Annotated in this window: 117 protein-coding genes and 2 tRNA genes (2 of these 119 only partly in view); 73 read left to right on the top strand and 46 right to left on the bottom strand. The window is 58.8% G+C overall.

The genetic code is table 11. The features are described from left to right. From GH665_RS03320 to GH665_RS03340, 5 genes are all read left to right on the top strand, one after another. Positions 1-542, top strand: the 3' end of a protein-coding gene (locus tag GH665_RS03320; RefSeq protein WP_153134649.1) for a branched-chain amino acid ABC transporter substrate-binding protein. 658 nt of this gene lie to the left of the window's left edge; 542 of the gene's 1,200 nt are visible here — the last part of the coding sequence; the start codon falls outside the window, past its left edge; its stop codon occupies positions 540-542. 230 nt (positions 543-772) lie between these two features. Continuing rightward, complete coding sequence (locus tag GH665_RS03325; protein WP_028197884.1) at positions 773-1,723, top strand: branched-chain amino acid ABC transporter permease; 951 nt, start codon at positions 773-775, stop codon at positions 1,721-1,723. 13 nt (positions 1,724-1,736) lie between these two features. After that, positions 1,737-2,906, top strand: a complete 1,170-nt coding sequence (locus GH665_RS03330; RefSeq protein WP_153134650.1) for an ABC transporter permease subunit — start codon at positions 1,737-1,739, stop codon at positions 2,904-2,906. Positions 2,907-2,922: 16 nt separating this feature from the next. Further along, positions 2,923-3,696: an ABC transporter ATP-binding protein gene (locus tag GH665_RS03335; protein ID WP_153134651.1), complete on the top strand. Its 774-nt coding sequence runs from the start codon at positions 2,923-2,925 to the stop codon at positions 3,694-3,696. Further along, positions 3,696-4,412, top strand: a complete 717-nt coding sequence (locus GH665_RS03340; RefSeq protein ID WP_063497113.1) for an ABC transporter ATP-binding protein — start codon at positions 3,696-3,698, stop codon at positions 4,410-4,412. Before GH665_RS03335 ends, GH665_RS03340 begins: the two co-directional genes overlap by 1 nt. Before the next feature lie 117 nt (positions 4,413-4,529). Here GH665_RS03340 and GH665_RS03345 read toward each other — a convergent pair whose 3' ends face one another. Further along, a complete protein-coding gene (locus tag GH665_RS03345; protein ID WP_153134652.1) occupies positions 4,530-4,997 on the bottom strand; it encodes a GNAT family acetyltransferase in 468 nt (155 codons plus the stop codon). Between the two features lie 18 nt (positions 4,998-5,015). Continuing rightward, on the bottom strand, positions 5,016-6,200 hold the full coding sequence (locus GH665_RS03350) for an acetylornithine transaminase (RefSeq protein WP_153134653.1): 1,185 nt from the start codon (positions 6,198-6,200) through the stop codon (positions 5,016-5,018). 53 nt (positions 6,201-6,253) lie between these two features. Between GH665_RS03350 and GH665_RS03355 the strand changes: the two genes are divergently transcribed. Then, the gene (locus GH665_RS03355; RefSeq protein WP_217361856.1) at positions 6,254-6,535 is read left to right on the top strand and encodes a hypothetical protein; all 282 of its coding nucleotides are present in this window, start codon (positions 6,254-6,256) and stop codon (positions 6,533-6,535) included. A 40-nt stretch (positions 6,536-6,575) separates the two neighbouring features. Here the strand turns inward: GH665_RS03355 and GH665_RS03360 are convergent, their stop codons facing one another. After that, positions 6,576-7,607: a CDP-6-deoxy-delta-3,4-glucoseen reductase gene (locus tag GH665_RS03360; protein ID WP_153134655.1), complete on the bottom strand. Its 1,032-nt coding sequence runs from the start codon at positions 7,605-7,607 to the stop codon at positions 6,576-6,578. A gap of 99 nt (positions 7,608-7,706) precedes the next feature. Here GH665_RS03360 and GH665_RS03365 point away from each other — a divergent pair, with 99 nt between their 5' ends. After that, a complete protein-coding gene (locus GH665_RS03365) occupies positions 7,707-8,738 on the top strand; it encodes a Rossmann-fold NAD(P)-binding domain-containing protein (RefSeq protein WP_153134656.1) in 1,032 nt (343 codons plus the stop codon). 25 nt (positions 8,739-8,763) lie between these two features. Here the strand turns inward: GH665_RS03365 and GH665_RS03370 are convergent, their stop codons facing one another. Next, positions 8,764-8,952 carry a hypothetical protein gene (locus tag GH665_RS03370; protein ID WP_153134657.1) on the bottom strand — a complete coding sequence of 63 codons (189 nt, stop codon included), beginning with the start codon at positions 8,950-8,952 and terminating at the stop codon, positions 8,764-8,766. Positions 8,953-9,119: 167 nt separating this feature from the next. Continuing rightward, entirely contained in the window at positions 9,120-9,830 is a 711-nt protein-coding gene (locus GH665_RS03375) for a pseudouridine synthase (RefSeq protein ID WP_153134658.1), read from the bottom strand. Positions 9,831-9,924: 94 nt separating this feature from the next. Between GH665_RS03375 and GH665_RS03380 the strand changes: the two genes are divergently transcribed. The 10 genes from GH665_RS03380 (at position 9,925) to poxB (ending at position 22,704) form a co-directional block, all read left to right on the top strand. Further along, the gene (locus GH665_RS03380) at positions 9,925-11,184 is read left to right on the top strand and encodes an MFS transporter (protein WP_153134659.1); all 1,260 of its coding nucleotides are present in this window, start codon (positions 9,925-9,927) and stop codon (positions 11,182-11,184) included. A 174-nt stretch (positions 11,185-11,358) separates the two neighbouring features. Continuing rightward, on the top strand, positions 11,359-12,324 hold the full coding sequence (locus GH665_RS03385; protein ID WP_153134660.1) for a MurR/RpiR family transcriptional regulator: 966 nt from the start codon (positions 11,359-11,361) through the stop codon (positions 12,322-12,324). Then, positions 12,321-13,301: an isoaspartyl peptidase/L-asparaginase family protein gene (locus tag GH665_RS03390; RefSeq protein WP_153134661.1), complete on the top strand. Its 981-nt coding sequence runs from the start codon at positions 12,321-12,323 to the stop codon at positions 13,299-13,301. The genes GH665_RS03385 and GH665_RS03390 overlap by 4 nt, the downstream gene beginning before the upstream one ends. Before the next feature lie 82 nt (positions 13,302-13,383). Beyond that, positions 13,384-15,306, top strand: coding sequence for a dipeptide ABC transporter ATP-binding protein (locus GH665_RS03395; protein ID WP_153134662.1), 1,923 nt, complete (start codon positions 13,384-13,386; stop codon positions 15,304-15,306). A 99-nt stretch (positions 15,307-15,405) separates the two neighbouring features. Further along, positions 15,406-16,968 (top strand): glutathione ABC transporter substrate-binding protein GsiB, encoded by a 1,563-nt coding sequence (gene gsiB, locus GH665_RS03400; RefSeq protein WP_153134663.1) that lies wholly within the window; start codon positions 15,406-15,408, stop codon positions 16,966-16,968. Between the two features lie 125 nt (positions 16,969-17,093). Further along, positions 17,094-18,014, top strand: a complete 921-nt coding sequence (gene gsiC, locus GH665_RS03405; RefSeq protein WP_153134664.1) for a glutathione ABC transporter permease GsiC — start codon at positions 17,094-17,096, stop codon at positions 18,012-18,014. A gap of 7 nt (positions 18,015-18,021) precedes the next feature. After that, positions 18,022-18,927, top strand: coding sequence for a glutathione ABC transporter permease GsiD (gene gsiD / locus GH665_RS03410; RefSeq protein ID WP_035519911.1), 906 nt, complete (start codon positions 18,022-18,024; stop codon positions 18,925-18,927). Further along, positions 18,924-19,985, top strand: coding sequence for a DmpA family aminopeptidase (locus GH665_RS03415; RefSeq protein WP_153134665.1), 1,062 nt, complete (start codon positions 18,924-18,926; stop codon positions 19,983-19,985). The genes gsiD and GH665_RS03415 overlap by 4 nt, the downstream gene beginning before the upstream one ends. A 9-nt stretch (positions 19,986-19,994) precedes the next feature. Then, entirely contained in the window at positions 19,995-20,828 is an 834-nt protein-coding gene (locus GH665_RS03420; protein ID WP_153134666.1) for a M55 family metallopeptidase, read from the top strand. 151 nt (positions 20,829-20,979) lie between these two features. Further along, positions 20,980-22,704 (top strand): ubiquinone-dependent pyruvate dehydrogenase, encoded by a 1,725-nt coding sequence (poxB, locus tag GH665_RS03425; RefSeq protein WP_153134667.1) that lies wholly within the window; start codon positions 20,980-20,982, stop codon positions 22,702-22,704. Between the two features lie 31 nt (positions 22,705-22,735). Here poxB and GH665_RS03430 read toward each other — a convergent pair whose 3' ends face one another. Continuing rightward, positions 22,736-23,731, bottom strand: a complete 996-nt coding sequence (locus tag GH665_RS03430; protein WP_153134668.1) for an alpha/beta fold hydrolase — start codon at positions 23,729-23,731, stop codon at positions 22,736-22,738. Positions 23,732-23,945: 214 nt separating this feature from the next. On the opposite strand from GH665_RS03430, the gene GH665_RS03435 reads away from it, so the two are divergent. Further along, a complete protein-coding gene (locus GH665_RS03435) occupies positions 23,946-25,331 on the top strand; it encodes an amino acid permease (RefSeq protein ID WP_153134669.1) in 1,386 nt (461 codons plus the stop codon). Positions 25,332-25,565: 234 nt separating this feature from the next. Here the strand turns inward: GH665_RS03435 and GH665_RS03440 are convergent. Both GH665_RS03440 and hemN read right to left on the bottom strand, forming a co-directional pair. Next, a tRNA-Leu gene (locus GH665_RS03440) sits at positions 25,566-25,650 on the bottom strand. Positions 25,651-25,756: 106 nt separating this feature from the next. Beyond that, positions 25,757-27,148 (bottom strand): oxygen-independent coproporphyrinogen III oxidase, encoded by a 1,392-nt coding sequence (hemN, locus tag GH665_RS03445; RefSeq protein ID WP_153134670.1) that lies wholly within the window; start codon positions 27,146-27,148, stop codon positions 25,757-25,759. A gap of 233 nt (positions 27,149-27,381) precedes the next feature. Between hemN and GH665_RS03450 the strand changes: the two genes are divergently transcribed. The 3 genes from GH665_RS03450 (at position 27,382) to GH665_RS03460 (ending at position 29,317) form a co-directional block, all read left to right on the top strand. After that, the gene (locus GH665_RS03450; RefSeq protein WP_153134671.1) at positions 27,382-27,705 is read left to right on the top strand and encodes a YkgJ family cysteine cluster protein; all 324 of its coding nucleotides are present in this window, start codon (positions 27,382-27,384) and stop codon (positions 27,703-27,705) included. A 100-nt stretch (positions 27,706-27,805) separates the two neighbouring features. Continuing rightward, positions 27,806-28,399 (top strand): DUF1439 domain-containing protein, encoded by a 594-nt coding sequence (locus GH665_RS03455; RefSeq protein WP_153134672.1) that lies wholly within the window; start codon positions 27,806-27,808, stop codon positions 28,397-28,399. 81 nt (positions 28,400-28,480) lie between these two features. After that, positions 28,481-29,317: an undecaprenyl-diphosphate phosphatase gene (locus GH665_RS03460; RefSeq protein ID WP_153134673.1), complete on the top strand. Its 837-nt coding sequence runs from the start codon at positions 28,481-28,483 to the stop codon at positions 29,315-29,317. 84 nt (positions 29,318-29,401) lie between these two features. Here GH665_RS03460 and trmB read toward each other — a convergent pair whose 3' ends face one another. Next, positions 29,402-30,196, bottom strand: coding sequence for a tRNA (guanosine(46)-N7)-methyltransferase TrmB (gene trmB, locus GH665_RS03465; protein WP_153134674.1), 795 nt, complete (start codon positions 30,194-30,196; stop codon positions 29,402-29,404). Between the two features lie 481 nt (positions 30,197-30,677). Here trmB and GH665_RS03470 point away from each other — a divergent pair, with 481 nt between their 5' ends. Next, complete coding sequence (locus GH665_RS03470) at positions 30,678-30,950, top strand: aggregation-promoting factor C-terminal-like domain-containing protein (protein ID WP_246216130.1); 273 nt, start codon at positions 30,678-30,680, stop codon at positions 30,948-30,950. A gap of 147 nt (positions 30,951-31,097) precedes the next feature. Here GH665_RS03470 and GH665_RS03475 read toward each other — a convergent pair. Then, positions 31,098-31,171 (bottom strand) — tRNA-Gly (locus tag GH665_RS03475). Positions 31,172-31,726: 555 nt separating this feature from the next. Here GH665_RS03475 and GH665_RS03480 point away from each other — a divergent pair. The 4 genes from GH665_RS03480 (at position 31,727) to GH665_RS03495 (ending at position 35,608) form a co-directional block, all read left to right on the top strand. Then, complete coding sequence (locus GH665_RS03480; protein ID WP_167530897.1) at positions 31,727-32,389, top strand: hypothetical protein; 663 nt, start codon at positions 31,727-31,729, stop codon at positions 32,387-32,389. A 284-nt stretch (positions 32,390-32,673) separates the two neighbouring features. Then, positions 32,674-33,687 carry a YaaC family protein gene (locus tag GH665_RS03485; protein ID WP_217361857.1) on the top strand — a complete coding sequence of 338 codons (1,014 nt, stop codon included), beginning with the start codon at positions 32,674-32,676 and terminating at the stop codon, positions 33,685-33,687. 15 nt (positions 33,688-33,702) lie between these two features. Further along, positions 33,703-34,254, top strand: a complete 552-nt coding sequence (locus GH665_RS03490) for a TIR domain-containing protein (RefSeq protein WP_153134678.1) — start codon at positions 33,703-33,705, stop codon at positions 34,252-34,254. 403 nt (positions 34,255-34,657) lie between these two features. Continuing rightward, positions 34,658-35,608, top strand: a complete 951-nt coding sequence (locus GH665_RS03495; protein WP_153134679.1) for a PD-(D/E)XK nuclease family protein — start codon at positions 34,658-34,660, stop codon at positions 35,606-35,608. Positions 35,609-35,702: 94 nt separating this feature from the next. On the opposite strand, the gene GH665_RS03500 is transcribed toward GH665_RS03495, so the two are convergent. After that, positions 35,703-36,407 (bottom strand): hypothetical protein, encoded by a 705-nt coding sequence (locus GH665_RS03500; protein WP_153134680.1) that lies wholly within the window; start codon positions 36,405-36,407, stop codon positions 35,703-35,705. A gap of 227 nt (positions 36,408-36,634) precedes the next feature. Between GH665_RS03500 and GH665_RS03505 the strand changes: the two genes are divergently transcribed. Together GH665_RS03505 and GH665_RS03510 are read left to right on the top strand one after the other, a co-directional pair. Continuing rightward, the gene (locus tag GH665_RS03505) at positions 36,635-36,859 is read left to right on the top strand and encodes a hypothetical protein (protein WP_153134681.1); all 225 of its coding nucleotides are present in this window, start codon (positions 36,635-36,637) and stop codon (positions 36,857-36,859) included. Further along, entirely contained in the window at positions 36,859-37,131 is a 273-nt protein-coding gene (locus tag GH665_RS03510; protein ID WP_343038666.1) for a hypothetical protein, read from the top strand. Before GH665_RS03505 ends, GH665_RS03510 begins: the two co-directional genes overlap by 1 nt. A gap of 34 nt (positions 37,132-37,165) precedes the next feature. On the opposite strand, the gene GH665_RS03515 is transcribed toward GH665_RS03510, so the two are convergent. Further along, complete coding sequence (locus tag GH665_RS03515) at positions 37,166-37,564, bottom strand: helix-turn-helix domain-containing protein (RefSeq protein ID WP_153134683.1); 399 nt, start codon at positions 37,562-37,564, stop codon at positions 37,166-37,168. Positions 37,565-37,808: 244 nt separating this feature from the next. On the opposite strand from GH665_RS03515, the gene GH665_RS03520 reads away from it, so the two are divergent. From GH665_RS03520 to GH665_RS03535, 5 genes are all read left to right on the top strand, one after another. Continuing rightward, a complete protein-coding gene (locus tag GH665_RS03520; RefSeq protein WP_153134684.1) occupies positions 37,809-38,288 on the top strand; it encodes a hypothetical protein in 480 nt (159 codons plus the stop codon). A gap of 28 nt (positions 38,289-38,316) precedes the next feature. Beyond that, a complete protein-coding gene (locus GH665_RS03525) occupies positions 38,317-38,841 on the top strand; it encodes a hypothetical protein (RefSeq protein ID WP_153134685.1) in 525 nt (174 codons plus the stop codon). 50 nt (positions 38,842-38,891) lie between these two features. After that, positions 38,892-39,272, top strand: coding sequence for a hypothetical protein (locus tag GH665_RS03530; protein WP_153134686.1), 381 nt, complete (start codon positions 38,892-38,894; stop codon positions 39,270-39,272). Positions 39,273-39,338: 66 nt separating this feature from the next. Further along, complete coding sequence (locus GH665_RS38630; protein WP_167530898.1) at positions 39,339-39,614, top strand: zinc ribbon domain-containing protein; 276 nt, start codon at positions 39,339-39,341, stop codon at positions 39,612-39,614. Between the two features lie 39 nt (positions 39,615-39,653). Beyond that, positions 39,654-39,992, top strand: coding sequence for a hypothetical protein (locus tag GH665_RS03535; RefSeq protein ID WP_153134687.1), 339 nt, complete (start codon positions 39,654-39,656; stop codon positions 39,990-39,992). A gap of 127 nt (positions 39,993-40,119) precedes the next feature. On the opposite strand, the gene GH665_RS03540 is transcribed toward GH665_RS03535, so the two are convergent. The 5 genes from GH665_RS03540 to GH665_RS03560 all read right to left on the bottom strand — a co-directional run bounded on the left by GH665_RS03540 (position 40,120) and on the right by GH665_RS03560 (position 46,277). Next, positions 40,120-41,268 (bottom strand): tyrosine-type recombinase/integrase, encoded by a 1,149-nt coding sequence (locus GH665_RS03540; RefSeq protein WP_153134688.1) that lies wholly within the window; start codon positions 41,266-41,268, stop codon positions 40,120-40,122. Positions 41,269-41,612: 344 nt separating this feature from the next. Further along, the gene (locus tag GH665_RS03545) at positions 41,613-42,053 is read right to left on the bottom strand and encodes a hypothetical protein (protein ID WP_153134689.1); all 441 of its coding nucleotides are present in this window, start codon (positions 42,051-42,053) and stop codon (positions 41,613-41,615) included. Between the two features lie 453 nt (positions 42,054-42,506). Beyond that, complete coding sequence (locus GH665_RS03550; protein WP_153134690.1) at positions 42,507-44,021, bottom strand: plasmid replication protein, CyRepA1 family; 1,515 nt, start codon at positions 44,019-44,021, stop codon at positions 42,507-42,509. A gap of 63 nt (positions 44,022-44,084) precedes the next feature. Further along, positions 44,085-45,662 (bottom strand): signal recognition particle, encoded by a 1,578-nt coding sequence (locus tag GH665_RS03555; RefSeq protein ID WP_246216131.1) that lies wholly within the window; start codon positions 45,660-45,662, stop codon positions 44,085-44,087. 135 nt (positions 45,663-45,797) lie between these two features. Continuing rightward, positions 45,798-46,277 carry a hypothetical protein gene (locus GH665_RS03560; protein ID WP_153134691.1) on the bottom strand — a complete coding sequence of 160 codons (480 nt, stop codon included), beginning with the start codon at positions 46,275-46,277 and terminating at the stop codon, positions 45,798-45,800. Positions 46,278-46,592: 315 nt separating this feature from the next. Here GH665_RS03560 and GH665_RS03565 point away from each other — a divergent pair, with 315 nt between their 5' ends. Continuing rightward, positions 46,593-46,748, top strand: a complete 156-nt coding sequence (locus GH665_RS03565; RefSeq protein WP_153134692.1) for a hypothetical protein — start codon at positions 46,593-46,595, stop codon at positions 46,746-46,748. Positions 46,749-46,916: 168 nt separating this feature from the next. On the opposite strand, the gene GH665_RS03570 is transcribed toward GH665_RS03565, so the two are convergent. After that, entirely contained in the window at positions 46,917-47,948 is a 1,032-nt protein-coding gene (locus GH665_RS03570; protein WP_153134693.1) for a hypothetical protein, read from the bottom strand. A gap of 418 nt (positions 47,949-48,366) precedes the next feature. Here GH665_RS03570 and GH665_RS03575 point away from each other — a divergent pair, with 418 nt between their 5' ends. The 3 genes from GH665_RS03575 (at position 48,367) to GH665_RS03585 (ending at position 51,211) form a co-directional block, all read left to right on the top strand. Then, positions 48,367-49,173 carry a hypothetical protein gene (locus tag GH665_RS03575; protein ID WP_153134694.1) on the top strand — a complete coding sequence of 269 codons (807 nt, stop codon included), beginning with the start codon at positions 48,367-48,369 and terminating at the stop codon, positions 49,171-49,173. 76 nt (positions 49,174-49,249) lie between these two features. After that, on the top strand, positions 49,250-50,563 hold the full coding sequence (locus tag GH665_RS03580; protein WP_153134695.1) for a HEPN/Toprim-associated domain-containing protein: 1,314 nt from the start codon (positions 49,250-49,252) through the stop codon (positions 50,561-50,563). 333 nt (positions 50,564-50,896) lie between these two features. Continuing rightward, positions 50,897-51,211 carry a hypothetical protein gene (locus GH665_RS03585; protein ID WP_153134696.1) on the top strand — a complete coding sequence of 105 codons (315 nt, stop codon included), beginning with the start codon at positions 50,897-50,899 and terminating at the stop codon, positions 51,209-51,211. Between the two features lie 51 nt (positions 51,212-51,262). Here GH665_RS03585 and GH665_RS03590 read toward each other — a convergent pair whose 3' ends face one another. The 3 genes from GH665_RS03590 to GH665_RS03600 are packed head-to-tail and all read right to left on the bottom strand — an operon-like array spanning position 51,263 to position 53,602. Next, entirely contained in the window at positions 51,263-52,288 is a 1,026-nt protein-coding gene (locus GH665_RS03590; protein ID WP_153134697.1) for an HNH endonuclease, read from the bottom strand. A 41-nt stretch (positions 52,289-52,329) separates the two neighbouring features. Continuing rightward, positions 52,330-53,073, bottom strand: coding sequence for a hypothetical protein (locus GH665_RS03595; protein ID WP_153134698.1), 744 nt, complete (start codon positions 53,071-53,073; stop codon positions 52,330-52,332). Next, on the bottom strand, positions 53,066-53,602 hold the full coding sequence (locus GH665_RS03600) for a hypothetical protein (protein ID WP_153134699.1): 537 nt from the start codon (positions 53,600-53,602) through the stop codon (positions 53,066-53,068). The genes GH665_RS03595 and GH665_RS03600 overlap by 8 nt, the downstream gene beginning before the upstream one ends. An 869-nt stretch (positions 53,603-54,471) precedes the next feature. Between GH665_RS03600 and GH665_RS03605 the strand changes: the two genes are divergently transcribed. Next, positions 54,472-55,731, top strand: a complete 1,260-nt coding sequence (locus GH665_RS03605) for an STAS-like domain-containing protein (RefSeq protein WP_153134700.1) — start codon at positions 54,472-54,474, stop codon at positions 55,729-55,731. Positions 55,732-55,740: 9 nt separating this feature from the next. Here the strand turns inward: GH665_RS03605 and GH665_RS03610 are convergent, their stop codons facing one another. Continuing rightward, entirely contained in the window at positions 55,741-56,934 is a 1,194-nt protein-coding gene (locus GH665_RS03610; RefSeq protein WP_153134701.1) for a TIR domain-containing protein, read from the bottom strand. A 445-nt stretch (positions 56,935-57,379) separates the two neighbouring features. On the opposite strand from GH665_RS03610, the gene GH665_RS03615 reads away from it, so the two are divergent. Both GH665_RS03615 and GH665_RS39005 read left to right on the top strand, forming a co-directional pair. Next, a complete protein-coding gene (locus GH665_RS03615) occupies positions 57,380-57,604 on the top strand; it encodes a hypothetical protein (RefSeq protein ID WP_153134702.1) in 225 nt (74 codons plus the stop codon). A 119-nt stretch (positions 57,605-57,723) separates the two neighbouring features. After that, entirely contained in the window at positions 57,724-57,876 is a 153-nt protein-coding gene (locus GH665_RS39005) for a hypothetical protein (RefSeq protein WP_246216132.1), read from the top strand. Between the two features lie 33 nt (positions 57,877-57,909). Here GH665_RS39005 and GH665_RS03625 read toward each other — a convergent pair whose 3' ends face one another. After that, complete coding sequence (locus tag GH665_RS03625; RefSeq protein WP_153134704.1) at positions 57,910-58,308, bottom strand: helix-turn-helix domain-containing protein; 399 nt, start codon at positions 58,306-58,308, stop codon at positions 57,910-57,912. 251 nt (positions 58,309-58,559) lie between these two features. Between GH665_RS03625 and GH665_RS03630 the strand changes: the two genes are divergently transcribed. From GH665_RS03630 to GH665_RS03645, 4 genes are all read left to right on the top strand, one after another. Continuing rightward, positions 58,560-58,934, top strand: a complete 375-nt coding sequence (locus tag GH665_RS03630) for a hypothetical protein (RefSeq protein ID WP_153134705.1) — start codon at positions 58,560-58,562, stop codon at positions 58,932-58,934. 17 nt (positions 58,935-58,951) lie between these two features. Continuing rightward, positions 58,952-59,683, top strand: a complete 732-nt coding sequence (locus GH665_RS03635) for a hypothetical protein (protein ID WP_153134706.1) — start codon at positions 58,952-58,954, stop codon at positions 59,681-59,683. 88 nt (positions 59,684-59,771) lie between these two features. After that, on the top strand, positions 59,772-60,119 hold the full coding sequence (locus GH665_RS03640; protein ID WP_153134707.1) for a hypothetical protein: 348 nt from the start codon (positions 59,772-59,774) through the stop codon (positions 60,117-60,119). A gap of 28 nt (positions 60,120-60,147) precedes the next feature. After that, positions 60,148-60,513 carry a hypothetical protein gene (locus GH665_RS03645; RefSeq protein ID WP_153134708.1) on the top strand — a complete coding sequence of 122 codons (366 nt, stop codon included), beginning with the start codon at positions 60,148-60,150 and terminating at the stop codon, positions 60,511-60,513. 113 nt (positions 60,514-60,626) lie between these two features. Here the strand turns inward: GH665_RS03645 and GH665_RS03650 are convergent, their stop codons facing one another. Continuing rightward, positions 60,627-61,775: a site-specific integrase gene (locus GH665_RS03650; RefSeq protein ID WP_153134709.1), complete on the bottom strand. Its 1,149-nt coding sequence runs from the start codon at positions 61,773-61,775 to the stop codon at positions 60,627-60,629. A 773-nt stretch (positions 61,776-62,548) separates the two neighbouring features. Between GH665_RS03650 and GH665_RS03655 the strand changes: the two genes are divergently transcribed. Beyond that, positions 62,549-65,779 (top strand): plasmid replication protein, CyRepA1 family, encoded by a 3,231-nt coding sequence (locus GH665_RS03655; protein WP_167530899.1) that lies wholly within the window; start codon positions 62,549-62,551, stop codon positions 65,777-65,779. 333 nt (positions 65,780-66,112) lie between these two features. Then, positions 66,113-66,427, top strand: a complete 315-nt coding sequence (locus GH665_RS03660; protein ID WP_153134711.1) for a hypothetical protein — start codon at positions 66,113-66,115, stop codon at positions 66,425-66,427. Between the two features lie 113 nt (positions 66,428-66,540). Here GH665_RS03660 and GH665_RS03665 read toward each other — a convergent pair whose 3' ends face one another. Continuing rightward, on the bottom strand, positions 66,541-67,581 hold the full coding sequence (locus GH665_RS03665) for a restriction endonuclease (RefSeq protein WP_167530900.1): 1,041 nt from the start codon (positions 67,579-67,581) through the stop codon (positions 66,541-66,543). A gap of 45 nt (positions 67,582-67,626) precedes the next feature. Next, the gene (locus GH665_RS03670; RefSeq protein ID WP_153134713.1) at positions 67,627-67,932 is read right to left on the bottom strand and encodes a DUF3892 domain-containing protein; all 306 of its coding nucleotides are present in this window, start codon (positions 67,930-67,932) and stop codon (positions 67,627-67,629) included. Positions 67,933-68,145: 213 nt separating this feature from the next. On the opposite strand from GH665_RS03670, the gene GH665_RS03675 reads away from it, so the two are divergent. The 3 genes from GH665_RS03675 to GH665_RS03685 are packed head-to-tail and all read left to right on the top strand — an operon-like array spanning position 68,146 to position 70,804. Next, positions 68,146-68,460, top strand: a complete 315-nt coding sequence (locus GH665_RS03675; RefSeq protein WP_153134714.1) for a type II toxin-antitoxin system HigB family toxin — start codon at positions 68,146-68,148, stop codon at positions 68,458-68,460. Beyond that, positions 68,441-69,667 carry an ImmA/IrrE family metallo-endopeptidase gene (locus GH665_RS03680; RefSeq protein ID WP_153134715.1) on the top strand — a complete coding sequence of 409 codons (1,227 nt, stop codon included), beginning with the start codon at positions 68,441-68,443 and terminating at the stop codon, positions 69,665-69,667. The genes GH665_RS03675 and GH665_RS03680 overlap by 20 nt, the downstream gene beginning before the upstream one ends. A 36-nt stretch (positions 69,668-69,703) precedes the next feature. Continuing rightward, entirely contained in the window at positions 69,704-70,804 is a 1,101-nt protein-coding gene (locus GH665_RS03685) for a beta family protein (RefSeq protein WP_153134716.1), read from the top strand. Between the two features lie 285 nt (positions 70,805-71,089). On the opposite strand, the gene GH665_RS03690 is transcribed toward GH665_RS03685, so the two are convergent. From GH665_RS03690 to GH665_RS03700, 3 genes are all read right to left on the bottom strand, one after another. Then, positions 71,090-71,653 (bottom strand): YggT family protein, encoded by a 564-nt coding sequence (locus GH665_RS03690; protein WP_028197817.1) that lies wholly within the window; start codon positions 71,651-71,653, stop codon positions 71,090-71,092. A 217-nt stretch (positions 71,654-71,870) separates the two neighbouring features. Continuing rightward, positions 71,871-72,191: an EthD family reductase gene (locus tag GH665_RS03695; protein ID WP_153134717.1), complete on the bottom strand. Its 321-nt coding sequence runs from the start codon at positions 72,189-72,191 to the stop codon at positions 71,871-71,873. A 77-nt stretch (positions 72,192-72,268) separates the two neighbouring features. Then, entirely contained in the window at positions 72,269-73,207 is a 939-nt protein-coding gene (locus GH665_RS03700; RefSeq protein WP_153134718.1) for a Rossmann-like and DUF2520 domain-containing protein, read from the bottom strand. Positions 73,208-73,998: 791 nt separating this feature from the next. Here GH665_RS03700 and GH665_RS03705 point away from each other — a divergent pair. Then, positions 73,999-74,301, top strand: coding sequence for a hypothetical protein (locus GH665_RS03705; RefSeq protein ID WP_030101191.1), 303 nt, complete (start codon positions 73,999-74,001; stop codon positions 74,299-74,301). 147 nt (positions 74,302-74,448) lie between these two features. After that, the gene (locus GH665_RS03710) at positions 74,449-75,414 is read left to right on the top strand and encodes a threo-3-hydroxy-L-aspartate ammonia-lyase (protein ID WP_153134719.1); all 966 of its coding nucleotides are present in this window, start codon (positions 74,449-74,451) and stop codon (positions 75,412-75,414) included. A gap of 90 nt (positions 75,415-75,504) precedes the next feature. Here the strand turns inward: GH665_RS03710 and GH665_RS03715 are convergent, their stop codons facing one another. Both GH665_RS03715 and GH665_RS03720 read right to left on the bottom strand, forming a co-directional pair. After that, positions 75,505-76,182 (bottom strand): LysE family translocator, encoded by a 678-nt coding sequence (locus GH665_RS03715; protein ID WP_153134720.1) that lies wholly within the window; start codon positions 76,180-76,182, stop codon positions 75,505-75,507. 125 nt (positions 76,183-76,307) lie between these two features. Then, positions 76,308-77,876 carry a UbiD family decarboxylase gene (locus GH665_RS03720; protein ID WP_153134721.1) on the bottom strand — a complete coding sequence of 523 codons (1,569 nt, stop codon included), beginning with the start codon at positions 77,874-77,876 and terminating at the stop codon, positions 76,308-76,310. Positions 77,877-78,484: 608 nt separating this feature from the next. Between GH665_RS03720 and GH665_RS03725 the strand changes: the two genes are divergently transcribed. Next, positions 78,485-79,660, top strand: coding sequence for a lytic transglycosylase domain-containing protein (locus GH665_RS03725; protein WP_153134722.1), 1,176 nt, complete (start codon positions 78,485-78,487; stop codon positions 79,658-79,660). A gap of 125 nt (positions 79,661-79,785) precedes the next feature. On the opposite strand, the gene GH665_RS03730 is transcribed toward GH665_RS03725, so the two are convergent. The 5 genes from GH665_RS03730 to GH665_RS03750 form a co-directional block, all read right to left on the bottom strand. After that, complete coding sequence (locus GH665_RS03730) at positions 79,786-80,982, bottom strand: pyridoxal phosphate-dependent aminotransferase (RefSeq protein ID WP_153134723.1); 1,197 nt, start codon at positions 80,980-80,982, stop codon at positions 79,786-79,788. A 144-nt stretch (positions 80,983-81,126) separates the two neighbouring features. Further along, positions 81,127-81,561, bottom strand: a complete 435-nt coding sequence (gene nusB / locus GH665_RS03735; RefSeq protein WP_054037337.1) for a transcription antitermination factor NusB — start codon at positions 81,559-81,561, stop codon at positions 81,127-81,129. Then, a complete protein-coding gene (gene ribH, locus GH665_RS03740; RefSeq protein WP_006050161.1) occupies positions 81,558-82,064 on the bottom strand; it encodes a 6,7-dimethyl-8-ribityllumazine synthase in 507 nt (168 codons plus the stop codon). The genes nusB and ribH overlap by 4 nt, the downstream gene beginning before the upstream one ends. Positions 82,065-82,114: 50 nt before the next feature. Then, positions 82,115-83,251, bottom strand: coding sequence for a bifunctional 3,4-dihydroxy-2-butanone-4-phosphate synthase/GTP cyclohydrolase II (gene ribBA / locus GH665_RS03745; protein ID WP_153134724.1), 1,137 nt, complete (start codon positions 83,249-83,251; stop codon positions 82,115-82,117). A 168-nt stretch (positions 83,252-83,419) separates the two neighbouring features. Then, a complete protein-coding gene (locus tag GH665_RS03750; RefSeq protein ID WP_246216133.1) occupies positions 83,420-84,298 on the bottom strand; it encodes a LysR family transcriptional regulator in 879 nt (292 codons plus the stop codon). Positions 84,299-84,582: 284 nt separating this feature from the next. Between GH665_RS03750 and GH665_RS03755 the strand changes: the two genes are divergently transcribed. The 3 genes from GH665_RS03755 to GH665_RS03765 all read left to right on the top strand — a co-directional run bounded on the left by GH665_RS03755 (position 84,583) and on the right by GH665_RS03765 (position 88,062). After that, positions 84,583-85,716, top strand: coding sequence for a C45 family autoproteolytic acyltransferase/hydrolase (locus GH665_RS03755; RefSeq protein WP_153134725.1), 1,134 nt, complete (start codon positions 84,583-84,585; stop codon positions 85,714-85,716). A 107-nt stretch (positions 85,717-85,823) separates the two neighbouring features. Then, positions 85,824-86,690, top strand: a complete 867-nt coding sequence (locus tag GH665_RS03760) for an alpha/beta hydrolase (RefSeq protein ID WP_167530901.1) — start codon at positions 85,824-85,826, stop codon at positions 86,688-86,690. Between the two features lie 4 nt (positions 86,691-86,694). Next, positions 86,695-88,062: an MFS transporter gene (locus GH665_RS03765; protein ID WP_153134726.1), complete on the top strand. Its 1,368-nt coding sequence runs from the start codon at positions 86,695-86,697 to the stop codon at positions 88,060-88,062. Positions 88,063-88,166: 104 nt separating this feature from the next. Here GH665_RS03765 and GH665_RS03770 read toward each other — a convergent pair whose 3' ends face one another. Next, a complete protein-coding gene (locus GH665_RS03770; protein WP_153134727.1) occupies positions 88,167-89,099 on the bottom strand; it encodes a LysR family transcriptional regulator in 933 nt (310 codons plus the stop codon). A gap of 236 nt (positions 89,100-89,335) precedes the next feature. Between GH665_RS03770 and GH665_RS03775 the strand changes: the two genes are divergently transcribed. Beyond that, positions 89,336-90,355 carry a 4-hydroxythreonine-4-phosphate dehydrogenase PdxA gene (locus tag GH665_RS03775; RefSeq protein ID WP_153134728.1) on the top strand — a complete coding sequence of 340 codons (1,020 nt, stop codon included), beginning with the start codon at positions 89,336-89,338 and terminating at the stop codon, positions 90,353-90,355. Between the two features lie 113 nt (positions 90,356-90,468). Next, complete coding sequence (locus GH665_RS03780) at positions 90,469-91,776, top strand: cation:dicarboxylate symporter family transporter (protein ID WP_217361858.1); 1,308 nt, start codon at positions 90,469-90,471, stop codon at positions 91,774-91,776. Positions 91,777-91,820: 44 nt separating this feature from the next. Here the strand turns inward: GH665_RS03780 and GH665_RS03785 are convergent, their stop codons facing one another. Continuing rightward, the gene (locus GH665_RS03785) at positions 91,821-92,186 is read right to left on the bottom strand and encodes a YybH family protein (protein ID WP_153134730.1); all 366 of its coding nucleotides are present in this window, start codon (positions 92,184-92,186) and stop codon (positions 91,821-91,823) included. A 545-nt stretch (positions 92,187-92,731) separates the two neighbouring features. Continuing rightward, complete coding sequence (locus GH665_RS03790) at positions 92,732-93,463, bottom strand: AraC family transcriptional regulator (protein ID WP_343038667.1); 732 nt, start codon at positions 93,461-93,463, stop codon at positions 92,732-92,734. Between the two features lie 236 nt (positions 93,464-93,699). On the opposite strand from GH665_RS03790, the gene GH665_RS03795 reads away from it, so the two are divergent. Then, the gene (locus GH665_RS03795; RefSeq protein ID WP_153134732.1) at positions 93,700-95,250 is read left to right on the top strand and encodes a carboxylesterase/lipase family protein; all 1,551 of its coding nucleotides are present in this window, start codon (positions 93,700-93,702) and stop codon (positions 95,248-95,250) included. Positions 95,251-95,418: 168 nt separating this feature from the next. Here GH665_RS03795 and GH665_RS03800 read toward each other — a convergent pair whose 3' ends face one another. The 3 genes from GH665_RS03800 to hemL form a co-directional block, all read right to left on the bottom strand. Then, the gene (locus tag GH665_RS03800; RefSeq protein WP_153134733.1) at positions 95,419-96,054 is read right to left on the bottom strand and encodes a riboflavin synthase; all 636 of its coding nucleotides are present in this window, start codon (positions 96,052-96,054) and stop codon (positions 95,419-95,421) included. 15 nt (positions 96,055-96,069) lie between these two features. Then, complete coding sequence (gene ribD / locus GH665_RS03805) at positions 96,070-97,239, bottom strand: bifunctional diaminohydroxyphosphoribosylaminopyrimidine deaminase/5-amino-6-(5-phosphoribosylamino)uracil reductase RibD (RefSeq protein ID WP_153134734.1); 1,170 nt, start codon at positions 97,237-97,239, stop codon at positions 96,070-96,072. Between the two features lie 66 nt (positions 97,240-97,305). Then, a complete protein-coding gene (gene hemL / locus GH665_RS03810; RefSeq protein WP_153134735.1) occupies positions 97,306-98,589 on the bottom strand; it encodes a glutamate-1-semialdehyde 2,1-aminomutase in 1,284 nt (427 codons plus the stop codon). Positions 98,590-98,929: 340 nt separating this feature from the next. On the opposite strand from hemL, the gene GH665_RS03815 reads away from it, so the two are divergent. Beyond that, entirely contained in the window at positions 98,930-100,096 is a 1,167-nt protein-coding gene (locus GH665_RS03815; RefSeq protein WP_153134736.1) for an IS30 family transposase, read from the top strand. A gap of 166 nt (positions 100,097-100,262) precedes the next feature. Here GH665_RS03815 and GH665_RS03820 read toward each other — a convergent pair whose 3' ends face one another. Then, positions 100,263-100,856: a hypothetical protein gene (locus GH665_RS03820; protein ID WP_153138216.1), complete on the bottom strand. Its 594-nt coding sequence runs from the start codon at positions 100,854-100,856 to the stop codon at positions 100,263-100,265. A gap of 259 nt (positions 100,857-101,115) precedes the next feature. Between GH665_RS03820 and GH665_RS03825 the strand changes: the two genes are divergently transcribed. From GH665_RS03825 to GH665_RS03835, 3 genes are all read left to right on the top strand, one after another. Beyond that, a complete protein-coding gene (locus tag GH665_RS03825; protein WP_153134737.1) occupies positions 101,116-102,336 on the top strand; it encodes a Bcr/CflA family multidrug efflux MFS transporter in 1,221 nt (406 codons plus the stop codon). A 219-nt stretch (positions 102,337-102,555) separates the two neighbouring features. Beyond that, on the top strand, positions 102,556-102,783 hold the full coding sequence (locus GH665_RS03830; protein ID WP_030101199.1) for a hypothetical protein: 228 nt from the start codon (positions 102,556-102,558) through the stop codon (positions 102,781-102,783). Between the two features lie 89 nt (positions 102,784-102,872). Then, positions 102,873-103,277: a RidA family protein gene (locus tag GH665_RS03835; RefSeq protein ID WP_153134738.1), complete on the top strand. Its 405-nt coding sequence runs from the start codon at positions 102,873-102,875 to the stop codon at positions 103,275-103,277. Positions 103,278-103,307: 30 nt separating this feature from the next. Here the strand turns inward: GH665_RS03835 and GH665_RS03840 are convergent, their stop codons facing one another. Further along, a complete protein-coding gene (locus GH665_RS03840) occupies positions 103,308-103,778 on the bottom strand; it encodes a hypothetical protein (RefSeq protein WP_153134739.1) in 471 nt (156 codons plus the stop codon). A 138-nt stretch (positions 103,779-103,916) separates the two neighbouring features. Next, positions 103,917-104,090 carry a hypothetical protein gene (locus GH665_RS38635; RefSeq protein WP_167530902.1) on the bottom strand — a complete coding sequence of 58 codons (174 nt, stop codon included), beginning with the start codon at positions 104,088-104,090 and terminating at the stop codon, positions 103,917-103,919. A 698-nt stretch (positions 104,091-104,788) separates the two neighbouring features. Between GH665_RS38635 and GH665_RS03845 the strand changes: the two genes are divergently transcribed. After that, a complete protein-coding gene (locus GH665_RS03845) occupies positions 104,789-104,989 on the top strand; it encodes a hypothetical protein (protein ID WP_153134740.1) in 201 nt (66 codons plus the stop codon). Positions 104,990-105,076: 87 nt separating this feature from the next. Here GH665_RS03845 and GH665_RS03850 read toward each other — a convergent pair whose 3' ends face one another. After that, the gene (locus GH665_RS03850; protein WP_153134741.1) at positions 105,077-105,658 is read right to left on the bottom strand and encodes a recombinase family protein; all 582 of its coding nucleotides are present in this window, start codon (positions 105,656-105,658) and stop codon (positions 105,077-105,079) included. 639 nt (positions 105,659-106,297) lie between these two features. Between GH665_RS03850 and GH665_RS03855 the strand changes: the two genes are divergently transcribed. From GH665_RS03855 to GH665_RS03890, 10 genes are all read left to right on the top strand, one after another. Continuing rightward, positions 106,298-106,963 carry a hypothetical protein gene (locus tag GH665_RS03855; protein WP_153134742.1) on the top strand — a complete coding sequence of 222 codons (666 nt, stop codon included), beginning with the start codon at positions 106,298-106,300 and terminating at the stop codon, positions 106,961-106,963. Positions 106,964-107,092: 129 nt separating this feature from the next. After that, positions 107,093-107,311, top strand: a complete 219-nt coding sequence (locus GH665_RS03860; protein ID WP_153134743.1) for a helix-turn-helix transcriptional regulator — start codon at positions 107,093-107,095, stop codon at positions 107,309-107,311. Beyond that, the gene (locus GH665_RS03865) at positions 107,308-107,628 is read left to right on the top strand and encodes a hypothetical protein (RefSeq protein ID WP_153134744.1); all 321 of its coding nucleotides are present in this window, start codon (positions 107,308-107,310) and stop codon (positions 107,626-107,628) included. Before GH665_RS03860 ends, GH665_RS03865 begins: the two co-directional genes overlap by 4 nt. Then, on the top strand, positions 107,625-108,350 hold the full coding sequence (locus GH665_RS03870) for a Rha family transcriptional regulator (protein ID WP_153134745.1): 726 nt from the start codon (positions 107,625-107,627) through the stop codon (positions 108,348-108,350). The genes GH665_RS03865 and GH665_RS03870 overlap by 4 nt, the downstream gene beginning before the upstream one ends. A gap of 314 nt (positions 108,351-108,664) precedes the next feature. Then, complete coding sequence (locus GH665_RS38640) at positions 108,665-108,835, top strand: hypothetical protein (RefSeq protein WP_167530903.1); 171 nt, start codon at positions 108,665-108,667, stop codon at positions 108,833-108,835. Beyond that, complete coding sequence (locus GH665_RS03875) at positions 108,828-109,061, top strand: hypothetical protein (RefSeq protein ID WP_153134746.1); 234 nt, start codon at positions 108,828-108,830, stop codon at positions 109,059-109,061. Before GH665_RS38640 ends, GH665_RS03875 begins: the two co-directional genes overlap by 8 nt. Then, a complete protein-coding gene (locus tag GH665_RS38645; RefSeq protein WP_167530904.1) occupies positions 109,058-109,198 on the top strand; it encodes a hypothetical protein in 141 nt (46 codons plus the stop codon). The genes GH665_RS03875 and GH665_RS38645 overlap by 4 nt, the downstream gene beginning before the upstream one ends. Beyond that, a complete protein-coding gene (locus GH665_RS03880) occupies positions 109,191-109,508 on the top strand; it encodes a hypothetical protein (RefSeq protein ID WP_153134747.1) in 318 nt (105 codons plus the stop codon). Before GH665_RS38645 ends, GH665_RS03880 begins: the two co-directional genes overlap by 8 nt. Positions 109,509-109,590: 82 nt before the next feature. Continuing rightward, positions 109,591-109,920 (top strand): hypothetical protein, encoded by a 330-nt coding sequence (locus GH665_RS03885; RefSeq protein WP_153134748.1) that lies wholly within the window; start codon positions 109,591-109,593, stop codon positions 109,918-109,920. Positions 109,921-109,929: 9 nt separating this feature from the next. Beyond that, positions 109,930-112,316, top strand: partial view of a DUF927 domain-containing protein gene (locus tag GH665_RS03890; protein ID WP_153134749.1) — the 5' portion only. It continues 493 nt past the right edge of the window; the window shows 2,387 of its 2,880 coding nt (coding positions 1-2,387); it begins with the start codon at positions 109,930-109,932; its stop codon lies beyond the right edge, outside the window.

Here is a 112,316-nt window from a genome sequence, read left to right on the forward strand (position 1 = left end):
CGCGTGAAGCCACGAATGACAGGGCTACGGAGTTTCAGGCCGTCCTTAGAAAGATTAAGAGTGTTCAGCCGGATGTGATCATGTTCGGTGGAATGGACGCGACGGGCGGGCCGTTTACCAAACAGGCGGCGGCGCTCGGTATCAGGGCAAAAATCCTTGGCGGCGACGGCGTGTGTACCGACAAGGTGGGTGAGCTGGCGGGAACCGCCGTGCAAAACCTGGTCTGTTCGGAAGCGGGACTCGCGCTTTCCAAAATGGACAAGGGAGCGGACTTCGAAAAGAAGTACGTGGACCGCTTCCACACGCCGGTGCAGATTTACGCACCGTTCACGTATGACGCTGTGTACGTGATTGTCGATGCAATGAAGCGCGCTAATTCGATCGAGGCGCCCAAGGTGCTGGCTGCGATGCCGTCCACCGATTACAACGGGGTAATCGGCCACATCGCGTTCGACGACAAGGGTGATTTGAAAGAGGGCGCCATTACGCTTTACGACTTCAAGGACGGCAAGAAAGCGGTTCTCGACGTCGTGAAGATGTGATGACGGGACGTACAGCCTGACGGCACCGAAACCACCCAACGGTGCCGTTTTTGCATCCGCCATCGGCAAGTGAACGACTGCATCACAGTCGCAAGACGAACCGGGCGGCGGATAACCCTTACCGGTCTTTTACATCAGTACCCGCAGTGCCGTTGAGATTGGCGTACCGCATCACCGCCCACCGGCTGATGAAGAACGCGAATCCAGTCGCACGGGCTAAGGAGCATTAAATGGATATCTTCATCCAGCAGGTCCTCAACGGGCTGGTGCTTGGCAGCGTTTACGCCATCATCGCACTGGGCTATACGATGGTTTACGGCATTCTGGGCATCATCAACTTCGCGCATGGCGATGTGTTGATGGTGGGCGCGATGGTCGCGCTCTCAGCCATAGGCGTGCTGCAGAACCACTTCCCCGGCCTCGGCAATGTGCCGACGTTATGCATTGCGCTGGTCATCGCCGCGGTTGTGTGTGCCGTCGTCGGCTACACGATCGAGCGCGTGGCCTACCGGCCGTTGCGTAAAGCGCCGCGCCTCGCCCCGCTGATCACCGCGATCGGCGTGTCGATCCTGCTGCAAACCCTCGCGATGATGATCTGGTCGCGCAACCCGCTGCCGTTCCCGCAGCTGTTGCCCACGGATCCGATCAACGTGATCAAGGCCACCGACACGACGCCGGGCGCCGTGATCTCGATGACCGAAATCGTGATCATCGTGGTGGCGTTCCTCGTGATGGGCGGCCTGCTGCTGCTGGTTCACAAGACCAAGCTGGGCCGCGCGATGCGTGCGATCGCCGAGAACCCGGGCGTTGCCAGCCTGATGGGCGTGAACCCGAACTTCGTGATTTCCGCGACCTTCATGATCGGCTCGGCGCTGGCCGCTCTCGCCGGCGTGATGATCGCGTCCGAATACGGTAACGCACACTTCTATATGGGCTTCATCCCAGGTCTGAAAGCCTTTACCGCAGCGGTGCTGGGCGGGATCGGCAATCTCGGCGGGGCGATGGTGGGCGGCGTGCTGCTCGGCCTGATCGAACAGTTGGGGGCCGGTTATATCGGCAACCTCACGGGCGGTGTCTTCGGCAGTAACTACCAGGACGTGTTCGCATTCATCGTGCTGATCATCGTGCTGGTGTTCCGTCCGTCGGGCCTCTTGGGCGAACGTGTTGCGGATCGAGCATAAGGAGTAGACAGACATGACCTCAATTCAACCGATCGAGCCGTCCACGACGCTCATCCCCGAAAAGAACATGACGAAGACGTTGGCCGTCGGCATCCTCACCGCGGTCTTCGTGATCGCGGCGCCGATGATTATTGGCGCGGCCGGCGGCAACTACTGGGTCCGCGTGCTCGACTTCGCGATGCTGTACGTGATGCTGGCGCTAGGCCTCAATGTGGTGGTCGGCTTTGCCGGCCTGCTGGATTTGGGCTACATCGCGTTCTATGCAATCGGCGCTTACGTTGCCGCGCTGCTGAGTTCGCCGCACCTGACCTCGCAGTTCGAGTGGATCGCGCATCTGTTCCCGAACGGCCTGCATACGCCGATCTGGATCATCGTGCCGATCGCCATGGCGCTCGCGGCGACCTTCGGCGTGCTGCTCGGCGCACCGACCTTGCGTCTGCGGGGCGACTATCTCGCGATCGTGACCCTGGGCTTCGGGGAAATCGTGCGGATCTTCATGAACAACCTCGACCGTCCGGTGAACATCACCAATGGTCCGAAGGGGATCACGGGGATCGACCCGGTGTCGGTGGGCGGCTTCAGTCTCGCGCAAACCCACTCGCTGTTCGGCTTCCAGTTCCCGTCGGTGTACTCGTACTACTACCTGTTCGTGCTGTGCTCGCTGTTCGTGATCTGGACCTGTACGCGTTTGCAGCACTCGCGGATCGGCCGTGCATGGGCCGCAATCCGTGAAGACGAAATCGCCGCCAAGGCAATGGGCATCAACACCCGTAACGTGAAGCTGCTGGCTTTTGCGATGGGTGCGTCGTTCGGCGGCCTGTCGGGCGCGATGTTCGGGTCGTTCCAGGGCTTCGTGTCGCCGGAATCGTTCACGTTCTGGGAATCGGTCGTGGTGCTGGCGTGCGTGGTGCTGGGCGGTATGGGCCACATTCCGGGCGTGATTCTCGGCGCGGTGCTGCTCGCCGTGTTCCCGGAATTCCTGCGCTCGACCATGGGTCCGCTGCAAAACGCGATCTTCGGCCATGAAATCGTCGATACCGAAGTGATCCGTCAGTTGCTGTACGGCCTCGCGATGGTCGTGATCATGCTGTACCGCTCGGAAGGCCTGTGGCCGTCGCCGAAGCACGAAGACAAGATTGCGAAACTGGCGAAGCGCGCCGGCAAGAAACCGGTGCGGGCGTAAGGACGCGGAGAAAAATATGAGCGACAACATTCGACTGTCCGTCAAAGGCGTCAACAAGCGCTTCGGCGGCTTGCAGGCACTCTCCGACGTTGGGCTTGAGATCAAGTCGGGCCAGATTTATGGCCTGATCGGCCCGAACGGCGCCGGCAAGACGACCTTCTTTAATGTGATCACGGGCCTGTACACGCCGGATTCGGGCGAGTTCAAGCTCGACGGCACGGAATACACGCCGACCGCCGTCTATCAGGTGGCGAAGGCGGGCATTGCCCGTACGTTCCAGAACATCCGTCTGTTCGGCGGCATGACCGCGCTGGAAAACGTGATGGTCGGCCGTCACGTGCGCACGAAGCATGGTCTGATCGGCGCGGTGTTCCAGACACCGGCCGAACGCAAGGAAGAACGCGAGATCAAGGAGCGTGCAATCGAGCTGCTGGAGTACGTCGGCATTGCGCAGTACGCGGACTACACGTCGCGCAATCTGTCGTACGGCCACCAGCGCCGTCTGGAAATCGCCCGCGCGCTGGCAACAGATCCAAAGCTGCTCGCGCTGGATGAACCGGCTGCCGGCATGAACGCTACGGAAAAGGTCGAGCTGACCAAGCTGCTCGACAAGATCCGTGCGGACGGCAAGACGATCCTGCTGATCGAACACGACGTGAAACTGGTGATGGGTCTGTGCAACCAGATGACGGTGCTCGACTACGGCAAGGTGATTGCGCAAGGACTGCCGTCGGACGTGCAGAAGGATCCGAAAGTGATCGAAGCTTATCTGGGTGCGGGGGTCCACTAATGGCTACGGCAATGTTGAAAATCAAGGGCCTGCAGGTCAATTACGGCGGCATTCAGGCAGTCAAGGGCATCGATCTCGAAGTCGCACAGGGCGAACTGGTCACGCTGATCGGCGCGAACGGCGCGGGCAAGACCACGACGATGAAGGCGATCACGGGTCTGAAGCCTTACTCGGCAGGCGATATCGAGTACATGGGCCAGTCGATCAAGGGCATCCCGGCGCACGAGCTGCTCAAGCGCGGTCTGGCGATGGTGCCGGAAGGCCGTGGCATTTTCTCGCGCATGTCGATCGTCGAGAACATGCAGATGGGGGCGTATCTGCGCAATGACACGGACGCCATCAAGGCGGACGTCGATCGCATGTTCGGCTTCTTTCCGCGTCTGAAGGAACGAGCGACGCAATACGCGGGTACGCTCTCGGGCGGCGAGCAGCAGATGCTGGCGATGGCGCGCGCAATCATCAGCAAGCCTAAACTGTTGTTGCTGGATGAGCCGTCGATGGGTCTGTCGCCGATCATGGTCGAGAAGATCTTCGAAGTGGTGCGGGCGATCTCGGCCGAAGGCATGACTGTGCTGCTGGTCGAGCAGAACGCGCGCCTCGCGTTGCAGGCGGCGAACCGCGGCTATGTGATGGACTCGGGTCTCGTCACCATGTCCGGCGACGCGAAGCAGATGCTGGACGATCCGAAGGTGCGGGCGGCTTATTTGGGTGAATAAGTTGGGTGAATGAGCTGGGTGAACAACCCGGACCAGGTTTGCTTTAGCCGCTAAAAAAGGCCGCATGCGCGATTGAAGCGCATGCGGCCTTTCTCTTTTCAGGCGCTTGTCCGACGCTCAGGCAGCCGGCGTTTCCGCCAGTTCGCCAAGGCGTTTGCCGAGACTGATGACGGCATCCGTGCGATAACCGAGCGCTTCATAAAACGCCCGCACGTCGGCCTTCGCGGACAGCACCTGCAAGTTCAGCTTCGGGCAGCCACGTTCGGTCAACGCGTTCTCGACATGCGCGACCAGCCTCGTGCCGATGCCATGACGCCGCAACGATTCATCCACCGCGAGCGAATACAGCCAGCCTCGGTGCCCGTCGTAGCCACCCATCACCGTGCCGACGATACGCTCGCCGAACACCGCGACAAAGAACAGCTCCGGTTGCGTCGCCAGCTTGTTGGCGATCGACAGATGCGGATTGCGCTGCGGCCTCGTCACGTCCCGGTACTCGGGGAACGCTTGCTGCCACAGCGCGACCACGGCGTCGGTGTCGCTCGCTTCGAAGCGGCGGATCGAGAGGGTTGCGGTCGTCGTCATACGCGCTTTTCCGTGTGATTACAGCGTGTCGAGAATCGAACGCAGCATCGCCATCATCTGGTCGATTTCTTCGTTCGTGACGTTCAGCGCCGGCATGAAGCGCAGCAGGTTCGGACGCGCCGCGTTCAGCAACAGCCCGTCCGGTTGCATCACACGCGCCTTCTCGACGATCTGATTGCCGATGTCCTTGCCGAGCAGCAGCGCGCGCAGCAGGCCCTCACCGCGTTCGCCTTCGAAGCCGCGTTCTTCCGACAGTTCGAGCAGCCTCGCGCGCAGATACTCGCCGCGCGCACGCACGCCCTCGAGGAAGCCCGGCGCGGTCAACTGCGAAATCACCGAATAGCCGACCGCGGTCATCAGCGGATTGCCGTTGTATGTGCCGCCCTGGTCGCCTGCTTCAAACACGGCGATTTCGGCTTTCGAAAGCAATGCGGCAAGCGGCACGCCGCCGCCGATGCCCTTGCCGAGCGTCATGATGTCGGGTTCGATACCCGACAGTTCGTAGGCGAACAGCGTGCCGGCGCGGCCACAACCGCTTTGCACTTCGTCGACGATCAGCAGCAGGTTGTGCTGTTTGGTCAGCGCGCGCAGTTGCTGCATGAACTCACGGGTTGCGGGAATCACGCCGCCTTCGCCCTGAATCGGCTCGAGCATCACCGCGACGGTCTTCGCGTTGATGAGCTTTTCAACCGATGCGATGTCGTTCAGATCCGCCTTCGGGAAACCCGGCACTTGCGGTGCGTAGATCGTGTCCCAGCCAGGTTTGCCGCTGGCGGACATGGTGGCGAGCGTGCGGCCGTGGAAGCTGTGATCGAACGTGATGATTTCGAACGCGCCGTCCTTGAACTTCTTGCCCCACTTACGCGCGAGCTTGATTGCGCCTTCGTTGGCTTCGGCGCCGCTGTTCGCGAAGAACACCTTGTCGAAACAGCTGTGCTGCGTGAGCAGGCCCGCGAGTTTCGCCATCGGTTCGTTGTAGAAGGCCGGCGACGGATTCAACAACAGTTGCGCCTGCTTGTTCAGCGCTTCGATCATGCCCTCGTTGCAGTGGCCGAGGCTGTTGACTGCCCAACCCTGGATGAAGTCCAGATATCGCTTGCCGTTATTGTCATAGAGCCACGAGCCCTTGCCGTGCGTGAAAACGATTTCGGGCCGGTTCGTGATGTACATCAGCGACTCGATCGGGTACTCATTGAAATTCATGACGGCAGGCTCCAGACAGCGGGGTGAAGGTTAGTGAGCGGTTTGGCCACACAATGCAATACGGGCCGGGGAAAGCAAAAAAGGCAAACAAAAAAGCCACGGCATGCCGTGGCTTTCATGATTCGAACTGCTTGCGCCCTTGTGCGGCGCGAATCCGTGACGAAGCCAGCGGCGCCCCTAAGGGAGCGGCGAGCGGCGACGTCGAAGTTCGGATTGAATGCGGTTCATGCGCGAAAGAATACGACAAGAAAAGCGCTGGTGTAAACCATGAATTTGCACAAATTCGCGTCAACGCGGATTTAGGCAAGTCTGCCAGCGTGCCTGTTTCGGTTTGATGAATGGGTTGAAAGGCGTGCAGTCAACCCATTCACCGCCTCAAACCGCGTTCGCCAGATCCGCTGCACTCGTGAAGGAATCCGCGTAGAACTCGTCTTCCGGCAGACCGTGATGCTGGGTGAAATCGCGCTGCGCCGACTCGACCATCACCGGCGCGCCGCACGCGTACACCTGATACGGCGACAGGTCGGGCAGATCCTCGATCACCGCGCGATGCACGAAGCCGACACGGCCCGTCCACGCGTCGCTTGCGTCCGGTTCCGACAGCACCGGCACGAACTTGAAGTTCGGAATCTCGCGGGCCCATTGCTCGGCGAGTTCGAGCAGGTACAGGTCTTTCTTGCGGCGTGCGCCCCAGTAAAGCGTCATGGGCCGGTCCAGATTCTTGAACACCGCATGTTCGACAATCGCCTTCAGCGGCGCGAAGCCCGTGCCCGAGGCGAGCAGCACGATCGGCTTGTCCGAGTCTTCACGCAGGAAGAAGGTGCCGAGCGGCGCTTCGAAGCGCAGGATGTCGCGCTCCTTCATCGCATTGAAGACGTGATCGGTGAACGCGCCGCCGGGCATATGACGGATGTGCAATTCGATCGGGCCTTCCGTGTGCGGCGCGCTCGCCATCGAATAGCTGCGGCGCTTGCCGTCTTTCAGAATGAATTCGAGGTACTGGCCGGCCAGATACTGCAGACGTTCGTTGGCGGGCAGTTGCAACTTCAGCACGACGACGTCGTCGGCCTTGCGCTCGATGGCGTTCACGCGGCACGGCAGTTTCTTGACCTGCACGTCGCCCACGCCGGCCACTTCGCGGATATCCACTTCGAGATCGGAGCATGCGGTCGCGCAGCAGAGGAGCGCCATGCCGCGCGTTCTTTCGTCGTTCGACAAGGCCGATGACGAATGCTGACGCTGTTCGATCTGACCGCTGATCACGGTGCCTTTGCATGAGCCGCAGGCGCCGTTCTTGCAGCCGTACGGCAGGCCGATGCCTTGCCGCAGCGCTGCGATCAGGACCGGTTCGTCCTGTTCTACCTGAAACTGCCGGCCGCTTTGCCGGAGCGTGACGTTAAATGCCATAGAGTGAGTATTCGAAATCGAGGAGTCGGTAATCGTTATCGGAGCCGCCGGTTCAACTGTGCGGTACCTGCCGCGCTTGACGGCTACAATGCATCCACCATGAAAGCGACACGAAATTTACGCCGGCCGCGCGTATTGATAGTTGGCTGCGGCGACGTCGGCATGCGTTGTGTGCCTTTGTTACGGCCACGCGCGCATGTCTTCGCGCTTACCAGTCACGCCGAACGCAGCGCCGAATTGCGCGCTGCCGGGGTCACGCCGCTGCTCGGCGATCTCGACGTGCGCCGCAGCCTGAAACGGCTTGCCGGGCTCGCGCCGACGGTGCTGCATCTCGCGCCGCCGCAAAAAACCGGCGACGACGACCGCCGTACCCGTGCGTTGCTCGCTACGCTGAGCGCGCGCCGCGATCGGGCGCTGCGTGCCGCGCGCGGCGCGGTGGCGCCGGTGGGGCGGCTACGCCGCGGGTTGCGCAACATGAATGCCTCGTGGGCTGAATCTGAAACAGCCAATATTGTACCCGACAGGGTGCGCTGGACTGCCGCTCCGCAGGCGCCGGTGAAGTTGGTGTACGCGAGCACGACGGGAGTCTATGGCGATTGTGGCGGCGCGTGGATCGACGAGACGCGCGCGCCGCAGCCCGCCAATGCGCGTGCCAAACGTCGTGTGTCGGCCGAGCGGCAATTGCGGCGCGCCACTGCGCGCGGTGTGGTCGCGGCCAGCATGGCGCGGATTCCGGGCATCTACGCGAGCAACCGTCTGCCGCTCGCGCGGCTCGAAAAGCGCACGCCCGCCCTGATCGATGCCGACGACGTGTACACCAACCATATTCACGCCGACGACCTCGCTGCGATCCTCGTGCGCCTCGCCACCCACGGGCGGCCGGGGCGCGTGATTCACGCATCGGACGATACGTCGCTGAAAATGGGGGAATATTTCGATGCGGTGGCCGATGCGTTCGGCCTCGAGCACGCGCCGCGCATCACGCGCGCGCAGGCGGAGCAGCAGATCGAACCGACCTTGCTGTCCTTCATGCGTGAATCGAGGCGCCTGGTGAACCGGCGCCTCAAAGCGGAATTGCGCGTGCGCTTGCGCTATCCGAGCGTCGAAGACTTTCTGCACCCGGCTTCGTAGGCATCGCGGGCCTGCCTTTGCAGGCTTACGTCAGCGCCGGCAACGCCTCCAGCAACAGGAAGCACAGCATGGCGCCGATCAGCGCGCCGATCAGGTTCGGATGATATTTATGCCGCAGCCGCATCATGACCAGCAGTCCGCCGATCAGAACCAGGCCGAGGCACACGAAAGCGATCATCACATTCGCGATCGAGATGGTGTCGTGAGTGACCATGGCGCGCCCTCCTTGAACCCTTTGTAGTCGTTGTTTAAACGAGTATAGGGCGAGTTGTAAGGAAGAACATGCTGCGCCGCAGCGAGTAATCAGGATTCTCCAGGGCCGTGCGCGGGCGCGCACACGATTCTCCTGATGCATCAAGGCCTTAAAAGGGCCCTACCGGTTTACCCGCTCCGTAGAGATCCGAGGTCGGTTTCATCGAGCCATTGCCACGCGCCTTGTGCGAGTGTCGCAGGCAAGGTGAGCCCGCCGATCCGCTCGCGATGCAGTGCCTCGCAGCGGTTGCCGGCTGCCGCGATCATCCGCTTGACCTGGTGATACTTGCCTTCCATCACGGTGAGGGCCAGCGCGTGCTCGCCGCGCGCCTGGGCGTCGACGGCGGCGATCGGTTTGGGCTCGCCGTGCAGCAGGACACCGTTGCGCAACGCGCCCAGCTGGGTGTCGTCGATAGGGTGCCGGGTGGTTGCGATGTACAGCTTCGGCACTTTGCGTTTCGGCGACGTGAACATGTGAACGAACTTGCCGTCGTCGGAGAGCAGCAGGAGGCCGGTGGTGTCCTGATCGAGGCGGCCCACGCATTGCACGCCACGTTCGGCGAACTGCGGCGGCAGCAGGCTGAACACGCTCAGATGATGCTGCGGATCGCGCGAACATTCATAGCCAGCGGGCTTGTTCAGCAGCAGATAGGCGTGCTCGCGATACGGCCAGACGGCGCCGTCCACGCTAAAGCAGAACGTGCCGTCGTGGGTGGGGAAATCGGTGTCGGCATCGGCGCACACTGAGCCGCCGATACTCACGCGGCCGTCGCCGATCAACGCCCGGCATTGGCGGCGCGAGCCGAAACCTTGAGTGAAGAGGATGCTTTCGAGATTCATGGCGAGCGAAGAATAACACCGCAAGAAGCGGAGCGCCGCGCAACTCCATAGCGGCGACGATGGTCTCCCAACGTTCAAGCGCAGGAGTTCATCGATGTCCGCCACGTCATCTTCGCCGTCTTCATCCGCGATTCGTTTGCCGGCCGCATTCCAGCGGCTTGCATGGTCGAATCTGGTCGCGCAATCCGCCGAACAGATCAGCCTCGCCGCCGCACCGCTCGTCGCCGTGTTCGCACTGGGCGCCGGCGCGCGCGAGACCGGCCTGTTGCAAACCGCGCAGACGCTGCCGTTCCTGTTGTTGTCGATTCCGCTCGGCGTGTGGGCCGACCGCCGCTCGCGCCGCACCTTGATGACGCTCGCGGAGAGCGTACGCGTGGTCGCCATGCTGTGCGTGCTGCTGCTGGTGATGACGCACTCGCTGAGCTTGCCGCTGCTTGCCGCGCTCGGCTTCATTGCCGCGACCGGCACGGTGGCGTACAACGTCGCGGCGCCTTCGCTGGTGCCCTCGATCGTGCCGCGCGAGGCGTACGCCCAGGCGAACGGCCGGCTCGAACTGGCGCGCAGCGTCGCGTATTCGGCGGGGCCGGCGCTTGGCGGGCTGCTGGTCGGCTGGATCGGCGCGGGCTGGGCGTATGGCTGCGCGGCCGGGCTATCGGCGCTGGCCGTCGCGCTGCTCGCGGGCTTGCGCGAACCGCCGCGAGCAAGCGCTTCCCAGCGCCACTTCCTGCTCGAACTGCGCGACGGTACGCGCTTCGTTTTGCACGACGCGCTGCTGCGCCCAATGCTGGCCACCGCGATCTTCTTTAATCTCGGCTTCTTCGTGCTGCAAGCGGTGTATGTGCCGTATGCCGTGCATCGCCTTGGATTGAGCGCGTCGATGGTCGGCGTGACGCTCGGCGCGTACGGCGTCGGTATGGTGTGCGGCGCACTCGCCGCACCGGCCATCGCGCGACGCCTCGCGTTTGGACGCGTGCTGACCATCGGGCCGTCATGCGGTTTGCTCGCCTCGCTGGTGATGGTGGCGACGATCGTCGCGCCGTCGTTCTGGCTGGCGATGCTGAGCTTCTTCCTGCTCGGTGCCGGACCGATTCTGTGGGTGGTCGGCTCGACCACGCTGCGTCAGGCGATCACACCTGAACGGATGATGGGCCGCGTGTCGGCGCTCAACAGCACCGCGACTTTCGGTGCGCGGCCGCTGGGCGCATTGCTCGGTGCGGCGATCAGCGCGCGCTGGGGAGTGGATGCCTGTCTGGTCGCGGCTGCGGCGGCCTTCCTCGTGCAGGCGCTGATTATCGTCATGTCGCCGGCAGCGCGGCTAGCGAATATTCCCGAGGGCGCTGCGGTCGCGCCATGAAAACTGGTTTTCATTGGAAGGCCGTGGTGCGTGGCCACGTGGCCGCGAGCGACGCGCGTCCTCCGTGAAAACCCTCGAAAATGAAAATGAATTTTTTTCTGGACGATTTCTATGTAAATATACTTTCATTCATTTTGATTACAGTCGCCGCATCGCAGCGGTCGGCTCGCTCGCATGATTCATCACTCGTCCGCTGCTTCCAACCTTGCCGAACAGGCGATCGCTTCACGCATCGCCGCAGCGATGCCGACCCTCACGCCGATCCATCGGCGCATGGGCGAGTACGTGCTGGCGAATCTGTTCCGCGCGGCGACGATGCGAATCGACGAACTGGCGAGCGTGGTCGGCGCATCGGTGGCGACGGCGAATCGCTTTGCTCGCGCGCTCGGCTTCGACGGCTATCCGCAGTTTCGCGAAGCGCTGGTACGCGGCTTCGAAGCGACGCTTGCACCGGTCGAGCGGCTGCGTAGCGCGCAGGAATCGCTCGCCTCCGGCGACGCTCTGCTCGATGCATTGCTTGAGCAGGCGGCGGCCAATCTTCATTCCACCCGCACCGCGATCGATAGCGCCGCCGCCGAAGCAGCGGTCGAAGCGATCATCGCCGCGCGCCGGGTATTCGTGCTCGGCTACGGGGCCAGCGCGTTTCTCGCCGGTTTGATGGAACACGGCCTGATGCCGTATCACGACAACGTGCAGTCCCTCGCGTTGATCGGCGGACCGTCGCATGCCGCACGGCGCCTGTTCACTGCGGACAGCGCCGATCTGGTGATCGGCATTGCGTTTCCGCGTTATGTCGACGACACCATCGAACTCGCCCGGCGAGCGGCAAGTCGCGGCGCACGCGTGCTTGCGCTTACCGATAGTCCGCGCTCACCGCTCGCGCAATTTGCCGATCTCAAGCTCTACATCCGTTCTGAACGGCGGCTCGCGGCCAATGCCGATTCCGCTGTGCTGGCCGTGATCGAAGCACTCTGCGACGCGGTTGCCTATCGCGCCCAGCGCTCGGTCAAAGCCGCCGCGGGTGTCAGCGAATTTGTGTTGCCCTGGCTGACCGATCCGCAAGCCGAGCCTTCCAGCGCGGCTGAGAACCCCGCGCGTATTTCTACCCGTACCACCCGCACTACGAAAGCCAAGAAATGAACTCCAACGCAGTCATTGCCATTCACGGCGGGGCAGGCACGATCCTGCGCGCGTCGATGTCGGCCAGCGCCGAAGCCGACTACCACGCCGCCTTGCATGCCGTGCTGAGCGCCGGCCAGCGCGTGCTCGCCGACGGCGGCAGCGCGCTCGACGCTGTCAGCGAAGCCGTGCGTCTGCTCGAAGATTGCCCGCTCTTCAACGCGGGCCGCGGCGCGGTTTACACGGCAGCCGGCACGCATGAACTCGACGCGGCCATCATGGACGGCAGCACACTCGACGCCGGCGCGATCTGCTGCGTGACGCGCATACGCAATCCGATTCTGGCGGCGCGCCGCGTACTCGAACGCAGTGAACACGTTCTGTTCACCGGCGCCGGCGCGGAAGCTTTCGCGGCCGCGCAAGGACTCGAATTCGTCGAGCCCGAGTATTTCCATACCGAAGCCCGCCATCGCCAATGGCAACTCGCACGCGGCCAGGCGCGCGCCATGCTCGACCACGACGGCGCGACGCTGGCCTCGAACAATGACGATCCCACGCCGCATGAGCCGATCGATCCGAACCGCAAGTTCGGCACGGTCGGGGCGGTTGCGCTCGATCAGCATGGCCACGTGGCGGCTGCCACTTCGACGGGCGGCGTCACCAACAAGCAGGTTGGGCGGGTCGGCGATACGCCGCTGATCGGCGCGGGCTGCTATGCCGACGACGCCACCTGCGCGGTCTCGACCACCGGCTCTGGCGAGATGTTCATGCGCATGGTCGCCGCGTACGACGTCGCGGCGCAGATGGCGTACCGCAACGTCTCGCTTGAAGAGGCGGCGCACGACGTGGTGATGACCCGCTTGCCGAAGATCGACGGTCGCGGCGGTCTGGTCGCCGTCGATGCGCGCGGCAACGTCACGCTGCCGTTCAATACCGAGGGCATGTATCGCGGTTTCGCGCGAATCGGCGAGACGCCGGTGACGGCGATCTATCGCTAATGCTGTTGCTGTTCTGTTGCACTCCCGTTTGAGTTTTTTGCCTGAGCCATCGTTAGCCGCGTTCGAAACAAAAGGAACCATCGTGCCGACTTCATCGCACACCGCCCGTCCGCTTATTGAAACCCTGCCGCCGCAACGCGTGCTTGCGGTCGACGATCTGTCGGTCGCATTTCGCAGCGGCGAGAAGACCTTCAACGCGGTGCGCAATCTTTCGCTGACTGTCGAGCGCGGCGAGACGCTGGCGATCGTCGGTGAATCGGGTTCGGGAAAATCGGTGACATCGCTTGCATTGATGCGGCTGATCGAGCATGGCGGTGGGCGCCTTGCCGGCGGCAGCATCGCTTTCCGGCGCCGCGACGGCAGCGTGCTCGACCTTGCGAAAGCGTCGTCCGGCACGATGCGCTCGATTCGCGGCGCCGACATCGCGATGATCTTCCAGGAGCCGATGACCTCGCTCAATCCGGTGTTCACGGTTGGCGATCAGATCAGCGAAGCGATTGCCTTGCATCAGGGCAAGAGCCGTTCGGCCGCGCACGCTGAAACGCTGCGCCTGCTCGAACTCGTCCGGATTCCGGAAGCACGCCGGGTGGCGGCACGTTTTCCGCATCAACTGTCGGGTGGTATGCGCCAGCGCGTGATGATCGCGATGGCGCTGTCGTGCAAGCCCGCATTGCTGATTGCCGACGAACCGACCACCGCGCTCGACGTCACGATTCAGGCGCAGATTCTGCAATTGATTCGCGGCTTGCAGGACGAGATGGACATGGGCGTGATCTTCATCACGCACGACATGGGTGTGGTGGCAGAGGTGGCCGATCGCGTGCTGGTGATGTATCGCGGCGAGAAAGTGGAAGAGGGGGCATCGGACACGCTGTTCGCCGCGCCTTCTCATCCTTATACGAAGGCTTTGCTCGCCGCGGTTCCGCGACTGGGCGCGATGGAGGGCACCGATCATCCCGCCAGGTTCCCGATTCTGACCATCGAGCAGGCGGCCCTGATTGGCACCGATGAAGCCGTGCGTCCCGCTGCGGCCGTCGCCGAAGAATCGCAACCGGTGATCCACGACAGCACGCCGCCGATTCTGCGCGTGCGTGATCTGGTCACGCGCTTTCCGGTCAAGAGCGGCATGTTCGGACGCCTGACGGGGCGCGTGCATGCGGTCGAGAAAGTCAGCTTCGATCTGCGTCCGGGCGAGACGCTCGCGCTGGTCGGCGAGTCGGGTTGCGGTAAATCGACCACAGGCCGTTCATTGCTGCGTCTGGTCGAAAGTCAGAGCGGGTCGATCGAATTCGACGGCAAAGAGATCAGTTCGCTGACCGGTCCCGCGTTGCAAGCGCTGCGCCGCGATATCCAGTTCATTTTCCAGGACCCGTTCGCTTCACTGAATCCGCGCCTGACGGTCGGCTTCTCGATCATGGAGCCGCTGCTTGTGCATGGCGTGGCTCAAGGTGAGGAAGCGCAGGCGCGCGTTGCCTGGCTGCTCGACAAGGTCGGCTTGCCGCGCGAAGCCGCGCGCCGCTATCCGCACGAGTTTTCAGGTGGGCAACGGCAACGCATTGCGATTGCGCGCGCTCTCGCATTGAACCCGAAGGTCGTGATCGCCGACGAATCCGTGTCCGCGCTGGATGTCTCCGTGCAGGCGCAGATCGTCAACCTGATGCTCGATCTGCAACGCGAACTCGGCGTCGCGTATCTGTTCATTTCGCATGACATGGCGGTGGTTGAGCGTGTCAGCCATCGCGTGGCGGTGATGTATCTCGGCCAGATCGTCGAGATCGGTCCACGCCGCGCGGTGTTCGAAGCGCCGCAGCATCCGTATACGAAGAAGCTGATGGGCGCGGTGCCGGTTGCCGATCCGGCGCGCCGTCACGCGAAACGCATGCTTGCCGCCGACGAGATTCCGAGCCCGATTCGCGCGCTGAACGATGAACCCGTCGTGGCGCCGCTGGTGGCGGTGGGACCGGATCATTTCGTGGCGCAGCATCGGGTCGGCGGGGCTTACTAGGCCTGAACAAGAAACCCGAACGCAGTACCAGACCTGAACCGAAGCAATTTTCTCTCGCAGCACATAACCCTGTTTCATTTCGCAGCCTGGAGCAACCTCATGAACCTGCTGGTCCCGTCTTCTCCGTTTCGTTTGCGCGCGCTGGTCAGCGGCGGCGCGGTGGTGTTCGCGATGCTCGCGGGCAATGTGGCGCACGCTGACACCAGCGTCGTGATGGCGGTCGCGTCGAACTTCACGACGCTGGATCCGTACGATGCCAACGACACGCTGTCGCAAGCCGTCTCCAAGTCGTTCTATCAAGGCCTGTTCGGTTTCGACAAGGACATGAAACTGGTCAACGTGCTGGCCGACAGCTACGAAGCGAGCCCGGATGCGACGGTCTACACGTTCAAGCTGCGTCATGGCGTGAAATTCCAGGACGGTACCGACTTCAACGCCGCGGCAGTGAAAGCGAACTTCGATCGCGTGACCGATCCGGCGAACAAGTTGAAGCGTTACAACATGTTCAACCAGATCGCGAAAACCGAGGTGGTCGACCCGTACACGGTGAAAATCACGTTGAAGGCGCCGTTCTCGGCCTTCATCAACGTGTTGGCGCATCCTTCGGCGGTGATGATTTCGCCCGCCGCGCTGAAAAAATACGGGAAAGACATCGCTTTCCACCCGGTTGGCACGGGTCCGTTCGAACTCGTGAAGTGGGATCCGGCTGGTGATCTGACGGTGAAGAAATTCACCGGTTACTGGAAGACGGGCTATCCGAAGGTCGATGCGATCGACTGGAAGCCGGTGGTCGACAACAATACGCGCGCGGCGTTGATGCGTACCGGCGAAGCGGACTTCGCGTTCCAGGTGCCGTTCGAACAGGCCGCGCAATTGCAGTCGAGCCCGAAGGTCGATCTGATCGCGTCGCCCTCGATCATCCAGCGCTACATCAGCCTGAACGTCAACCAAAAGCCATTCGACAACCCGAAGGTGCGCGAAGCGCTTAACTACGCGATCAACAAGGATGCGCTGACCAAGGTCGCGTTCGCCGGTTATGCGACGCCGGCTGACGGTGTGGTGCCGCAAGGCGTCGACTACGCGGTGAAGCTCGGCCCCTGGCCGTACGACCCGGCCAAAGCGCGTGAGCTGCTGAAGGAGGCGGGTTATCCGAACGGCTTTGAAACCACGCTGTGGTCTGCGTATAACTACTCGACCGCGCAGAAGGTGATCCAGTTCGTGCAGCAACAACTGTCGCAAGTCGGTATCAAGGCACAGGTCGAAGCGCTCGAAGCAGGCCAGGCCGTGGCGAGGGTAGAGAGCGCGCAAAACCCGGCGACTGCGCCCGTGCGGATGTACTACATCGGCTGGTCGGCGTCGACGGGCGAAGCGAATTGGGCGCTGTCGCCGCTACTCGCTTCCGCGTCGATGCCGCCGAAGTTGATGAATACCGCGTACTACAAGAACGACGCGGTCGATAGCGATCTGACGAAGGCGCTCCAAACCACGGACCGTGCACAGAAGACTGCGCTCTATACGGACGCGCAAAAGCGCATCTGGGCCGACGCGCCGTGGATTTTCCTCGTCAAGGAGAAGATCGTCTACGCGCGTAGCAAGCGTCTGTCGGGTGCTTATGTGGCGCCGGACGGTTCGTTCAATTTCGACGAGATCGCGGTCAAGTAAGGACCTGCTGCCCGGCCCAGCTCTTTCCTCTGGAATGCGCCGGCCGGGCGGGAAGGTTCTGTTTTTGTCGCTGTCATCGTTGCACACGATCCTTCGTTGCCCGCATCATTGCCGGATTGGGTTTCATGCTGAACTTCCTTGTCAAACGTCTCTTTGGGCTGGTGCCGACGCTCTTCATCGTCGCGGTGCTGGTTTTTCTGTTCGTGCATCTGTTGCCGGGTGATCCCGCGCGGCTTGCGGCTGGTCCCGAAGCCGACGAAGCCACCGTTGCGCTCGTGCGGGCCGACCTGGGCCTCGACAAACCGATGCCGGAGCAATTCGCCAATTTCTTCGTCAAGCTGGCGCACGGCGACTTCGGCACGTCCACACGCAGCAAGCGGCCGGTCAGTCAGGAAATCGGCGAACGCTTCATGCCGACGCTGCTGCTGACATTGACCAGCATGGTGTGGGCCGTGGTGCTCGGTATGGGCATCGGCATCGTCTCGGCGGTGTGGCGCAATCGCTGGCCGGACCGGCTCGGCATGACGCTGGCCGTGTCGGGTATTTCGTTTCCCGCCTTCGCCCTGGGCATGCTGTTGATGGAAATCTTTTCGGTAGGACTGGGCTGGCTGCCGATCGTCGGCGACGGTTCGTGGAAGAGTTACGTACTGCCGTCGCTCACGCTCGGCGCCGCAGTGGCTGCGGTCATGGCGCGCTTCACGCGAGCTTCGTTCGTCGAAGTGATGAACGAGGATTTCGTGCGGACCGCCCGCGCGAAAGGGGTGCCCGAACGTCTCGTGATTATCAAACACTGCCTGCGCAATGCGATGATTCCCGTTGTCACGATGATGGGGCTGCAATTCGGTTTTCTGCTGGGCGGTTCGATCGTGGTCGAAGTGGTGTTCAACTGGCCGGGCCTTGGACGCCTGCTGGTGGACTCCGTCACGATGCGCGACTATCCGGTGATTCAGGCTGAAGTGCTGTTGTTCTCGCTTGAATTCATCATCATCAACCTGGTTGTGGACGTGCTGTACGCCGTCATCAACCCGACTATCCGTTTCAAGTGAGGCCCGCATGAGCATCTCAGCTACCGAGGCGAATGCGGCCAAGGCCGCTCTTGTAGAAAGCGCGATCCGCACGCCGTGGAGTGAATTCTGGCGCAAATTCCGTAAGCAGCATGTGGCGCTCGCCGCCGGCATTTTCGTGCTGCTGCTGATCGTGGTCGCGATTGTCGCGCCGCATATCGTGCCGTACGATCCGGAGAATTTCTTCGACTACGACGCGTTGAACGCAGGGCCGTCCGCCGCGCACTGGTTCGGCGTCGATTCACTGGGCCGCGATATTTTCAGCCGCATTCTGGCGGGTTCACGCATCTCGCTCGCGGCCGGTTTTCTGTCGGTGGCGATCGGCGCGGTGATCGGCACGTTTTTCGGTTTGCTGGCCGGTTACTACGAAGGCTGGTGGGACCGCATCACCATGCGCGTCGCCGATGTGCTGTTCGCGTTTCCTGGCATTCTGCTGGCGATCGGCGTGGTCGCGATTCTCGGCAACGGCATGATCAATGTGATCTGCGCGGTGGCGATTTTCAGCATCCCGGCGTTTGCGCGGCTCGTGCGCGGCAACACGCTGATGCTCAAGCAACTTACGTATATCGAAGCAGCGCGCAGCATCGGCGCATCGGACTGGACCATCATCGTGCGGCATATTCTGCCGGGGACGATTTCGTCGATCGTGGTGTACTTCACAATGCGCATCGGTACCTCGATCATCACGGCGGCGAGCTTGTCGTTTCTCGGACTCGGCGCGCAACCGCCGACGCCGGAGTGGGGCGCGATGCTTAACGAGGCGCGTGCCGATATGGTGACCGCGCCGCATATCGCGCTGTTTCCGAGCCTCGCGATTTTTCTCACCGTGCTGGCATTCAATCTGCTCGGCGACGGTTTGCGCGATGCGCTCGATCCGAAGCTTGACCGCCCATGAGTTCGACTGAAGCTTCACGCGAAGGCGCGCCGCATATCGGTGTGCTGCAGCGCGGTCCGCTTGGATCGATTGCCGATGTGAAGGGCGTGACGGTCGGACATTGCACGCTCGATGACGGAGCGGTGCAAACCGGCGTCACCGTGATTCGCCCACACCCTGGCGATCCTTTTCTCGCGAAGGTGCCCGCGGCTGCTTCGGTGATCAACGGTTTTGGCAAAAGCATCGGGCTCGTTCAGGTTGAAGAACTTGGCGTGCTGGAGACGCCGATTGCGTTGACCAATACCTTTGGTGTTGCTGCGCTCGCGCAAGCGCAGATTCGCGCTGCCATTCATGCCAATCCACAAATCGGACGCGAGTGGTCGACCGTCAATCCGCTGGTGTTCGAATGCAATGACGGATACCTGAACGATATTCAGGCTTTGGCGGTAAGCGAGCAGCATTACAACGACGCCTATGAAGCGGCGACCACGAACGTCGCAAGCGGTTCGGTCGGCGCGGGCCGCGGCATGTCGTGCTTCGACCTGAAAGGTGGAATCGGCAACGCGTCGCGTACCGTCGACGTAGCAGGTCAGCGTTATACGGTCGGCGCGCTGGTGTTGGCCAACTTTGGCCGCCTGCCGATGTTGACGATCGACGGCACGCCGCTTGGCCGCGTACTCGCCGAACGCGCAACCAGAGCCACCTCGAAACCCGAGCAAGGCTCGATCATCATGATCGCCGCCACCGACGCGCCGCTCGACGCCCGCCAGCTCAAGCGTCTGTCATTGCGCGCCGCAGCGGGTCTTGCCCGAACCGGTTCGGTATATGGCCACGGCAGCGGCGATATTGCGCTGGCGTTTTCAACGGCCTACACCGTGCCGCACGAATCCGATTTCGTCACGCTGCCGCCCGTGCTTGCCGATGCACGCCTCGATCCGCTATTCCGTGCCTGCGCGGACAGTGTCGAGCAGGCGATCGTCGATGCGCTATGGAGCGCGACTTCGGTCACGGGTCGCGACAGCCATCGTCGCCTGTCGCTGCACGACACTGCCCCGGACCTTGCTCAACTCCTCAACTGAACCTCGCTGATGAAAGTCCTGATTTCCGCCGACATCGAAGGTGTGGCCGGCGTGTTCCACCCCGAGCAAACGCGCGCGGGTAACGGCGAATACGAAGCTGCGCGCCGCTGGATGACGCTCGAAGCCAACGCCGCGATCGAAGGTGCGTTCGCAGGCGGCGCGACCCACGTGTGGGTCAACGATTCGCATGGCGGTTTCCGCAATCTGCTGCCCGATCTACTCGATGCGCGCGCGCAGGTGGTGCTCGGCAAACCGCGTACGCTTGGCATGATGGCGGGCCTCGAGTACGGCGCGGCGCTGGTGTTCATGATCGGCTATCACGCCCGCTCGCAAACGCGCGGCATTCTTTCGCATACGATCAATAGCTTCGCGTTCGCGCGTGTCTCGCTGAACGGTGTCGAAGTCGGCGAGGCTGGATTGTATGGCGCGCTGGCGGAAGAATATGGTGCACAGGTCGCACTTTTATCCGGCGACGATGTATTCGCCGAGGAAACCGCACCGCGCTTTCCGGGCGCGCGTTTCGTGATTACCAAAAGCGCGACGGGGCATGCGAGCGGTGTGACGCAGACGCCGGCGAGCGCCCGTGATGCGATTGAAAACGCCGCGCGCGAAGTGGTGAGGCATCACATCGGCAAGGGCCAAGCGCCGCAAGCCACGCGCGCCGCGGCAAAGCCTGTCGAATGCGAGTTGCGTGTGCAGACCACCGCGCTTGCCGATCTGTTCTGCCAATGGCCGACACTCACGCGCGTCGATGCCGTCACGTTGCGCTTTGGCGCGGAGTCGGCGGAACATGCGGTGCGCATGCTGAACTGCCTGTCGGCCATGTCGTTCATGCTGCGCTGAGCCGTGTGATGACGCGGGATACCAGGCAAACTCGGCCATTTCCAAGCTTACGTTTCAATAAAACGCTGCGGGCGCGGTGACACGTTTCGCGAGGAAGCGGTACGCTCTGGCATTCCAGAGGTACCGTCTCTCTCACTTAGCGGAGCACAGCATGGGTAAGCAGACTATCGCGGATTATCTGGCCAGAACCCTGGCGGCAGCAGATGTCGAACGGATTTGGGGCGTGACGGGCGACAGCCTGAACGGCCTGTCCGACAGCTTGCAACGGCTTGGCTCGATTCGCTGGATGCATACGCGCCACGAGGAGGTCGCGGCCTTCGCCGCCGGCGCCGAAGCCGCCGCCACGGGCAAGCTCGCCGTCTGCGCGGGCAGCTGCGGTCCAGGCAATCTGCATCTGATCAACGGCCTGTACGACTGTCACCGCAATCACCAGCCCGTGCTTGCCATCGCCGCGCACATTCCCTCGTCGGAGATCGGTCTCGGTTACTTCCAGGAAACGCATCCACAAGAGTTGTTCAAGGAATGCAGCCACTACGTCGAACTGGTGACGAACCCGTCGCAGTTTCCGCGCGTGCTGGCGCGCGCGATGCATACGGCGATCGAGGAACGTGGCGTCGCGGTGATCGTGCTGCCGGGCGATGTCGCGCTCAGCGAAGCGCCCGACGAAACACCGGCATGGGCCGGCACGCTCGAACGCTCGAGCGTGGTGCCCTCCGGCGCGGATCTCGACCGGCTTGCCGATCTGCTCAATCAGGCCGGCGGCGTGACGCTGCTATGCGGCAGCGGCTGTGCCGATGCGCACGACGAAGTGGTGGCCTTCGCCGATCAGCTCGGTGCGCCCATCGTGCACGCATTACGCGGCAAACAATACGTGGAGTGGGATAACCCGTTCGACGTCGGCATGACGGGTCTGATCGGTTTCAGTTCCGGCTATCACGCGATGATGTCGTGCGACACGCTCGTGATGCTCGGCACCGATTTTCCGTATCGCAACTTTTATCCGTCGCACGGCAACGTGGTGCAGATCGATCGGCGCGGCTCCGCGCTCGGCAAGCGCGCGCCATTGAAGCTGGGTCTTGTCGGCGACGTCAAGGCGACCTTGCAGGCGCTGCTGCCGCTGATCAAACGCAAGACCGATCGGCGCTTTCTCGAGAACGCCCGCAAGCACTACGCCGATACGCGCAAGGACCTCGACGATCTCGCCCGCCCGTCCGATCCAGGGCGCGCGATTCATCCGCAATATCTGACCAGCATCATCGACAAGGTGGCGAACGAAGACGCCGTATTTGCCGCCGACGTCGGCACGCCCACGCTTTGGGCCGCGCGTTATCTGACGATGAACGGCAAGCGCAGTCTGCATGGCTCGTTCAATCACGGTTCGATGGCCAATGCGATGCCGCAGGCGCTGGGCGCACAGGCGGCCGAGCCGGGGCGCCAGGTGATTTCGCTATCGGGCGACGGCGGTTTGTCGATGCTGCTTGGCGATCTGCTCACCGCGCGTCAACTGAATCTGCCCATTAAGGTGGTCGTGTTCAACAACAGCACGCTCGGCTTCGTTGCGATGGAGATGAAGGCCGGCGGGTACCTCGAAAGCGGCACCGATCTCGCCGCCACCGACTTCGCGGCGATTGCGCGCGGCGCGGGCATTTATGGCGCGCGGATCGAACTGTCGGAGAACATCGAGCCGGCGTTGCGCGAGGCCTTCGCGCACCCCGGGCCCGCGGTGATCGATGTGGTGACGGCCAAGCACGAACTCGCACTGCCGCCGAAGATTCAGTGGGCGCAGGCGAAGGGTTTCAGCCTATATATGCTGCGCGCGGTGCTCAATGGCCGCGGTGACGAAGTGGTCGAACTGGCGGCGACGAATCTACGCTAAGGGGCGTTGGAGCCGGCCGCGGCTTGCTGTCTTACTGTTGCCGGCTCAACTCGCGCGCGGCGCGATCGATCACATCCGCCACAGCCCCCGCGTGCGACACCGGCACGAGATGGCTCGATGCGATCGGCACGATCTTCGCCCCCATCCGGTCGGCCATGAATTTTTCGACGGCGGGCGACACCGCGCGGTCCCGGGTGGTCAGCACGTACCACGACGGTTTCTCTCTCCACGCGACCTGGCTGACTGTTTCACTGAACGCGGTCGCGGCGATTGGGACTTGCGCCGTGGCCAGTACGCGTGTGAGATTTTCGGGCACGTCGGCGGCGAAGTCGGCATGGTATTTCGTGCGGTCGAGCCACAGGAAACCCGTCGGGTCCGCGACGATGCTTTGGCCCGCGGGCATCGGCGCCGCGCGCTTCATCAGGTCCGTGGTCGATTCATGCAGGTCGGGCGCAATCGCCGCCACGTAGACGAGACCCACGACGTTCGGTGCGTTCGCCCCGGCTTGCGTGATCACGACACCGCCCCATGAGTGGCCCACCAGGATGGTTGGACCGTCCTGGCGCGCGAGCACACGGCGCGTGGCGGCGACATCGTCGGCGAGCGACGTGAGCGGGTTCTGCACCGAACTCACGTGATATCCCTTCTGCTGCAACTTCGCGATGACGCCGTTCCAGCTCGATCCATCGACGAACGCACCGTGAACCAGCACGACGTTGTGTACAGGGCCGGTCATTGGCGCGGCGGGTGGTGCGGGAGCGTTGGCTCCTCGCGTGGCAGGTGTGGCAGGTGCGGCGGGCGTGGGGACGGTCCCGACAGGCGGCGCGGGCACCGTTGGGGTTGCGGGGGCCACGGCTGGTGCGGCGGGTGGCGGGGCCGGGGCCTCCGGTGCGCTCGCCTCCATCCCGGGTATGTCGGCCGGTTCGGCGGCGGGTTCTGCCGAAGGCGCGGCGGTTTGCGCGAGCGCGGCCGCCCCGGCGAAGCAGAGACACAAAACAGCGGCGCAAAGCAGACGTTTGGGCGACATGTTGAATCTCCGCAGGCTGAGACCTCGACTAGGGCAACATACCGAAGCGCTTCGCCAGTGACAATCACTATCCTCGCCGTTAAGTGCGGCGCAGAACCAAGCGCGGGTTGGCCCCAGTATTGAGCGAATATCGGTCGCGGTAAAATTTCAGGTTCTGCCGGGGCAGGCCATAAGTCTGATCGGGCGATTGATATCCATACACTGGGGCGCAATTTTGAATAGTGCACAGCAGCAAGACGGCCTGAAGCGCGGGCTTAAGAATCGCCACATCCAGCTGATCGCGCTGGGCGGGGCAATCGGCACCGGCTTGTTTCTCGGCTCCGCCAGCGTGTTGAAGGCAGCCGGCCCGTCGATGATTCTCGGTTACGCGATCGGCGGCATCATCGCCTTCATGATCATGCGCCAGCTTGGCGAAATGGTCGCGCAGGAACCGGTTGCCGGTTCGTTCAGCCACTTCGCGTACAAGTATTGGGGCGACTTCCCCGGTTTTCTGTCCGGCTGGAACTATTGGGTGCTGTACGTGCTCGTGAGCATGGCCGAACTGACCGCGGTCGGCACGTACGTGCATTTCTGGTGGCCAGGGGTGCCCACATGGGTCTCCGCGCTGGTGTGCTTCGTCGTTATCAACGCGATCAATCTCGCCAACGTCAAAGCGTACGGCGAAACCGAATTCTGGTTTGCGATCATCAAGGTGGTAGCGGTGATCGGCATGATCCTGTTCGGCGGCTATCTGCTGATCAGCGGGCACGGTGGCCCGCAAGCCTCGATCACCAATCTCTGGGCCGACGGCGGCTTTTTCCCGCACGGTTTTCATGGTCTCTTCATGATGCTCGCAGTCATCATGTTCTCGTTCGGTGGCCTCGAATTGATCGGCATTACGGCGGCTGAAGCGGCCGACCCGCAGAGGAGCATTCCGAAGGCCGTGAATCAGGTGATCTACCGGATTCTGATTTTCTACATCTGCTCGCTGGCGGTGCTGCTCTCGTTGTACCCGTGGAATCAGGTGGCGGCTGGCGGCAGCCCGTTCGTCATGATCTTCTCGCAGATCGGCTCGACGCTAACCGCGAATGTGCTCAACGTGGTGGTGCTGACCGCTGCGCTGTCGGTGTACAACAGCGGCGTGTACGCGAATAGCCGCATGCTCTACGGTCTCGCGGAACAGGGCAACGCACCGCGTGCGCTGATGAAGGTCGACCGGCGCGGCGTGCCGTATATGGCGATCGGGTTGTCGGCGCTCGCCACGTTCACCTGCGTGATCATCAACTATCTGATTCCCGCGGAAGCACTCGGCTTGCTGATGGCGCTGGTAGTTGCCGCGCTCGTGCTGAACTGGGCGCTGATCAGCCTGACGCATCTGAAGTCGCGCAAGGCGATGGTGGCGGCGGGCGAGACGCTCGTGTTCAAGTCGTTATGGTTTCCGGTCAGCAACTGGATCTGCCTCGCCTTCATGGTGCTGATCCTCGTGATTCTGGCCATGACGCCGGGCCTCTCGGTCTCGGTGTGGCTCGTACCCGCATGGCTCGTTGTGATGTGGGCCGGCTATGTCTTCAAGCGCCGGCGTGCGGCGCTGCATGGCGGTGCGCGGGTGGCCGGGCAGTAAGGCATGCGGGTGGCGTGAGCGGCGGATGTTGCGCGCTCACGCCGTTTGCGTTTTCTGTGCAGCGCGCGGTCAGGAGGATCGATTTAGATTCTGTGGTGCGCTCACGATTTATCCAGCGTGATGTTTCTGGAGCGCAATCGGGACGCCAGAAACAACAAACCCCGCAGGCAGCAGGCGCTGGCGGGGTTTGAGGATAATGCTGAACAGCGGTCAATCGGGATTATGGAAATTCTTTGGTGCCCAGGGCCGGAATCGAACCGGCACGCCTTGCGGCGGGGGATTTTGAGTCCCCTGCGTCTACCAATTTCACCACCTGGGCAGGTCTTGCAGCATACGCACCAGACTTTGGCGCGCGGCGAAGACGCAGATTATGGCCGAAAAATCGATGGCGAGCAAGCCGCCCGCCTTCTTCGGCTGCCCGGCCGTCAAACCGTGCGTGAAAACCGTTCGAGCGCCTGCTGGCCGAGGTAGCGGTCGAACACCATCGCGATGTTGCGCACGAGCATGCGTCCGGCCATCTGCACTTCGAGCTTGTGGCCGCTCACTGACACCAGCCCGTCCTGCTCGAAGCCGCGCAGGCGCTCCAGCTCCGGCTCGAACGTATCGGCGAAGCGGATGCCGTACGCAGCTTCGACTTCATCGAAACGCAACTCCAGATTGCACATCAATTGCGTGATCACGTCGCGACGCAGACGGTCGTCCGCCGTGAGGCGCACGCCGCGCGTGATTGCGAGCTTGCCGGCATCGATTGCCGCGGCGTAGCCGGGTCGATCCTTGACGTTCTGCGCGTACACGTCGCCGACTTTGCCGATCGACGACGCGCCGAAGCCAATCAGATCGCATTCCGCGCGCGTGCTATACCCCTGGAAATTCCGATGCAACGTACGCTGCGCTTGCGCGCGTGCGAGTTCGTCCGTGGGCAGCGCGAAATGATCCATGCCGATGTAGACATAGCCCGCGCCCGTCAGCCGTTCGACCACCCGTTGCAGGATCGCAAGCCGCATGGCCGGGGAGGGCAGCGTGGCCGGATCCATCTGCCGTTGCATCTTGAAGAGCTGCGGCATGTGCGCGTACGCAAACACCGAAAGACGGTCGGGCGCGAGCTCAATCATCGTGTCGAGCGTGCGGCTGAAGCTGTCGACCGTTTGATGCGGCAGCCCGTAAATCAGATCGACGCCGATCGAGTGGAAGCCCGTGGCGCGCGCGGCTTGCATCACCGACACGGTCATATCCAGCGGTTGAATGCGATTGATCGCCCGCTGCACCACCGGCTCGAAATCCTGTACACCGAGACTGAGCCGGTTAAAGCCCAGCGTGCGCAAATGCGCAATGGTCTCGGGCGACGCTTCGCGTGGGTCGACTTCGATCGAATACTCGCCCTCGCCCTCGGTATCGGACAGCAAGGTGAAGTGCTCGCGTGCCGCGGCCATCAGTTCCGCCATTTCTTCGTGCGACAGGAACGTGGGCGTGCCGCCGCCCCAGTGCAATTGCGACACGGGGCGCCGCGTGTCGAAACACGCCGCCTGCAGTGCCATTTCCCGCTTCAGGCGGTCGACGTAAGGACGCGCGTGCGCGCGGTTTTTCGTGGCGACCTTGTTGCAGCCGCAGTAGAAGCACACGGTGTCGCAAAAGGGGATGTGGAAGTACAGCGAGAGATCGGTGGCCGATGCCCCTGGGTCGGCGGCGGCACGTAAATAGTCGGCGGGATCGAACTCGTCGCGGAACTGGAGGGCGGTCGGATAGGACGTATACCGTGGGCCATTCGCGTTGTACTTGGCGAGCAGGTCGGGGCGGAATAGCAGGTTGGCGGTGGTCATGGGGCGCTCGGGTTGGGCAGCCACCCTTGAAGAGGCACGAGCCGGCGGGGTTCTCGGCACCGGATCGAACAGCACAAACGCCTCTTGAGCGTGGCCTTTCGTATCCATTGAGTTTACGTGGGCGGTCCTCGGACGGATTGTGTAAAAAGGTCGCACGCGACGCGATGGCACAATGCGGGTCTGGCGCTGCGTTGCATGTTGTGTTGCGTGTTTTTGAGTTCAGGAAGAATGTCGTGAGTGATGTGTCGAACCGCGCTCTGAAGCGCGAGTCCCCGTTCAACGTGACCGGTCACGCGTGCCGCCCCGATTGCGGCGCGTGCTGTATCGCGCCGTCGATTTCAAGCCCGATCCCGGGCATGCCGAATGGCAAACCGGCGGGCGTGCGCTGTGTGCAACTCGGTGACGATCTGCGTTGTGCGATCTTCGGTCAGCCGGAGCGGCCGGCGTGTTGCTCCGGTTTGCAGCCGCAGATGGACATGTGCGGCGCGAGCCGTCATGAAGCACTCGCGTGGCTCGGCCAGCTGGAAACGCAAACTCAGCCGGCGGTGCGCCGCTAGCGCCTGAACGAGATTCCGCCATGCCATCCGTTCCATCCGTTCGGACAGGTACGCCTCAACCCAAGCGCATGCACGAAAAGGCTTCCACAGGAGATTCCGTATGACTCAACCCGCTGCGCCGACCCGGCGCCGCTTCCTGCTCGCAGCGCTGACAGGCTGCAGCGCGCTCGGCATCACCGTATCGCTGGCGGCGTGCGCGACGCCGATCTTTCCGTTCATCCCCTCGCATTACACGTTCTCGCAGCAGCAGGTGCAGGACGCGGTACAGCGCAAATTCCCGTATCAGCGTACGGTTTCGCAGGTGTTTGAGGTCGCGCTGACCAATCCGGTGGTCGGCTTCCTGCCGGACGCGAACCGTGTTTCGGTGAAGCTCGACGCACGGCTCGTGAGTCCGTTCATGCAGCAACCGGTCGATGGTGTATTCACGCTGTCGAGCGAACTGGCCTACGACGCAGCTAGCAAATCCGTCGTGCTGAAGTCGCCGAACGTCGACAACGTCAGCGTGAGCGGACAGGCACAGGCTTACACGCAGCAGATCAACGCGGCGGCGGCCGTACTCGCCACGCAGTTGCTGACCAACTACCCGATCTACACCTTCAAACCCGAACAGTTGCAATTTGCCGGGGTGAACTACGAACCCGGTACAATCACGATCCTTACAAACGGCATACGCGTACAAATCGTCGAGAAATGACGTCGCGCGCGGCCGGCAGGGTCGCGCGGGCGTCGTGCGGGCCCTGTTCGTTCCGACTATCTACAGCGATGAGGGTCACGGATGGACTGGCTAATGGCTTGCAAGGCACTGATTCTGGGCGTCGTCGAGGGGTTGACGGAATTTTTGCCGGTGTCGAGCACCGGTCATCTGATCGTCGCGGGCAGTCTGCTCAATTTTACGGATGACCACGCGAAAACCTTCGATGTCGTGATCCAGCTCGGCGCCATTCTGGCCGTGTGCTGGGAGTTTCGCCGCCGCATCGGCAGCGTGGTGGCCGGTTTGCCCAGCCGGCCCGACGCCAGGCGCTTCACGCTGAACGTGATCATCGCGACGATTCCGGCGGTCGTGCTCGGCTTGCTGTTTGAGAAGAGCATCAAGGCTGCGCTGTTTTCGCCGGTGCCGGTCGCGTTCGCGCTGGTGGCGGGCGGGGTGGTGATCCTGTGGGCGGAAGCGCGCCAGCGCGCGCGAGGCCAAACAGCGGCGCGCGTTCAGCACGTCGACGATTTGAGTCCGCTCGATGCGTTGAAAGTCGGGCTCGCTCAATGTTTTGCGTTGATTCCGGGCATGTCGCGTTCGGGGTCGACGATCATCGGCGGAATGCTGTTTGGTCTTGAACGGCGCGTCGCCACCGAGTTTTCCTTCTTCCTTGCGATTCCGATCATCTTCGGCGCGACGGCTTACGAACTCTATAAAGACTGGCATTTGCTTTCCGTCGACGCCTTGGGCAGTTTCGCGCTGGGCTTCGTGGCTGCCTTTGTCAGCGCCTTCGCCTGCGTGCGCTGGCTGCTGCGCTATATCTCCGCGCACGACTTCACCGTGTTCGCGTGGTACCGGATCGGCTTTGGCCTGCTGATCCTGCTGGTTGGCTATAGCGGTGCATTGAGCTGGGCGGATTGAACTTTCAGCTGTTTTTGGAAGCATGAAAAAAGGTCCGCGTTCGCGGACCTTTTTCTTATGGCGGGTGAGTTATCGCGCGTGGTTTTACGCCGTGGCGCGCTTTCTGAACACCAGATCCCACACGCCATGTCCCAGCCGTAGCCCGCGGCGTTCGAACTTCGTTACCGGACGATATTCGGGACGCGGTGCGTAGCCGTCGGCGGTGTTTTCCAGAGCCGGATCGGCGCCCAGTACTTCGAGCATCTGCTCGGCGTAGTTTTGCCAGTCGGTTGCGCAATGCAGATACGCGCCCGGCTTCAGACGGGAAACCAGCAGCGCGACGAACTTCGGCTGGATCAGCCGGCGCTTATGGTGGCGCGCCTTGTGCCAGGGGTCCGGGAAGAAGATATGAACGCCGTCGAGGCTGTCCGGGGCAATCATCTGCTCGAGCACTTCGACCGCATCGTGCTGAATGATGCGGATGTTCGACAGTGTCTGCTCGCCCATCAACTTCAGCAGCGCACCGACGCCCGGCTCGTGCACTTCGACACCGAGGAAATCGTCGCCGGGACGGTGCGAGGCGATCTCCGCCGTGGTCGCGCCCATTCCGAAGCCGATTTCCAGCACACGCGGCGCGGCGCGGCCGAACACGTTATTCCAGTCGGGTTGTTGCGGGGTGAAGGGCACGACGAAACGCGGGCCAAGTTCGTCCATCGCGCGGCGCTGGCCGGTCGAGACGCGGCCCGCACGCGTGACAAAGCTGCGGATGCGGCGCCGGTGCAGGGCTTCTTCTGACGGGGCGCCGACATCGGTATCGGTATCGGCCGGTTGGCCTTCGGTTGCGGTGGAAGGCGGCGGGAGTTGGTCCGGCAGGCCGGCGTCGTTTGGATCGTGGATCATGGTCGATGCTGCTACAAGGGTGAGGGCATGGCGGCTTGCGTGGCGTATCGCGAGGTGCCTTTGCGCTGGTGCGGGCCGGGCCGCGGTTCGCTCGAATCGCTCTGCCTTGCCGCTGCCACTACAAAAAAGCCGCCTTCATGGGAGGCGGCTCGTGCTGATTTCTGCTGAAGGCTCAGCAGGAAGGTGGAGCGGGCGTTGCAAGTGCGCGTAAGGTAGCACACCCGAAAAGGGTGCGTCCAGACGGTGACCGGCTTGACGGGGCCCCAAGCCGGCGTCGAGATTACGTTTTCATAACCATAATTACAATTCGTATGTTTTAATCGAGTTGTAAGCCATCCCTTTGTAACGGTTATCAAAACGAAAATTCATTATGGGTAAATACGCACACAACCATCGTCAGACGAAACCTGCTAAAACCGGTTGGGCGGCGGTCGATCCAACCGCCGTTCCAACGACTTCCCGGAATGCGCTTCGCAAAGCCATGGCCATTGAAGGCGTGCCGCTCACGCAATTCAACGATTTACTGTGGATCATGGCGCAGGAGTCCGGTGGCACGGTAGGCATGCGCAACGGCAAGTTGGCCACGCGCGGCATGTATCAATTGCTGCCGTCGCAATGTGAATTGAATCCGAATGGCGAAAAATCATTCGGCAACGCAGTCGAGGAATGTCAGGGTGGGATTCGCTATATTCTCGGCCGGTATCACACTGCGGCATCGGCGCGGCTGGTGTGGGAGGCGAATCACTGGTGCTGAATGCCGTGCGGGTTCATTGCAGCGATATGCGACTTCCTGAATGACAGAGCGGGAGTAGGTAGCAGGTGGGCAATACGGCAGACTCAGATTCCTTCGCAAAGCCGCCTGATTAATCCCTGGTTAATCGCCAGGCTGGCTGAAGGGATCTGGAGCGGGCGATGGGAATCGAACCCACGGCTCTAGCTTGGGAAGCTAGGGTATTACCATTATACGACGCCCGCAGAGCCCGCAATTTTACAGCGGTTTCGGCGCTTTGGGGAGTTCGAATCGTGTGAAGTGGGGTGAAAAGTGTATGCACTTCGGAAATTCTTGCTGGCATCGCCAGTACGGCTGGTCACGAAAGTCTCGGATCGGCCAGTTGCAGCCGTTCGAGCGACTGCTTGAGGCAATCTATAGCCAATCGTAAGGAGTGGGTGGCCGTGCAGACGGAAGTGTGAATAGTCACTGACTGGCGAGCGGGCGCTCGTCGGCCATGAAAGGCAGCTCGCCCCCTTTCCTATGGACTGACATACGCGGACTCCTTGCACGTGCCGGACGTTCGGCAAATGCGCGCGCATCTTATGTCATCGACGTCCCACAGCTTCGAGCCGAGTAACACTCTTCTTGCCGGAATCTTTTTCACTGGCCTGAAATTGATCAATCGTTGCTGACTGAATAGCTGTCGTTATAGGCCTCAAGTTAATCGAATTGGTGCCGATACTTCTTTTTTGGGGGCGCTATCGATTGCGGCGTTCCGTACCAATACCGCCGGTTTTTTCAAGTAAGTGAGAGCACGGATGTTTGACTTGTCCCAAGAAATGGCAGACAGCGTCTTTGGTCTGTCGAACATAGCGCTTACGATTGGCGCCGCACTCGTGCTGGTCGGTACGGCCGGAGCGTTTTGGAGTGGCGGCATTCGAGACAGATACTCCGACGAACGAATAACCAGCAATGAAGCAAAAACAGCGCAAGCTGTCGCGCAGGCTGCACAGGCAAACCAACGAGCAGAAGAAGAAAGGCTCGCACGTGTCAAGATAGAAGAGCGATTGGCACCGCGATCGTTAACGGGTGCTCAAGAGACCAACCTTCAAAACCAACTAAGCAAATTCGCAGGCACATCGCTAGACATTCTAATTTACGGCGGCGGAAGCGAGGACGCGCTTCCGTTTGCCGGCATGATTGCGACAACCCTGAACGCAGCGGGTTGGAAGGTACGTGTCTGGAACACCATTTCTCCTGGGAGATGGTATCGCGGTGTAGGGTTGAGCACGAGTAGTGGGAGTGATCAAAGCGCTGAAAATGCCGCCAACGAATTGGTGGGTTCGCTGGCCAGGGAGGGGATTGGCGTCGGTCGGCTTGACCAGTTTGTGACCGGCGAGTTGCCCGACAACGTAAATGGTCCCCCGTGGGACGCTAACAACGTCGCACCGATTCGAATGGTGATCGGCAGCAAGCCGTGACAAGCAAAGACATCTGTCCGGGCGGCGACAAACGTCCGCTTCGCTTTACAAAGGGCCATCAAGGTTCCGCCGCGCGCAGAGCCGGCTCCGGGTCGGCAGCAGTCGGCCAGAAGCCGTCGTCCACGATTGACTGCTTTCGAGTAGGCTCTGCCCCGATATGGAGCCCCTGATTGCCGAGGTTATCCGACCTGCCTTCGCCTACCCGGCCTTGAGCAAAGAAAGAGTCGTCAACTCACATTGACGCAAAGGTATAGATGCCCACATTGCGAATAAACGACCGAGACGTGAAGCCCCACAAGGCCACAGTTAGTCCGAATCTGGGTGCCCGCACGGTCCTGACCAACAGTCACTGGGAGTACGTATCCCTTTGGCTCCGTCGTGCCAAAAAGCCCAATGCGTTGTTCTATTGGGAGCAAGCGCATTCATTCTTTACGGCATCACAGGGAATGCCAGTCGAGTCTGCCCCGCTGTTGCTCTACTACACGTTTATGAACGCCACGAAGGCATTGCTTTCTGCCAAAGGCGTCGTTTTCGATGAGCACCATGGTGTTCGCGCGCACAACATGAGAGGACCGTCCAGCAAGATCGCTCTGTCAAACGAAGGAGTAAGAATCATGCAAAGGGGTATTGCGCCTGCACTGTCGCAGTACCTAGGTGAATTGGAAGCATCGCAGCACCACAGTTTGGAGGAGATCTTTTTTAACTTGCCGTGCATCCATCGAACCTTCTGCCTGAGCTATGCGAACCAGCGCGATCTGTTCGTTCCGCTGACGGACTGTGAGATTAAGTTTGATGCGTCAACTGGCGCTGCCTACTTCTCGGCACTCCTGTCGAAGGACTTCACCGGGGCGGCCCACATGCGTCGCCTTCCGCCCTCGCTCATTGCCGATCCAACAGTGAACGATGCAAGAACGATCAGGTCTGTTGCGACGGCGATAGTTACTGGGAGAGATGCCAGCTCGGCAGCGGATAAAACCGCCGTCGCAGGACTGTTGCGCGGACTTCGGCCCGACATCAATTACCTTGCCGGCGCCCAGACGCTTTGGTATGCGAAATGTGTCATCCATGGCCCGTCTAGACTGAAACGTTCGCCACTCACACTGACGCTACTCGCGATGCACAGGCTCAGCGAGATTTGCCGCTATCGGCCAATCGAACTGGCCTCTTTTCTAAATGGCCAAAAGAACTGGCTGTTGACGGAGTTTGTCCGGATGTCGCCAGCTCAGTTTCTTGACGAACTGGTAGCGGAACTGACTGGTCAACAGTTCATGTTTCCCAATGTGCGCCCCTCAAACTAAAGTGCACCTATCAAAATGAAAATCTATCTGGCATGCGGGCTGACGCACGTACCTCGCTCCGAGTTTCCTGCCTACGTGAACCTTTTGCAGAGCCTGGCGGTGCGCTTGACTGACATGCATGATATCGAGGTCAAGTACGCCCTTCACGACAGTGATCCGCAACTTGGGCAGAAACCGTTCGTTGATCGAGCCCGACTCTGCTACGCGTGGGATAAGGAAATGGTCGAGTGGGCGGACTTAGTTGTTGCCGAAGCAAGCTTTCCGTCCACAGGACTCGGCATCGAACTGCAAATTGCTTGTGCTCGCAACACTCCAATCATCGTCGCCTTTAAGCTGGACGAGAGGCACAAGGCCCCGCCCGTCGAGTATCGAACTCCGGATCACGACCTCCATAGCCTTCAACTCGGAGAGGGCTACGTTTCACTTATGGCTCTGGGCTTGCCAACGATCGCTAAAGTGCTGTCGTACAGAGATGATGCCGATGCTCTTTCAAAGGTCGGCGCAGCTGTCGACGCGCACCGCTCAAGTTCAAGCCTACTGGCGTCAGCCCCGGCGGGTTCTCAATGAACATTTCATTGCACGCGGGATAACTTCTGACTCTTCTGGATGCGAGAGGCTGTACGTCCGTTTTCAGGCGTCGAAACGTGGTCTGTCGACCGACAGCAACGGGGCGGACTTGGACGATTGACTCGCCGAAGCGCATAGCGTTCGTCATGTTGTGCCGATCATGCGGTTGACGGGATAGTCATCGCATGAACGACATCAATTCTCAGGGCGATCTCCCGCCCTTAACCGCCGATCAGATTCGCGATCTGGCCGCTGCCCTTCGCGACGTTTTCGGACGCAACCTTTCTCGGGCATAGTTTGCCGACAAGATGCTGGTCTTTCTTGAGGATGTGCCGGGATATGAATCTGGTGCCGTAAACGCATCTATACTCGTGGCTCAATGTGAATCGGTGAGCATAAGTGCATGAACATCTTCCAGTCGTTATCGCAAGGCTACGGTCGCTTGACCGAGACGAATCTCAGTGCGTTTCTTCGCTTTCTGCTAAGTCCACATGAGGCCCACGGATTCTCGGACCTAGTGCTGCGTCAGTTTCTCAAGGCTGTAGCTTCTGCGAGTGGAGAAGCGAGCCGCTTTGACGACGCGCTGCGTAGCGGAGTCCTCGAAGCGCGCATCGCCTTGGAGGTGATTTATCCGGGCGAGCAAGGTCAGCGGATCGATTTGGAGATTGAGATCTTCAATCGAACTGGCGAGCAGCAACGCAAGCTGCATCACATTGTCGTAGAAAACAAGATAAAGGCCTCGTCCGCTCAAGTCGACCAGCTTGTTCGGCAGTTTGAATGCATCTCTCAAGCAATGTCAGAAGAGGAGCCTGCGCCGATCACGATGGTTTTTTTAACACCCCCGGGGGACGACAGGCGCCTGCAGCAGCAATTTGCCAGTCTTTCGATAGATCAGTCATCGCCTCATCGCAAGGCATGGCTGCGCTGGCACGACTCACACGAGACGCAAGATACGATCGTTTCCTTGCTTCGAAGAGTACTTGTCATCGAGGCCCTTGCTCAGATCGAGCCAATCACGGACTACATGAGGCACACGCTGAAGGCGTTTGCCATGTTCCTCGAACGCAACGTGGAAATGTCGCGACAGAAGCGAATGGAGAGGGCAGAACCCGGTTCAATCGTGGGACAGGCGAATGTAACTCTCGACGAACGCGTTTACACGATTACGCGAACGGCGGATGGCGTTGTTCAGGTGTTCGACGACGCGGACGAAGAGGTGCGTGCCTATCCAGTGCTTCGACAGGTTAACGCGACGTACGGATTGGGCTTGGCTCTCACGGGTTCGACGGGGAGAAAGGTCAACACTCAACTATTCGGTCGCAGGGTGATCGAACGTCTTGCACATCGCGAATAAAAGCTTCAGCGGAATCGATTTATATAGCAGCAGATATATTGACTCCGACCCGCGCCTTGGTCGCGTGCCCCCGAGCAGGATTTGCCTGATCGCTTCAGGCGAGCGAGTCGTCGCAATCGCAATTTTCTACAGCAAATGTTTTCCAGCCGGAGTACCTGTCAATAAGCACAGGATGTGCTTCGGCCATAGTTTGTGCGTGCAATTCGAGGAGCCCACCGTGAATCGTTACACCAGCATCCTCAAAGACGCGCGCGAGGCGCTCGGTCAAAGCCGCATTTTCGCCCCCAGACTTTTTATAAATGCCAGCCCAGACAAGCAACAGGTTGTCGGCAAGCCCATAAGTTCTGATTGCTCCGTGAACGCCGAGGTATCGTTCGTTGCTAACCTCGATGTGAGAAGCAATGTCGGTATTAGCGGAAACCTCATTCAAATCTTGAGCGACGCCCAATAACGTATCTAAGTCTTTTTCAGCTCCATCACGCAATGCGTCACCAAGCTGTCCGCTTAGCGTCGCACGAGGATGAAATTTCAACTCAACTACTGCGATCACGTTTCTTGTGTCGCAAATCACCATGTCCGGCATGCGCCGCCACGTGCGGCCTTTTGCGTAGATAGTCGGTTCAATAAAAATACGGCGGCGGTCGCCCATCCCGTCGGTTTTGAACTGTTCGGTTAATCGATGGTACAAACATGCCTGAAGGGCACGCTCACCGTTGACAACGCCGTTGGCATAGTCGAACTGAACACACTCGGCCCAAACTTTTTCCAACTGTCTTTTTAGAACGGTTCTTCTTTTCATTTTTCCCTTCACGGTGCATCGGCGAGTAAACGCAATGCAGGCAAAAAACTCCAAACTAGCACTTTAGATACTCCGAGAGCCCCATGTTTGTCGGACATCACGACGCTGCCCCTCTCAAGGCGAGGGGACAAGCGTCAGAAAAGGGACGAACACAGACGAATGGGCCGCCGACGAACATAGCTTTCGTTATGTTGCCGAAAGCGCGGCATCGCCCGGATAGTCTTTGCATGAACAATACCCAGTGCCACGGCGATTTCCCGCCGCTTACTACCAGCCAGATTCGCGACCTGGCCGCTGCCCTTCGCGACATTTTCGGAAGCAAACTTCCCCATAAGCAGTTTAACGACAGGCTGCTGATGTTTCTTGAGGATGTGCCGGGATATGAATCTGGTGAGGCGTCGTCAGCGCTGATCGAGTCGGCATGGGCCGCGTATGGCGAGGCCGGAGAATGATGCAGCCACTATTTCATATCGGCGAGGTTGTTGCGACGCGTGGTGTCTTCGCGCATCTTGAACATCACCGCATCGCGGCCTTTTCATATCTCAGGCGTCACGCCTGCGGAGACTGGGGAATGGTGCCGCCCGAGGATGCAGCGGCGAACCGGCTTGCGGTCGAGCATGGTGCACGCATCCTGTCGAGCTACGACATTGCGGGCAAACGCGTTTGGATCATCACCGAAGCAGATCGCGGCATGACGACACTGCTGTTTCCGGACGAATATTGATCGACACGGATGGCATCGGGCCAAGCCAGGCGTGCTATTTGCGTCGAGGGCTCTTGCTCGAATGCCGCGACCTGAGCATATCAGTGAACTGCTGCACAAAATTTACGACGAGCGCGCGTTCGTCCGCATCCAATCCGGTCAGGGCGTTGGCCACATTAGCCAGTTGATCGTCAGGCCGCTTCGACCCACGCTGCAGTAGTTGATCTACCGAGCATTCCAAGGCGTCGCTTAGTTGTTGGAGGCGGAGTAGCGTTGGGACCCGGGTTCCTCGTTCCCAGCGGCTGACTGCTTCCTGTTCAAGGTCGATCATTTCTGCGAGCTGCGCTTGAGTCAAACCCTTTGCGCGTCGTAGCTCGGCAATGGATTCGCCCACACGGACCGCGAGTTGTGCGTCCTGAGTGTCGTTGGCGCGCTGATTTGAGCGAATTGGCATAGGACAGAATGGTGGTCTCTATACCAAACTTGATGAACACCCTATATGGAATGTATATTCCGTATGGGATGCATTTCGCGCTTTGACACCAGATACTTGCACTCGGCGGTACGGTTCGGCGGACTCGGCGTGCCGCGCTAGGTCCATCAAGAGGACCAGAGCAATCAAAAGCAGCAACGAACTCAAAAACACGAATATTCACCGGCTTAATGCCGTTGACGGAAGAACGATCGGGGCCAAACAGATGACCAAGCTGAGTATCAGTCTTACGGGGGCAGGGCGAATCGCCACCGCAACGGTTGCAGCAATTACGTTGACGGCAGGTTCCTGCCAAGCCGACGAGCTAGGCCCGAGCTGCAAGCAGTTTCTTCAACTGAAGATGCTGTGTCTTAGCGCCAAAGCAAACACGATTGAATCGAACGGGAATGCGCAGAAAGCTCATGAAGTTCGACGCAGCATTCCGTTCGAAATGCATCAGGCAATTTACTACCTCGCGAAGAACAAGGAGTTCACGGATTCTTATCGCATGGAGCTGCGGTGTTCGGAGGATGCCTGGTATATCAAGAATGCAGACAGTCCAAAAAACTACCGTCCGCAGAAAAGCGTGCAGCTATGCAGCGTAACAACGAGTTGGCCGGAAAATTACAAAATCACGCCGGATAGCGATTCGAAGGTCGAGGCACGCATTCGACAGATGGAAGCCGAGATCGGCATTTCAAAATAACAGACCAACGCATCTTGTCGGGGTTGTGATGAATAAAGCGGTAATGGCGTTCTATAAGCTCGGCTTGGGAATCCTCGTAATGACGAGTGCCTGCGTAAGTTCGGCAAAGACTCCAATTGACCAGACACTCGATTTTCTGGTCGGGCCGAACATGGGCGGGTCAAGAAGTTTCAAGTGTAGGGAGGTGATCAATGAGAAGGTCACCGATGAGCATGCCTATTATAAGTTTAATGACGATGGATCTTACTCAAGGTTGAGTTCACATCCAGACCCACGAACTGGATTTCTACAGCCCCTCAACGTGAGGGGAATATTCAGGGTAAAGATTGCGAATGGGTTGTTGATCGTTTCCTTCACAGACGAGTTTGTGGGTGAGGTGTATTTGAATGATCACAAACCTTACGACGCCGTCTTGATCGGAACCGACAACAACGACACGATGGCGATGATGATGGATCGGCCCGTGCCGGAGAGGCCTGACATCCGGGAGCGTCTGCGTCTTGTGTGCATCGGAGATAAACCGTCAGGTAATGGACCGCAGAGAAGCTATTAAGCGCTGAAAGGCGAGTGCAGAGTGGCGGAATGGCAATGGGGGCATCACGAATGAAGCAAATCATATTTTCTGTTGTCGTTGCGGGTTTTTGCGTCGTCACTTTGGCCAATGCAGCCACGACGATCCCTACGTCGTTTCAGGGCAACTGGGCAGCTAACTGCAAGCAGGCAAGGAACCCGCAAGACACGGAGGCCGCCATGTCGGTCGTGCGTATTGATACGACCAGCGTTTCTTACGGCGAAGTGCAATGCACGTTGATCAAGACATCGACTAACGATGCGACCCACATTGGTGGGACCTTTGATTGCCTCGGGGATGGCGTTGGCGGAAAAGAGGCGTTGAGCCTACGGCTGGAAGGCGGGAAGCTGCGGCTGATCGACAGGGCCGGGAATATCTGGCAGAGCACTGACGAACTCTCTCGCTGCATGTGATGCTTTGCGTCCGAATTGCGCGCGGGGAAGCTGACCAAAAAAAGTTGAATCGAGGACCACGTTCACATGCTGACTGATTGCCCACACTGCTATAAGAAAATGCACGATGAGGCAGATTTCTGCCCTCATTGCAGAGAGCATGTCCCGAACGCCTCCGAAATTTCGAGCAGTAGCATTGAAGTGGAGGGCATTCTCAAATATCTAATAATCTCGGCAGCGATTTTCTTTGGCTTGGGTATGGCGCTAGACTATCTGTCATGGTGGGGTGACTGGGAGTTTGTCCCGTCCGCGCTGGTAGCACTGGTATTGGGTGGTGTGGTTACGGCGAAGCTTCCCGATTGACCCAAGCGACTGTTGATTTCGCAACACGGAAGTCTTGTGATGGAATTCGGACAGGTTTTCAGAGACAAAGAACATCCGAAGATCACTGAACGGATCGGCGTGATGTCCATCGATTCGCTCACGCGGCAATGGGAGCCGGTTGGTGAAGAGAACGGCTATCTGATAGCTCGGTCGAAGGACGGAAAAGCAGCATTGCTTGGCCGGATGGGCAAACGCGACGACGGCAAGTTCTGCATCGAAATTACCATCCGCGCGACCATCGAGAACAACCGCCTCTCAGCTCCTGAATTCTGGCACGTCGTTCCGGCCCAAAAGCATCATCTCTACGGCATGATGCAGCGCCTCTTCTGGATGGATCAGCTGGATGGCGATCAATGAAGTCGCAGGGATCTTGAGGGGTGCTCCCGAGATTCGCTGCGTCGCGAATCCCGGGTTTGTACGCCTTCAATAAGGCATGGAAAGTGACCTATTTCTCAGCCGGTTGAACCAGCCAAGGTCCCCGAGTTTATGCAGGATCCAGCAGCAGCGAGTCGATGACTTTTACGGCCTTGCGACTCGCGTCGTTCGGGCTCAAATGAGCGTAACGCTGCGTCATTTTTGGATCGCTGTGGCCTAGCAACACGGACACTTCATACAGGCTGACGCCGGCCTTAACCAGCTTACTCGCGAACGTATGTCGGAACGTGTGAAGCGTAACGCGTCCGCCGCGCTCCTTGACCGCTGCTGGGGCATTCAGCCCTGCACGTTCGATCGCCTTCTTGATCGACTTCGTGCTGTAGCCGCGCTCGTTGCCCGTGCGATCTTCAAACACGTACCGCTGACCCGGTCTGCGTTCTTCCCACCGGCGACGAAGGATCGCTTCGAGCCGGGAGGTCATGTACAGCACATCCTCATTTCTTACCTTGCTCCGGTACAGGTTGATTGTGCAGGCATCAAGGCTGATCGCCGACCACGGAATGTTTGCGACCTCGGAGTAGCGACACCCCGTATCCAGCAGAAAAACCGTGATGTCGTAATTGTCCTGCACATTCCGCGTCATCTCAGGTGTTCGCGTCTCTAACGGCTTTAAACCGTTTCTAAGCCGCTCCGGCTCGAGTTCGAGCAATAACGCCGACTCTTCGATGGAATCCAGATATCGAAGCCTATAAGAAGTCTTAAGCGCGGGAAACACGATTTCACGATTCACTTTGAAGCCGAGCTTCGTCATTTCGTTGATGGTTGCACGCAGCAGGCCAATCTCGTGTTTGATCGTTGCAGGTTTGTCGCCTTCGGCCTTGCGTTTCGCAACGAGGACTTCGAAATCGCGTGTTGTCAGTTCGTGCAGCAGCGTGTCGGGCGAAAATCCATAGCAGGGAAGCTTCGCCTTCGTCTTCGAATGAAGTTTGTACCCCATCGCTTTACGGATACCCGACCACATGCCGCTGTAGTAGGCGGTGCCCTTGCGGGACTCAACGTATTGCTCCAGCGCATCCTTGACTGTGATTTCGGGCGAGTCGCCGAGGTATCGTTCGCTGTGTGCGCGATTGCGGAATTCACGTTCCACCTGTGCGGCCTTCGTCTTGTTCGGCGTGCCGGTCGAACCGAAGAACTTCTTTCCCTGAATCTGGAACTGGTAATACCAGTTTTTGCTGTTGTTTCGACGGATTAGCGTCATGGTGTTGCTCCTTACAGAATGTAATTGATGAGCAACACCGTCCGGGCTGACTCGGAGTATGACAACAGCTTTCGCCCATGCCAGTCGCAAAATATTACGGTGGCGCGGAGATTGTGCGGGTCAGGTGAGGTATCTTACGGTTGATGTCCAATGGCCAATGGAGGACAAATATAGGTGCGCCGTTCAGCAAGAGGTTTGAAGCGTTGGCAGCGCTCGGGGAGCGACCGATGCGCCTTTTCCCTTCAATATATGCGGGGCCGGGATGTGCCGAGAGCTTCGAGCCAATCGGCACGAATGGCGGTACATTCCGTTTTCGATTGGGGAACAGAATAACGAAAGGTAAGTTAGAGAATAACGTCTGTCTGATGGAAGTCGAAGCCTGCGGCATCATCGGAGTTGTCGCACTGGCAGCAGATTCCATAATTTCTAAGTGAACCGTGGTAGACAGGGACCCCACATTCCCTGCAAGGGATTTCCTGAGCCGATAGCGACCAGTAGTCGATGTCGCATTCTTTGCAATAAAATCCGAGCGAGGATGCGTATTCAATATACGGCCGGCAGAGAATGTGCTGATTCTGATGCATGGGGCACACAAGAGGGATTTCTTTACTATAAAAGTAGCCCATTTCGTATTTGGTCCCAATCACATCCGAGAAAAGCATCTCTTCGGGGAAATAGGCTGTGCCTGACATGTTGATCGGTGCGTACAGTTCTCGATCTATGCAGGCAAAGAGCCGACGATTGATTGGAGCGCGTTCCTTGGATGTATGCGTATTGTTAGCCATCGTGGATTTCCTAAAAAATTCAACGGCATCACACAGGAATGTGGCGGACACCGTCGATCATTACGTTAAAAGGACGTATCTGACCGAGGGGACCCCACCGCACTTGAATAACAAGTTGGCATCACAACGGGCGTGATTGCCAGGTCAGTCGCACTACCGCTGACCGCACGTAGAATGGAGTAGAGCACAGATTGAGTTAGTGCTCTCGAGTGTTCGTTTCCTCGTTGAGGAAAGAATATTAAGGATTGTTGATCATATAATCAAGAAAAAAGTGAAGCTATAGTAAACGCATGACTACATAGGATTCGAGCGGATAGAGGCGAAAAACTACGAATCCGACAAGTGACCGTATATCTGGTTTTTGAGGTTGAAAAGATGCGCACTCGTCGGATGGCGTTGTTTGGACTGCACGGGACAATGATCCCGTGCAGTCCAGTCGCTACTTTTACCCCATCATTCCTCAAAAGCGGGTTCGGTCAGATAGACCTTTTCTCCATCCGGGTTAAGTACGTACGGCGTTCCAATATATGAGTGAACAGGTGGGCGATTCCGCGTCTTGAGCCGATACTTCGCGAAGCCCATCGTCCGTTCAAGGAGAGTCGGGTCGAGGCGGTAGAAGTTGGTACGCTTGCCGCCAGCATCGCTCTTGCCGTCCGTCACGGTGTCGAGGCCGACCAGATCGAGGAAGTCTTTGAGCTGAGCAAGCGGTTTGTCCTCGACGTCCCTGCGCAAAGCCATGTCGAACAGGTGTGCGATTTGAGCCCTGTAGTTCAGGGAGCAATCAACGAAGCTCCGCATGTTGTCCTTATGCAGCCGGTGAGAGGTATCGAACACCCGTTTCCCGTCGTAGATGCCTGATGCCATCAGTACCTCCTTCAAGGTCGATTGACGCTTGGCCGCCATGTCCTTATCAAGTGCGTGGACCTTCGTGTTCCCGTACGTCCGGACGAGCGCGACCGTTTCGGGTTCCAGCAATTCGCACATGGCGGTGACCTGGGCGCGATAGCGTCCGCGGTTGTCAATCAATACGAGTTCTGGCGTGATGTCCTGACCATAAAATTTCTCGATTGCATAACGGTCGCGGCGCAGTTGTTCGTCGGAAGTCAACATCATCGCGTCGTTCAGTGCCTTATATTCCTCCTCGGTGAGCGGTTCTGCATTGCAGACCTCCGCAGCATGCATTTCTTCGAGCCGCTTCCGCGCTTCCACCGCTTGCATGCCGACATTTGAACCTGATTCACCGGATGAGCCGCGACCGGGTTTCGGTGGAGCAACATGCTTGATCTCCCAGCCGTTACGTTCTTTGAGCTTGATGAAATTGCCGCGCAGATCGTTCTTCGATGCGTTTTGCATCGAGACCGCATGGGCGTAGACGTGCAAAAGGGGATCATCGTCATCGATAACAGGCATCCCGTGAGCACCGTATCCCCGGATGGCCGCTGGCAGTTTATCGAGATCAACGATTACCCGCTTGATGGCGGACGGTTCAGTTTCATATTGCAGGCTTGATTCGGCTACCCACGCTTTAACCTGCTTTGGATGCCGCACGCGGCAGAGTTGCTGGTCCATATCGAAATGCGTGTTGATTTTGTCGGAGAAGAAACCCCATACGCAATCGATCCATTGCTCTTTATCATCAAATGTGATGTCGATACCCGTGCCGAGGGAAGGCGATGCCACCAAGACGTCGTAGTCGCGGATGTGATCGATGATATTGTTGATGAAGTGCTTGATTTCAGGGTCTTGTGAATTGGCCGATGTGATGCACATAACACGCAATCCGGTGCCCACGCGAATCATCTCCGCAAAGTTTTCTGCATCCGACTTTGAGTTGCATGTGACGTAATGCTTGCCGCCTACGCGCATCGTGTCCAGCATATCCTTCGTAAGGTGATTCTTGGATTGATAGAGGTCCATAGAACGCCCTGATGCGGTGTAGTCGTTCACGTAAAAAAAGTAGGTGTCCATATTAAATGAAGTATTTCCGTATATTGTGTTAGGCGCGTGTTCGCGCCCATGCATGAAAAGTGGCTAGTCCTGAATCTCGGGCTCGGCTTCTTTCCGCAGGTGGCCTTTCATACCTACTCCGTCCCGGCAGCACTTAATCGCCTCGAAAGACAGCCGGCCGAGATCAGCGTCGCACACAATGACGGTCGTTGCCTCACGTACGTAAAAGCTCAGCGTGTGAAATACCGACTCACGTTTGCCGTCCAACGTCGAGGACAAAAAGTGCGAGAAAAGCTGTTCCGACTCGTCAATGATGACGTGATCGAACGAGTGAACGCCCGGTTTCAGCCGCCTGCGCAAGCTGTCGAGGCAAACGGCATAGGCCAGGTACCGATCGCCTCCGATTTCCCGGTCATACTTGTCCAGATAGCAGAACATACCGAGACGGTTTGCGCTGGCAGACGCAAGCGCGATCCGGTGAGAAACAAGCAGAACCGATTCGCCGGTATCAATACAATGCTGGACGAACGGCTGCAGGAGTTTGGTTTTCCCACTGCCTTTCGGGCTTTTGATGAAGTTCACGCCGGGACGGAAGGGAATCAGCGTGGGCGAAAGGTACCGAGCATTCAGTTCCTTGACGACGACATTATGTGTTGCATCCGACAGTTCGCCTGCAATGAGTGCCCGGTTGAATTGCTCGAAGTCATGCTCCTTCAGGTCGCCGCGCCGCATGGTTTCCGGCCAGAATGTTTGCTGGCATGTGCTGCAATGGATACCCCGAATACCCTGAGCTGACATCGTAACGAAAGCGCTCGGATTGCGGTCGGAGTGGTGCGGGCAGTGCACAGGAGTTCCAGTCGCGAGAGCTGAGAGGGGGGCTTGCTTCCCACCACGAGTTTGCAGCAAATGGTCATCGTTGACGTGCAAGGACGAACGGACGTAGTTGTTTGCGTTGTGGTTGCCGCCGTCCTTCCCGTCATCGCCGCCTTGGGTAGCTCCGAGCTTCTTGAGGTATTCGATTTGCCCGATGGTCAAAGTCTTGTCGATGATATGGGGCTCGCATCCTTCATGGCCGTAGTACACGCGACACGGATCGACGCATGACTCATCCGCGCCGAACGTGCGGACGAGGCCACGAACGACTTTCCGCATTTCGTCGGCGTCGATGATGGTGTATGGCGTGCGAAACATGAGCCGCAGACGCTGATGCTCGGGAGTGGAACTATAGGTCTCGTAGATCATGAGCCCGTGTTCTCCCACGAGATCGTGCGCCAACAGCGCTTCGAATGTCCAGCCCTCGTCCAGATCGACACCGAGGACATCGGTGCAGACGAAGTTCGATGCCTTCCGGCGTGTGAGATGTTGTGCGCACCAACTAAAACCCTGAGCAATAGTGGACGCGATTTCGCCGAGCGTCAGTGTGACGTTCTCGAATTCTGTCGCGAGAAATTTGAAATCGTCCGTGCCGGGGCGCGCTTTATTTTTGACCAGACGGTTGATGGCGATTTTCATCGCGCTGGATGTCATGGTAAGTTCGGGTGGAAAAAGAGGTTCGATCACATCATGCTCGAACGTTCCATAATTTTCGTCACCTGTACCTATTGAATTGGGCAAAGACATGTCGTTGGAGATGCTAAGGGGAGCCGCGATTCCTTCTTCCATGAATTCAGAAAATCTATTAGTGGAATATTTTTTCATAATTTAGTAGTGCATATTTAATAACGAGATCGGGCTTGTACCTAGAAACTATTTTCCGAGTCGGGGTAGAGCGCTAACTAGCGATCGACGAAGTCGATTTCAATAACCCAGTTGCCTGCGGATGTCCTCGTAGTACTCGCCAATATTTGAGAATGCCGGAGAAGGAGATGGAGCCAGCGTCAGAAAATAGTAGATGTGCTTACACAGCGGGCAAAGAATGCCCTCGGCGAGACCGCCTTCGCGGCCAACTGTATAACCTACGCGCTGACGTGCGCCCCTGTGGGGCTTTGGACACAATACGACGACTCCCGCAGGCAGCGCCCGGAGCGCGCGCGCGTCACCAAGGCGATTTCCATCCGGCGTTGCGGGGAAGACAGGAGTCCGCGGATCGAGCGTAAAAGAGGCGCTGTAACCGGCGGGAATTTCCGGCAACTTGTTTTTGCTGCGCTTGGGGTGCGATGTCCGCTCGAAATAAACAGCATCCGAGGCAAAGATGTAATCGGGGAATTCGGGGGACGTAGGCAGATAGACCGAATCTTCCCGTTGTTGGGCGGTCGTAGTAGAAGTACGTTGATGCATCGTGATCTCCTGTAAAAGCAAAAGTTAAAAAATAACTTGCTATACAGGACGATCAGAGTTTGGTTCTGGCCTGTATAGTGGTCTTGAACCAAACTTTTATAAGGACTCGATAGAACGAGTTCTTGTAAAAGCCTAGTCCAAGGTTATACAGGCCAAGCAATCGATCGAAATCGACGATCGTAGTGGTTGCGACTACGATCCAACCACCCGGCTCGATTCTTTCAGGTAGTTGTACTTCGCCCCAATCTCCGCTTTCGCGAAATCTGAGCTTGCTTCCTTGATTGAGTCTGCTGCCTCAACGAGACGAATCTTTCCATGAGTCAGGGGCAGGTGTCAAATCACGGCCGGGGCGAACCGGAAATTCGACGCGCCGAAACAACAACAAAAGTTGTTCGTGTTCTTCTTTCTATCGCTTGGCTCTTGGCTCTTGGCGACAAGCGACAACTGTTGAGATTGTTTTTTGAAGATTGAAAAAGAGCGGACTTGTCGGATCGAACCGCGAGTTGGCCCCACGGCAGAATCTTAATAAGCTGGTGATCTTGCTCACAAATTCTCGTTAAATCAGTGGGTTATGAGGCGGAGGAGAAAGGTGACGTGGAAACTGTCGCTGTTGTGGGCCAGAGTCCACGCTGTCGGTTATTACTGCGCTTGACTCGTCACGTCGTGACGTACTCGTCTCAGCTTGTGAGGCTGAACTTCGGCGCGAGAGTCTGCTTGTTTTGTCGTAGGACTCGGTTGATCTGACGATGAGACAGCTGGCGGACCTCCTCTGAGCGCTGCTGTCCATCCGGAGGCGAAAGTCTGAATTTGGGCGGGGGTGGTTTGCGTTAGCTGTGCCAATCCGAGTATTCCGATGAATACGCCGAGCACTGTTAGACGTTTTTGCACCTTTGCTTCAAAAGCAGACTCAGTTGCCGTTCTCTCTATCCGGATAATTTCTGCGATTCGCCCAAGCTGATCAACGAGTTCGTGACGAAGCGAAGCGAGAAGCAAGCGGTCGTGGATAGCTTTATACAGTGGGCCGACTTCCGTTGTGAAGACTCGGGCGGGTGCATCAAAGTAGTAGCTCGCGATGAAGCGCGAGATTTCCGAATGCATTGCTTCAGTGCGCTTGACCTTCGAGTCGTCACGGCAGCATTCGGCGAGGTCGTGGATTGCCTGCTCTAGGACTCGGTGGTAGGCGAGCCCAAGCATATATGCTGTTAAGGCTCGTCCAGCGCGCTCGCCGCCGGGTTCTGTAGAAAGTATCGCCATGCCTTTTGCATCGACGGTCGCTCTTACGCGTGCGACGGGCAGGTAGTCATTTTCAGTCAACGTGGCTGAGCTTCGGAAGAACGTCGAAATTTCACTGATCGTCGTTACGGTCGAATTGTTTGACCAAACGAAACGGCCGATCTCTTCAGGAACTGCACCTCGTTCCACAAGCTGAGTTGCTCGACCCCACGCTTGTCCGACGGCACCGGTGGTTAGACTGTCAGTCGGACAGAAACAGAATACGACTGAACGGTCTGATCCGGAGAAGAAGCGAAATAAGAGCGGATCATTTGCGGTTTGGCGGCCGCTGGTCATGGTCGAACTGTGGACGGGCTGGAGAAGGTACTTCCCCTCTAGAGGCGCTGTCAGTTGCAGCGATTTCAGGGGTTGATCGATACGGTAGATGATTCCTTGCACTTCAATCTCCGGCTGGGATGCCGTGGAGGCAAGCCCGGTTGGCTTTATTTGTCCGCGTGTTTACGGCAGCCGTTTAAAAAACTGAAGTGGAAGAAGGCTTGATCTATTGTCGGCATGTCATCTGCCCGACTTACGAGCCAGCAACGAGTCGGTCCCACGGCATACTCTCATTAAGCTAACGGCCTAGCAAAAAAATACTTTATAAATCAAGTGGATAGGGGTGATGTGGACGAGGGTGACGTGAAAACTGTCACTGTTGCTCGTCGATTTCGCGTTGGTCCCCGACAACTTGTTACGATGTGGCTGGCGCGGAACGATGTTTCGGCTGGCCGTTGCTGTCCAGAGATCGTGTGCGCCAATTTTCGTCTGGCACGTAGACGTGCGTTAAAGAAAATTCATTGATCTGCGGGGGGCATTGGTGAAGGTTTCGGACCCAGAATATCAAAAGCACGTCATCTTCGATGAACTGCAGCAATACGCGAACTTCTACGAGAACCTTGCCGATGGTGTTTTCCAATTCGTCTCGGTAGGAACGACCGCCATTTGCAACATCGATACCTATGTCTACTCAGCTATCGCGGGTACGATTACATCAATCGGCATGGTCCTGAAAGACGGCAGAATCAACGATGCTTATGCCTTGCTCAGAAAATACTATGATTCCGCAGTCATCAACGTCTATTCGAATCTGTACCTTCGGGAGTACCGCAAGGGGTGGGACTTTGCTGCGAAGCCGTTGCTTGCTGAGCATATCAACGGCTGGCTTCATGGGCGAGTGAAGTTACCCGAATACCGTGTAATGTCGAACTACATACGGTCCAGCGAAACGCTTCGTACGATCAACGGCCTTCTCCACGCGGACGACACCTACAAGGAAATCCGAGGCCGATGCAATGATCACACGCACTACAATTTCTTCGAAAACGTCGTGCTGAACAATCGAGAAGTGTCTATCCGTAATCGAGGTACAGCTCTCGAACAGATTCGGTTGGACGCGATTGCGATCTTCGTTCTCCATTTTTCCTACGTGGTATCTGTGAACGAACACTACGTGATATCGAGCGACTACATGGATCACATGGAGTGCGGGTCAACCCCTCCCGACGGGTGTGAGCATTGGGTTGCACCCTACGCACAGGAGGCGTTTCACTCGATCCTGCGTGTCCGCAGGCCAGATATAGCAGAAGTCATTCAGCAAAATAGCGCAATGCAATTTGATAACTGACGGTAGATAAGATGTTGCAGATTTAATCGTAAGCCTTTCGTCCACAACCTTATCTGAGCAAAACGCTCCAGCTACCATGGGCACGGAAATTTCTCTTGATATCGGCGGCCTTACCGTTGACTGGAGCAAAAATGTGAGGGGCACCGATCACGGGCCTCTTTACCAGGAGCGGGACCGAAAACGCGTCCTGTGCGACGGAATCGACTATGAATACCTCCAATCTGAAGGGGAAGACCCTGCTGGGTTCGAGATGTCATTCAGTCGGTCGCTCGGCACCATCTCTCGTCGTTTGGAATTGTTGGGCTTTCGTCTAGATGCAGTTCGCCATTTCTATGAAGTGGCCACGAAGCAGTGGCGGGAGGACCGTCTCACACTAATGGACGCTTCGGAGGCCAACGGAGTTGGGGCGGAGACAATCCCCGAGCCGATGAATTTCGAAGAATACTTGACGTTCATAAGAACCCATCCGCTTGAAACCCTGAGCGACCAAGTTATAGAGGATATGAGCGATAACGGCGAGCGAAGGTTCGGAGACCGATTCGGCGGCAAGGAGCAGCTTGCGCGGATACCCGGAGACTCAGAGGGCAAGAGTTGGGCGTATTCGGAAAGATCTTTCTTCGGAGCGTTGATCAATTTTCTCGGCCCGTACTCAATGTTGCGACTACTTGCGGAATGCCCGGACAACCTCAACCTAACAGTGGACTGGGGGTATGGTCCACTAGTTGAAGAAGGACGTGCAAGCGTAGATGAGTTCACTCCCTGTGCGCGACGGAGCCAAACTTTTCTGATCGTTACTGAAGGATCATCGGACGTCCATATCCTGAAACACGCGATTCAGCTACTGCGACCCGAGGTGGCGGATTTCTTCCGTTTTATCGATGTTAGCGAGCGACATCCGTTCTCGGGCACAGGCGGGTTGGTTAGGTTCGCGGAGGGGTTGGCAAAGATTGACGTCCAAAACAAGATCGTTTTCCTGTTTGACAATGATGCTGAGGGGGTTGAGGCCTTGAAGGCGGTGCGCCGGTTCAAGTTGCCTCTGAATATGGGAACTCTGGTTTTACCTGATATGGAGGAGTTCCGGCAATTTCCCTCGCAGGGGCCCGATGGCATCACAAACTCGGATATCAACGGTCGTGCAGCCGCGATCGAGTGCTACCTCGACTTGAATCTGCCGCAGTATGGACCGGCGAAAGTTGTGTGGACAAACTACAAGAAGGACAGCGGCGTCTACCACGGCGCGTTGGAGCACAAGGAATCCTACGCCAACGAGTTCTTCGATCAGAAAGCAGAGACAATTCGAGACGGAGGCTACGACGTGAGCAAGATTGAGCGCGTGCTGGACGCATTGATAGAAGAATGCAGTTGGTTGGCGGTGGCGGATTTTTGCTGACAGCAAAGATGGGCTAACTGCGAGCCCTCACTGCGACAGTAAATTGCTATGCGTAACAGGACACTATCCCCGGTGTGGCGTGGGGCGATGCATCATACTGAATGGGGATTGGCAGCACTGCTTAACCCTAATAAGCTGATGATCTGGCTCGGAAATTCCCGTTAGATCAAGGGTATAGAGCGCCGGTGCGTAAGGGTGACGTGAAAACTGTCACTGTTGCTCGTTGAATTTCGAAGTGGTTGCCGTCGTGCTGGTCGTGGTTGCCTGCTTGCAGTTGCCTTGAAGGTCGATCTGCTGGACCCTGGACTCACTTTCAACGAATGGAGTGCGATCATGGTCGATCAGAAGCAAGGTGTGGCAAGCAAGGATGAGAAAGCAGGCAAGTTGGTTGCCGCTGATCCGAAGGCAAGTGCTGTTGTTCCGGGTGCGAACGTGACGACAAACGATACCGCAGCGAAGGCCGAACCAGCTACGCCGACGAAGATGGATCTGGCGACGGAGATCTATAAGCGCATGCGTGCGGTAAAGGACGTGACAAGGAAAGACATCATCGAGAAGTTCATCGCCGATGTGAAACTGACGAAGGCTGGCGCGAGCACGTACTACCAGATGATCAAGGACAAGCACGAGCCGATGGGCAAGAAGTGACTTTCCGCTAGATGTCTTGTTCTGCGAAAGGCTCCTACCGGAGCCTTCGTTTTAGGTCCGAAACACATTGATCTCATGCCAAGCGAGAAATGGCAGGATATCTGAATGTTCCGTGGATTTAAGCCGCAAGTCACGAGTCACATTGAGCTGATTGAGAATGCCGTCTTTCAGCTTGGTGCTGATTTTGATGCGAAATTTTTGATCGAAGGTAATGAGGCCACTGTCGAAGAGCCGATCAAGATTGGGCGTGAGTAGCAATCCGTTTGCAACATTGATCCTGTCTTTAGGGTTTTCACATTTGCTCCATGGGCGAATATGACTTGCAATGAGAAGATCGCGTTCCTTGCAACCGAACACTGAACAACCTCCCCATCTGTTGATCAGGGCATCTCGAAAGCGACTCTGACCAACGCGGACTTTGATCATTGCATCCCGCTCTGTATCACTCAGCTTGGAAATGAAATCCAAAAACGCAGGGTCGCTTGTAACGCCATCTTCTAGTTCAATTCCTTCCCCATCCCGGATCTTGTTGGACTTGAGTCCGCGGACTATTCGATACTCACCCGAGTCTTGGTCGTACGATTGGACGTACCAAGCTGTGGAGTCGAGAGATCGTGCATCGACAGTGGACGTTTCAAATGCACCCGCATCCTTGTCGCCTCGGTTGCCGGCAACCATTATCGGACGGATGGGCTTATTGTCTGAGAGGGCGGTGTAAAGCGCATCATCGAACTCCTTGGAGCGGTTTGTCCACGCTCTCAACTTGCTACGGACGTTATCCTTTTTTTCGCCTCTGTCTCGATCGATAAGGCGCTGGCGATACTGGCGCCCATTCGATACATGAACGTGCAGTCCGTCGATTGTCTCGATGTCGTCAAACCATATGCACAGTACGACAGCCTCTGTTGGTTTTCCCACAAACGCCCATTTTGTATTGCGAAAGCTGTTCGTATTTGGATTTGCAAGAGGTTTCCCTTCCTGATCAAAGCTCCATTCCTCTACGTCATGCTCGGCTTGGGTAAGTAATTCGCGAACAGGCGGCTTGCTAGTTGGCGGGATGAGTGGCGGCAGGTTCATTTACCAAATCCAAGTACGTACGATAAGGCGCGGCTATTGGGCTAAACGGACAGGTTCTTTATCTCCACAGCCGCCGCCGCGTGGCCTGCTTGCGTAAGCCGGTAGCCCGACTTCGTGTCGCCATGTGTGAGTTTCTCTGCGTGTAGATCTCGCAGGCGGTTGTGAACAGTGCCAGCGCTCCGGCGACTCAAACTCCTCAGCACTGCATCTACGGGAACGGCGTCGGGATAGTGGCTGTGCAGAAGGAACAGCAGCTCGGTTCGGACTGGGACGTCCGCGTGGATCAGCCTTGTGCCGTCTATTTCTTCAACGAGCGTCCCCACGGGCGCTTGCACGAGTTCGATCAACGCGCCGGCCTCCTGCATTGATATGCCCGTCGCGTGCCTAAGAAGCTCGGCAGTTACCCAAGCCGCACCTTGGTGAGTGAATGCCAAGTCGTGTGTGTTCGTGTCGACGTCGTTCTTGTGGGCGATGTTTCGCTTGTTTCGGAAGGTGTACATAGCACGCGCGACCCGCGCGGCGCATATCCGCAACCCCTCGGGAAGTGTCGTGTTCTCGACCTTCTTGCCAAGATAGTCATCCACACTTGGCTTCGCGTCATAAGTTCCGGTGTCGATGTGCTGAAGGCACTGCACGAACGTCTCGACAAACTTCCCCGGCGCAGCCCTCTCAAGGGTCCTCGTTGCACAATCCCGCCTGATCTTCATAAGATCGGCCACTAGGTCAGCGGCTAGCGTTGGACCGACGAGGCTGGACAGGGCGGCTGCGAGCCGCGACTCATCCACCGATCATCCCCTCGACGCGCTTAACTCCCTCGTGACTGACTTTATAGAGCTTACGGGCCTGACGACTGTTCCCGCTTTTCTTGAGCTGTAGGATCAGCATCGGCTTCTGGTTCTTCATCGAGTCGATTGCGTCGGTGATGTTCGCGACCTTGTGTCCGAGGTGAGTTAGTTCTTTGTTAGCCGAGGCAGCCGTGAAGTTCTCTGCCCCTTGGCAGACCTGTAACCAGTAACCAACGACGAGCGCCCTCTCGCCGTTGTTTTTCGGGCCAGCGGCTGCGTAAAGCTCCGCGAAGGTAGAGAATGTCGGCGCATCCTTGGCTGCCTCGTCCGCGGCCTTTTCTGCTGCTGCCTCGTCGGCTGGCTCGGCATCGACAAGCGCTGCGCTGCTCCTGTTTGTTACCTTTGCATCAATACCTAGCAGGCTCGTGATGTAGGTCAGGACGCGGGTTCTTGCTTCTTCGTCCAGCGGCTCTAGCGCGTCATGCACGGTTCTGATGGCGCTGAATTCCTTTGCTGCCTCTTCGCTCATGACAAAAGTCCCCGGACGAATTGTATGACAGCATTGTATTCGTAGCATCTTGAGTGTCAAACAACTCATGTTGCTCCGAATGTGGCCGGCGGGTCACGCGTAATGCTGACTGACGCGACGGCACGCAGGCCGCGGTTTAGGATGCCGCCGGATACATGTGTGTCGCGAACGTTGTGGTCGCTGCGAAGCAGCAACAACGATGCATCGTGCGTGACGTGCTGAGGTGGCGTACAGGAAGTTAGTGGCTGCGCGGTGAGGTGGTACCAAGGGTTCGCGGGACAACAGCGCGAATTTTTGACGCTCGATCAGCAGCTTTTCGAGGCTACGTACTGGGGTGAAAACTGGCGTCGCCGTCGAACCCGCATGACACGTGGTTTTCAATGGTGCCCGCTAGAAAACCACGTCTAAAACCCGCATGAATAGTGGGTTTGCTCAAGCCGTTGCAGCTTGGGAAGCTAGGGTATTACCATTATACGACGCCCGCAGAGCCCGCAATTTTACAGGGGTTTCGGCGCTTTGGGGAGTCGGAATCGTGTGAAGTGGCGTGAAAAGTGTATCCACTTCGGAAATTCTTGCTGGCATCGCGAGCGGAACCGTTGGCAGGAGTTCCAGACAGGTTGGAGACCGCTGTTCAAAGATGAACTGCAAATGCCTGCTGATCGGTGCACGCGCGACCGTTACTGGAGCCTTTTGTTACTGTTCCACCGGCTGCGATCGCGCAAGCGAGGTCCTTCGATATGTGGTCCCGTGTTCCTCCGACGGAACTATCGGTGCTTGGAACTTGATCTACGTGCCCGTTCTTGGCACGATGTTGTAAACACCGGGAAGAATTTCTGATACAGAAAACTAACTAAACGTACGGGGGCCGCTTGAGCAGCTATTTGGAAAGAAAAGACAACCGAATAATCGTGGCGGGGGAGCTATTTGACTTTCACCGATTTCTATCTCTTGTTCACGCAGCGATTGAAAAGATGTCGTATCGAGAAGTGATACTTGATTTTGAAAAGTGTACTTCGGCATTTCAAAATGCCATGCTTTCAGTGTGCGCCCAAGTGCTAGCATATCGAAATAGCGGAATTGATTTTTCGGTAATTCCACCCACTGATAAAAAGACTGAAAATCTATTTAGAAATACAAACTGGGGGCATTTTCTTGATCCGCGTCGGTTTGATCCTTCGACGTTTAAAGGGCATACACGAATTCCGGCCACCCAGTATAGAGACCCGACCGAGCAACAGGCCGCTGTAAATCGGATTGTAAACGTTATGCTCGGTGCTATTCCAGAGCTAGAGCGAACGGATTTTGCCGCTTTTGAATGGGCTGTTAACGAACTCACCGACAATGTTTTAGTGCACTCCGAGTCAAATGTAGGCGGATTGGTCCAAGTTTCCACTTTTGTAAAATTCAGCAAGCGTGTTCAATTCGTCGTCGCTGATGCAGGCATTGGAATTCCAAACTCCCTTCGGAGCGGCTATCCGGAAATTAATTCCGATACCGACGCCCTTGATAGGGCGATCCGCGAGGGAGTCACCAGAGATCTGTCGGTGGGTCAAGGAAACGGTATGTTTGGAAGCTACCAGATTTGCAGCAAATCCGGAGGCGATTTTCTCATTGATTCTGGTTATGCCAGATTAAAATATACTAAAAATTCTGGCTTATCCATAGCGAACCAAGCCGTACCGTATTCGGGGACATTAGTTGTTGCTACTATTGACTTTTCGGATCCCAGTCTCTTGGCCGATGCCCTTAATTTTAAGGGGATAAAACACACGCCTCTGGATTTCATTGAAACAAAATACGAAAAAAATGTAGCGGGAGATATCTATTTCAAGTTGATCGAAGAATGCTCGTCATTTGGAAGTAGAGTGTCGGGAAGGCCTGCCAGAAACAAGTTAGTAAACCTTCTTAAAATGAGTGGCGAAGGCGTCGTAGAGATAGACTTCGAGGGTGTTCCTTTGCTCTCTAGTAGTTTTGCCGACGAAGTTTTTGGAAAACTATTTCTCTCTATTGGGCCAATAAAATTTATGCAAAGAATCAAGCTGAAAAACATGATGGGGACTGTAGAGGGCCTAGTTAATAAGGCAATCGCTCAACGAATGCAAGTTGGAATATCTGATGCAGATCTTTAAAAGTTGACTCTACTCCGAAACCGGAAGCGGTGTGCTCTTCATCGCGCTTATTGCCTCGAAGAGCTTGATTGTCACGTTTCCATCAAGCGTATCGCCTTGATAGCGAACCTCGTAGAGTCCCTGTAGGTTTGATGGCAACTTGACGCCGTCACGCACGAGTAGGATGAAACGACGCCCGTAGAGTGCCATTGCTGCACCGATCTCGATTAACACGTTCTCGTTGATAACTGTGTGTTCGTTGGCACTGCTATCCATCAGCTGCCGTTCTCCATCCACATGAATGATGGCGGCAGCGCAGTCTCGCATATCATTCATAACTTTGTCAGGGACAGGCATCGAGACGGACTGTTTCTCCACGGAAACTACAGGAATCATTTCGCCGAAACCGAGTAGTTTTTTTATTGGCTCGATAAACGCCATATTTTTGCCGTGCGTGATGAACACCTTTCGATTCTGAGCGGTGATCTTTGCCACAGGCGTGGATGCAACCGCAGAGCCAGGCGCACTGGCCGCCGGAGGCGCAGCAACCTCGGTTGCAAGTTCAAAAGCCGGATCAGGGATAGGGGCGCCTTGCTCACCGCCGTTGCTGGGGGCTAGCGGAGCGGGCGCCGTTCCCGCGCCCAAATGCACATAGCTCTTATCTTTGATCTTGCGGATGTATCCGACAGCGTCGGCCGTTTCAAGAATAAGCGTCCAAACACCAGCGGCCCTATCTGCTGGTACGCCCATCGACCTCAGCACGTTTTGACCTATGTCTTCGCGCGGAACCGCGTTGCCCGAATACTTGGACAAAAACTCCTTCAATACTCTCGGTTTCATGACGGCCTCTCGCTTCGCGAGAAGGTCGTCTCCTTCAGCCAGAGGGTTCAAGATTCGTTTCGCCAATTCGGTTGGAGCAATGCTCGCTGCCTTGGCGCTTGCGTCCGTCAGGCCGTACGCGAGTGCTGCGCCGCACAACATGCGAAAAATACTGCTCGCAGGTTGCAGGTTTAGCGCTGATGCGACGTCTATTGGAGCCGTTGCGCTGCTTCCGTAATGGTCGATGATTGCTTGGGGGACTCGAAGTGCTTCGGTAATCGAGTAGGCGGGCACATCATCTTGAGACACGTAAGCTCGAGATTGCGTTTGAGTCGTTGTTCGAGTTCGCCCGTTGACAGCAGATCGACCAGTGTTCGTTGCTTTTTTTTCAGGTGTCTTTGCCACGCCAGGCTCCTATTATTGTTAGCCATTAATGTACCTAAAAATAGCCGCTTATGCGATGCCCGTTATTGACGGATGCATCGTACCTTGGCCCACACAACGCAACGCAACTTCTGGCAGCTGCATCTCGATTCTTAAAGTACATCGTGAACTGATCACCGGGATGTCTGGTGCTCGAAGGGCAGAAGCCGGTCGCGTACTGCCGACGACGGGCTTACGAAGTTCTGGCCACATATGCTGATTGCATAAGACGGTTTCCCCCCGGCTCACTGGCGTTCACCTAGCCTTACACGCGAACAGTCGAACATCGTTTTCACCTCGCAAACGGTCAATGCAGGCGTGGGGAAACGACCGGCTGTTTTGGGTCAGAACTGGAATGGCTCGCCCAGCGAAGCACATAGCCTTCGCCATGTTGCTCAGAGCGCGACATCGCCCGGATAGTCTTCGCATGGAAGACATCCAACACCACAGCGATTTCCCGCCGCTAACTGCCCGTCAGATTCGCGAACTGGCCGCTGCCCTTCACGAAGTTTTCGGAAGCAACCTCTCTCGGGCGCAGTTTGCCGACAAGCTGCGGATGTTTCTTGAGGATGTGCCGGGATATGAATCTGGTGAGGCGTCGTCATTACTGATTGCCTCGGCGTGGTCGGCGTATCAAGGGACCGAAGAATGACGCCACCACTATTTCATATCGGCGAGGTTGTTGCGACGCGCGGCGTCTTCGCGCATCTTAAGCATCACCGCATCGCGGCCTTTTCATATCTGAGACGCCACGCTTGCGGAGACTGGGGAATGGTGCCGCCCGAGGATGCGGCGGCGAACCGGTCTGCGGTCGAGGATGGTGCGCGAATCGTGTCGAACTACGACATTGCAGGAAAACGGGTCTGGATCATCACCGAAGCAGATCGCAGCATGACGACACTGCTGTTTCCGGACGAGTATTGATCGACAGGATGGCAGTGGGCCAGGCTTTGAAGGCTATTTGCGTCGATGGCCCTTGCCCGCATGCTTCGCCTTGAGCATATCGGTGAACTGCTGCACGAAATTTACGACGAGCGCGCGTTCGTCAGCATCCAGCCCGTTCAGTGCATTTGCCACATTAGCCAGTTGATCGTCAGGCCGCGTTGACCCACGCTGCAATAGCTGATCTACCGAGCATTCCAGTGCATCGCTCAGTTGCTGAAGGCGATGCAGAGTTGGTACCCGGGTTCCGCGTTCCCACCGGCTGACTGCCTCTTGTTCCAAGTCGATCATCTCCGCGAGTTGCGCTTGGGTCAAACCCTTTGCTCGTCGTAGCCCGGCAATGGATTCGCCCACCCGCGCCGCGAGTTGCGCGTCCTGCGTGTCGTTGGTGGACTGATTTGAGCGAGTAGGCATAGGACAGAATGGTGGTCTCTATGCCAAACTTGATGAACACCCTAAATGGAATGTATATTCCTAATTAGATGATTAACGTATCTATGAAGCCATTTATTTCCCGCTAGGTCGCGTGACTGGGCGAAATCGGCGCTCCGAGCTAGGTTGCGTGTCCAACGTCTAAGCGGCATCGGAAGCAGTAACGAATTCTGAAAAATTATGAATAGCCACCGGCTCAGTTTTGATGTCGGGTAGCTCACGAGGCCAAACAAATGATCAAACTGGAAATCAGTCTCACGGGGGCAGGGCAGGACGAGTTGCGTCAGCTGGAAGCGCTGCTACAGAAAGTCGTTGCCTCACTGCAACCACACATGAAGGGGATCGAGGCTACCGTTGCCTCGATCCCGGTCGTGGATCCGCTTGAATCAACGAAGAAGAAGATTCTCGACCATATCCGATGGCGGAAGATCGACTCGAGGTGCATGACACGAGATTTTTGGGATGTCGATATCCAAGACTGGCTGAATCCCAAGGACAAGAACAGGCTGAGCGCGGCGCTCGATTCGTTGTGCAAAGATGGGATGCTGGAGTGCACGGGGAAGTGGGAGTATTACCTGACGACCGAAGGATATAACGCGATCTACTGACGACAGGCGGAGGCAGTATGTCGCATAACTCGGAAAGCGGCTTGTTCGCAATGATCGAGCGCCTTTGGCGCGCTTTCATGGCTGTGTTTTGGGTCGCAGTCATGGTGTTGCTGCCAATCTTGGGGATTCGCGGCCTGTATGTCGCGTGTCGCAGAAAACGCATCGCTGCGGACAAGTACGAGCGGCGCTATTGGAGCAACGAGATCGTATTCAATGGGTGTCTTCTGTATGGGGTCTTGGTGATTTACTACCATCTGTTCCAAGACATCATCTTTTACCCGTTTGGGTTGCAAGCACAGGCGGATTTCACGAACTACTTCGACACGATCATGGGGCTTCCAGCAGCTATCTGGTATGCCTTTACCGATCGCAATTTGGCGATGAGTGATGATCCGCTGACCTTTCTTACGCCGACATTTTTCGGTGTATTTGCGCTGTTCCTTTGTTCGTTCGCATTGAGCTATTTTCGCGTCTTTGGACATGTGGGACCGGATGGCGTGTGGGGACCGAGCGAAAGACGATGTCGTGAACTCTGTGAGCAATTTGACCGCGAGGAAGCACCATCGCGAGCGCTGTCGAAAGAACTCCATCAGCATGAAAAACGTCACCCAAGCAATCATCCAGCTTGGAGCGAACTATCCGTTGACCAGCAGCAAAATTTAACGGCTAAATGGGAGACGGAGAAAGAGGGCATATGGAAAAAGATCGAGGAATGCCCTCGGGCGTCTTACTTCAATAAATCCAAATAGCCATGCTACGACTGATTGAACACATCCACGCTATCGCAATGGCCATGCTTGCGGCGGGACGGAGGTGTCCAATGATGATGGTCTTGTGATGAAATTCGAGAACTTGTTCGAAGGAAAATCGTGGCCGCACGCGAAGGAGCGGCTCGGTGTCATGTCGGTCGATACGCTCAATCGTATCTGGCTACTTGTTCGTGAAGAGGATGGTTATCTCATCGCCATCGCGAAGGACGGCAAGGATGCATTGCTCGGTCGCATGTGCAAGCGTGATGATGGCAAGTTCTGCATCGAAATCGTTGTGCGTGCCCCAATCGAAAACAATACGCTTGGCCGCTACGTGTTTTGGCATGTTCATTCAACCGATAAGCAGCGTCACGCCCGGCGGCTCTATGAGGTGATGCGAAGCCACCTTGATAGGGCAGTAGATAAAGAAATTTGACGGTGACGGTATAGAGGAAGGAATACAAATGCTGCGCCCGACAAAGGAAGAGTTCCAGCGGTGGCGCGGAACAGGCCTCGCGTTCTTCGGAACGTACCTGCATCCGAATCCGAATCCGAAGCTGTACAAATACACGTGGCAGATATGGACGCCAGATTCGCCGCTCGAAGGATCAGAATTCTTTGAGCAGGGTCCGCGCTATAGCACAGCAAAGTACCGGGAAATAGAGAGGCAGATGTTCAATGCTGGCGCTTCGGGATTTGTCTACAATCGCCAGCTTCCGCGTCTCGGTATCGGCAAGCCGTTTGACCTGACGCACCCTCGATGGGCAAACCGGGTATGGGCACCAGCATGGGAAGATGACCCGGACCCGGAATGTGACGGGCACAAGTAAGAGGGTACAGAGCTGGGATTCGTTGCGTGGCGAATCCCGGTTTTGTACGCCTTTTATAACAGATGCAAAGTGACCCAAATTCATGCGGGTCGAAGCAGCCAAGACCCCTGAGTTTATGCGGGGTCCAGCAGCAGCGAGTCGATGACTTTTACGGCCTTGCGACTTGCATCATTCGGGCTCAAGTGAGCATAGCGCTGCGTCATCTTCGGATCGCTGTGGCCTAGCAACACGGACACTTCATACAGGCTGACACCAGCCTTGACCAGCTTGCTCGCGAACGTATGCCGAAACGTGTGCAGGGTAACGCGTCCACCGCGCTCCTTGACCGCTGCCGGATCATTCAGCCCCGCGCGCTCAATAGCCTTCTTGATTGACTTCGTGCTGTAGCCGCGCTCGTTGCCGGTGCGGTCTTCGAACACGTACCGTTGACCCTGCCTGCGTTCTTCCCACCGGCGACGAAGGATCGCTTCGAGTCGGGAGGTCATGTACAGCACATCCTCGTTCCTTACCTTGCTCCGGTACAGGTTGATTGTGCAGGCATCAAGGCTGATCGCCGACCACGGAATGTTTGCGACCTCGGAGTAGCGACACCCCGTATCCAGCAGAAAAACCGTGATGTCGTAATTGTCCTGCACATTCCGCGTCATCTCAGGTGTTCGCGTCTCTAACGGCTTTAAACCGTTTCTAAGCCGCTCCGGCTCGAGTTCGAGCAATAACGCCGACTCTTCGATGGAATCCAGATATCGAAGCCTATAAGAAGTCTTAAGCGCGGGAAACACGATTTCACGATTCACTTTGAAGCCGAGCTTCGTCATTTCGTTGATGGTTGCACGCAGCAGGCCAATCTCGTGTTTGATCGTTGCAGGTTTGTCGCCTTCGGCCTTGCGTTTCGCAACGAGGACTTCGAAATCGCGTGTTGTCAGTTCGTGCAGCAGCGTGTCGGGCGAAAATCCATAGCAGGGAAGCTTCGCCTTCGTTTTCGAATGAAGCTTGTACCCCATCGCTTTCCGGATACCCGACCACATGCCGCTGTAGTAAGCGGTGCCCTTGCGGGATTCAACGTACTGCTCAAGCGCATCCTTGATTGTGATTTCGGGCGAGTCGCCCAGATACCGCTCGCTGTGCGCGCGGTTGCGGAATTCGCGTTCGACCTGAGCGGCCTTCGTCTTGTTCGGCGTGCCGGTCGAACCGAAGAATTTCTTGCCCTGAATCTGGAACTGGTAGTACCAGTTTTTGCTGTTGTTTCGACGGATTAGCGTCATGGCGTTGCTCCTTACGGAATGTAATTGATGAGCAACACCATCCGGGCTGACGCGGAGTATGACAACAGCTTTCGCCCATGCCAGCGAACAGGTTCAGGGGAGAGATCGCTGAGGCGGACAGCGACATCTTCAGGCGGGTCGAGCGGTCGGTGCAGATAACACGCCCCTTTAGCAACTCAGAAAAAGAACTTATCTATTTTTAATGAACACCCCCGCGCTTGTCGGGTAATTGGAATTTTCTCAGGTTCAGGGCGAGATCGTTAGGCCGGAGAGGGCGGCGCGGAACAGGGGCGCAGATGGCGATGGCGTTTGCCAGGCGCAATGGACGGTGTGCGGGCCGTCTGGAGGGCGATTGGCAAATTCGGTTCTTTCAGCAGATAAGACGCCGCTTTAACAACACAAACAAAACACTTATCTACGAATTAATGAATACCCGCGCGCTTGTCGGATGGGGCGGTCCAGACCAGTGATTTGACAGTCAGGAGTCTGGTGCGGTAATCTGCGGCCCGCTGATTCGAGAGTAGGCATGCGTGAGACACGCTACTGATACAAAGGTAGTGGTATTGAACCTTTCCGGCGACAGGTAACGTGCGTCGTCATGGGCTTCCAGGTGGAAGCCGGCCCGGGGTGAGACCGGGCGGTTAGGGGGTATAGGCAATCGAACCAGCCTATAGCGAATGATCTTCGGGGTCATTCGTTATAGGCTGGCCCGTGTGCCTGCCCACTCTCCTGGTTGGTAGCCATTGGTCAAGTCCTTTTTCATGGAGATGACGATGGTTACGAACACTTCCCCTGAGACCCCCCGGCGTCAGATTGCTGAGGGCGTCTGCGCAACACAAAACCCCCTTTCGGGTGCTCCGTCCGAGCCGTTTCCGATATTGGTATCGAGCATTGCGACGCTGAAGGTTGCGATCAATCGGCACATCAAAAATAAGATCACCCGCGATGATTCCGATGGCTGGTCCAAGGCCACCTATAAATTCGAGAATCTTGAGCTTGCGCCGGATGCCTGCATTGAGGAAGTGCGGGCAGGTCATGCGCTCTGTGCGTGGTTGAAAGGCCCACGGAAATCGAAGAATTTCCTGTGCATGCAAGTACTGGCGGTCGATATCGATTCCGGTCTGACGATCGAAGAAGTGCTTGCGCACTCATTCTTCCAGAAATTTGGCTGGTTCATCTACACGACGCCGAGTCATCGCGCGGACGCCCATCGTTTCCGGATTGTGTTCCTGATGGAGCAGCCAATCGAGACCGAGCAGCGGATGAAACTGGCGTACACCGGCATCATCCGTATGTTTGCGGGCGATCGGTCCTGTACGGATGCGAGCCGCTTGTTCTTCGGATCGGAGAACTGCGAGGTCCATCGCGTAGATCGCGTGCTCCCAATAGAGCAGGTCGAGCACGTGATCGAACTGGGAGGGAACGTGATTCATAACGATGGTCGCGCAATCTCAAACGACGGTCTTGCAAATAGTCGGTCGTCGGTGACGCTCGATAAAAACGAGATGATCAGGACCGAGGGCGACGGGACATATCTGCTTCACGAGTTGACGCGAGGAACGCGTGTCTTCTGCCCGCATCATATGGACAAGCACGCCAGCGCGTTCGTTGTCACGTCCAAAGCTGGGCAGAACGGCGTGTATTGCAGTGCCTGCGCGCAAACTTTCTGGCCGCAGTGGAATCATCGGTCGCACCTCCACGAGTTCGATTTTTACTCTTTCGAAGATGGGCTGATCGAGATCGACCACGAGGAGCAGCAGCATCCATCGGAGTGGCTCGATGCGGAGGCTCCGGTCGAGTATCGGGAGATGATCGACGAGAAGGCGGTTTATATCAGGGATTCAGAATATCTCGATGAGGCTGGTTTTCCTGATCTCGATGACGACGGGGTATATGGAATTCGGAGCCCAAAAGGAACTGGGAAGACGGAACAGTTGGAACGCGCCGTCAAGAAATGGAGGACACAGGGAAAGTCTGTCTTGTTGATCGTACATAGGCAAGCCTTGGCTGGATCATTGGCGGACAGGCTGAGCATGCACTGTTATCTGGATAGGCTGGATGATTATGTGGATCGCCAGGAAGCTCTCAAGTACTGCGTGGTATGCATGGATAGCCTGGATCGCTATCTTGACCCGAAGCGTCACAAGTACGATGTGGTTCTGATCGATGAGAGCGAGCAGGTGTACTCCCATGTATTGTCCAGCACCTTGGGACATAAGAGGAAGCCGTGTTTCAAGAAAATGCACCACTATATTCGGTGCGCGAAACAGGTTGTGTTGTGTGACGCGGACCTCGGGTGGTTGACCTTCAATATCACGGCTTTGCTTCGTGACGACGAAGGGGCCGTGCGGTTCTATGTCAATCGGTTCCGCAAGAATCGGGATCAAATGCAACGGAAACATGTGGTGCATCTATATAACAGCGAACTGGAATTGCGGGATTACCTGATCGGTGTGGTCGGAAATGGCGGAAAGCAGTTCGTAGCATGCAATTCGAAGGATACGGCGAAAGGTATCAAGAAGGTATTGGAGTGGCGGTATGGGGATAAGATCCGTATTCGGATCATTACGTCCGACAACTCGACGACCGAAGAAGTCCGTAGGTTCATTACGCAGATCCGGAAAACCTCGGCTACTTACGATGTTCTGATTGTGTCGCCCTCAGTTGGAACGGGTGTGGACATCAATATTCCCGAAGGCTTGCCTCAATTTACTCATGTATTCGGTTTTTTTGGTGCGGGGATTACGACACACTTCGAAATGGACCAGCAACTCGCCCGGGTGCGGAAGGTGAGGGACCAACATGTATGGATTTCCTCAGCGCGCCTGTATCTCGAATACGAGGTCGATGCGATACGTCAGAGCATTCTTGCGCGCGGCGAGCTTCCAGAGGTGCTGAAGGGGTACGACTGGCAAGGGCGCCCACAATATGACGAAGACGACAAACTAATCGAGGTCTATGCTCAGGTGAAGTCGATGCGTCATGCGTCGCTCAACAACGTCCGCAAACATTTCGTGGACTTGAAGAAGCGCGAGGGCTGGGAAGTTCGCGAAGCAGATCACGACATTTCGGAAGATCCGAAAAAGCTGCAGAAAGAATATTTTGGCGCTAAGAAAAAGGTCAGGGAAGAGGAAATTGAGGTGGTCGCAAATGCCTCCCGGATCCCCCTCAAGCGTTACCTCGAACTGTGCGACAAGCAGACTGTAACCACCGACGAGAAGGCGCAGATGTCTCGTTTCCAGATCGAAGATTTCTACGATGTGAAGGAGGTTTCTATCGATTTGGTGAAACTCGACAATCGCGGGCGATTTCGCGAATGCGTGTGGCTTTATTCGGTGTTCTTGGCCAACACGTATCAACGGAATCAGTTTGCTCTGCTTGAGCAGGGTGTATCAGTAACGGAGCGCGACGACTACATCAGGAAGTGCGAACTGCTGAAGACGCTCCTTCGTGCTGCGGGTGTCGTAGACGAGCATGGGAAGTTGGACACGTTCGCCGAGTTTGAGTCGGGGACGCTCGGTGCTTTCGTCGATGCCGTTGAATTGCATGTGCGGCAAATTGGGCTGATGTTTGAGACGAGCGTTCGTGACGACCTGCGCAAGAAGCCCATGTATCAGCTTAAGGTGTTCCTTAAGATGCTTGGACTCAATACCACAAGGACGAACAAATACGAAGGCAAGAAAAAGATTTACAAGTACATGCTTGATCTGGAGTCAATCGAGTTGATGGAAAAGTATCGGAAGAGCTTCGTGAAAGGGGCGAAGGAGATTAAGGTCCAACACAACGTGTTGGACGGCGGGCACATGATGGTCATGACTGAGACGCCTGAAAAGCCGAAGCGGATTAGGTTTGTGAACGTCGATAAGAAGCCTGAGAAAAAGTGGGAGGAACTCACACCTCGTCAAAAGCAACGGGAGTCGCTCAAGATGCCGAGGAAGATTTCCTCCGGCAAAAAGAAGAAGGAGATGTTTATCGCTATTCCTGTCGAGCCAAACAACGATTGATCGTAGTGCTGATTAATGATTCGCGATATTCAATGATTTGTAGATAGGTGTTTTTTCTGTGTTGATAAAGCGGCGACTTATCTACTCGAAAGTGGGGCCAACGATAAGTTGGCCCCACAGCAGAATCTAGTTAAGCTGATGATCTGGTTCGAAAATTCTCGTTAGATCAAGGGGGTAGAGAGCCGGTGCGTGAGGGTGACGTGAAAACTGTCACTGTTGCTCGCTGAATTTCGAAGTGGTCGCCGTCGTGCAGGTCGTGGTCGTTCGCTTGCCGTTGCCTTGAAGGTCGATCTGCTGGACCCTGGACGCACTTTCAACGAATGGAGTGCGATCATGGTTGATCAGAAGCAAGGTGTGACGGGCAAAGACGAGAAAGCAGGTAAGCCTGTTGCCGTTGACTCGAAGGCAGGAACTGTTGCTCCAGCTGCGAGCGTGACGACGAACGATACCGCAGCGAAGTCGGCACCAGCTACGCCGACGAAGATGGAACTGGCGACGGAAATCTACAAGCGGATGCGGACCGTCAAGGACGTGACGCGGAAAGACATCATTGAGAAGTTCATTGCCGATGTGAAACTGACGAAGGCCGGTGCGAGTACGTACTACCAGATGATAAAGGACAAGCACGAGCCGCAAGGCAAGAAGTGATTTGCCATTGGAAGCATATTTCTACGAAAGGCTCCCACGGGGCCTTTCACTTTACCGTGACGCACCGAGTCAAAGCGTAGTTGTTGCTCACATCTTCGATGGTGCCGAACGTCTCAAGACGCCGCCGGCGCTATCTTAACTTCGCCCGGATTGAGGCCAGCGAATTCATCAAAATTTTGGAAACCGGCGACCCATACACTGAAGATGGTGCCATTTTCCAATGGCTTATCGTTGCCAGAGACATGCTGTGGAGCATTGAGCTGATTTAGCATCGTCGTCTCTTCCCCTACGCTTCTCGCGGCAGCTGTGACGGTGTTGCGCACACAATCCTCGACTGCTAGCGCGAATGCAAGATTCTTTGCTCTGTCAAAGATCATTCGGCTTTGATTGATTGAGATTCCTATGTGAAGGGTTGCGCTTGGTATGAATATCGTGCCATCGTTGATTTTCGCAACTATCGGCTTGGGCGGTGCCAAATTTACGGTGACACGCGCCCTTAGCGTTGCGTCGAACTTTCCGTCTGCCGAAAATGCTGCCGGTTGGTAAACCTTTTGTGCTGCATCTTTTGCCGCGTGTTCGATTCCTTCCTCAAGCGTTTTGAACGATCTTCCAGGCCATGTAATCGGAGTGCTGCTATTCGTCTCCGCGTTGCCGAGCCGGAGGTCCATACGTGTGCTTGTCGGCTGACTTCCCGGGAGTGAAAAAGTGCGCTCTGTCGAGAAGCCCCCGATTGAAATCGATATCACATGAAGAAAAAAATCAATGATCTTGCCGGGCGCTCCCCATTCGTCGTTCGTAAGATCTCTAACAAGAAACAGATCTATTGAGTCTGCTTTGGCCTGCGTCACCGCACCAGATTGAAAACCGTTGTTGGAAAATATGACGCCGCGGGAGGCGCCGACTTCGCGGACGGTTGTCGCCATCGAATCGACCGTTGCTCGATCGACGGCCTTGTTCCAGAATTTGCACTCGGCTACGATAAGATGCTCGTAGAGCCCTTGCTTGTGGCGGATAAGGACGTCGATTTGCCGTGGAGCCCCCGACCGCCCAGGCAGCACGACGTTATGCTCGACACTGACTTCGCCCGTCCTGTTCAGTTCAGCAACAAGTTGTTCGAAACCGCCCCAATCTTTGACTAAATGAGAAAGTTGCATAGGTTGAGCTCTATCCATAAACGAGATGCGTAGCCTTCGTACCGACTAGCGTTCCGGAAGAGCAAGCAGATTGTCTGTTGTCCGCCCGTCCGCAACGGTCTGGACATATTTAACGTGTCCGTTGTTGTGGACGTGAACCCATGCGCCCGGTTGGTTGGGGTTGCGATCGGGACACCAAACGCTGTATTCGCCATATTGCTCGATATAGCTCACCATCTCAGCTCGCGAGCAGGCCCCTTCCTTCCCAGTTGCATTCTCTCCTTCGAGCTGTATCCACCAAAGGAAGGCAATGTGCTCGTGCCCCCGCCCCCCGGCCATTCGCCGTGCAACACACTTGATCGTTGTCGTCATATCGGACCTTTCTATTCGGGACCGCGCGGATGAACTCGCGGGCGGGTTGGCACCGACCACCGATGCCCGATTCGATTGATGTGGCACTAATTATAGCGCTTCGGAGTAGCCGGAAAGTCACGCCCACCAGCCTGCGAGAAGCGTAACACGTTGTTCCCAAAATGGGAACAACGTGTTAGATTGTGGCATGAACGAATACGGCTCCGGACGGCGATGAAGGTACACGGTCTCGACAAGCTAGCGGATTTCACGGCGAAGCACCCTCTCGCACGGGCTTGGATTCGCTCTTGGTTGGCGGATGCGCGCGATGCGAAGTGGGTATGCTCGCACGACATCAAATTCAGATACCCCACTGCCAGTTTTTTAGGCGGCAACCGGGTGATCTTCAACGTGAAGGGCAACGACTATCGAATGGTAAGTAATGTGGCATATCAGATGGGAATCATCGTAGTCGCTTGGGTTGGTACCCACGATGAGTACAGTAAGATTAATTGGGAAGTTAGGCAAAATGAAGCCAGCAGTCGTTAAGTCTGAGGCTCAATATCGGGAATACATGTCTCGGGTCGAGACACTTGTCATGCTTGATCCGATGCCTAATTCGCCGGAAGGGGCTGAGTTGGAACTCCTATCGCTCTTGGTCGAGGACTATGAGCGCCGAATCTATCCGTTCGAGAAACCGGACCCCGTTGAGGCGGTGAAATTTCGCATGGTGGAGCAGGGTCTTCGACAGACAGATCTGATCCCCTATTTCGGATCACGCAGCAGGGTGTCCGAATTCCTATCGCGGCAACGGCCGCTCACGGTCAACATGATTCGAGAACTCTCTGCTGGACTCGGTATTCCGACCGATGTCCTTGTGCAGGACTCAACTACCACACCGATTGACAGCATTCAGGCGGAAACTGAGGAGATAGATTGGTCCAGATTTCCTGTAAAGGAGATGCTTACCAGGGGTTGGATAAATGTAGAACGCCGTCGTGCTGACGCAGCAAAGAGTGCTGAAGTCGTTCGGATTTTTATCGAAAAGTCTTTGGGCGGGGCGAGGCCCGGCGTATTGGCACGTCGGACGATCAAGGGTGACGCCTTCACGCCGGAGGCCCTATACGCGCTCACAGCGTGGCAAGCTAGAGTATTGCAAAAAGCGGCGGAGCCAGCGTACTGCGCACGTGGTCCATTTCATATTGAAAAGCTAACTGAGCCGTTTTTCAAGCAATTGATCGGCCTTAGTCGGGAAGAGGATGGTCCTTTGCGAGCTGTTGAGTTCCTAAGAGATGCCGGAATAGCGGTGGTGGTGGAAGAACACCTCACAAAAACGAAGCTGGACGGAGCAGCTATGCTCTCTGGATCGGGGTTGCCTGTGATTGGATTAACGCTTCGATTCGATAGGATAGATAACTTCTGGTTCACTCTATTGCACGAGTGTGCTCACGTTTGGAAGCATTTGAGTCGGCCAGGCGACGTTATCTTGGATCGACTTGTTGATGCCGAGAGCAATGATGCAATTGAAAAAGAAGCTAACAGAGTTGCTCGAGATTTGTTGATTTCTCGAGCGCACTGGCGGAGCGCGTCCGTGCGTCAGATGCCGACGAAGGCAGGGATCGTGAATTTTGCTCGGGAGCAAGGAATCCATCCCGCGATTGTGGCCGGGCGTCTGCAAAGAGAGGCTGAAAACTACGCGATTTTTACAGATTTAACCGGGCAGGGCGCAGTCAGGAAGCTTTTCACTAATCAATAGCCTGTCGGTTGATATCGTTGAAATGAGAGGGAAGCCGTGAACTCTAACTTTGCATATTGTCCCGTAATCAAAGGTAAGATCAACGATATCAAGGCGATGGCATACGTCCAGCCAGCTCTTTCGGCGTTCATAAAGCCGCTTTACGAGCTACCGCCGTTCTTGCCCACTCATAAACCGGAAGAGTTGCTTGCGCGCTTTGCCACACGCTTGTCTAAGCTTTCCGGCACCCGGCCATGCTACGTGGATTTCCCTCTTCTCAAGCCTGGTACTCTTGTGGCGAGCGGAGAGCCTGCTCTGGACGCGGGTTTTTCTCTGCTGAACAGTGCGGACGTCCCCTTTGAGCCTGTCTACGGCTTTGACCGGGATGAAGCGGGATTGGCGACTGCGGTGAAGTGGGCCGTGCGCCGGGGCGGGATGCTCTTGAGGCTGGATCACGACGACATAGAGTTTCCTGACGAGACTATCGAGCGGATTTTTGATTTGCGCGGTATGGGACTTGACCTGCGTATGCTGGATATCATGCTAGATCATCGCTATCTTGGGACGGAAGCCGAGACGTTGGCAGCCGCAAGCGATACACGCGATTTCATTGATGCGTTGATGGGTTTCGTCAATATCCGAAAAATTATTGTTTCCGGTTCAAGTGCGCCGAAAACCGTATCTGCCATCGAGAAAAACTCATGTGGAACGGTTGATCGAAGCGAGCTTACTCTGTGGGCCAACGTAGTCACTGAGCAGCTTCCCGTGATGCCCATTTACAGTGACTACGGGGTGATTCATCCGGATTTCAGTGATCTCACGCCTAGCCCTCATATCAACGGCAAAATTCGCTACACCCAAGGGTCAAAGCTACACGTTCATCGCGGCCAAAGTTTGCGGCAGGGAGACAAGTACGAGCAATACCGTAGACTTGCGTCGGAAGTCTTGCACAGTTCGCACTATCAAGGCGGCGCTTTCAGTTATGGGGATCAATACATACATGACTGTGCGACCGGCCATGCGGGAACTGGTAATCCGGGCACATGGGTACTTGTGGATCAAAATCACCACATCTCTTATGCCGTTCAGCAGATTCAGCGGTTAGTCGCCTTGGCGAGCCAAGGCATCCCTGCTGAGGTTTTGCTGACGCTTGCTTAAGGCAGATGGCGTCAAACGTATAGCTTTAGCTTTTTGCCGCGAACGCTGGGGTGAAAACTGGCGTCGCCTTCAAACCCGCATGACACGTGGTTTTCAATGGTGCCTGCTGGAAAACCACGTCTAAAACCCGCATGAATAGTGGGTTTGCTCAAGCCGTTGCAGCTTGGGAAGCTAGGGTATTACCATTATACGACGCCCGCAGAGCGCATGATTCTACTCGGGAAGGGGCGGTTAGCGCAAATCACACCACCGCCACCCTTACCCGCAAGGCGCACGGAGCGCCGGTCAGATTACGAAGTAGGTCAACTGAACGGCCGCACGCGTCACCACCATCAGCAGCACCTGCACGATCACGAACAGCAGAATCGGCGAGAGGTCGAGGCCGCCGAGTTGCGGCACCACACGGCGCAGCGGATTCAGGAACGGTGCGGTCAACTGGTACAGGATCGGCATGGCCGGCGAGCGCGGATTGAGCCAGGACAGCAGCGCCATCAGAATCGTCATCCAGATGATCAGATTCAACGCCCACTTGATGACGGTCAGCACGGCAACGATCAGCAGCGTCGGCACCAGCGTGAGCGGATCGGCGCCCGTGAGCACCACCATCAGCACCACATAGACGATTGCCGCGATCAGCGCCGCGGCGAGGCTCGCCCAGTCGATGTTGCGGGTACTGTGCAGGACGTGCCGCAGGGGCAGTACGATCCAGTTGGTGACTTGCAGCACGGCGTTCGTGACCGGGTTGTACGGCGGCATGCGCACGACCTGCAGCCATGCGCGCAGCAGCAACGCTGCGCCGAACAGCGTAAAGACGGTATTGAGCAGAAAACGGGCGATATCGCCAAACATCTCGTGTCCTTATCCTTCGAATCGCGGCTGTCGATCAACCGCAGGGTGCCGGCGCTGACCGATCGGTGCGCCGGCATGTTCATTTGGATTACCTGCGCCGTTCCCGCACGAAGGCGCCTATGCGTCCAAATGGGGACGCAGTGGATCAATTTCCAGACGTTCGCATGAGACTAATCGGCAAACTGTATGCCGACAAGCCACACCCGACCAGGGGACATCACACAGAAATCTTGATTTCGCTAATCAGAATCGTGCCGTTGCCGCTGTCGGTGTAATTCGGAATGTCGGCAAGCAACTGCTCCGAGGCCGGCTTGAAGACCTTATAGAAGTCGTCCGCGCTCTCGAACAGGAAGTGGCCTGCGGCGACATACGGCGGCGGCGTTCCCGGCGGCCCGGCGTTGATGCCGACATCGACCGACCAGCCTTTCAGCGACGGTCCGAACAGTCTGGCCGCAAGCGGCATATGCGTGACGCAGTAATAGTCCACGTCGAAGTGGCCGTTTTCCCGATACGGATAGAGGATGCTGACCTTGATCATTGTGCGTTCTCGTCTGTTGGTCCCGAAGCGCAGCGCAGGCGGATTGCGCGCGGCGCCGGACGTCACATTATCACGGCTTACTTGACGCTTGCACCTGCCGCCGCCTGATTCAGCGAGCGGTTGAGCGATTCTTCCACCGTCTGGGCAATCGCCTCGATCGCGGCCGGCGGTTTGACGCGGCGTTCGGCCAGTCCAACCGCACGCCGCGTCAGCAAACCGTAGAGCGCTGCATGGTCGCCGCCGAGGCCTTCGAGCAACGCCAACTGCTTCTCAACAACGCCCGTGTCGCCGCGCGACACAGGGCCGGCGAGCGCGTTCGGCAGGCCTTTGTCGCGGGCGGTTTCGATGGTGCCGGAGAGCATCGGCAGCAGCGCGCGCAGCGCGTCGTCTTCATCAAAACCCAGCGTGCGCCATAGCGCGACGCATTCGGCGAGGCTGCACAGCGCGAAGCTGGCGGCGTAGTGCGCGGCGGCGTGGTACAGCATGCGTCCACCCGCCGGAATCGACAGCGGATGGCAACGCAGAGCGACCGCCAGTGCCGTCAATGCGTCCTTGAGCGCGCCATCGGCCTCGATCGTCACCGAGCAGCCGGCGATCCGGTCGAGGTCGGCGAGATCGCCGCCAAAGAGGTAGAGTGGGTGAAAGCCACCTATCGAAACACCCTGGTCGCGCGCCGTGGCCAGCAATTCCACCGGCGAGGCGCCGCTGCAATGCACGAGCGCTTTGCCGTGCGGGGCGCGTGTCGCATCGGCCGTGAACCGCAGTGTGTGCGCTGTCGTACCGATGCTGTCATCCGGAACCGCTAAAAAGACGATATCGGCGGCATCGACGACCTGTTGAGGGTCGCCGAATGCCGCGCAAGATTCGATTTGACTGGCGAGCCGGCTGGCCGAGGCTGCTGTACGGCTCGCCACCGCCGTGACGGCGTAGCCGGCGCGTGAAAAGCTCAGCGCGAGACAGCGCGCGAGCCGGCCCGCACCGATGAAGCCGAGGCGCGGCAGAGAGGGCTGGGACATGGTTGCCTGCTCCAGACGGGATGCTTGAACGGGAAAGCAGAAGTATCGCCCATCCATTAAGCAGTGGCTTGTACTGCTGCCGGCATTCCTCTGATCAGTGCGCGCGAGATATGGCGCATGCGGTCGGTCATCCGGCCTTGCGCGCCCCGCAGGTCTGAAAACTGCTCACAATTTCTTTCATGAGTTCGTTTGTAGTTGCTGTTCTGGGTTTTTCGTCTCGCAGTCAGATTCGGGAGGTAACGATGAATATTTTTTCTTACCGAAAGCACTTGCGGTTTTTGACGCACTCGCAGCGCCGTCGCTGGTGGGACCAGAAGAAGCGCTTGACGCCACGCGTGTGCATCAGCGGCGCGTATGTCCCGCCGAACGTCTCCCGAGAATTCGCCTATGTGAAAGTAGGCTGAAGCCACTGTCTGCTCGTAGGTAAGAAATGCCCGGCGCTGTTGCGCCGGGCATTTTTCATTTCGGCCGTCAGGATTGAAGCTAATTTGTAATCAAAGATTACTGACAAATGCGCCCCACAGGCGCTCAGGGGCCGCAAGACCATAGCTTCACATCCGTCAAGGCGCCAGCAAACCCGCTGGCAAACCCTTAGTTGTCAGTCCGTTCTCAATCCGATGAGCTGTGGGTCCCGGCGGCGCAATGTCGGCGCACGTTCCGGCCTGATGCCGCCGATTGCAATTTGCAACAAATGCGCACATCTATGTACAGGCTTTTTCGATACATTGAATTCATAGCATGCAAGGCATGCGAAGTCGGCGACCTTAGTGGGCCGCGCCAGGAGAACAAAAGTGAAAAAGATCGTTCCGTTTGTCGTTGCCGCCGCACTCGGCGTGGGGTTCGCCACTGCTGCCGAAGCGCACGTTTCCGTCGGTATCGGTATTGGTATTCCAGTCGCACCGGCGTACCCGGTTTATGCCGCGCCGCCGCCAGTCTATTACGCGCCGCCGCCGCCTCCGCCGCCGGTAGTGTATGCGCCGGGTTACTATGCGCCGCCAGCAGTCGTGGTGGGTGGGTACTACGGCGGTTATCGTCCTTATTATCACCACGGCTATTACCGCGGTTACTACGGCCACGGCTACTATCGCCGCTAATCGCTACAGGAACACAGAGTGTGTGTTGACGGCGTAACGCCGGCTTGATCGCCGGGTTACGCCGTTTATGTTTTAGCGCGGCATACCAAAGCATCGGCGAAGCTGGGAGAATGGCTGTTTAGCCACCGCTTCTGGAGAGTTTTGCCGATGCAAGTGCTTCCCGCCCCCACCTTTGATGACGTACTCGACGCCGCCGCGCGTCTTGAAGGCGTCGCCCACCGTACCCCCGTTCTGACGTCGAGCACGTTCAATGAACGCACGGGTGCGTCGGTATTCTTCAAGTGCGAAAACTTTCAGCGCATGGGCGCATTCAAGTTTCGCGGCGCCTACAACGCGATTTCCCATTTCGACGCGGAGCAACGCAAAGCAGGCGTGTTGACGTACTCGTCGGGCAACCATGCACAAGCGATCGCGCTATCGGCACGCCTCGCCGGCATTCGCGCGACGATCATCATGCCGCACGACGCGCCCGCTGCCAAAGTCGCGGCGACCAAAGGCTATGGCGGCGAAGTGATCAGCTACGACCGCTACACGGAGAATCGCGAAGAGATCGGCCGGCGGCTCGCCGAAGAGCGCGGCATGACGCTGATTCCGCCGTACGACCATCCGCACGTAATCGCGGGGCAGGGCACCGCGGTGAAGGAGCTGATCGAAGAAACCGGCCCGCTCGACATGCTGTTCGTTTGCCTTGGCGGCGGTGGTTTGATTGGCGGCAGCGCATTGTCGGCGGCGGCCTTGAGCCCGGAGTGCACCGTGATCGGCGTCGAGCCCGAAGCGGGCAACGACGGCCAGCAATCGCTGGCCCGCGGCGAGATCGTGCATATCGCCACGCCGCGCACGATTGCAGATGGCGCCGCCGCCACGCATCTCGGCGACTACACGTTCGCGATCATTCAGAAGCTGGTCGCACAAATCGAAACGGTCAGCGACGCGCAGTTGATCGAGACCCTGCGATTCTTCGCGCAGCGCATGAAGATCGTGGTCGAGCCGACGGGCTGCCTCGCGGCTGCTGCCGTGCTCAACGGCATCGTGCCCGTGAAGGGCAAGCGCGTGGGCGTGGTGGTGAGCGGCGGCAACGTCGATCTTGAGAAGCTCGCGCAGTATCTGGCCTGACAGGCTGCCTGATCGTTTTTACGACGCGCAGTGTAAGGCTGTGCAGATTGACATTGATGGAAAACGGCTCGCTTAGGCGGGCCGTTTTTTCTAGCTTACCGCGTGCGCGGTCTGCACGATCAGATCGCGATAACCGTTCACGATCACGCTATACGAGAAGTACGCGAACAGCAGTGCCGACAACACATGACAAGCGCGCAGCAAACCGGTGCCGGCGCGTTTGCGTCCGTGACTGCCGAGTCCGCAGATAAAGATCGTCCAGCACAAGCCACCCAGGAAGAAGCCGCCGAGGAATACCGGCGCCGTCGTCGCGCTGGTGGCGCCGGCTTTTGCAATCAACGCGCCGCCCACCGCGGCAAACCACAAAATCGCCGACGGCGACGACATCGCCAGCAACATGCCGCGCAAGAAACCCCGCCATGGGGAAAGCGGCGGCGCATTGGCATCTGCCTCTCCGGCAACGGCAGGTGCCGAAGCCGGGAACAATGCTTCACGCGCCATCTTCCACGTGAGAAACAGCAGGATCGCCGCGCCGCCGATCCACACCACCCAGCGTACCGATTCGAACTGCAGCAGCGCAGCCATTCCCGCGAGCGCGAGCGCTGCGTAAACCAGATCGCCGAAACAGGAACCCAGGCCCAGCCAGAAGCCCGGCTTGAAGCCGTGCGACAGCGTCAGCGAAATCATCGCGACGTTGACGAGACCGATATCCAGACACAACGACAACGACAGAAAAAAACCATCCGACATCATTGAAAAGGCATGCATCCGCGCAACTGCTCCATCAGTTTTGTTATTCAGACTTGTTCGAGCGGGAGCGATCCGGCGGGTCAATGGATCGCTTCGATGCCGACAGAATCAAGGAGCTCAATGGTGTGATTCGAGGCCTGTTTCTACAGTCCCAACTCATCCCACAAGGTGTCGATGCGCTGCTTGACCGCGCTGTCCATCTCGATCGGGCGACCCCATTCGCGATCTGTTTCGCCGGGCCATTTGTTGGTGGCGTCGAGCCCCATCTTCGATCCGAGGCCTGCTACCGGCGAAGCGAAATCCAGATAGTCGATCGGCGTGCGATCGACCAGCACGGTGTCGCGTGCCGGATCGATGCGCGTGGTGATCGCCCAGATCACTTCCTTCCAGTCGCGGATATTCACGTCCTCGTCGACCACGACGATGAACTTCGTATACATGAATTGCCGCAGGAAGCTCCACACGCCGAACATCACGCGTTTGGCGTGGCCGGGGTAGCTCTTTTTCATCTGCACGATCGCCATCCGGTAGCTGCATCCTTCGGGTGGCAGATAGAAGTCGGTGATCTCGGTGAATTGCTTCTGCAACAGCGGCACAAACACTTCGTTGAGCGCGACGCCGAGCACGGCGGGTTCATCGGGCGGTTTGCCGGTGTAGGTGGAGTGGTAGATCGCGTCGCGCCGCATCGTGATGCGCTCGACCGTGAAGACGGGAAACCACTCCTGCTCGTTGTAGTAGCCGGTGTGATCGCCGTAAGGGCCTTCCAGCGCGTGTTCGTAAGCGGCCGACGCGCCCTTGGCCGGACGTGGCGGCGCGCCAGCCGGAGCGGGCGAGGGCGTGCCTTCCTGCGGATAGATGAAGCCTTCCAGAACGATCTCCGCGCGCGCGGGCACCTGCAAGCCATCGACCCCGGGCGTGATGCACTTCGCGAGCTCGGTGCGCCCGCCGCGCAGCAGCCCGGCGAACTGATATTCGGAAAGCGTATCGGGCACCGGCGTGACCGCCCCGAGGATGGTCGCCGGATCGGCGCCCAGCACCACGGCCACGGGATATGGCTTACCTGGATTCTGCAGCGCGAACTCGCGGAAATCGAGTGCGCCGCCGCGATGTGCGAGCCAGCGCATGATCAGTTTGTTACGTCCGATCAGTTGCTGGCGATATATGCCTAAGTTTTGTCGGCTCTTGTTCGGGCCTTTCGTGACGGTCAGGCCCCATGTGATCAGCGGCCCTGCATCGCCCGGCCAGCAGGTCTGAATCGGCAACTTGCCGAGGTCGACGTCGTTGCCTTCCCAGACGATTTCCTGGCAAGGCGGCGCGCTCACCGTTTTAGGCGCCATGTCCCAAACCGCCTTCGCGAGTGAGAACAGTTTGCCCGCGTCCTTGAGTCCCTTCGGCGGCTCCGGTTCCTTCAACGCGGAAAGCAGGCGGCCGACGTCGCGCAGCGACTCCAGCGCAGCGCCATCGCCTTCACCTGGCTGCGCGTCGATCCCCATGCCGAGCGCGACGCGGCGCGGCGTGCCGAACAGGTTGCCGAGGACGGGGAACGCATGCTGTTGCCGGCTCTCGAACAATATCGCCGGACCGCCGGCGCGCAGGACGCGGTCGCACAGTTCGGTCATTTCCAGGACGGGCGAGACGTTTTGCGAGATACGGCGCAATTCACCGATCGTTTCGAGACGGCCGACGAAATCGCGCAGGTCTTTGTATTTCATCTGGTGCGGTAGATAGCCGGGCTAACGGCAAAAAGAAAGGGCGTCGCAGGATTTCACGGTGCCAGAACGATTGTCGATTTTACCTGTGTTGGCACGCGCACGTAGTTTGGCCAAATCGCCTGCTTTGGACGACGTATTTGAGATAGCTCAAGAAGCGCGCGCCACGCGGTTCTGAACGGACTGAACACTGTTCATTATTACAATTAGTTATACATTTGCCTATCTATAGTGTTGACGATCTATAAAACCCTGCATAGAATCCGTCCACATTGGTTGCAGGGCGTGAACCTTTTTACCACTGCCCCCGGTCCCTTTTGACGCAACGCGTCACCGTTTACCGACCCCCTGCACGGTATCTGACGGCCTTACTGAAGTCCTCGCCAGCGCCAACTGACGCTGGTTTTTCGCGTGGGAGCTACCGCCTGCATGCTTTTTTGGCATGCCGCGGACGTCTTTTCAAGATGGCTCCCCACAAACGGTATGTACCGTTTTCCCGACGTCGCTGCTGCCCTAACCAGACAGAGCGCGCGATGTCTTGATTCTGCGAACGTGTGTTACCGCCTGTTCAACTGGCGGGGTTCGCGGATCATGCAACATGGGAGATCTGAATGAACGCCTGGTTATCGTGGCGTCCCGATGAACGTATTGCGCAAGTTGTGCGTGGTGCGTTGCGACGCGGGACGCGAATGAGTCATCACCTGTTCAGCATCGTCGGCGGTATCGCTGTCGTGCTGGCACTTGCGCTGTGGCTGATGCCAACCTGGCGCGGCACCCTTGCCGCCAGGTTGATGCCGGTCATTTCCGCTGCTGTGCAGGCCGGTCCCGCCCGCCTGCTGCAGGGCAACCCGCTACCCGCCTTTGGGCCGCCTGGCGCGTCCTCTGACGACTCGCTGTCCGCGAACTCGGCCGGTAACGATGCCGCTGGCGGCGCGAACAGCGGCGCCACCGTCAGCAACACCAGCTACGACGGCGCTTTCGACGGCAGTGGCACGTCCGGTATGGGCGTGGCTGCGCTGAACGGACTCGATCCGCGCACCATGCAGAGCGTCTCCGCGCTGGCTCGGCTGATCCCGGCGCAGCGCGTCTCGGCCGACGCACGCGACGATCGCGTGCTGGTTTCGACCCGCGAACAGGATCTGGTCTCTTCTTACCTCGCGCGGCGTTACCGCGTTGCTCAGGAGCCCGTTAGCGAGCTCGTGAAGGCTGCGTTCGACACCGGCCGCGAAGTCGGCCTCGACCCGCTTCTCCTGCTGTCCGTGATGGCAATCGAATCGGGCTTCAACCCGTACGCCGAGAGCGGCGTTGGCGCGCAGGGCCTGATGCAGGTGATGTCCAAGGTTCATTCGGACAAGTTTCAGTATTTCGGCGGCCAGAGCGCCGCGCTAGAACCGGTTGCGAACATCAAGGTGGGCGCGCTGGTGCTGAAGGATTGCATCGCTCGCGGCGGTTCGCTGCCAGGCGGCCTGCGTCTCTACGTCGGCTCGACCTCGCAGGACGATGGCGGCTATGGCGCCAAGGTGATGGCCGAGCGTGGCCGTCTGCGCGACGTGGCGCGCGGCCGCAAGGTGCCGATCAATGCACCGCAGGCTCCGGTTATCACGGCGTCGAACACGGCTCCGGCAGCTGCTACGGCTTCGGCTAACGGCAAGCGTGTGCAGGTGACGCTCGATGCGAGCCATCCGCTTAGCGCGGCAACCACGGCGAAGACGCCGGTGTCCGAGCAGGACGACGCGAGCTCCAATGCCACGAAGCACGTGGCATCAGCTTCGGAGCTGGGCGCCTGAGGTTGGCCTAACTAACTCCCGGTTCGCTGGACACGAAAGCTTGCAGGTATAAAAAAGGACACCCACGGTGTCCTTTTCTTTTTGTGGCCGCGCGCAAACAGGTCACAGTACTTATTCCGGTCCTGTCAGTGCCGTCCAAAGAGCTTCGCCAGCCGTTCGACGGCTTCTTCCAGTTTCGGCAGGGCGGTTGCATACGATAGCCGGATGTAGTCTTTCGGTGCGTGCGTGCCGAAGTCCATGCCCGGCACCAACACCACGCCTGCGTCGTGCAGCATTGCTTTGGTCAATGCCGCGCTGTCTCCGGCCGCCTGGTGGGCGACCGTGCGGCAATCGGCGTACACGTAGAATGCGCCGTCAGGCATCACCGGCACCGAGAAACCCAGCGATCCGAGCGCCGGCGCAATGAAGTCGCGGCGACGCTTGAATTCGAGGCGGCGGCCTTCGTAGATGGCGATCGTTTCCGGTTCGAAGCAGGCCAGCGCCGCATGCTGCGCGAGCGCCGACGCGCAGATGAACAGGTTCTGCGCGAGCTTTTCGAACGCGCCGACCATGCCGGGCGGCACCACCAGCCAGCCCAAACGCCAGCCGGTCATGTTGAAGTACTTCGAGAAGCTGTTGACGGTGATGACGTCGTCACCGAACGAGAGCGCTGAGACAGGCTTGGCGTCATAGCTCAGGCCTTGATAGATCTCGTCGACGATCGTAAAGCCGCCACGCGCCCGCACAGCCTTGACGATGCGTTCGAGCTCGGCGGGTTCGATCGACGTGCCGGTCGGGTTCGACGGCGACGCCAGCAGCACGCCGCGAGTGCGCTCGTTCCAGAGGCGCTCGACGTCGGCGGCGGTGAGCTGGAAGCGCTCGGCCGGCCCACTTGGCACCATCACCGGCTTGCCTTCGGCCGCGATCACGAAGTGGCGGTTGCACGGGTAGCACGGGTCGGGCATCAGCACTTCGTCGTCGCGATCGACCAGCGCCGCGCAAGCCAGCAGCAGCGCGGCAGACGCGCCGGCGGTAACGACGATCCGCGCCGGATCGACGCTGACGCCGTAGAACCCGGCGTAATGCGCCGAGATCGCCTCACGCAGCGCGTGCAGCCCAAGTGCATTGGTGTATTGGGTAACGCCGCGGCGCAGGGCGCTCGCAGCCGCTTCGATGACCGGCTCGGGTGCGGTGAAATCAGGTTCGCCGATTCCCATGTGGATGATGTCGCGTCCATCGCGCTCGAGCAGCGCGGCTTCCTTGGCCAGTTCCATCACGTAGAAAGGCTGGATGGCGTCGACGCGGGCAGCAAGCCGCACCAGGGGTTCGGTCACGGAGTTCATACGATCAAATCCAGTTCAGAAGCAAAAGCAGGACGGCGCATGGCACATGGGTTCAGTCACGTGCGCTGCGGCGTCCTTGCAGGCACCCGGCAATATGGGGCTGCGGCATGGAGCAGGCGCATGACCAGGTCGAGCGCCTCACTCTCAATGCTTGCGGGCTGCCTGCGTTTCAGCGGCGCGCAGTTGCGCCGACAGTTTGTCCAGCACGCCGTTCACGTACTTGTAGCCGTCCGCGCCACCAAACGTCTTGGCGAGTTCGACTGCTTCGTTGATGACCACGCGATAAGGAATATCGACGTGATTCTTCAACTCGAACGCAGCGACCAGCAGCACGGCACGTTCGACCGGTGAAAGCTGGTCGATCGGGCGGTCGAGGCACGGTGCGATATCTGCGGAAAGCGCTTCCGAATCGCGAATCACGCCGTGCAGGATGGCGTCCAGATGTTCGTGGTCGGCCTTGTCGAAACCTTGCGCGCCGCGCAGCTGCGCGTCGATTTCACCGCCGGGCGAGCCCGACAGCAGCCACTGATAAAGTCCCTGCGTGGCCAGTTCGCGGGAGCGTCGGCGTGCGCTCTTCATGCCTCTTCCTCTTCTTCGTCTTCTTCTTCGTCGTCACCGCCGAGTTGTTCGAGCGCGACGGCGAGATTCGCCATTTCGACGGCCACGCGTGCTGCGTCACGACCCTTCTCGGTCATGCGCGCGACGGCTTGCTCGTCGTTTTCCGTGGTCAGCACGGCGTTCGCAACCGGAATGCCAAAGTCGAGGCCGATACGCGTGATGCCCGCACCGCTTTCGTTCGACACCAGCTCGAAGTGGTACGTCTCGCCGCGAATCACCGCGCCCAGCGCGATCAATGCGTCGAATTGCGCGCTTTCGGCCAGCTTTTGCAGCGCCAGCGGGATTTCCAGCGCGCCCGGCACGGTGACCAGCAGCACGTCTTCGCCCGTCACGCCGAGGCGTTCGAGTTCTTCGATGCACGAGTCTGCAAGACCGTTGCAGACGGGTTCGTTAAAACGCGCCTGAACGATGCCGATACGCAGTCCGTCGCCGTCGAGATTCGGTTGGTATTGTCCGATTTCCATGTGAATTCCGTAGTGTTTTGAGTGGGCGCCTAAGCGCGTGAATGGTCGGATCAGCCTTGTTGCGGAGCTTGAGCTGCGCTGCCCGGCATGGGTACGAAGCCGGTGACCTCAAGGCCGTAGCCTGACATGCTGCCAAGCTTGCGCGGGTTCGACAGCACCTGCATTTTTCCGACACCGAGTTCGCGAAGAATCTGCGCACCGATGCCATACGTCTTGAAGTCGACCGGCCGGCGTTTGAGCGCCTCGGCTTTTTCTTTCGAGTCGAACGCCTTGAACACGTCGACCAGATGATCCTTCGAATCGCCGCAATTCAGCAGCACGATCACACCGAGGTCGCGCTGGGCGATCTCTTTCATGGCCGCATCCAGCGTCCACGAGTGAGTCGACTTGCCGACTTCGAGCAGATCCAGCATCGACAGCGGTTCGTGCACGCGTACCAGCGTTTCCTGCTCCGGGCTCGGTGTGCCGCGCACCAGCGCGATGTGCGGCTGGCCGCTCGGCTGGTCGAGATACATCACTGCGCGAAACGCGCCGTGCGCGGTTTGCATGGTGCGTTCGCAAATGCGCTCGACGATCGATTCGGTCTGGCTGCGGTAGTGAATCAGATCCGCGATTGTGCCGATTTTCAGATCGTGCTCTTTGGCGAATTCCATCAGGTCCGGCAGGCGCGCCATCGTGCCGTCGTCCTTGATGACTTCGCAGATCACCGCGGCCGGCGTGAGGCCTGCCAACGCGGTGAAATCGCAGCCGGCCTCGGTGTGGCCGGCGCGCACCAGCACGCCGCCGGGTTGCGCCATGATCGGGAACACGTGTCCTGGCTGCACGATGTGATCGGCCTTGGCGTCCGGCGCGACCGCCGCGGCGATCGTGCGGGCGCGGTCGGCTGCCGAAATGCCGGTCGTCACGCCTTCTGCTGCTTCGATGCTGACGGTGAACGCCGTGCCGTACTGCGTACCGTTGCGGTAGGTCATGAGCGGCAGGTTCAACTGTTTGCAGCGTTCCTGCGTGAGCGTCAGGCAGACCAGGCCACGGCCGTAGCGGGCCATGAAGTTGATCGCTTCCGGCGTGACGAATTCGGCGGCGATTACGAGGTCGCCCTCGTTTTCGCGGTCTTCTTCGTCGACGAGGATCACCATCCGGCCTGCTTTCAGTTCGGCAATGATCTCTTGAGTGGAGGCGAGCGTCATGTTGGCGGAGTTTTTCGGAGAAAGCGCGTATTTTACGCCACGCGCGCCCTCAAGTCGCCTGGGCCGGACGGTATAGGCCGTTTGGCCGACTGGCGTTGCGCCGCCCCGTGCCGATATGCTTGACGAAACGATGGACCTGAAGGTCAGCGTGCGCAGCCTCGAGCCCGGCTAGTCGGCCAGCGCCGACAGCAACTGATTCTTGACGATCGCGGTTGCCAGCGGCTGCCGGCCAAACTCGTACCAGCCGATATGCCGGCGCCACGTGGTGCCGGGAATCGGCTTCACGTACAGCAGCGGGTCGTCGTCCCAAGCGGCATGCCGCAGGCGCGGCACGATCGATATCCCGACGTTTTGCCGCACCAGATCGGCAATCGCAGCAATCGAGTTCATTTCCAGCACCAGGTTGACCTCCGCGCGTAAGCGGCGCAGCAGGCTGGTGACATGAGCGCCGGTGAGCGAGGTCGCTTCGAAGCCAATGAACGGGAAGCGCTTGAGCAGTGAGGCTACCGGCGCGTCGGCCGGTGCAATCGCGGGATTGGCCAGCAGCACAAGGGGTTCGTCGTACAGACGTTCCCATAATTCGGGCAGCGTGGTTGCCCTCGGCTCGCTGATGATCACCGCCGCGTCGATCTCGCCAGTGCGCACCTGACGTTCCAGGTCCGGGGTGCTGCCATGAGTGAGGCGCACGTTCAGGCCGGGGTATGACACTTTCAGGCGGATCACGTTGGCCGCGAGAAAGCCCATTGAGGAAACCGTTGAGCCGATCGTGATCGAGCCTTCGAAGCTGCGCTGGTCGGCTACGCCACGCAATAGCGAGTCGTAGGCGGCAACCACCGCGCGCGCCTGCTCGATGATCGAGCGGCCGGCGTTGTTCAACTGGATGCTTCGTCCGCTGCGGTTGAACAACTGCCGCTGGCATACGCGCTCCAGCGTGCGCATCTGCGCGCCGACAGCCGCGTGCGTGAGCGCCATGCGATCGGCAGCGGCGGCCATTGTTCCGTGTTTCTCGATCGCCAGAAACGTCCGGAGCATACGAATTTCACTCATGCAAAAACCTCCTGAAAGGTGGGCGGGAAGGGCGTAAGCGGCACGCTTTCCCGGCATCGCCGTGCGTTGCACGATCACATAATACGAAAAAAAATCTTTCCTTTGCGACAAGAAAATAACGCTTTTTATTTTATTTATCGCGTCCGAGAATCGCTTTATCAAGTCGAGCCGATGCCAGCAGCGCGGACGCGGAGCGGACAGGGGCGAGGTGCCCGCAGTGAGTCCCATCGTGACCTTTGACGCGTTTGACTGACCCGGCGCTTTCCAGGGTGAGGAGTCCCACGATGTCGCAAATCCAGCAATTTCCTTTTGTCAGTGTGTCCGGCAAGCCGTATGACCGCGGCGTGCAATACGGCCGCGCGGTGGCCGCGCGCGTACAGTTGAGCGCGTCCCGATACGGGCAGACGCTGCGCAACATCGGCTATAGCGAAGCGTCGCAGATGGCGCTGATCCGCTCGCTCGAACAGGCTATCGGTGAGTTTCAGCCGGCGTATCTGGAAGAAATGCGGGGCATCGCCGCGGGCGCCGAGGTGCCTTACGAGGACATCGTGATGATCAACGCCCGTACCGAGGTGCTGGCGAAGGCACGTGTGGAAAAGACGATGCCGGCCGACGCCGAGGACGAAGACGGCTGCACCGGCGTGCTGGTGTTGCCGTCGCGTTCGGCGACCGGGCAGTTGATTCACGCGCAGAACTGGGACTGGAAAGCCGATTGCGTCGATACCGGTATCGTCTTGCGCGTGCGCAACGACGACGGTCCCGATTTCCTGACGTTCGTCGAGGCAGGCGGTCTCGCGCGCAGCGGGCTGAACGCTGCCGGCGTGTCGATCACGGCGAACTATCTCGAATCCGACCGCGACTATACCCAGCTCGGCGTGCCGCTTTCGCTACTGCGCCGCCGCGTGCTTGAAGAGCCGGTGTTCGCCAACGCGCTGCGCGTGATCGCCACGACGCCGAAATCGTGCTCGAACAACATCATGCTCGGCATGGCCGAAGGCTTCGGCATCGATTTCGAATGTGCGCCGGACGAGGCTTTCCCGATCTATCCGGGCGACGATCAATTGATCGTGCACGCGAACCACTGGATGAGTCCGATCGCCCGCACCAAGCTGCGCGACACCGGGTGCGAGAACTCGCCGGACAGCTATTACCGCGACTGGCGCGTGCGTCAATTGCTGAACGCGGCACCGAAGGTGGATCGCAACGCAGTCAAGGCTGCCTTGTTCGATAACTTCGGCACGCCGTACTCGGTATGCCGTCCGCCACGCATGGGCACGCGCCACACGATGACGGCAACGGTCGCGATGATCGTCATGCATCCTGGCAATGGCGAGATGGACGTTGCGCCCATGCCCGCGCTCAATCGGATCTTCACCCGTTACAGCCTGGACCGCGAGCCGCTGCACGAAGCAGCTTGAGGCCGCTTGAGGCCACATGAGACAGCTTGATCTGCCGTTGCCCGCGCACGCCCTGTATCCCGCTGGGTGTCCACGATATGTTTGAGTCAGTGTTGGAGGAATGACAGATGTTCGATATTGCCCAGAAGCCGTCGGGTCCCGGTCACGAGAAAGCCAAGGCGCTGTACGACCTGGATTCGACCACCGTCTACGCCAGCCGTCACGATCCCCGCTTTCCGTACGCGTTGTACGTGCCGCACGAAATACTGACCCCCGGCAACGATGTCGAGCTGGTGGTCGTGATGCATGGCACGGGGCGGCAATTCACCCAATACCGCGACGCGTTCGCGCCGTTTGGCCGCTGGAATCGCTGCATCGTGCTGTGTCCGCTCTTCCCGGTGGGCGTGCGCGGCGACGGCAATCGTAACGGCTTCAAGCGTCTGATCGAAGGCGATATCCGTTACGACAAGGTGCTGCTGGACATGGTGAGCGAAGTCGGCGAGCGCTACGGCAAGCGCTTCGACAAATTCGCGCTGTTCGGCTACTCGGGTGGCGGCCAGTACGTCAACCGCTTTGCCTACGTTCATCCCGAGCGCCTGTGGGCCGCGTCCATCGGTGCGCCGGGCAATGTGACCGTGCTCGATCAATCGAAGGACTGGTGGCTGGGCGTCGGCGGTTTCGAGCGGCACTTCGGCAAACCGTTCGACGCGGCAGCATTGCAGCGCGTTCCGGTACAGATGGTGGTTGGCCGGGCCGATCTCGAAACCTGGGAAATCACGGTGCCCGAGGACAGCCCGATGTATCTGCCGGGTATCAACGACGCGGGGGCGACACGGCCGGATCGGCTCAGGACCCTCAAGGCATCGTTCGAAGCGGCCGGCGTCCAGGTACGCTTTGACGAACTCGACAATATTGCGCACAACGGTATGCAGGTCGTCGAGGTAGTTCAGGACTTTTTTGCGCGGATACTGCGCAAGATGCGCGTCGGAGAATAAAAACATGCGTACCGACAGCGAGGAGACAAAAATCCGCAAAGTCATCGTTTCGACCGTGATTGGCGGCACGTTCGAATGGTTTGACTTTATGGTGTACGGCTACTTTTCCGGCCTGATCGCACGAGCGTTTTTCGGCGGCGCCGGTCGCGATGAGTCATTGCTGCTGACGTTCGCGACGTTTGCGGTCGGGTTCCTGGTGAGACCGATCGGTGGTGTGGTGATGGGCATGTACGCGGACCGTGCGGGGCGCGTCAAGGCGCTGTCGTGGATCATGGTGGCGATGTCGATCGGTTCGCTGCTGCTGGGTTTGACGCCGGGTTCCGCAACCCTGGGTCTCGCCGCGCCGATGCTGGTGGTGATCGGCCGGCTCGTGCAAGGCTTCGCGGTCGGTGCGCAGTTTGCACTGTCGTCGGTAACGATTTACGAGGTCGCGCCCCCGGGCAAGAAGATGTTCTACGGCAGTTTCAACATGCTGTCGCTGGGCATTGCGGCGATGTTGTCCTCGGGGTGCAGCTTTTTGCTGTCGAAGCATCTGTCGCATGCCGAGATGGCGGAATGGGGATGGCGCGTGCCGTTCCTGATCGGCGCGCTGGTCGGTCCGCTCGGCTTTTACATCCGGCATCACCTCGCGGAGTCGGATGAATTCCACCGGATGCAGGCGCGTCCGGCCGCGCGGGCTCCGCTGGGCCAGCGTATGCGCGAATTCATTCGCGAGAACGGCGATGCACTCGTCTGCGCGATGGGCGTGATGATTGCCGGCACCTCGCTCAACTACGTATGGAATGCGTATTTGCCGAACTACGCGCAGTACCAGTTGCATCTATCGTTGAGTTCTTCGCTGCAAGCGGTGTTCGTCACGAGCATCATGGCGTGCGTGTTGTCGCCGGTATTCGGCAAGCTGGCGGATCGCATTGGCGCCTATCGGCTGTTCTGCTTCTTTATTGCCGGCTGGATGACATGCGTTTTTCCGCTGTTCTGGTATTTGCTGGCCTCGCCGACGGAAACGAGATTGATGGTGGTGCAGTTGATCGGCATGCTGTTCGTAACGCTGCAAGGGGCCGCGCATCCGGGGATGCTGGTGCAGATCTTCACCGTGCAGGGCCGTTCGACCGGGGTGGCGATCTCGTATAACACCGCGGTGATGCTGTTTGGCGGATTGGCGCCCTTGTACATTTCGGTGGTGGCGCGGTTCACCGATGCCCACTTCATCCCGCCGAGCTATCTGTTCGGCACCAGTTTGCTGGCGATCACGCTCGTGCTGATCTCGCGCACGGGGCGCAGGGTGTTGAAGGAGGATCGCATGGCGCGGCGAAGCGGTGCTGTGCTGGCCGCCAATTGTTCGGGGCCGAGCAGCGAAGCGGGGCGAACCTGAGCGGGGCGTGTGGCGTAGTTGAGTGGCTGCAGGTGCGACGGGGTAGCGTGATTGTGGCTATATCCCGCCCTGGTCGAGCGTCGACTGGAAACGGCGCGGCCGGATCAGGTGCTTTTCGCGCGCCGCGGCCGTGCAGTCTGCCAGTGCCGCATTTGAGCGAACCAGTCGGTCAGAAAATCGATCAGCGCGCTGACTCGCGCAGAAAGGTTCGCCCGCTCGCCGTACACGGCATACACGTCCGCCTGCGGCAACGACCACTCGGGTAAGACTTCGCGGAGGGCGCCCGAATCGAGGTGCTGCCGGACGTCCCACTCCGAACGCATCAGAATGCCGTGTCCGTTGAGCGCCCAGGCCAACGCCGTCTCACCGTCGTTGGTGCTTAGCGAGCCGCGTACCTTGACTGACTCCTCCTTGCGGCCGCGGGCAAGATGCCAGGTGCCGTACGTGGCGTCGCTCTCGCGCAGCACAATGCATTGATGGCGCTGCAGATCGTGTGGCGTCGCCGGTGTGCCCGCGCGTTTCAGATAACCGGGTGCCGCGCATAAGAAACGCTGGTTCGCGGCAATCTTGCGCGCCACCATGCGCGAATCGGGCACCATGCCAAACCAGATGCCGACATCGAACGCCTGGTCCGTCAGATTGACCGCGCGGTCGGTCAGCACAAGCTGCACCTCTACTTCTGAATAGCGCTCGACGAATGCCGAGATTGCCGGTGCAATATGCCGCCGGCCAAAGCCAAACGTTGCATTCACCCGCAGCAGACCCTTGGGCTCGGTTCGCCGGCTCGAAACCAGCGCGTCGAGTTCGTCGAGTTCGGCGAGCAGGCGCGAACCCTTCTCAAGATAAAGCTCCCCCTCCTGCGTGACGCTCAGGCGCCGCGTGGTGCGATTCAGCAAACGCACGCCAAGCCTCTTCTCAAGTATCAACAGCCGCGTGCTGATTGCCGGCGGCGTGACGCCGAGCTCACGCGCTAATGCCGAAAGGCTGCCGTGCTTGACCAAACGGACAAAGAACGAAAGATCGGAAACCTGATCCATTGCGTCGTCTCCCTCACTTGTTAATTGAATTTAATAATAACTTAGTTGAGATTGCATTATTAGCAGTGAGCTGCGTCGCTATACTTTTTTCACCTGCTACACGGACATCTGGACGCCGCCGCAGTTGCAGCGAGCACGCGGCGGCTCTGCGCGGTGCGGCTACCGGTGTTGCGTTCCGGGCAGTGGAAGGGCGTGGTCGATCCACCCGAACATTCGAAATCAAGGAAGACAAGACGATGAAACCCACCATTGGACTCATGCTCGGCGACGTGACCGGCATCGGCCCCGAATTGATTGCCAGGCTGCTGAGTTCTCCGGCCACCCGTACGCAGGCGAACGTTGTGGTTATCGGCGACGAGCGCGTGTTCCGGCTTGGCATGCGCGATGCCGGCGTCGAATTGCCTTACCGCAAGATCAAGAGCGTGCGCGAGGCCGACTTCGATGCCGCCGCCGTACCGCTGATCGACCTCGGGAACATCGATCCGGAGACGCTTCCGCGCGGCGTGCTGTCCGCCGAATCCGGCCGGCTCACGGGCGAAACGCTCAAGTACATGACCGACCTGGCGCTTGCCGGCGAACTGGACGGCATCTGCTTCGCACCCCTCAACAAGGCGGCGCTACATAAAGGTGGCTGGAACTATCACGACGAGCATCAGATGTTCGCGGACTGGACCGGGCATGTCGGGTATTTTGGCGAGGTCAACATCATCAATCTGTTCTCGACGTTTCGCGTGACCTCGCACGTCGCGTTACGCGTAGCCGTCGATATGGTCAAGCCCGAGCGCATCGAGGGCGCGGTGCGCCTCGCCTATGACACGCTGCGGGCGGCCGGCAAGAGCTCGCCGCGCATCGGCGTGGCGGCGCTCAATCCGCACGGCGGTGAAAACGGCCTGTTCGGCGACGAAGAGATCACGGTGATCCGCCCGACGCTCGACGCGCTGCGCGAAGCCGGGCTGCCATGCACGGGCCCATTGCCGTCCGACACCATCTTCATCAAGGCACGCAACGGCGAATTCGACGGCGTGGTCATCATGTACCACGACCAGGGGCAGATCGCGACCAAGCTGCTCGGCTTCAGCGAAGGCGTGACGATGACCGGCGGCCTCAAGGCCGTCTATACGACTCCGGCGCATGGCGTTGCGTATGACATCGTTGGCACGGGGCGAGCCGATGTCGGTGCGATGACCCGGGCCTTCGAGGTCGCCTGCTCGAATGCGCTTGCCCGGCGTACGCAGAAGACGCTCGCGAACGCCTGAGGGTTCAACGGCGAGCGGGTGGTGCGCGCCGTCTGGCGCAGCACCACACCGCTACGCGCAGAGCCCCGCCGTCGGCAGCCTGCTGCGCGACGACTATAAAAGGAGGAGACATGATGGGCCTGATCAATGACACGGCGTCCGCGTCGTATGTGGTGCCGCACAAGCGTACCCGGCGCGCTTACTGGAGACACCCGAATCTGCTGATCGTGCTCGCCGTCGGATGCGGCGCCATGATCGGCTGGATCGATCCGAAGCTGGGTGTTGCATTGCGGCCGCTCGCGGACATGTTTATCGGTCTGATCAAGCTGGTCATCGGGCCGATCGTGTTTCTGATCATCACGACCGGCATCGCGCAGGTTGGCGACATGCGCAAAGTCGGCCGTATCGGCATCAAGGCACTCATTTACTTTGAAATCCTCACGACGATAGCGTTGATCTTCGGGTTCATCATCGGCAACCTCGTACGGCCCGGCGACGGCGTCACGCCGCCCGCCGGCGGCGTATCCGGGGAAATCGCCCGATATACGGCCGGACAAGGCGTGCTGTCGTTCTCGAGCTTTTTCTTCAAGCTGATCCCGAACAACCTGCTCGTGCCGTTCCTTCACGGCGACCTGCTTCAGATTCTCGTACTCGCCGTTCTGTTCGGGACCGCGCTGGTGCTCTCCCGCGAGAAGGGGCAACCTATCGTCGAGGGGCTTGAGCGGATGACCACGGTCGTATTCAAGGTCACCGGCATCGTGATGCTGTTCGCGCCGCTGGGTGTGCTGGGCGCAATCGGCTTCACGGTCGGCGAGTTTGGCATCACCACGCTGCTTGCACTCGCGAAACTGGTAGTGACCGCGTATGCGAGTGTGGTGCTGTTCGTTGGCATCGTTCTCGCACTTGTATGCCGTATCGTCGGGCTGCGCCTGATGCCGATCCTGCGCTATATCCGGAGTGAAATCCTGATTGCGCTGGCGACCTCGTCGTCCGAATCGGTGTTGCCCGAGCTTGCGGTCAAGCTCGATCGGCTTGGCGTTTCGCGAGCCGTGGTCGGGCTCGTGTTGCCGACCAGCTATTCATTCAATCTGACCGGTGTCGCGTTGACGCTGCCGATCAGCGTGTTGTTCATTGAGCAGGTTTATGGACTGCACCTGACGTGGCTCCAGCAGGCGAGCATTTTCGGCCTGATGCTGCTGACCTCGAAGGGTGCCGCGGGCGTCACCGGCGCCGCCTTTGTGACACTCGCCGCAACCGTGGCCGCGACCGGCGTACTGCCGCTGCAGGGGTTGGTGTTGTTGCTGGCCGTCGATCGTTTCCTCTCGGAGGCGCGCGCGGTGATCAACATCGTCGGCAATGTGATCGCGACGATCGTCGTCGGGAAATGGGAAGGCGAATGCGATGCGCAGAAGATGCGCAGTGAACTGCGCCTGGACGCGTAGCCGATGGGCGCCGGCGCATGGGCGGCATAGCGTCGCCTACGCGCCTATCGCTGCACGCCGCCGTAGTATGCCGTCACCTTCGCTGCCTGACCGGCATCGTTCAAGACGACACAGTCGATCACGCGATTCCCGTTTTCCCTGCTATACAGGATTGCGTAGCCCGAGGGTGCAAGGAGCACCTGTTCGAGTTGAAACTTCAGCTGCGGTGCCAGTTTCAGACCTAGGGCGAAGTGTTTCCGCAGTTCCGCGATTCCGCGGAGCTTGCCGTCCGGTTTCTCCCAGCGTGTCTTAACTGTCTCGGCCTCGAACACTACGTCTTGTGAGTAATGCGACATAATCCGCTCCAGATCGTGGGCGTTCCAGGCTTCGATCCAGTCCTTCGCGTGCGCTTGGGCATCTTCGTATGTCATTGTCGTTTCCCTCAGCAAGGTTTGCGGTGGTCAATTCAATTGTAGTGAGGCCCCGGATTTTTCGAGTCGTGCTTGACATGCCACACCGGCCAACCCCGGCCAACCCCGGCTACGCCAATGGACAAGCAATCGGCCAACTTGTCGCCCGGCTTGAGGATGGTTTCGCTCTCCCCAACTCGAGTGGTCAATTGCCCGTTGCAGGTCGATCAGCAAGAGTACGGCACCAGCGGGAGAAAGTGAGAAGCGCATGTGTACGGATAGACGAAGTTTTGAATCGAACTGAGGGGCGGCGCCGCTGCGGGTACCGATCGCTCGCCTGGCAGGCCGGCGCGGCGATTACCTGAAGAGGCTTCATCCACACCGGTATCCCGGTCCTCGACCGGCCACCTGCAACGCATTGCGTATCATTGTGCAGCTAACTCATTCTGTTGGCGGCGGACTTCTTACGTCGAATAAGCCGATGGGTTCTTCGCCACCACCGTGCTGCTGAACTATAGCTAGAGATCGCAATTTGCACGTCGTTCATACTGATCCGGAACGTGTGATCAGGTCTTTTGCACGACACTGTTGAGATACCTGGCCGGTGGCTTTCCGAGCGCCTTTTTGAACATCGTGATAAAGGCCGTTACCGATTCATAACCGAGATCGGCCGAAACGCGCTGCACGCTCGCGCCCGAGGCTAGCTCCCGGATTGCGACGATCAAGTGCAATTGTTGACGCCAGCGCCCGAAGGTTAGCCCTGTCTCCTTGACCACGAGACGTGCAAGACTGCTCTCGCTCAGCGCGACGTGACTGGCCCATTCCGCCAACGTGCAACGGTCTGCGGGATTTTCCACCAAGGCTGCGGCGATCCGCTTCAGGCGCGGCTCGGCCGAGAGCGGCAAATGTAGCTGCTGAACAGGCATGCGCGGCAACTCGCCGAGAAAGACGCCAATCAGGCGCGCCTCCCTCCCATCGTCGTGCTGCGTGAGGTCGGATAACTCGACGATCAATTCGCGCAGCAATGGCGAGATCGAAATAGTGCAGCACCGATCCGGCAGGACGACCAGATCTGCCTCGATGTAGACGAAAAAAAGCCGTGCATTTGCGGTGGCGAGATTGCTGTGCGCCATGCCACCAGGAATCCAGACCCCACAGTGGGGTGGCACCATCCACAGGCCGCCGGGAACGCGGCACGTGACGCTCCCACCCAACGAGAACACCAGTTGTCCCTTGCGATGCCGGTGGTCGGGCACCTCCGCCTGCGTCCCATCTGCGTCAACGCGCACGACAATCACCGGCGTGGACTGATCATCCACATCCAGATTGAGCCACGGGTAAAGCAGAGGCTGTCTCATGATTGACGGTTTTTAGCGATTGATTGCGATGATACGTAAATTAATCGAGCGGGAAAACCGATAAATTTCAGCTTGCCGATAGCACGAGCATGCGGCGCTCCCAGACGGCGCCGAGCTGATTGTTTCCATCTTCGGATGATCGTCTCGTCGCAGTCGCCCAATCAGGAGATACGACGGTGCATACCTTCATAACCGCGACAGTAGTGGAACTGGGGCGCCAGATTCGCACGCGAGCCGGCCTGGTGCTTGGCCACCAGCGAGATGCAAGCGGGGTGCTGGCGTTCAAGGGCATCCCGTACGCCGCGCCACCCATCGGGCCGCTACGTTGGCGCGCACCGCAGCCGCCGGCGCCCTGGAACGATGTGCGCGATGCGACGACATTTGGCGCGGGGTGTCTTTCGGCACTCGAAAATGATCAACGGCCCGGGCCGCGCAGTGAGGACTGCCTTTATCTCAATGTTTGGACCGCCGCGAAGCAGGCTGACGAGAAGCGGCCCGTGATGGTGTGGATTCACGGCGGCGGCTTTCAATTCGGCTCTTCCGCCAATCCCGCTACTGATGGCGGCTTATTGGCAGCCAAGGGTGTCGTTGTCGTCAGCTTCAACTATCGGCTCGGCATCTTCGGCTTTCTCGCTCATCCCGATCTCGATCTGGAAGCGCAATCAGGCAACTATGGGCTACAGGATCAGTTGGCGGCGCTGCGTTGGGTCAAAACCAATATCGCCGACTTTGGCGGTGATCCCGACAACGTCACCGTGTTCGGCAATTCCGCCGGCGCCATGGCCATCGGCATTTTGATGGCGTCGCCGCTCGCTCATGGCCTGTTCCACAAAGCCATTGGAGAAAGCGGCGCATTCTGGGATGGCAGACACGGGCCACTCCAGGGGGTTGAGGAAGCCAGAATGCGCGGGCTCGCCTTTGCTCGTCAGCAAGGCAATGCGTCTATCGCGGCGTTGCGCGCCATGCCGGCCGAACAGTTGAATGCTGCCGCGCCCTGGAGCTTCAGGACCAACCCCGTCGTGACGGCATTCACGCCGAGTGTCGATCATTATGTTGTGCCGGACGTGCCTGCGCTGCGCTTCCTGCGAGGCGAGCAGATGCACATCCCCTTGCTGGCCGGTTGGAACGCCGCAGAGGAAGTCCCGTTCGTTTCACAGTCACTTCCCGATCAATCAGCGCAAGCGTTTCGTGCCGCAGCCGAGGAGATGTTCGGCAAGGACCGGCTGGCGGATTTTCTGAAGGCCTATCCCGCCGACACCGACGCGCAAGCCAAGGCTTCCGCCGCCGCGCTCACGGGTGACTATGTGGTCGGCGAACAATGTTGGCAGTGGCTGCGGCTGCATCGAGGAAGCAGCCTCGCGCCCGTCTATGGCTACCTGTTCAACTATACGTCGCCCTACACGCCAGTTGCTTCGCACGTCACCGAAGTCCCCTTTGTGTTCGGCACTTTGACACCGCAACAGGTTATCGGCTGCGCCACGCCGCCTGCCGAAGCCGACCGCGCTCTGGCGCAGACGATCATGAGCTATTGGGTAAATTTCGCGAGGCATGGGGATCCCAACGGAGCCGGCCTGTCGTCCTGGCCGGCCTATGATGAGAAAGATGTTGTGCAGATCCTCGGCACGGCGATCGAAGCCCGCCCCAATCCGCAAGCCGTTCGCTTCCGTTTCCTCGGCAGTTTCAGAGAGAACGGTATTCTTCCGATGCGTTGGCGCGATGTGCCGTAGACGACGGGAAGCCAGGTATCCCAAGGGCGGCAGGGCGGCCAGGCGAGGCGGTTTGCTGGTGGCGGGACGGCATACGTGGCGCGAAAAATGGCCGCATACCGTCACCAGGCAGTAGATTTAGCTGGTCCTGATGAAACGACCGTAGACGCTGATTGTTGACGCGTGTGGTTACTTCAACGGGTTTTGGCCGTCCTGAGACGTGCTCAACATCCGCTCCACATACCGTGCAATCAGATCGATCTCCAGATTGACCGGCGAACCCTCGCGCAAATTCTTGAGCGACGTCACCTGCACGGTGTGCGGAATCAGGTTGATCGAAAACTCGCAGCCGTCGTCGCGATCTTTAACCGAGTTGACGGTCAGGCTCACACCGTTGACCGTGATCGAGCCTTTATAGGCGAGATAGCGGCCGATCTCACGCGGTGCCAGCACCCGCAGTTCGTGCGATTCGCCGACCGGCGCAAAATGCGTGACCGTGCCGAGGCCGTCCACGTGTCCGGAGACGATATGGCCGCCGAGCCGATCGTGCGCGCGCAGCGCCTTCTCGAGATTGACTTCGCCAGGCTCGCCCAAACCTGCCGTGCAGTTCAGGCTTTCGCGCGACACGTCGACTTCAAACGAATGCGTGGTTTTTTCCACGACCGTCATGCAGGCGCCTTGAATCGTGATGCTGTCGCCAAGCTGGACGTCTTCGAGATCGAGACCGCCGGCTTCGACATTCAGGCGCACGCCCGCGTCCCCGTCCGTGCCGAGGGGTGTGACTGATTCGATGCGGCCCACCGCCGCGACGATTCCTGTAAACATCGTGCTAATCCTTGATCAATTCGAAGTTGGTTGGGGTGCGGGCCCGGTGCCGCCCTCGATGGCCGGTTGCGGCACGGAGCGGGGCACAAAGCGCGCGAGAATCCGCAGATCGTCGCCGATCCGCTCGACCGCGTGGAAGTTCAGTTGCGTGCGGCCTTCGAGCGTTTCCGGTGCGTTGAGATTGAACATGCTCATCGAATCCATGCCGAGCAGGCTAGGGGCGAGATAGACCAGCAACTCGTCGACGCAGCCCTCGCGCAGCAGCGAGCCATTCAGCTTGTAGCCCGCTTCCACGTGCAGTTCGTTCACGTTACGCTCGCCGAGCACTTTCAACATGGCAGGCAGGTCGACTTTGCCCGCCGCGTTCGCCAGTTGCACGATTTCCGCGCCGCGCTCGCGCAGCGCGCCCGCCCGCTCTGCATGACGCTCATCGAGGTTGCCGCAAAAAATCAGCGTGGGTGCGCCGGCCAGAATCTGCGCGTCGGGCGGCACGTCGAGCTGGCTGTCGATCAGTACGCGTTGCGGCTGGCGTGGCGTGTCGACAGCGCGCACGGTCATGCGCGGATCGTCTTCCCTGACCGTACCGATGCCCGTCAGGATGGCTGACGCGCGGGCGCGCCATGCGTGACCGTCGGCGCGTGCCGCTTCGCCGGTAATCCATTGGCTGATGCCCGACGGCAAGCCAGTGCGGCCGTCCAGCGAGGCAGCGACTTTCATGCGGACCCATGGGCGGCCACGCGTCATGCGCGACACGAAGCCGATGTTCAGTTCGTGCGCTTCGTTGGCGAGCAGCCCACAACGCACTTCAATGCCGGCGTCGCGCAGCATCTTGAGGCCGCGCCCGGAGACTTGCGGATTCGGATCTTCCATCGCCGCGACCACGCGTTCGACCTGTGCTTCGATCAACGCATTCGCGCACGGCGGCGTGCGGCCGAAATGGCTGCACGGTTCGAGCGTTACGTAGGCAGTAGCCCCGCGCAGATCATGGCCGCGCGACCGTGCGTCCTTCAACGCGCGTACTTCGGCGTGATCCTGGCCGGCTGGTTGCGTGAAGCCTTCGCCGATCACCTCGCCGTTCTTGACGAGTACGCAGCCGACGCGCGGATTCGGGTCGGTCGTGTACATGCCGCGTTTGGCCAGCGCGAGCGCGCGTTCCATATGGACGAAGTCGGTTTGCGAAAACATCGTTATCCGGTCGGGTGCGGTGGCTAGGCAGTATCAGGTTTCGGCGGCTTCCGTGTCGTGCCGGTCTCAGGCCGCGAGCGAGGCGAACGCGCTGCGCGCCGCGTCGATCGTGGCGTCGATGGTCGCGTCGTCGTGTGCGATCGAAACAAAGCCCGCTTCATAGGCCGACGGCGCGAAGTACACACCCGCGTCGAGCATCTTGTGGAAGAAAGCGTTGAAGCGCGGCACATCGCTCTTCGTGACTTCGGCGAAGCTGGTCGGGACCGAGCCGGTGAAGTAGAGGCCGAACATGCCGCCGAGCGAATCGGCCGAGAACGGCACCTTTGCTTCGCGCGCGACATTGGCGAGACCTTGCGCGAGACGTGCGGTGCGGGCGGCGAGCGTGTCGTAAAAGCCCGGCGCCTGGATCAGTTGCAGCGTTTTCAGGCCTGCGGCGACTGCGATCGGATTGCCCGACAACGTACCCGCCTGGTAGACGCCGCCGAGCGGCGCGAGGTGAGCCATGATGTCGCGCCGACCGCCGAAGGCCGCCGCCGGCATGCCGCCGCCGATCACCTTGCCGAGGCATGTCAGATCCGGCGTGATGCCGTAGACCTCTTGCGCACCGCCGAGAGCGACGCGGAAACCGCACATCACTTCGTCGAAAATCAGAACCGAGCCGTACTCGGTACACAGGCGCCGCAACGCTTGCAGGAATTCAGGCGTGGCGCGCACGAGGTTCATGTTGCCGGCCACCGGTTCGACGATCACCGAGGCGATCTCGTTGCCGAACGCCTTGAACGCTTCTTCGAGTTCCGCGACATTGTTGTACTCGAGCACCGTGGTGTGCTTGGCGATATCGACCGGCACGCCCGCCGAGGTCGGATTGCCGAACGTGAGGAGGCCCGAGCCGGCTTTGACCAGCAGGCTATCGGCGTGGCCGTGATAGCAGCCTTCGAACTTGACGATACGGCTGCGGTTCGTGAAGCCGCGCGCGAGACGCAGCGCGCTCATGGTCGCTTCGGTGCCGCTCGAGACCATGCGGACCTGTTCGATCGACGGCACCAGCTTGCAGATTTCTTCGGCGATTTCCACTTCCGATTCGGTCGGCGCGCCGAAGGAGAAGCCGTTGGCCAGTACTCGCTGGACCGCTTCCAGGACCTCCGGGTGCACGTGGCCGAGGATCATCGGGCCCCACGAGCCGATGTAGTCGATATAGCGTTGGCCGTCGGCGTCCCAGAAGTAGGGGCCTTGCGCGCGCTCGATGAAGCGCGGGGTGCCGCCTACTGAACGAAAGGCGCGGACCGGGGAGTTCACGCCGCCCGGGATGGTGCGCTGGGCGCGCTCGAAGAGGGTTTCGTTTTTTGACATGGTGATGGGCGGAATTTGGGTTGCGCAGCGGCATGCGAGCTGTGGTTCTTGCGCTTCGCGCGGTGCCGGCTGGTTGGTGGGGAAATTGTACCGGAGTCGGGGGGAAGAGGTTTTGGGGCTTGTGAGCTTGCCGGGCGGGGCCGTTGGTCTTTCCTTGTTCTGGTGTTTTGGCTCTTTGGCCTTTCCTTGCTGCGTTAGTGGTCTATTAGCGTTGCCCCTGTGCGGGGCGGCACTTACTTTCTTTGCCGCCGCAAAGAAAGATAAGCAAAGAAAGCGGCGGCGGATTCAACCGGTCATTGCAACACCTCTGTTCCAATACGGAAATGGAGTGTGGAGCACGATGGAACGACAAAGAAAACATTGGTTGAGCGCGGAGCAGAAGAACGAGATATGGAGGATGTGGCGCGAGGGTGAGTCGTTGAGCACAATCGCGCGCATGCTCGAGCGTCAGCCGAGTGGGGTTTATCGGGTTGTTCACAAGACCGGTGGAATCTCTCCGGTCGCTCGTACACGATCTGCCCGGTCACTGACACTTGCCGAACGCGAGGAGATATCGCGGGCCTTGGGGGCAGACAGATCGTTGGGCCAGATTGCCCTGCAACTGGGGCGCTCGAAATCGACCATCAGCCGGGAGATCGGGCGCAATGGCGGTATTCAGCGATATCGGGCGCACGAGGCCGATGCGAATGCCTGGGAGCGTGCACGGCGGCCCAAGGCGTGTGCGTTGTCGGGCAACGCGCGTCTGCGCCGGCTGGTGGCAGCCAAGCTCAAATTACAATGGGCTCCTGTACAGATAGCGGGATGGCTCAGGCGCGAGTTCCGGGTCAACAAGGACATGCAGATATCTCACGAGACGATCTACCGCAGCCTGTTCATCCAGGCGCGCGGGGTGCTTAAAAAGGAACTCGTCACCCATCTTCGTACGAACCGTACGATGCGTCAGGCGAAGAGCGCCTCGGCAAGCGGCCAGAACAGGGGCAAGATAATCGGGGCAGTGTCGATCAGCGAAAGACCCGCTGAAGTGGAGGACCGCGCGCTGCCCGGTCACTGGGAGGGCGATCTGCTGGCGGGTTCGAACAACACCTACATTGCCACACTGGTGGAGCGGCACTCGCGTTATGTGATGCTGGTCAAGGTGGCAGGCAAGGACACGGCAAGTGTGGTGTCCGCGTTGATAAAACAGGTGAACAAGCTGCCAAAAGAACTGCGTGGATCGCTGACATGGGACCGCGGCACGGAAATGGCGAGCCACCGGAACTTCACGATTGCCACGGACGTGCAGGTGTATTTCTGCGATCCGCGAAGTCCATGGCAACGGGGCAGTAATGAAAACACGAATGGCCTGCTGCGTCAGTACTTCCCCAAAGGCGAGCCGGTGGGCGGCTATTCGCAGTCAGAATTGAACAAGGTCGCCGCGCGCCTGAACGGTCGGCCCCGGCAAACCTTGCAATTTATGAACCCGGCTGAAAAACTGGCAGAAACGTTGGGTGTTGCGTTGACCGGTTGAATCCGCCGCTTCACACCGCCAGCTCATAAGCGGGTCCCCCGCGCAGCCACGGTAGTGGTGCATCTGGAATCTGTGTTCTCGCACATTCGGCGCTAGTGACAAGGCCGTCATACTTCCGGCGGCGCTGTGCGCGCCGACGCGGTGCTTCGCCAACCCTTGGCGGCGTTTAGGTCTTGTGTGCGCGTTTTGCTGCGGGTTTCCTGGACGGCTCCGGCTTTGTTTTCGCGCGGCTTTCTGTCGCGGTTTTCGCCGCTGCCGCCTTGTGGGCCGTTACCTTGCTTGAGCGAATGAGGCCTCCTGGCTCATCCAGCTTTGGCGGCTTGCGCTTGCCTGTGAGTTCGGCCCAACGCTTTTCCAATGCGCCTTCGGCGATCGGCTTGATGACGGTCCCCGAGCTTTGCGCATCCCATGTCTGTACCGAAAACGGATGCGTGCGCAGCATGTCGCGCGCAATCACGACGCCCTCGTGGGCGTCGACCACCCAGTCATACACGAAGTCGATGCACAAGCGGTAGCCTCGCTTCGTCGCCGGGTCGGGGACCTCGTACGGCGCGCGCGTGACGTAGCCCGAGCCAAAAATGCCCTTGGGCTCCTGCGCGACACGGTGCAGGAATACGCGGTCACCCGGCAGGATGCTGCGGGCAAATCCGCATCCCCAGACGTCAGCCACCGCCACGCCCGCGGCAACCCGTTTCGCTACGGCAGGCAACTCGGGCCACGGCCATTTCTTGGGGCTCCAGATCAGCAGGAAAGCAGTCATGTCGGGGTCGGGGTAGGCTGGGTTGGCTTCAGGTGAAGGGTGGTGCGGGCGGCGTTGCGGGGCGCGCCCCAAGAGTTCTCGCGGCAGCTTAACCGATCGGCGGGGCGCCTGTCGCGGTGCAGGGGCGGCCCGTCCAGCCAGGTTCCGGGCGCGGCGGATGCTTGAGTCGTCGCGTACAATTGAGGTCGTCAGGCTGCGGTTTGAGCCGTTTCACCGCGTTTCGCTGCCGATCACGGCGCGGCGCTTCATCTGGATTCCCATGTCTCACGTCACCAGACGCCGGCCCGATGGCCGGCTGATTCTGTTGCTCGGTGCGCTTGCCGCATGCGGGCCGATTTCCATCGATATGTACTTGCCGAGCCTGCCGACCATCGCGCAGGCATTCGCCATCAGCACCGGCGCCGCGCAAACCACTCTCACCAGCTTCATGTTCGGTTTTTCGATCGGCATGCTGCTCTATGGTCCGCTGTCGGACACCTATGGCCGCCGGCCTGTGCTGCTCGGCGGCATCATCATGTATGCGCTGGCGAGCGTGGCCTGCGCGCTGTCGTTTTCGATCGAGTCGCTGGTGACGTTCCGCTTCGTGCAGGCGCTCGGCGCGGGTGCGGCTTCGGTGCTGGCGCGCGCAATCGCTCGTGACGCGCACGGGCCGACCGACGCCGCGCGCGTGCTGTCGATGCTGGCCATCGTCACGTCGATCGGGCCGTTGCTCGCGCCGTTGATCGGCGGGCAGTTGCTGCTGCTTGGCGGCTGGCGCGTCGTCTTTATCGTGCTGACGCTATTCGGCGCAGTGTGCGCGGTGACCGCGTTTCTCAAGGTGCCGGAAACCTGGCCGCCCGAAAAGCGCGCGCATTCGGCGCTGCTGAAATCGTTCGGTGCCTATGGCAAGTTGCTGCGCGATCCGGTCGCGTGGGGGCACATGCTGTGCGGCGGTATGGCGTTCGCGTCGATGTTCGCTTACATCACCGCGACGCCTTTCGTTTACATCGAATATTTCCACGTGTCGGCGCAGCATTACGGCTTTCTGTTCGCGTTGAACATCGTCGGCATCATGTTCGGTAACTTCATGAATACGCGTCTTGTCGGGCGGCTGGGTTCGTTGCCCATCATTTCGTTTGCCGCGACGGTGAGTTGCATCGCGTCGCTGTTCGTCTGTCTCGTTTCGCTCACAGGGTGGGGCGGACTCTGGTCGATCGTCTTCGGTCTGTTCTTCGTGGTCGGCGTCGTTGGACTGTTGTCCGCCAACTGTACGACCGATCTTATGCATCGGTATCCGGTGAATGCCGGCGCCGCGGCCGCCGTGTTCGGCGCCGTGCAGTTGGCGCTTGGCGCGTTGTCGAGCCTCGCAGTGGGACTCTGGCAGGACGGTTCGCCTAAGGGCATGGGCGTGGTTGTGGGCGTTGCTGGCGTGTTGTGTTACGTCGGCCGGATTCTGGTTGTTAAATGGCACGGAATGAAGGTGCCCGTCGCCGCGGTTTGAGGCGGACCGTGTCCGAATGAGTCTGTATGAGGCCGCTTGAGGCGCGAGTCCGTTGCTCAAGGAGGATCATCGTTCCTTAGCCGAAACGCGCGGCAAACCTGTGTCTGCGCCCAGCATTAATCAGCGTGTCTACGGAAAACACCAGGTGTTGCGCGCGCGCTACCGTGCGTTTTGATTTGCATTGCTATGATGGAGTCACTGTTCCTCGGAGCGGCAATCATGGCGATCAGAGATTTGATGAACGGCGAGCGGCAACATGCTGCCTTTGCCGAAGCGCAGAAGCTGGCAGACAGCGGCGCCTATCACGATTACACGGACATCGAATACGTCTTGCGCTTTGATTACGGTTTGTCTGATGTATCAGCGCTGCTCGACAGTCAGCTGATGCATCGCGACCTGAATCGCCGTTGCGCCGATGCGCGTGAGAAGCTGGATGTGCCTGCTTAGCGTGTGAGCGCGTGACACGCGCGGCGAGTGCTTGCAGTGCCCCGCGCGTAGCCATGCGCCGCTTAGGCGCGATCCCCTTTGGAGTTTTCATGGCCGTTAGCCAGCACGACCTGCACCTGCCGCACCTGGATAATCCCGCTGCTTTGGCGAAGCCAGGTGGCCACTACAGCCACGTCGCGATTGCGAATGGTTTTGTTTTCGTCTCGGGGCAGTTACCGATCAACCCGCAAGGCGAAAAACTCGCGGATGCCTCGTTCGAGATTCAGGCCGAGCAGGTGCTGGCGAATCTTCAGGCTGCGCTCGAAGGCGCCGGCAGCAGCATGGCGCAACTAGTGCAGGTGCGCGTCTATATCGTCGATGTCGAAAACTGGGCGAGCTTTAATCAGATTTACGCGCGTTGGGCCGGCGACGTGCGGCCGGCGCGTGCCGTCGTGCCGGTCCCTCATCTGCATTACGGCTTGAAGATCGAGATCGAAGCGACCGCGCTGGTTTAAGTCGTGGTTAAAGTGTTTTTGCGCACTGGCTTAGTGAATCACGAGCCCATTGAACTGGGCATTGCCCACGCCGGCCGCGATATTCACGCCGACGTTGCCGCTCACTGCCGCCAGTGAACCGGCACCGAGTCTCGCAGTGGCGTTGCCCGTCAACTGCGCGGTGGTCTGCAGATTCTGTTGGGAGGCGATCGCGGTCTGCGGTGTGCCGGCGAGGGCGATCTGATTGGTCTGCGCATTCAGCGTTCCGGCCGCCAGATTCACGCCGATATTGCCGCTTGCGCCTTTCAGCGCATTCGCGCCAACCGTAGCTGCGCACGCTCCAGTCGACGCACTGCCGTGTACATTCTGCAAACTGGACAACCCAGCGGAGCCGAACACCGCGGCGCTGTCGCCGTCGGACAGCGCTGTTGACGTGCCCGCAAATGTATCTGCAAACGCGGACGGAACGACCGTGCTCGCGGCAACCCAAATCGATGCAACGGCTAAAGCTCGGATTTTCATGAGCAGCTCCCTAGCTTGTGCTGAGCGCACAGATAGTCTTGATATCGACCGGGGGAGCAAGATATTGAGGGAGGGGTTCCCCTTAATAGCGGACAGCGCCAGGAAATAGAAATCGACTGGCGCCAGCCTGACTGCGGCTTACCATCTCCCGTGACCGCCGTAATAACCGCCGACGCCAACCCCCACGCTGACGCTCGGGGCGGCGTAGTAGCCGGGGGCATATCCGTATGCCGGTGCGTAGCCGTACGGCGGCGCGACGACACATCCGGTCAGGCCCAATGCGAAGCCGATCACAAACAGTAGTTTGACCATGGTTCCTCCCTCTTTAAGACTTGGAGGAGCCGGGAGCAGGGTTCGTTCGGGCTGCCGTGTGACGGCAAATTACGAAACCTCGATTTGATCGGGCTTCATTTACAGTTGCTTACCCGTTCGACGTATTGCGTGATGGCAGACCTTACTGGCATGTCGCCAATTGACGGGTTGTTCGGTGGCCGGAAACGAAAAACGGGCCGAGTGGCCCGTTTTCATTGAGTGTCTGGCGGAGGCGGTGTCTTTCACTAATCCTTACTGGGTAAGGCTTTGCGTCGAAGTGTGCCCAAAGGTACCCGAAAAAGTACCCGGAATTCGGCCATGTCGCGGTGGAAACTGGAGGGCAATGCGCCGCGCTCTGACGAACGAAAACGTTTGGAGACGTGGAGACAGTATCTGTTTTTCCATAAAAACCCTTACTCCATAACACTTTGCCGTGTCTCCAGGTTGTCTCCAAAGTGTCTCCAATGATTTGGCACTTGGGAGACAGAGAAAACGGTCAGTCACGGCATATGGCGACTAAGTACCCGCCTCTGGAACGCTCCGCGCAAAGGACACCCCGCGCCGCCACCTACCACGGCGCTGGCAAGTCCGGAAACCGAGTTTTCCACGTTGGAGGAACCGGCTAGGAAAACGGCTAACAAGCCGCTCGCCAGCATCGAGTACGCTGATCTTCCGACTAACGAATATTGGAGAGCGCAGTGGATCTCGATCAATCCAAGGACGATGAGGGCGAGCGCGAATATCTGAAGGGGCTTCGCGCGACCTTCAAGGACGAAATTGTAGTGTTGAAGCTGGCAGGCCCGATGGGTATGCAATATTGGGAGTCGAGGGTCGTGCGCCACCGGCTCGCTGACGCATCGGACGACGAACTGTTGATGCTGTATCCGATGCCCAAATAGCGCGGTGCGCTGACTCCGCAACCTCTCGCTGAGTTGAACGAAAACGGGCTTCGCGGCCCGTCGAAGGCTAGTTTGGATGACGAGGCTTTAGGCGGCGTTGCGCAGCGCCTTGAGGATGGTCGGGTGAGAAACGCCATATTCGACCGCCAAACCCCGCGCCGTCGCGCCGCCAGTTGTTATCCGCTTCCGTATCTCCGCCTTCTGTTCGTCGGTCAGGCTCGCCTTGCGGCCGAGCTTCCGGCCTTCCTCTTTCGCCCGCGCGAGGCCCGCGTGTGTGCGCTCAATCAGTATGTCACGCTCGAACTGTGCGACGGCCGCCAGTACGGTCATATGCAGCCGTCCGCTCGCGCTGGTGAGGTCAACGCCCTTGAGGGCGAGGCAATGAACATGCACGCCAATTGCTGCCAGCATTTCGACGGTGACCAGCACGTCCGTGGTATTGCGCCCCAGACGGTCGAGCTTCGTCACGACAAGCGTGTCACCTTCGTCCAGCTTGTCGAGCAGTTTGGAAAAGCCGGGGCGCTCCGCTGCTGGAACGCTGCCCGATACTGTTTCCGTGATCGTGTGGCGAGGTTGCACCGTGAAACCGGCCGCGCGCACTTCGAGCAGTTGGTTATCGGTGGTCTGCTCGGCGGTCGATACGCGGGCGTAGAGGAAGGTGCGGGCCATGTCGTTTCTTGGTAATCAATCGTGGTAATTATCATAGATGGTAATCAATGTGTTTACAAGGGATTGATTACCGATTTAGATGCCCGAGAGTTTGCGGTAGATAAACGCTCGTTTGTTTACCGCTATCCGCGTCCTGCACGGTATATTCATGCGCGCTGAAATAACCGGGAGTAATCCAATGAGTTCGCACAGAAGCGAAGCGGAGCTGCGACTTAGCACGACGCACACTCTGGAGTTTGATGTATATCGGACGCCTTTCTGGCTACCTAACGATAGACCGCAATCGAAATCAAGGAGCGTTGCGCTAGTTTGTGGCGAGTGCGTCAGCACAGACCGGCTTGAAATCAAACTCGATTACATCGAGTCATCGGGAGGCCTCCCGGGCGACCAAATCGTTGCGGATTCGTACGAGTGTCCGCGCTGCGGTGTTCGGCTTGTTCTCGCGAGCGCAAAGGCGTCGAGCCGCGTTGTCAAAAAGGGAGCGGTTTAGGGCTCCGTTCCAATGTCTGGCCGTGGCGGGCCTGTTCGGCACATCACGGGATAGAATGGGAACCGCGAGGCATAGGGCGGCTACCTGAAAACCGGACACCTTCCCCGGCTGGCCTCCCCCCATCAGAAGGCGCATCAGAAGGATGCACTATGAGCAAAGGTCCAGTTCGTGAGCTGTCAGACTATGAAATTCTGGCTTCGGCCGACGCGTTCGGTGAAGCGTTGAAATCGTCCATTCTCGGAAGCTCCGGCGATTGGGAATCGCTCGTTGTCGGAAATGCCAACTCGGTTTTTGAACATGAGCGACGGGCTCTACTCGCGGCATCCGAGACCATGATTGAACGGTTTCTAAACGACACAAAATACGTGCGTGAATGGCTTGCAAAGCCGGAAGTGAAGCGCGCGATTGCCGAGCTCGAAAAGCTTGGCCTGATGGAAGAAGAGGATAGCCGGTTCGTCTCGCTTGCCGTCAAGCTGGTGACGCTGTCCCGGAACGGCGATGTCGAGTCACGACAGGCGTTCCGGCAAATCTGGAATGACGAACGGTGCGATGCCAACATGGCGCTTATGCTGTGTGCGCTGGCAAAGAACAAGCCGAGCGGCCTCGTTCATCAGGACGACGCTGAAGATTTCCGGAAATGGGCAAAGGACAACAGCATCACCGTGTCGAACTTCCCCGAATTAAAAGCCCAGGTCCTCGCCGATGAACACATTGCCTGGATAGCGGACAAGTACCGGCCAGAGACATTGCGGCGCTGGTACGACGAGGCACGGCCGAGGATGTTGAGGCCCGGCCGCCCGCCAAAGAAAAAATAGTCGCCATTGGTTGAAAATCAATTTCAACGGTTCGCGTGAATTTTAATTTCCCACTGAATTTCAAATAATCCACCTCATACCGCTATGGCGGGTCTCCCATAAGCCTTGCGGGAATTCATGAGGTGATTCATGTCACAAACCACATTCCCGGCCGCACCCGCTAGCGGCCAGCTTTATCGCCTGCCTGCCGTCATGGCAAAAACGGGCCTGTCCAAATCTGAAATCTATCGACGGCTAAAAAACGGTACGTTCCCCGTTCCAGTCGAGTTGGGCCTACGCGCTCGCGCATGGCGTGACGAAGATTTGCAAGCATGGTTCCAAACTCTGGTGAAGCGGGGGCAACAATGAGCGCTCCCGCATCCGAAACCCGTCAGGACGCGAAAGCGCGGATTGTCGCGAAGAGAAAAGCGGACAGGGAAAATACGCTCGCTATCCGCGTCGCCGAAGCGGCCCTGTACGCTTCCCAGCTTAACGAACTACGCGACAGGTATTGCTCCGCATTCGGGCAGTGTATGGACCGCGAGCGTACAGCGGCTGCACGAAACATGTTCGTTGTGGCCGGAATATTCGAGCGCGACGCCCGCCATTTTCCGAGGCGCGTAACAAAGGCTATTGAACTGATGAAGCTTGCTGTTTTCCTGCTGGAAAGCAAGGTGGCGTCATGAGACAGGGCCAGTTGAGCAAGCACGAATCGCAATCAGTGTCGCTGCAATTGCCATTGGTCGATGTGAATGCTAACGCGGGAGCGCTTGTGCATCTGCATCGGGGCGTGGCGGTAACAGACTCGCTGACCATTGCGCGTGAATTCGGACGCCAGCATAAAGACGTGTTGCGTACGCTGGATGGTCTCATTGCTGACGCAACGATAGATCGGCGCAATTTTGCGCTGACCTCCTACACGGACGAAATGAACCGGCAACAACGCGCAATCGAACTTGATGAACGCGCGGCGTTGATCGCAATGCCTTTTGTTGGCGGCCGTAATTCCCGTGTCGGACAAGCACGTCTGGTCGATGCCTTTCTCGCACTGCGCGAGCGGACGGCTCTGCCTGATGCCGCTGACTGGCTGGAATCACGCCGACAGACCCGCGCCAGCTTTCGCATGATGGCATCCGCTCTGGAACTGACGCGCGCCGACGCGGGCAAGCTCACGAAACCGCACCACTACGCGAACGAAGCCCGGTTGCTGAACAGCGTCATTACCGGCCAGTACGGCCCGCTTGAACGCGACGCGCTGTCACTTTCCGATCTGGGGTTGCTGGAAGAACTGGAAGCCCGCAATGCGATCCTGATTGCGCGCGGGAGGGCATATGACGAACGGAAGGCCGTGTTGTTGCAGATTGCGGCGGTTTTTCGTTCGGCGCTCTGCGTCGGCGGTATGCAGTGACGGCCGCCCAATCCCGGTTTGCCTGTGCCGCGCCGCCGCTTGCGCGGATCGGCGGCGCGCAGTATGCTGGGCGCGTCGCTGAAACAGCAGCGGCCGGGCTTGGAACCCCGACTAATGTAAGCGCACGGCCGCGCAGAGCGGCTTTTTTGTGCGTGTCGCCTTCGCGCGTCGCTTTCAATGGGCGGGCCTTGGTAGGGACGGCTTCGGCCGTGCCGGGTGCTTACGTTACCGGTGTTCCAACCCTGTCAATGTGCCCGTCCACCCCGTTTGGAACCGGGGGGCGGGTCTTAACCGCTAACGTAAGAGGCCGCACCATGCGCCATATTCCCGCTCGTCCTGAGCAAATTCAATCCGCTATCGAAATCATCCGCGCCGCCCTTCGCGCCGCTGCACTCGCACCGGACGACGCTGCCGCGCTCGATGCGACCGGCGACGCGTTGCGCCGTCTGTTCGAGCTGGCCCGCGTGGAGGTGCGTCATGGCTGAAATTCTGAACGCAGACCGCGAGCAATCCCGTACAGACGCCTTCGACATTGCCGTGATTCGCGTCGATCAGTTGCAGGCGCTGGCTTCGCTGTTGAGCTTGGAAGAGGTTGCAAGCGAATTCGCTGGCCTTGAAGTTTCCGGCCAAGTAGCGATTTTCGGGCTATTTGAGGATGCACTCTCAGATGTGCGTTTGGCTCTGGAGCGAACAACGGAGGCACACGCATGAATGCATCTCTCAAAATTATCTGTGCCGCTCTACGCGATGCCGCGACAGCGCCGACCCTCTTTGATGCACTCGACGCAACCGGCGACGCACCGCGCTGTCCGGCAGAACTGGCCCGCATGGAGGTTCGTCATGGCTAACGCACTCTTACGACCCACGAGCATCAACTGGGTGTCCCTACGCGGTATTCAGTTGGAGTATGACGCGGTGGACGAACAGACCCTTATCGGCGCCGGCCTGATTGAACCGGAACACATGCCGGGTGCGGCTTGCCGCAGTTACGTCAGGCGCGATCACATCTTCGTTAGTCGTCGGAAGGACGGCAGGGTGAACGCCCGTCTAGACGCGGACTATGTGCTGTCCCGCGACGGCAGCTTTAAACGATTCCTTGGCGCTCTCATGGCCGATACAAGGCTATCGCTTGTGCAGGGGGAAATTTCAAACGACTAACCTGATAGACCGGTAGACCGAATCCCCGCATTCCATGCTGATTTTCTGTGGGCGGTGCATGCCGCCCGCTAAGGAGTACTACATGCAAAACTATACCTGCATTATTCACTTCCCTGGCGACGACGCGCCGCCCTTCGAAACGCGCGTCGCCGTGGTTCATGAGGTTGCCGTCACGGCAGGCGCACTGGCTGCCGATGCCGTTATCGATACGCTGGATAAAACAGATATGGCGGCGGAGATGCAACACGCCGTCAGCTTGTTTATGGGGACGTGCGTTCGAGATTTTGAGCCGTCCGGGCGACCCGGCCGGATCGTCGCGCTATTCGACATACAGTCCGCATTCCTTGCCGGGTTCGTCGGGCGGGTGCAGCAAGTCATGATGCATGCCGGGATCGGCGTCACGCGGCATTGAGGGTGCGCCGTGGCCGATAGTCTGCATGATGAACTCGAACGCGCACGCATCGCATTGGGCTATATCCCGCCTGATGATCGCGAGACATGGCGCAAGGTGGGAATGGCGCTTAAGGCCGAATTTGGCGAGGAAGGGTTTGCTCTCTGGAGCGAATGGAGTCAGGGTGCGTCGAACTACAACACCAGGGATGCGCGCGACGCATGGAAATCGTTCAAGGGCGGCCGGATTACGATCAATACGCTTTTCCATATCGCGAAGGGACACGGTTTCGACCCGCGCGCATGTAAGGCAAAGCCGGTTGACCCCGCAGAGCGCAAGCGCCGCGATATAGAGCGCGCGAATCGTAAAGCGGTCGAGCTGGCAGAGGAAACCGCGCGGCACAAAGCCGCGGCCATGGAGGCGGCGCGGATATGGGACGCGGCCGGTGCGGCTCCGGTCGATCATCCCTACCTTGTGCGTAAGTTGATCCAGCCGGGGGAGCTGCGCCTGTATCGTGGGCCGCTACGTTTCGGCACAACCGCGTGCGACGGCGCGTTGATCGTTCCGGTGTGCGACGCTGCGGGGAAGCTCTGGACGCTCGAATTCATCCTCGAAGATGGACAGAAACGCTACCTGAAAGACGGCCAGAAGGCGGGACACTTCGCTATCGTCGGCGGCCCGGTGGGCGAGACGTTGCTGATTGCGGAGGGCTATGCGACCGCCAGTACGCTCGCCGACGCTACGGGGTTGCCGTGTGCGGTGGCATTCGACGTGGGGAACCTGCTGGCGGTTGCCAGGGGGTTGCGCGACCGGCATCGTGACGCGCGCATTGTCCTGTGTGCCGATGACGACTACCGCACAAAGGGCAATCCGGGCGTGACGACCGCGAAGGCGGCGGCCGCCGCTGTTAGCGGCGCGGTGGCCGTGCCTGACTTTGGCGACAAGCGCCCCGTCTCTGGAACGGACTTCAATGATCTGGCCGCGCATCGGAGTGTGCAAGTGGTAGCCGCCGTCGTGCGTTCTGCGATGGATACAGGCAGTGCGGACGGTGCGGGCAATGCCAAGACGCCCACGGCGGCGACGAAGCCCGCCAAGGCCCGGAAAACGGCTCGGGCGCTCGATGGGAAATCACGCTTCGAGGTGGACGATACCGGCGTCTGGTATCACGGCTTCAACGGTCAGGGCGAGGCGTTGCCGCCGCATTGGATCAGCACGCGCGTGGACGTGACCGCAGAGACGCGCAACGAAGCCAATAGCGAATGGGGCTACCTACTCGACTTTACAGATCGCGACGGCGTGACGAAGCGATGGGCCGCGCCCGCTGCACTGTTCGCGGGTGACGGGACCGAATTGCGGCGCGAGCTGCTGGCAATGGGCGTCAAGATCGGCCATACCCAGACCGCCCGTCAGCAAATCGCGAACTACATTCAAATGTCGCGGCCGGATGCGCGCTACCGCTGCGTGCCGCGCATCGGCTGGCATCAGGGCGCGTTCGTGTTGCCGGATCGCGTGATAGGCGAAGGCCGCGAGCCGATGATTTACCAGTCGGATGCGCCGATACAAAGTCAGTTTCGCGAGAACGGCACGCTGGCCGAATGGCGGCGCGAGGTGGCCGCGTATTGCGTTGGCAATAGCCGCCTGCTGTTCTGTGTGTCCGTCGCGCTGGCGGGGCCGCTATTGCACTTTGCGGGGCTGCAATCGGGCGGGTTTCACCTGCTCGGTTCCACCTCCGAGGGCAAGTCAACGGGCGGTGCGGTGGCCGCGTCGGTGTACGGCTCGAAAGACTACGTGCGCGGCTGGCGGGCGACCGATAACGCGCTGGAGGCGGTAGCCGCGCAACACGCGGACGCGGTGCTGATACTCGACGAAATTGGGCAGGTCGAGCCGCGCATCGTGGGCGACGTGGTTTATATGCTGGCGAACGAAGCGGGCAAGTCGCGCGGTGCGCGTGCTGGCGGCGCGAAGCCGGTTTTGAGCTGGCGGCTGCTGTTCCTCTCGAACGGTGAGAAAAGCATTGACGCACTAATGGCTGAGGGCGGGCGACCGATGAAGGGCGGCATTGAAGCACGATTGCCCGCCATACCCGCCGATGCGGGCAGGGGAATGGGCGCGATTGAGGCGCTACACGGCTTCGATTCGTCACGCGCCCTTGTGGAGCATCTGAAACACGCCGCCGGCCGGTTCTACGGCACGGCAGGACCGGCCATGATTCAGTGCGCTTCGGAGCTTGCGGACGATCTGCCCGATGTGTTGCGCGCGGCTGTATCGGCGCTGGTGGACGAATGGGTGCCACGCGATGCTAACGCGGCCGTTGCGCGCGTGGCTGAACGGTTCGCGTTGGTTGGTGCAGCGGGAGAACTGGCGGCAGCAAACGGCATTACCGGATGGCCAAAGGGTGAGGCAGAAGCGGCGGCGCG

This window comes from Paraburkholderia agricolaris, from assembly GCF_009455635.1.
In the GTDB taxonomy this organism is placed as follows: domain Bacteria; phylum Pseudomonadota; class Gammaproteobacteria; order Burkholderiales; family Burkholderiaceae; genus Paraburkholderia; species Paraburkholderia agricolaris.

Coding starts and splice junctions, on each gene's coding strand:
- GH665_RS03625 (WP_153134704.1), bottom strand. CDS start 58,308: ATGCCTACTCGCTCAAATCAGTCCACCAACGACACGCAGGACGCGCAA.
- GH665_RS03555 (WP_246216131.1), bottom strand. CDS start 45,662: ATGGAAGAAGGAATCGCGGCTCCCCTTAGCATCTCCAACGACATGTCT.
- GH665_RS03865 (WP_153134744.1), top strand. CDS start 107,308: ATGAGCGCTCCCGCATCCGAAACCCGTCAGGACGCGAAAGCGCGGATT.
- GH665_RS03525 (WP_153134685.1), top strand. CDS start 38,317: ATGAATAAAGCGGTAATGGCGTTCTATAAGCTCGGCTTGGGAATCCTC.
- GH665_RS38640 (WP_167530903.1), top strand. CDS start 108,665: ATGCGCCATATTCCCGCTCGTCCTGAGCAAATTCAATCCGCTATCGAA.
- GH665_RS03640 (WP_153134707.1), top strand. CDS start 59,772: ATGAAATTCGAGAACTTGTTCGAAGGAAAATCGTGGCCGCACGCGAAG.
- GH665_RS03690 (WP_028197817.1), bottom strand. CDS start 71,653: ATGTTTGGCGATATCGCCCGTTTTCTGCTCAATACCGTCTTTACGCTG.
- GH665_RS03500 (WP_153134680.1), bottom strand. CDS start 36,407: ATGAAAAGAAGAACCGTTCTAAAAAGACAGTTGGAAAAAGTTTGGGCC.
- GH665_RS03600 (WP_153134699.1), bottom strand. CDS start 53,602: ATGAGCGAAGAGGCAGCAAAGGAATTCAGCGCCATCAGAACCGTGCAT.
- GH665_RS03385 (WP_153134660.1), top strand. CDS start 11,359: ATGATTCATCACTCGTCCGCTGCTTCCAACCTTGCCGAACAGGCGATC.
- GH665_RS03815 (WP_153134736.1), top strand. CDS start 98,930: ATGGAACGACAAAGAAAACATTGGTTGAGCGCGGAGCAGAAGAACGAG.
- GH665_RS03360 (WP_153134655.1), bottom strand. CDS start 7,607: ATGGCATTTAACGTCACGCTCCGGCAAAGCGGCCGGCAGTTTCAGGTA.
- GH665_RS03880 (WP_153134747.1), top strand. CDS start 109,191: ATGGCTAACGCACTCTTACGACCCACGAGCATCAACTGGGTGTCCCTA.
- GH665_RS03565 (WP_153134692.1), top strand. CDS start 46,593: ATGAGTCAGGGGCAGGTGTCAAATCACGGCCGGGGCGAACCGGAAATT.
- GH665_RS38635 (WP_167530902.1), bottom strand. CDS start 104,090: ATGGTCAAACTACTGTTTGTGATCGGCTTCGCATTGGGCCTGACCGGA.
- gsiD (WP_035519911.1), top strand. CDS start 18,022: ATGAGCATCTCAGCTACCGAGGCGAATGCGGCCAAGGCCGCTCTTGTA.
- GH665_RS03355 (WP_217361856.1), top strand. CDS start 6,254: ATGCAATACGGGCCGGGGAAAGCAAAAAAGGCAAACAAAAAAGCCACG.
- GH665_RS03775 (WP_153134728.1), top strand. CDS start 89,336: ATGAAACCCACCATTGGACTCATGCTCGGCGACGTGACCGGCATCGGC.
- GH665_RS03470 (WP_246216130.1), top strand. CDS start 30,678: ATGGCCATTGAAGGCGTGCCGCTCACGCAATTCAACGATTTACTGTGG.
- GH665_RS03345 (WP_153134652.1), bottom strand. CDS start 4,997: ATGACGACGACCGCAACCCTCTCGATCCGCCGCTTCGAAGCGAGCGAC.
- GH665_RS03495 (WP_153134679.1), top strand. CDS start 34,658: ATGAACATCTTCCAGTCGTTATCGCAAGGCTACGGTCGCTTGACCGAG.
- GH665_RS03840 (WP_153134739.1), bottom strand. CDS start 103,778: ATGAAAATCCGAGCTTTAGCCGTTGCATCGATTTGGGTTGCCGCGAGC.
- GH665_RS03680 (WP_153134715.1), top strand. CDS start 68,441: ATGAAGCCAGCAGTCGTTAAGTCTGAGGCTCAATATCGGGAATACATG.
- GH665_RS03720 (WP_153134721.1), bottom strand. CDS start 77,876: ATGAAATACAAAGACCTGCGCGATTTCGTCGGCCGTCTCGAAACGATC.
- GH665_RS03870 (WP_153134745.1), top strand. CDS start 107,625: ATGAGACAGGGCCAGTTGAGCAAGCACGAATCGCAATCAGTGTCGCTG.
- GH665_RS03730 (WP_153134723.1), bottom strand. CDS start 80,982: ATGAACTCCGTGACCGAACCCCTGGTGCGGCTTGCTGCCCGCGTCGAC.
- GH665_RS03530 (WP_153134686.1), top strand. CDS start 38,892: ATGAAGCAAATCATATTTTCTGTTGTCGTTGCGGGTTTTTGCGTCGTC.
- trmB (WP_153134674.1), bottom strand. CDS start 30,196: ATGATCCACGATCCAAACGACGCCGGCCTGCCGGACCAACTCCCGCCG.
- GH665_RS03760 (WP_167530901.1), top strand. CDS start 85,824: ATGTTCGATATTGCCCAGAAGCCGTCGGGTCCCGGTCACGAGAAAGCC.
- GH665_RS03615 (WP_153134702.1), top strand. CDS start 57,380: ATGGAAGACATCCAACACCACAGCGATTTCCCGCCGCTAACTGCCCGT.
- ribBA (WP_153134724.1), bottom strand. CDS start 83,251: ATGACGCTCGCCTCCACTCAAGAGATCATTGCCGAACTGAAAGCAGGC.
- GH665_RS03655 (WP_167530899.1), top strand. CDS start 62,549: ATGGTTACGAACACTTCCCCTGAGACCCCCCGGCGTCAGATTGCTGAG.
- GH665_RS03695 (WP_153134717.1), bottom strand. CDS start 72,191: ATGATCAAGGTCAGCATCCTCTATCCGTATCGGGAAAACGGCCACTTC.
- ribH (WP_006050161.1), bottom strand. CDS start 82,064: ATGGAAATCGGACAATACCAACCGAATCTCGACGGCGACGGACTGCGT.
- gsiB (WP_153134663.1), top strand. CDS start 15,406: ATGAACCTGCTGGTCCCGTCTTCTCCGTTTCGTTTGCGCGCGCTGGTC.
- GH665_RS03650 (WP_153134709.1), bottom strand. CDS start 61,775: ATGACGCTAATCCGTCGAAACAACAGCAAAAACTGGTACTACCAGTTC.
- poxB (WP_153134667.1), top strand. CDS start 20,980: ATGGGTAAGCAGACTATCGCGGATTATCTGGCCAGAACCCTGGCGGCA.
- GH665_RS38630 (WP_167530898.1), top strand. CDS start 39,339: ATGCTGACTGATTGCCCACACTGCTATAAGAAAATGCACGATGAGGCA.
- GH665_RS03835 (WP_153134738.1), top strand. CDS start 102,873: ATGGCCGTTAGCCAGCACGACCTGCACCTGCCGCACCTGGATAATCCC.
- GH665_RS03860 (WP_153134743.1), top strand. CDS start 107,093: ATGTCACAAACCACATTCCCGGCCGCACCCGCTAGCGGCCAGCTTTAT.
- GH665_RS03665 (WP_167530900.1), bottom strand. CDS start 67,581: ATGCAACTTTCTCATTTAGTCAAAGATTGGGGCGGTTTCGAACAACTT.
- GH665_RS03340 (WP_063497113.1), top strand. CDS start 3,696: ATGGCTACGGCAATGTTGAAAATCAAGGGCCTGCAGGTCAATTACGGC.
- GH665_RS03480 (WP_167530897.1), top strand. CDS start 31,727: ATGTTTGACTTGTCCCAAGAAATGGCAGACAGCGTCTTTGGTCTGTCG.
- GH665_RS03545 (WP_153134689.1), bottom strand. CDS start 42,053: ATGGCTAACAATACGCATACATCCAAGGAACGCGCTCCAATCAATCGT.
- GH665_RS03885 (WP_153134748.1), top strand. CDS start 109,591: ATGCAAAACTATACCTGCATTATTCACTTCCCTGGCGACGACGCGCCG.
- GH665_RS03380 (WP_153134659.1), top strand. CDS start 9,925: ATGTCCGCCACGTCATCTTCGCCGTCTTCATCCGCGATTCGTTTGCCG.
- GH665_RS03645 (WP_153134708.1), top strand. CDS start 60,148: ATGCTGCGCCCGACAAAGGAAGAGTTCCAGCGGTGGCGCGGAACAGGC.
- GH665_RS03710 (WP_153134719.1), top strand. CDS start 74,449: ATGCAAGTGCTTCCCGCCCCCACCTTTGATGACGTACTCGACGCCGCC.
- GH665_RS03855 (WP_153134742.1), top strand. CDS start 106,298: ATGAGCAAAGGTCCAGTTCGTGAGCTGTCAGACTATGAAATTCTGGCT.
- GH665_RS03415 (WP_153134665.1), top strand. CDS start 18,924: ATGAGTTCGACTGAAGCTTCACGCGAAGGCGCGCCGCATATCGGTGTG.
- GH665_RS03420 (WP_153134666.1), top strand. CDS start 19,995: ATGAAAGTCCTGATTTCCGCCGACATCGAAGGTGTGGCCGGCGTGTTC.
- GH665_RS03825 (WP_153134737.1), top strand. CDS start 101,116: ATGTCTCACGTCACCAGACGCCGGCCCGATGGCCGGCTGATTCTGTTG.
- GH665_RS03325 (WP_028197884.1), top strand. CDS start 773: ATGGATATCTTCATCCAGCAGGTCCTCAACGGGCTGGTGCTTGGCAGC.
- GH665_RS03560 (WP_153134691.1), bottom strand. CDS start 46,277: ATGCATCAACGTACTTCTACTACGACCGCCCAACAACGGGAAGATTCG.
- GH665_RS03350 (WP_153134653.1), bottom strand. CDS start 6,200: ATGAATTTCAATGAGTACCCGATCGAGTCGCTGATGTACATCACGAAC.
- GH665_RS03660 (WP_153134711.1), top strand. CDS start 66,113: ATGGTTGATCAGAAGCAAGGTGTGACGGGCAAAGACGAGAAAGCAGGT.
- GH665_RS03785 (WP_153134730.1), bottom strand. CDS start 92,186: ATGACATACGAAGATGCCCAAGCGCACGCGAAGGACTGGATCGAAGCC.
- GH665_RS03715 (WP_153134720.1), bottom strand. CDS start 76,182: ATGCATGCCTTTTCAATGATGTCGGATGGTTTTTTTCTGTCGTTGTCG.
- GH665_RS03635 (WP_153134706.1), top strand. CDS start 58,952: ATGTCGCATAACTCGGAAAGCGGCTTGTTCGCAATGATCGAGCGCCTT.
- GH665_RS39005 (WP_246216132.1), top strand. CDS start 57,724: ATGGTGCCGCCCGAGGATGCGGCGGCGAACCGGTCTGCGGTCGAGGAT.
- GH665_RS03430 (WP_153134668.1), bottom strand. CDS start 23,731: ATGTCGCCCAAACGTCTGCTTTGCGCCGCTGTTTTGTGTCTCTGCTTC.
- nusB (WP_054037337.1), bottom strand. CDS start 81,561: ATGAAGAGCGCACGCCGACGCTCCCGCGAACTGGCCACGCAGGGACTT.
- GH665_RS03550 (WP_153134690.1), bottom strand. CDS start 44,021: ATGGACACCTACTTTTTTTACGTGAACGACTACACCGCATCAGGGCGT.
- GH665_RS03510 (WP_343038666.1), top strand. CDS start 36,859: ATGCAGCCACTATTTCATATCGGCGAGGTTGTTGCGACGCGTGGTGTC.
- GH665_RS03580 (WP_153134695.1), top strand. CDS start 49,250: ATGGGCACGGAAATTTCTCTTGATATCGGCGGCCTTACCGTTGACTGG.
- GH665_RS03590 (WP_153134697.1), bottom strand. CDS start 52,288: ATGAACCTGCCGCCACTCATCCCGCCAACTAGCAAGCCGCCTGTTCGC.
- GH665_RS38645 (WP_167530904.1), top strand. CDS start 109,058: ATGAATGCATCTCTCAAAATTATCTGTGCCGCTCTACGCGATGCCGCG.
- GH665_RS03765 (WP_153134726.1), top strand. CDS start 86,695: ATGCGTACCGACAGCGAGGAGACAAAAATCCGCAAAGTCATCGTTTCG.
- GH665_RS03375 (WP_153134658.1), bottom strand. CDS start 9,830: ATGAATCTCGAAAGCATCCTCTTCACTCAAGGTTTCGGCTCGCGCCGC.
- gsiC (WP_153134664.1), top strand. CDS start 17,094: ATGCTGAACTTCCTTGTCAAACGTCTCTTTGGGCTGGTGCCGACGCTC.
- GH665_RS03370 (WP_153134657.1), bottom strand. CDS start 8,952: ATGGTCACTCACGACACCATCTCGATCGCGAATGTGATGATCGCTTTC.
- GH665_RS03830 (WP_030101199.1), top strand. CDS start 102,556: ATGGCGATCAGAGATTTGATGAACGGCGAGCGGCAACATGCTGCCTTT.
- GH665_RS03585 (WP_153134696.1), top strand. CDS start 50,897: ATGGTCGATCAGAAGCAAGGTGTGGCAAGCAAGGATGAGAAAGCAGGC.
- GH665_RS03780 (WP_217361858.1), top strand. CDS start 90,469: ATGGGCCTGATCAATGACACGGCGTCCGCGTCGTATGTGGTGCCGCAC.
- ribD (WP_153134734.1), bottom strand. CDS start 97,239: ATGTTTTCGCAAACCGACTTCGTCCATATGGAACGCGCGCTCGCGCTG.
- GH665_RS03455 (WP_153134672.1), top strand. CDS start 27,806: ATGACTCAACCCGCTGCGCCGACCCGGCGCCGCTTCCTGCTCGCAGCG.
- GH665_RS03520 (WP_153134684.1), top strand. CDS start 37,809: ATGACCAAGCTGAGTATCAGTCTTACGGGGGCAGGGCGAATCGCCACC.
- GH665_RS03670 (WP_153134713.1), bottom strand. CDS start 67,932: ATGACGACAACGATCAAGTGTGTTGCACGGCGAATGGCCGGGGGGCGG.
- GH665_RS03755 (WP_153134725.1), top strand. CDS start 84,583: ATGTCGCAAATCCAGCAATTTCCTTTTGTCAGTGTGTCCGGCAAGCCG.
- hemN (WP_153134670.1), bottom strand. CDS start 27,148: ATGACCACCGCCAACCTGCTATTCCGCCCCGACCTGCTCGCCAAGTAC.
- GH665_RS03460 (WP_153134673.1), top strand. CDS start 28,481: ATGGACTGGCTAATGGCTTGCAAGGCACTGATTCTGGGCGTCGTCGAG.
- GH665_RS03820 (WP_153138216.1), bottom strand. CDS start 100,856: ATGACTGCTTTCCTGCTGATCTGGAGCCCCAAGAAATGGCCGTGGCCC.
- GH665_RS03540 (WP_153134688.1), bottom strand. CDS start 41,268: ATGACGCTAATCCGTCGAAACAACAGCAAAAACTGGTATTACCAGTTC.
- GH665_RS03335 (WP_153134651.1), top strand. CDS start 2,923: ATGAGCGACAACATTCGACTGTCCGTCAAAGGCGTCAACAAGCGCTTC.
- GH665_RS03330 (WP_153134650.1), top strand. CDS start 1,737: ATGACCTCAATTCAACCGATCGAGCCGTCCACGACGCTCATCCCCGAA.
- GH665_RS03750 (WP_246216133.1), bottom strand. CDS start 84,298: ATGAGTGAAATTCGTATGCTCCGGACGTTTCTGGCGATCGAGAAACAC.
- GH665_RS03800 (WP_153134733.1), bottom strand. CDS start 96,054: ATGTTTACAGGAATCGTCGCGGCGGTGGGCCGCATCGAATCAGTCACA.
- GH665_RS03490 (WP_153134678.1), top strand. CDS start 33,703: ATGAAAATCTATCTGGCATGCGGGCTGACGCACGTACCTCGCTCCGAG.
- GH665_RS03700 (WP_153134718.1), bottom strand. CDS start 73,207: ATGTCCCAGCCCTCTCTGCCGCGCCTCGGCTTCATCGGTGCGGGCCGG.
- GH665_RS03630 (WP_153134705.1), top strand. CDS start 58,560: ATGATCAAACTGGAAATCAGTCTCACGGGGGCAGGGCAGGACGAGTTG.
- GH665_RS03505 (WP_153134681.1), top strand. CDS start 36,635: ATGAACAATACCCAGTGCCACGGCGATTTCCCGCCGCTTACTACCAGC.
- GH665_RS03850 (WP_153134741.1), bottom strand. CDS start 105,658: ATGGCCCGCACCTTCCTCTACGCCCGCGTATCGACCGCCGAGCAGACC.
- GH665_RS03515 (WP_153134683.1), bottom strand. CDS start 37,564: ATGCCAATTCGCTCAAATCAGCGCGCCAACGACACTCAGGACGCACAA.
- hemL (WP_153134735.1), bottom strand. CDS start 98,589: ATGTCAAAAAACGAAACCCTCTTCGAGCGCGCCCAGCGCACCATCCCG.
- GH665_RS03675 (WP_153134714.1), top strand. CDS start 68,146: ATGAAGGTACACGGTCTCGACAAGCTAGCGGATTTCACGGCGAAGCAC.
- GH665_RS03535 (WP_153134687.1), top strand. CDS start 39,654: ATGGAATTCGGACAGGTTTTCAGAGACAAAGAACATCCGAAGATCACT.
- GH665_RS03875 (WP_153134746.1), top strand. CDS start 108,828: ATGGCTGAAATTCTGAACGCAGACCGCGAGCAATCCCGTACAGACGCC.
- GH665_RS03770 (WP_153134727.1), bottom strand. CDS start 89,099: ATGGATCAGGTTTCCGATCTTTCGTTCTTTGTCCGTTTGGTCAAGCAC.
- GH665_RS03725 (WP_153134722.1), top strand. CDS start 78,485: ATGAACGCCTGGTTATCGTGGCGTCCCGATGAACGTATTGCGCAAGTT.
- GH665_RS03390 (WP_153134661.1), top strand. CDS start 12,321: ATGAACTCCAACGCAGTCATTGCCATTCACGGCGGGGCAGGCACGATC.
- GH665_RS03365 (WP_153134656.1), top strand. CDS start 7,707: ATGAAAGCGACACGAAATTTACGCCGGCCGCGCGTATTGATAGTTGGC.